Genomic DNA, 113,364 nt, shown 5'->3' on the forward strand with positions numbered 1-113,364 from the left:
GAGGGTAAAATCATGAGTGAGGCCACAACGCCAATCAATAAAAGCCCCGGACGCTTTTTTTACTGGGTGGAACGCATAGGCAATAAGATCCCTAATCCGTTTTTACTGTTCGTCTATTTGATCCTGGTGCTTATGCTGGCCACCGCGCTATTTTCCTGGCTCGACGTGGCGGTGAAAAATCCGGCCACCGGCGAGCTCATCAAGGTGAATAATCTGATGAGCGTGGCGGGCATGCAGTGGATATTTCCCAACATCATCCATAACTTCAGCAGCTTTGCGCCGCTGGGGGCTATTTTGGCGCTGGTGATAGGCGCCGGCCTGGCGGAAAAGGTCGGCCTGCTGCAGGCGCTGATGTACAAAATGGCCTCGCGCGTCAGCGCCCGCTACGCCAGTTATATGGTGCTGTTTATCGCCTTCTTCAGTCATATATCGTCGGACGCCGCGCTGGTGGTGATGCCGCCCCTTGGCGCACTGATGTTCGTGGCGGTGGGCCGCCACCCAATAGCCGGACTGCTGGCGGCGATCGCCGGCGTCGCCTCCGGCTTTACCGCCAACCTGTTGATCGTCACCACCGACGTATTGCTTTCCGGTATCAGTACCGAAGCCACCAAAGCGGTGGATGGCGCGGTTCACGTCAGCGTGATCGACAACTGGTACTTTATGGCCACCTCAGTGGTCGTGCTGACCATCGCAGGTGCGCTGCTCACCGACAAATTTATCGAGCCCCGTCTGCCGAAGTGGCAAGGCAGCGCCGAAGACAAAATCGCAGCGCTGACCCCGCTGCAAAACCGGGGGCTGATGATGAGCGGTATCGCCGCGCTGGTGTTTATCGCCATCATCGCCGCTCTGGTGGTGCCGGAGGCCGCGCCGCTGCGTGACCCGAACACCGGTTCGGTGATCCCTTCCCCGTTCATCAAGGGTATCGTGCCGATCATCATCCTGTTCTTCTTCACCGTCGCCATTACCTATGGCGTAGTCACCAAACAGATCCGTCGGCCGGACGATATTCCCCACCACTTGCTCGATCCGATGAAAAGCATGGCGGGTTTTATCGTGATGGTATTTCCGCTGTCGCAGTTCGTGGCGTTCTTTAACTGGAGCAACATGGGCAAGTTTATGGCCGTCGGCCTGACCGATATGCTGGAAGCCGCCGGCATGAGTGGCGCACCGGCATTTCTCGGCCTGATGTTCCTCTCCGCCTTCCTGTGCATGTTCATCGCCAGCGGCTCGGCGATCTGGTCAATTTTAGCGCCGATCTTCGTGCCGATGTTTATGCTGCTCGGTTTCCACCCGGCGTTCGCCCAGATGATCTTTCGCATCGCCGACTCTGCGGTGCTGCCGCTGGCGCCGATGTCGCCGTTCCTGCCGCTGTTCCTCGGCTTCCTGCAGCGCTACCGCAAAGACGCGCAGCTCGGCACCTATTACGTGCTGATCCTGCCCTATCCTTTGGTGTTCTTCAGCGTGTGGATTTTGCTGCTGCTGGTCTGGTATGCGCTAGGCTTACCAATCGGTCCCGGCGTCTATCCGAAGCTGGGCTAAACGCTCTGCTATCTCGCCCCGCGCTGGTTCGCGGGGCAGATTCCCTCCCCCCAAGCCCAGCAGAAAGATTGATCTTCCTCACTGCCCAAGCGGCTCTGAGGATTATTTCATTGCCTTGCTAAATCGGTTCTTCTATTTTAGCTAACCATCTGACAACGACAAAAATAGGGATTAAGCATGATGAATCGCGTATGGGTACTGGGCGACGCCGTGATCGACCTGGTGCCGGAAAATGCCAACGGTTATCTCAAATGCCCCGGCGGCGCGCCGGCGAACGTGGCGGTGGGTATCGCCCGGCTCGGTGGCGACAGCGCTTTTATCGGGCGTGTGGGGCAAGACGGCTTCGGCGCCTTTCTGCAGCAGGTACTGAGCGATGAAGGGGTGGATATCGGTCATATGCGACCGGATCCCGACCACCACACTTCCACGGTGGTGGTGGATCTCGATCTGCAGGGTGAGCGCTCATTCACGTTTATGGTGCAGCCCAGCGCCGATCTGTTTTTGCAGCCCGACGATCTGCCGGCTTTCCAACGGGGCGAATGGCTGCACCTCTGCTCCATCGCGCTTTCGCAAGAACCCAGCCGCAGCGCGGCCTTTGCGGCGATGGAACGCATTCGGGCGGCCGGTGGCCGGGTCAGTTTCGATCCCAACATCCGCGAAGAGGTCTGGCGCCAGCCGGAAGCGCTGCGCCCCTGCCTGCAAAAGGCGCTGTTGCTGGCGGACGTGGTGAAACTGTCGCGCGAAGAGCTGGCTTTCATCAGCCACCTTGACGATGTAGAGAACGGCATCCGCTGGATGATGCAAACCTACCCGACACGCCTGCTGCTGGTGACGCTGGGCGGCGACGGCGTCTGCGTACACGATGGGCATCGCCTGCGCCATTTCCGCGCGCCGTCGATCGTGCCGGTCGATACCACCGGCGCCGGCGACGCGTTTGTCGCCGGTCTGTTAGCGGCGCTGGCACGCCTTCACGAATTGCCGCAGGAAACGCAGTGGCCGGCGGTTATCGCCCAGGCTCAGGCCTGCGGCGCACTGGCCACCACCGCCAAAGGCGCCATGACCGCCCTGCCCCGCGCCGAAGAGCTCACCGCTTTTCTGCGCTGATCCCCTGCATCCACGGCGATCCCCTGGGCGCCGTGGTCTTTTACTCCCCACGATTTGCGCACTCGATCACAATAGCTGAATCGGGTTAGCAAACTTGATTGCCAGCCTGCTTCTTGATCGTTATCTTTCGCCATGAAAAACCGGTTTAGCAATTTAGCAAAAAATAATAACAACCCTTACCCGGATGATAGACGATGATGAAAAAACTCAGCTATTTGGCGATAACAACAGGGCTTTTCCTCTCTGCTTCCAATGCAGCGGCCTCGGGCAGCGGCAGCATCGAGGCGCGCCTCAACGCGCTGGAACAGCGCCTGGCGCAGGCGGAACGGCGCGCCGCACAGGCTGAAACCCGCGCGACGGCGGCGGAACGCCGGGCGAAACAGCTGGAGCAGCGCACCGCCAACACGGAACGGCAAACCGCGCAGATTGCGCAGCATACCGCCGCGCCGCAAACGCCAATTGCCCCGATCAGCGCACTGAAACTGAATGGATTCAATGATCTGAAACTGTACGGCGACGTGGAGTTCAATCTGGACGGCGCCAGCCGCAGCGGCCAGCTGACGTCGCTGAAAGGCAGCGACCACAAAGACTGGAAGCCTGGCAACAAAGAACGCTGGGATATCAACGGCCGCATTCTGGTCGGGCTGGACGGCTACCGCCGCAATCCGGACGGCAACTTCTCCGGCTTCAGCGTGCAACCGCTGGCAGACATGAGCGGCAAAATGAACCTGGATGACGCCGCCTTCTTCTTCGGCAATGAAAAGAACTGGCAAACCAAAATCGGCCGCTTCGAAGCCTACGACATGTTCCCGCTGAATCAGGACACTTTCATTCAATACTCCGGCAATACCGCCAACGATCTGTACGCCGACGGCTTCGGCTATATCTACATGATGAAAGAAGGCCGCGGCCGCAGCAGCAGCGGCGGCAACCTGATGTTGAGCAAATACGCCGGTGATGTCTATTTCGAGCTGAACACGCTGGTGGAGGACGGTACTTCGCTGTTCCAGGACAGCCGCTATCACGGCAACGCCCTGGACAATAAGAAAAACGTCGCCTATTTGCGCCCGGTGATCGCCTGGAAAAAAGACGCCTTCAGCATCGCGGCGGCAATGGAAAGCAACGTGGTAAATAACGCCTACGGGTATCAGGACAGCCAGGGCCGCTTCGTCGATCAGTCCAAGCGCAACGGTTACGGCATGACGATGAGCTGGAACAACAGCGCCGCCAACCCGGATAACGGCGTGGTGGCCAACCTGAGCACCGCCTATCTGGATGCCTCAGGCGAGCAAGACTTCACCGCCGGCGTGAACGTGCTGTGGCGGCGCTTCGAACTGGGTTATATCTATGCCCATAACAATATCAAAGAGTTCAATACCGCCGGGATCGCCGCCGATATCCACAACCCGCTCAGCGAACCGGGCAACTACGACATCCATACCGTTCACGCGTCGTATCAGATACCTAACATTATGAATATGAAGAATTTCAATCTGTATTTAGGCGCCTATGTGTCGCTGCTGGAAGCCAACGCCGACAACAAGATCGCCAACGGCGACAACGATCAACGTTACGGCATGCGCGCCAGATTCAAGTATTTCTTCTGACATCGATTCACGACGCTGCGTCGCAAACTGCGCGGCGGCATTTTTATTTAGCAAGGGGACAACATGGACATTACCGCAACCGCCAACGCGCTGTTGCCGCTGCTCGGCGGTAAAGAGAACATCGCCAGCGCCGCCCACTGCGCCACGCGCCTGCGTCTGGTGCTGGTGGACGACAGCAAGGTGGACAAAGAGGCCATCGGCAAACTGGACGGCGTCAAAGGCTGCTTCAGCAACGCCGGTCAAATCCAGGTAATCTTCGGCACCGGGCTGGTCAACAAGGTGCATGCGGAATTCATCAAGGCAGCGGGCGTCAGCGAATCCAGCAAGGCCGAAGCCGCCGATATCGCGGCGAAAAAGCTCAACCCGCTGCAGCGCATCGCCCGCCTGCTGTCGAACATCTTCGTGCCAATCATCCCGGCGATCGTCGCTTCCGGCCTGTTGATGGGGTTGCTCGGCATGGTGAAAACCTACGGCTGGGCCGATGCCAACAGCGCGCTGTTCATCATGCTGGATATGTTCAGCTCGGCGGCGTTCATTATCCTGCCGATTCTGATCGGCTTCACCGCCGCACGCGAATTCGGCGGCAATCCCTACCTGGGCGCCACGCTCGGCGGCATTTTGACGCATCCGGCGCTGACCAACGCCTGGGGCGTCGCCGGAGGGTTCCACACCATGAACTTCTTCGGGCTGGACATCGCCATGATCGGCTATCAGGGCACCGTATTCCCGGTGCTGCTGACGGTGTGGTTCATGAGCCTGTTGGAAAAACGCCTGCGCAAGGTGATCCCCAACGCGCTGGATTTGATCCTGACGCCGTTCCTGACGGTCGTGATCTCCGGGTTTGTCGCCCTGCTGTTTATCGGCCCCGCCGGCCGGGCGCTGGGCGACGGCATCTCCTTCGTGCTCAGCACGCTGATCGCCCATGCCGGTTGGTTCGCCGGCCTGCTGTTCGGCGGCCTCTATTCCGCCATTGTCATCACCGGCATCCATCACAGCTTCCACGCGGTGGAGGCCGGGCTGCTCGGCAACCCCAACATCGGCGTCAACTTCCTGCTGCCGATTTGGTCGATGGCCAACATCGCTCAGGGCGGCGCCTGCCTGGCGGTGTATTTCAAAACGCGCGACGCCAAAATCAAAGCCATCGCGGTGCCTTCCGCCTTTTCCGCCATGCTCGGCATCACTGAGGCTGCGCTGTTTGGTATCAACCTGCGCTTCGTGAAACCCTTCCTGGCAGCGCTGGCGGGCGGTGCGCTCGGCGGCGCCTGGGTGGTGGCCAATCACGTCGGCATGAACGCGGTCGGGCTGACGGCGATCCCTGGCATGGCGATTGTGCAGGCCAGTTCGCTGGTCAGCTATATCATCGGCCTGGCGATCGCGTTTGGCAGCGCCTTCGCCCTCTCCCTGCTGCTGAAATATAAAACGGACGCGCAATGATGGAGGAGCTCAGCTTAATCAAACAGGCAATGCGGGCGGTCATGAACGGCCTGCCACTCGCGCTGCGCGATCCGCACCGCCCGGCCTGGCATCTGGCGCCCAGCGTTGGCCTGCTGAACGATCCCAACGGCTTCATTCAGCACAACGGCATTTATCATCTGTTCTATCAATGGAATCCGCTGGGCTGCGACCATCGCAACAAGTGCTGGGGACATTGGCAGTCGACCGACTTGCTGCGTTGGGCGCATCAGCCGATCGCCCTGGCGCCGGGCGCCTGTTACGACAGCCACGGCTGTTACTCCGGCTCGGCGGTGGTGGCGGAAGACAAAATCACGCTGATCTACACCGGCAACGTGAAATTCCCCGACGGCTCACGCACCGCTTACCAGTGCCTGGCTCAGGAAAGCGATCGGGGCGAGTACCGCAAACTCGGGCCGGTGCTGCCGCTGCCGGCGGGCTACAGCGGGCACGTACGCGATCCGAAAGTGTGGCGTCATCAGAATGCGTGGTACATGGTGCTCGGCGCGCGGGACTTGCAGGATCGCGGCAAGGTGCTGCTGCTTCGTTCCAGCGATCTGCGCGGCTGGCAACCGCTGGGCGAGATCGCCGGTTCCGGCCTGCACGACCTGGGTGAATTCGGCTACATGTGGGAGTGCCCAGACCTGTTCTCGCTGGAGGACGCCGACGTGTTGATCTGCTGCCCGCAGGGGCTGGCGCCGCAGCCGGAACGCTATCTCAACCGTTATCAGGCCGGCTATCTGCTCGGCAAGCTGGATTACCTGCAGCCGGCCTTCAGCCACGGCGAATTTCGCGAGCTGGACGCCGGCTTCGAGTTCTATGCACCGCAGACGACGCTGGCGGAAGATGGCCGCCGCCTGCTGTTCGGCTGGATGGGCGTGCCCGAGCAAGATGAAGAAGCCCATCCGACGCGCCGTTACGGCTGGATCCACACCATGACCTGCCCGCGCGAGCTGTCGCTGCGGCATGGCCGCCTCCACCAGCGCCCGGCGCGCGAGCTGCAACAGCTGCGCGGCGAGCGAGCATGCTGGCAAGGCCGTGCCGATGATGCCCCCGCCTATGCGCTGGGGGCTGCGGAGCTGCAGCTGACGCCGCAGGGCGCGTTCAGCGCCGCGTTTGGCGAGGCAATGACGCTGAACTGGGACGGCGAAAGGCTGCAGCTGACGCGCGCTTCCCTGGCCGACGGCCAGCCGGAGCACCGTTACTGGCGCGGCCCGGTCACGCATCTGCAGTTGCTGTTCGATCGTTCCAGCGTGGAGATCTTCATCAACCGCGGCGAGGCGGTGATGAGCGCGCGCTACTTCCCGGCCAGCGAACCGCAACTGCGGCTATCCGGAAGCGCGCCGCTGGCGTTGGAATACTGGCCGCTGACGCCATGCATGCTAGAATGACGCATCCTCCGATGACTTCAGATGGCGTCAGTGAAAAAAAATAAACGCATTACCATCAGTGACATCGCCACGCTGGCCGGGGTGTCGAAATCGACCGCCAGCCTGGTGCTGAACGGCCGCAGCAAGGAATATCGGGTGTCCGACGACACCCGCGACCGCGTTCTGGCGCTGGCGCACGAACACCATTATCAGCCCAGCATCCACGCTCGTTCTTTGCGCTCCAATCGCAGCCACACGCTGGGGCTGGTGGTGCCGGAGATGACCAACTACGGCTTTGCGGTGATTTCGCGCGAGCTGGAAACGCTGTGCCGCGAAGCCGGTCTGCAGCTGCTGATCGCCTGCACCGATGAAAACCCGGCGCAGGAGATGATGGCGGTGAACAGTCTGGTACAGCGGCAGGTGGACGGCTTGATCGTCGCCTCCAGCCAGTTGAACGATGCAGAATACCAGAAGATCAACGCCGGGCTACCGGTGGTGCAGATGGACCGCCTGATCGCCGGCTCCGAACTGCCGCTGGTGATCACCGACTCGGTTAATGCGACCGCCGACCTGGTGGAAAAGGTCGCGCGCCAACATCCGGATGAGATCTATTTTCTCGGCGGGCAGCCGCGCATTTCGCCGACCCGCGATCGCCTCGCCGGCTTCCAGCTTGGCCTGGAGCGCGCCGGCATCACGTGCAAACCGGAATGGATCATCAACGGCAACTATCACCCCAGCTCAGGTTACGAGATGTTCGCTCAGCTGTGCGCACAGCTGGGGCGTCCGCCCAAAGCGCTGTTTACCGCCGCCTGCGGCCTGCTGGAGGGCGTATTGCGTTATCTGACGCAGCATCAGCTGATGGAGAGCGACATCCACCTGTGCAGCTTCGACGATCACTACCTGTTCGATTGCATGACGCTGAAGATAGATACGGTCGCGCAAGACTGCCGGGCGCTGGCGCAGCATAGCTTCGACCAGGTGACCGCGCTCATCGACGAGCGGCCGCTGGAACAGCATGCGCTTTATCTGCCGGGCCGCATCCACTGGCGCCATGCCGGTTCCCGGGCGTTGTTGGCCGGGGAGTGATATTTCTGAATCAATAAAAAAGGGCGCCTGAGCGCCCTTTATCGTTGTGCTACCGCTACTTGGCGGCGCCTTCCATGCCCACCAGCCCCACTTTCAGGTAGCCGGCTTTACGCAGGGTGTCCATCACGCTCATCAGCGTTTCATAGTCCACGCTCTTGTCTGCCTGGAAGAAGATGGTGGTTTCTTTGTTCGCCTGAGTGCGTTGATCCAGCACCGAAGTCAACTGATCGGCATTCACCGGCTGATCGCCAACGTAGAGCTGCTTGTCGGCCTTCACCGACAGGAACACCGGTTTTTCCGGCCGCGGCTGCGGTTTGGCGGAGGAGGCCGGCAGATCGACGCGAATATCTACCGTTGCCAGCGGCGCGGCCACCATAAAGATGATCAACAGCACCAACATGACGTCGATAAACGGCGTCACGTTGATTTCATGCAGTTCGCCGCTGTCGTCCAGATCTTCATTTAAGCGCATCGCCATGACTCACCCCGCCCGCAGTTGGTGTGCGTGCTGTGAGCGCTTGGCTTCCGCCGTTGCGGCCAGATCCAGATCGCGGCCCTGCAGCAGCAAGACCTGCGCCGCCACGTCGCCTACCTGGGCGCGATGGCCGCTGATGACGCGGGCGAAGATGTTGTAGATAACGACCGCAGGGATCGCCGCTACCAGGCCCATCGCAGTCGCCAGCAGCGCCTCTGCGATGCCCGGCGCCACGACCGCCAGGTTGGTGGTCTGCGAATGGGCGATGCCGATAAAGCTGTTCATGATGCCCCAGACGGTACCGAACAGGCCGACGAACGGCGAGATGGCACCAATGGTGGCGAGGAAGCCGTTGCCGCGGCCCATGTTACGGCTGTAGGCCGCTACGCGGCGCTCGAGACGGAAACCGGTGCGTTCTTTGATGCCGTTGTTGTCGTTGGATTCCGCAGACAGCTCCAGCTCATTTTGCGCATCGTTCAGCAGTACCGCACTGACGCTCTCCGGGGAGAAGTTTTGCGCCAGCTCGGAAGCTTCATCCAGCGAGCGCGCTTCGGCCAGTGCCAACTGCTCGCGACGCAGACGGCGCTTGGCGCGCAGCAGTTCACTGCCTTTAGCGAACAAAATGGTCCAGGTCACGATAGACGCCAGCACCAGGCCGATCATCACCGCTTTCACCACCGCGTCGGCGTGCTGGTACATGCCCCAAATGGACAGGTCCATGCCGCGGGTTTCCGGTGGCTGGATCGTCGGTGCCGGGTTCACCGGCGTGATGCTTTCCGGCGCAGCGGCTGCAGGTGCAGGCGCGGTGGTCGGCGCAACGCTTTCGGTAACGGCCGGATTGGCCGCCGGCGCTGCCTGCGCGCTGCCGGCCAGCCCCACAACCAGCACCATAGAAGCCATCAGGCTGCGGCCAAAGGCCTTGCCCCACTGCGCCCGGCCCTGGCCGAACGATCCTTGATTTAAATTCTTGCCAGCCGTTTTCACGCTGTGCCTCCACCCATTACCGATCAAAATTAAGGAATAATTCAGCATGCGATCATATCAAACCAACCGGGGATTGATAGTAGTTCTCATTATTATTTACCAAATAAACGCGAAAATTTTAGCCAGCCCCGCGGCAAAGCGCCAATCCGCGCCCGTTCACCGCCAAACGCTCCTTTTATGGGGTTATTTCGTTACTTTTCTCCCACAACGGTGCAACAAGACCACCCTGCCGAACGACGTCTCGACCGATGAATGGGCTTCTCTCTCGCCGCTCGGCAGAAGGATGAGGCGAGAAATGCGCCGCTGACAGCCAATTATAGCCGTTTCTATATCCAGAAGTTAAAACGTCTGGATGGCTATATCAACTCATGCTAACGTAAGGGCTATCGTAAACGGGCACGTGCAGAGCAACCAGAGGTGAGCCAGGTACCATGACGTCAAAACACATCGAAACCACGCTGATCGGCGCCGGCCGCGGCAAACGCTACACCCAGGGCTCCGTCAATCCCGTTACGCAACGCGCCTCTTCCTTGGTCTTCGACTCCGTCGCCGCCAAAAAGCACGCCACCGCGCAACGCGCCCATGGCGAGCTGTTTTACGGCCGACGCGGCACGCTGACCCACTTCGCCCTGCAGGATGCGATGGTCGAGCTGGAGGGCGGCGCCGGCTGCGTGCTGTACCCCTGCGGCGCGGCGGCGGTGGCCAATGCGATCCTGTCGTTCGTCGGCGCCGGCGATCACCTGCTGGTCACCGGTTCGGCGTACGAACCGACCCAGGATTTCTGCACTCACATCCTCGGTCGCATGAACGTCAGCACCACCTATTTCGATCCGTTGATCGGCGCCGATATCGCCACGTTGATCCAACCCAATACCCGCGTGGTGTTCCTGGAATCCCCCGGCTCCATCACTCTGGAAGTGCAGGATATCCCGGCCATGGTGCAGGCCATTCGTGCCGTGGCGCCGGAGGTGGTGATCATGATCGACAACACCTGGGCGGCGGGCGTGCTGTTCAAGGCGCTGGATTTCGACATCGATATCTCCATTCAGGCCGGCACCAAATACCTGATCGGCCATTCCGATTACATGCTCGGCACCGCCGTCGCCAACGCGCGCTGTTGGGATCGGCTGCGCGAGTACTCCTATCTGATGGGGCAGATGGTGGATGCCGACACCGCCTACATGGCGAGCCGCGGCCTGCGTACCCTGAGCGTGCGCCTGAAACAGCACGAGCGCAGCAGCATTGAGGTCGCCAACTGGCTGGCCGAACGGCCGGAGGTGGCGACGGTCAATCACCCAGCCCTGCCCAGCTGCAAGGGCCACGAGTTCTACCGCCGCGACTTCAGCGGCTGCAACGGGCTGTTCTCTTTCGTGCTGAAAGAGCGGCTGGATGATGCCCAGTTGGCCGCTTACCTGGACAACTTCAGCCACTTCAGCATGGCCTACTCCTGGGGCGGCTTCGAGTCGCTGATCCTGGCCAACCAGCCGGAAGAGCTGGAAGCCATCCGGCCGGCGGGCGGCGTCGATTTCTCCGGCACGCTGGTGCGCATACACATCGGCCTGGAGAACGTCGAAGACCTGATCGCCGATCTGGCGGCCGGTTTCGATCGCCTCAACGGCGTGCGCTAAGGCGGATTCCGGTAATTTTCTTCGTCTCGTTTAATGTCGGCTTAAGCTATTAGCGGTACACTAACCGGATAACTGTCAGATACGGTAACCGCCGCATCCTGGAGAACGTGACCCCGGGCGCAACCGGCATGCAACAGGACATAAAATGGATGTATTACGAGAGATTATTCATGCGCTTTGGCAGCAGGACTTTATCGCCCTCGCCGATCCTAGCGTGATTTGGGTGGTTTATGCCGTGCTTTTCACCACCCTGTTTTTGGAAAACGGACTGCTGCCCGCCTCCTTCCTCCCCGGCGACAGCCTGCTGCTGCTGTCGGGTGCGCTGATCGCCAAAGGCGTGATGGGCTTTGCCCCCACCCTGTTGATTCTGACCGCCGCCGCCGGTCTCGGCTGTTGGCTGAGCTATATCCAGGGCCGCTGGCTGGGCCACACCGGCCTGGTGAAAGGCTGGCTGCTGCAATTGCCGGCGCAATATCACCAGCGCGCTCATAACCTGTTCAATCGCCACGGGCTGACGGCACTGCTGATCGGCCGTTTCCTCGGCTTCGTGCGCACGCTGCTGCCGACCATGGCCGGCATTTCCGGGCTCAACAGTTCGCGCTTCCAGGTGTTCAACTGGCTGAGTGCGGCGATCTGGGTCTGCGCGCTGGTCGGCCTCGGTTACGCGTTCAGCCAAATCCCTCTGGTGAAACGCTACGAAAGCCAGGTGATGACCGGCCTGATGCTGCTGCCGCTGTTGCTGCTGTTCGTCGGCCTGCTGGGCGCCATGCTGGTGATCTGGCGTAAAAAGCGCGCCTCCTCCTCCTGATCCAGGCGCACTACAGCGCCTTCTCAACCAACGCCAGACTGGCGGGCAACTTGCTCACCAGCGTATCCACCGCCAGCCGCACCTTCAGCGGCAGGTGCGGCGTGTGTGGCCATACCGCATGTGCATCAAAGGCGGCGCCCGGCCGATCGCGCAGTAAGCGTACCAGCGCCCCGCTCAACAGCTGCTCACGCACCAGCCAGCACGGCAGCCAGGCGATGCCGAAACCCGCCGTCGCTGCATCCGCAATCGCCTGCAAATCGTCCATCTGCAACCGGTTATTCGGCATCACGTCCTGCGGTTTGCCGTTCTCGTCCAGCACCCGCCAGCTGCGCCGCGCGCCGGCGCGCATATAGGTCACCGCCTCGTGCTGAGCCAGTTGCTCAATGCTGTGCGGTTCGCCGCACCGCTGCAGATAGGCCGGCGAGGCGCACAGCGTCATGCGGTGATCGCCGATACGACGCGCCACCAGCCCGCTGCTGTTGGCCAGCGTGCCGTTACGGATCGCCATATCGAAACCGTCCTCAATCAGATCCACCACCCGATCGCTGAACGACAGCTCCAGCTCCAGGCCAGGGTGCTCACGCGTCAGATCGGTCAGCAACGGCGCAATACACATGCGGCCAAACAGCACCGGCATCGACACCCGCAGCCGGCCGCTGACCTGCCGCTTGCCCGACTCCAGCAACGTTTCCGCGCTGCGGATCTCCTCCAGCGCCCGCAGGCAGCGCTCATAGAACAACGCACCGTCGTCGGTCAGGCTCTGGCTGCGGGTGGTGCGATGAAACAGCCGCACGCCCAGCCGCTGTTCCAGCCGGGCGATGGTTTTCCCTACCGCCGAACGCGACAGGTGCAACCGACTGGCCGCCAACGCAAAACTGCCCGCCTCCACGGCGGTGACGAATACCGAAATGCCGCTCAATCGATCGCTCATGATTTGTCGCTCTGAAAGAAACAATCTGCGGAAATCTTATCGCCACTGGCGAACCTCTATCAACGATATTATCGACAGGTCGTTAATCGCTGACTTTGGAGAACATCATGACCGACACGATGCAACGCTGGACGATGGATACCCTGGGGCGTGAACACCTGCAGCTGACCACCGAAGCGGTTCCGCAGCCGGGGCCACACGAAATCAGAGTGAAAGTGAAGGCGGTAGCGCTCAACTACCGCGACAAAATGATGATTGAAAGCGGCATGGGGCTGACGCTGCCGCAGTCGTTCACCCCCGCCTCTGACATGGCCGGCGAGGTCGACGCTATCGGCCCCGGCGTCAGCCGGTTCCAACCCGGCGCTCGGTTCATCTCCACCTTCAGCCCCGGCTGGCTCGACGGCCGGCAAAAACCGTACGGCGATGCGCGCCAGGTGCCTTACCACACCCTTGGTGGCTTCTATCAGGGCGTACTGGCGGAATACGTGATTTTGCATGAAGACTGGCTGGTGGCGGCGCCGACGTCGCTGGACGACGCGCAGGCCAGCACCCTGCCGTGCGCCGGGCTGACCGCCTGGTTCGCGCTGGTAGAGCAAGGCAAACTGCATGCCGGCGAGACAGTGCTGGTGCAAGGCACCGGTGGCGTGGCGCTGTTCGCGCTGCAGATCGCCAAAGCGCACGGCGCCGAGGTGTACGTGACCTCCGGCAGCGATGAAAAGCTGGCGCGCGCCCGGGCACTGGGCGCCAGTCACGGCATCAACCGGCTGAACGACGATTGGGTGGAGGCGGTTTATGCGCTGACGCAGGATCGCGGCATCGACCATGTGATCGACACCGTCGGCGGCCCGAATCTCGGCAACTCAGTACGCGCCGTGGCGGTGGGCGGCCGCATCTCGGTGATCGGCGTGCTGGCGGGCGCCGAGATTTCCGCGCCCGCCGGCCTGCTGCTGCTGAAATCGGCGCAGATCCAGGGCATCGGCGTCGGCCATCGCCGCGCGCTGGAAGATCTGGTGCGCGCCGTGGACGCCGTCAACCTGCAGCCGGTGATCGATCAGGTATACCGCTTCGACCAGCTGCCGCAGGCGTTGGATCATCTCGATCGCGGGCCGTTCGGCAAGATCGTTCTGACCCCGTAAACGCGGCTCAGCCCTCCAGCAGCAGCGGATTGGCATCGCGCAGCCGGGCGACTTCATCGCTCGGCGTCATGCCGAACAGCCGTTTGAATTCACGACTGAACTGCGACGCGCTCTCGTAACCGACGCGGATCGCCGCCGTGCTGGCCTTCAGACCGTCATGCACCATCAACAGGCGCGCCTTATGCAGCCGGTACGATTTCACGTACTGCAGCGGAGAGGTGTTGGTCACCGCCTTGAAGTTATGGTGAAACGCCGACACGCTCATGTTGACCTCGCTGGCCAACTGCTCGACGTTGAGATTGTCGGCATACTGATTTTCTATGCGCCGCAGCGCCTTGGCGATCTGGCTGAAGTGGGTATGTCGATTAACCAGCTCCTGCAGCGACGCACCGCAGGTGCCGCGCAGCACATAGTAGAGGATCTCGCGCACAATCTGCGGCCCCAGCACCCGGGCGTCGAGCGGCTTGGCCATCACGTCCAGCAGGCGTTCAGTGGCACACAGCAGCGCTTCCGTCAGCTCGGCCAGATTTACCCCGTTGCTCTCCGCCCGCGGCTGCATCAGGTAGTCGTCGTCGCCGATGTCGATCAGCAAATCCTGCAGCATTTGGGTATCGATATTGACCGCCAACCCCACCAGCGGCAACTCCGGGCTGGCGAAGGTTTCGCACTCGAACGGCAGCGGCACCGTCATCAGCAGGTAGTTGCGCGGATCGTATTGGAACACCTTGTTGCCGCAATAGCCGACCTTGTGCCCCTGAAAGATGATGACGATCCCCGGTTCGTACATTACCGGTTGACGCGGGCAGTGGCGATCGACATACAGGATCTTCACCCGCGGCACCGGTGACGACGTGTAGCCGTTGCCGGTGGCGATAGCCATCGCCTGGCGTGCCATGCGGCTGCGCAGCGCATCGATTTCAGTCACGGAAACACCCTCTTACAGTCAGAACGATTCGGCATAAATCATAATTTAAAGCTCTCCATTTCTACAGGCAGTTGTAGAAATAGGCAAGAACCAAACAGGAATGTGCATTGTGCGTTGCCGCCAGGTTCCTGACAATACGGGCCAGACACCTTTGCGCCGCGTTGGCGCCCGCCTGACAGAAAGAGAGAAATCAACCATGCAAAACTTCATTCTGCATACCCCAACCAAAATCCTGTTCGGCAAGGACCAAATTGCCGACGTGGCCGGCCAGATCCCAGCGGACGCACGCATCCTGATCACCTACGGTGGCGGCAGCGTGAAGAAAAACGGCGTGCTGGATCAGGTGTACAGCGCGCTGGCCGGCCGTGACGTGCGTGAGTTCTCCGGCATCGAGCCGAACCCGACCTACGAAACGCTGATGAAAGCGGTCGAGGTGGTGAAAGCGGAAAACATCGATTTCCTGCTGGCGGTCGGCGGCGGTTCGGTGGTTGACGGCACCAAGTTCATCGCCGCCGCGGCCCGTTATACGGCCGACAGCGATGCCTGGCATATTCTGCAGACCGTCGGCAGCCACATCACTGACGCGGTGCCGATGGGCTGCGTGCTGACGCTGCCGGCCACCGGTTCCGAGTCCAACAGCGGCGCGGTGATCACCCGGAAGAGCAGCGGCGACAAACAGCACTTCTTCTCGCCGCTGGTGCAGCCGCGCTTTGCCGTGCTGGATCCGGTCGTGACCTACTCGCTGCCGCCGCGCCAGGTAGCCAACGGCGTGGTCGACGCCTTCGTACACACCCTGGAGCAGTATCTGACCTACCCGGTCGACGCCAAGGTGCAGGATCGCTTCGCCGAAGGCCTGCTGCTGACCCTGCTGGAAGACGGCCCGCGCGCGCTGGCCGAGCCGGAAAACTATGCGGTGCGCGCCAACGTGATGTGGAGCGCTACCATGGCGCTGAACGGCCTGATCGGCGCCGGGGTGCCGCAGGACTGGGCGACCCACATGCTGGGCCATGAACTGACCGCCATGCACGATCTCGACCACGCACAAACGCTGGCCATCGTGCTGCCGGCGCTGCTGCACGAGAAGAAAGCGCAGAAGCGCGAAAAACTGCTGCAGTACGCTGACCGCATCTGGGACCTGCGCGAAGGCAGCGAAGACAGCCGCATCGACGGCGCCATCGCCGCCACCCGCGCCTTCTTCGAACAGATGGGTGTACCGACCCGCATGGCGGATTATCAGCTCGACGGCAGCAGCATTCCGGCGCTGCTCGACAAGCTGCATCAGCACGGCATGACCGCCCTGGGCGAGCATCAGGACATCACCCTGGACGTCAGCCGCCGCATTTATGAAGCGGCGCGTTAATCGCAAAACGGCGATTTTTTGCTAGGCTTTAGTCTCCGTCAGCCATTTTTCGCCGCATCCGGCGCCCGGCCGATCGCCGGGCGCCGTCGGGCGCCTCAGCGCGCCGCCGATCGTTTCGCACCCTTCGTCTTACCGCTCATTCGCAGGGAGAGCGGGGAGAGAATCGCCCTCCCGCCACCGCTGAAATTAGGCTGGCAAACCCGGCAACCGCCCATTTTGCCAACTAGAATTTATCTATAGCCGTTTCGGTGCCGCAGGCGCCGCAATCCGTACACAAGGAGATGCGCATGACAACGCAACAACCCATCATCAAACTCCACGATGGTAATCTGATGCCGCAGTTGGGTCTCGGCGTTTGGCAGGCGAGTATTGAAGAGACCACCCGCGCGGTCAGCAAAGCGCTGGAGATCGGTTACCGCTCCATCGACACCGCCGCGATCTACAAGAACGAGGAAGGCGTCGGCGCCGCGCTGCAGTCCAGCGCGCTGCCGCGCAGCGACCTGTTCATCACCACCAAGCTGTGGAACGACGATCAGGGCGATCCGCTGGCGGCGCTGGAAACCAGTCTGGAAAAGCTCAAGCTGGACTATGTGGATCTGTATCTGATCCACTGGCCGCGCCCACAGCAGGATCAATACGTCTCCGCCTGGCGCGAGCTGATCAAACTGCGCGAACAAGGCCTGGTGAAAAGCATCGGCGTATGCAACTTCCATACGCCGCACCTGCAGCGTCTGTTGGATGAAACCAACGTGGCGCCGGTCGTCAACCAGATCGAGCTGCACCCGCTGCTGCAACAGCGCCAACTGCGCGCTTGGAACGCTACGCACCATATCGCCACCGAATCCTGGAGCCCGCTGGCGCAGGGCGGTGAAGGGGTATTCGACCAGCCGCTGATCAAGGCCCTGGCCGAGAAATACGAGAAAACCCCGGCGCAAATCGTGGTGCGCTGGCACCTGGACAGCGGTCTTATCGTGATCCCGAAATCCGTCACGCCGTCGCGCATTCGCGAAAACTTCGAGGTATTTGATTTCAAACTCGATAAGGACGAACTGGGCGAGATCGCCAAGCTGGACGTCGGCAACCGCCTGGGGCCGGATCCGGATACCCTGTAAACCCACGCTCAAGCCCTCTCCCGCCGGAGGGGGCTTTTCCTTCCCACACATTGCTCCTTTGCGCCGCCTGACGTTATGATGACGACGCCGGAGGCTCCGGCCACCGGTTAACGCCGTTAAAAAACAGACAAGCACGGAGCACCATGAAATTCTCTTTCTCACACGGGTCACGGCTGGGCATGCTTTGCATCATGCTGGTGCTGGCGGGTTGCGCCGGCAAGAAACAGCGCGTCAGCTACGATCGCCACGCCTTCGATAGCGCCATCAAAGACGCCGCCAGCGAATACGGCGTGGACGCCAAGCTGATCACCGCCATGATCCAGGTGGAGTCCGGCTTCAACCCTTCCGCAGTGAGCAGATCCAATGCGATCGGCCTGATGCAGCTGAAAGCCGATACCGCCGGCTGCGATGCCTACCGCTACAAAGGCAAACGCGGCTGCCCGGACGACGATGACCTGCGGGATCCCGACACCAATATCGATCTCGGCGCCGCCTATCTGGCCACCTTGCAAAAACAACAGCTTAAAGGGATCGCCAATCCCGTCACGCTGCGCTACGCCACCATCATCGCCTACGTCAACGGCACCGGCGCGCTGCTGCGCACCTTCTCCAGTAATCGCCAGCAGGCGATCGCGATGATCAACAACCTGTCGCCAGAAGCCTTTAACTGGCACGTGCGCAAATACCATCCCGCACCGCAGGCGCCGCGCCATTTGATGAAAGTGGAAGCCGCTTACGAACGGTTGTAATTAGCTAAAGTAAAAAGGAGAACCCGGGGGTTCTCCTTTTTGTTTGCGCACGCGGCGTGGTCGTTACGGCTTGGCCTTGCGAATCGGCTTGCGCGGCGGCCGGTTGGACGGCGTGCGCTGCCGATTAATATCGGTATGTTTGGTCAGCGCCGGCCGGGTGTGGCGCTGCAGCCGTTTCGCCTCGCGCTGCTCGTCGATGCTCGGCGCCGGCACCAGACACTCGCGGCGGCTGCCGATCAGGTGCTTCAGCCCCATCTCTTCCAGCGCGGTGCGGATCAGCGCCCAGTTGGCAGGATCGTGGTAACGCAGCAGCGCCTTATGCAGGCGACGCTGGCGCTCGCCGCGCGGCACCACCACGTCTTCACTCTTGTACCCCACCTTGCTCAGCGGGTTTTTGCCGCTGTAATACATGGTGGTGGAGTTGGCCATCGGCGAAGGATAGAAGTTCTGCACCTGATCGAGGCGGAAACGGTTCTTCTTCAGCCACAGCGCCAGGTTCACCATGTCTTCATCGCGGGTGCCCGGGTGCGACGAGATGAAGTACGGGATCAGGTACTGCTCTTTGCCCGCCTGCTTCGAATAGTGATCAAACAGCTGCTTGAAGCGATCGTAGCTGCCCATGCCGGGTTTCATCATCTTTGACAGCGGGCCTTCTTCGGTGTGCTCCGGCGCGATCTTCAGGTAGCCGCCGACGTGGTGGGTCGCCAGTTCCTTGATATAGCGCGGATCTTCCACCGCCAGATCGTAACGAACCCCGGAAGCGATCAGGATCTTCTTGATGCCCTCCAGCGAACGCGCGCGGCGGTAAAGCTTGATGGTCGGCTCGTGGTTAGTGTCCATATAAGTGCAGATCTCCGGATACACGCACGAGGCGCGGCGGCAGGTCTGCTCGGCGCGCGGGTTAGTGCAGCGCAGCATGTACATGTTAGCGGTCGGGCCGCCCAGATCGGAGATCACGCCGGTAAAGCCCGGCACCTTGTCGCGGATCTCTTCGATTTCGCGAACGATCGAATCTTCCGAACGGCTCTGGATGATGCGCCCTTCATGCTCGGTGATCGAACAGAACGAACAGCCGCCGTAGCAACCGCGCATGATGTTCACCGAGAAACGGATCATGTCATAGGCCGGAATGCGATCCTGGCCATAGGACGGGTGCGGCACACGCTGATAAGGCAGGGCAAAGACGCTGTCCATCTCCGGCGTGGTCAGCGGGATCGCCGGCGGGTTGATCCACACGTAGCGGTCACCGTGTTTCTGCATCAGCGCGCGGGCGCAGCCTGGGTTGGTTTCATGGTGCAAAATGCGCGAGGTGTGCGCATACAGCACCTTGTCGCCCTTCACTTTCTCGAAGGACGGCAGCAGCACGTAGGTCTTCTCCCACGGCTTCGGCTTGGCGGCGCGCACCGTGACAGGCTTGGCTTCCGGCTCTTTCGGCTTGGCGCCGTCGGCGCACGGCAGATCCTCGCCGTACGGGTTCGGGATAGGTTCGATGCGGCCCGGCTTGTCGAGGCGGGTGGAATCCACGCCGCTCCAGCCCGGCAGCGCTTCTTTGCGCATCACCGCGGTATTGCGAATATCGTGGATATCGCCGATTTTCTCGCCGGCGGCCAGACGGTGCGCCACTTCCACCAGCGGGCGTTCGCCGTTGCCGTAGATCAGCATGTCGGCTTTGGAGTCCACCAGCACCGAACGGCGCACGGTATCCGACCAATAATCGTAGTGGGCGATGCGGCGCAGGCTGGCTTCGATGCCGCCCAACACGATCGGCACGTCTTTATAGGCTTCTTTGCAGCGCTGGCTGTAGACCAGGGTGGCGCGATCCGGGCGTTTGCCGCCGACGTTGCCGGCGGTGTAAGCGTCGTCGTGGCGCAGTTTGCGATCGGCGGTATAGCGGTTGATCATCGAGTCCATGTTGCCGGCGGTGATGCCGAAGAACAGGTTCGGTTTCCCCAACCGCATGAAATCTTCTTTGTTGCTCCAGTCCGGCTGCGCGATGATGCCGACGCGGAAGCCCTGCGCTTCCAGCATGCGGCCGATGATCGCCATGCCGAAGCTCGGGTGGTCGACATAGGCGTCGCCGCTGATGATGATCACGTCGCAGCTGTCCCAGCCCAGTTGATCCATCTCGGCTCGCGACATCGGTAAAAACGGCGCGGTGCCATAACATTCCGCCCAATAAGGCTTATAGGAAAACAGTTCACGATCGGGTTGGATCAGGCTGGTGGTGCTCATTCTGCCGCTCTTTTTACAGGTTAATTAATCGCCGGGCGGCGATTATACGCACTAGTGACAAAAAGAGCATGGTTATTTCGCTAACCATTCACCTCGAATTCATAAACATCGCTGCGGCACAAGATATCACTGTACTCCAATGCCTCGCCCCGGGCGTTGCGGCTGGTCTGGATGATGTGCAACAACGGCGCGCCGCACGGTACGTTGAGCAGTTCGGCGACCTCGTCGCTGCAGGATACCGCCTTCAACAGAAAGTGTTTATCTTCAGGCACGATGCCGCGCGATTGCCATAGCGCATACAGCGAATGTTCCAGCTGCCCCGGTTCTGGCAGGAAGCGCGGCGGTATATAGGTAGTTTCCAGCGAGACCGGGCTGCCGTTCAGCAAGCGCAACCGCCGCAGTTTAATCACCTCGTCTCCCTCCGCCAGCCCCAGCGCCGCCGCGGCCTTGGCCGGTGCGCCGACCCGGGTGCGCAGCAGCCATCGATTGCTGACGCGGCTGCCGTGACGCAGCGCCTGAGCGGTGAAACCGCTGTCCTTATCGAGGGAATAACCAATGTGCATCGCCACGCGGGTACCGACGCCCTGCTGCCGCGAAATCAGCCCCTTCTCCTCCAGCAGCTTCATCGCCTTGCTGACGGTGACGCGCGACAGCGCCAGGCCTTCCGCCATCTGCCGTTCCGGCGGCAAAAACGCCTCCGCCGCCAACACCTGCTGCCTGATTGCAGTTTCTATCGCCGTCGCCAGCTGAATATAACGCGGCGCTACCGCCCCCTGCGCCAGATGGCCACGCAGCCAGGCCATAAAATCCGTCATTCGCCCGCCCTCCTGCTTATGCCATTTGTCTGAATTTCATTTTTATCCTATCGCCTGTCCAGCGATAAGCCCCTCACCTTAACTAAAATATCGCTAATGTTTTCAGAGTGGCATCACAATTTTTGCCTAATGGACTTTCATTGGATCTAGATCGCGCGTAATCTGTGCTTATTGATGTTGATACATCAATAGCACCAACACCAGGGACCCACTTTAAAAACAATAAAAAACCCGCTGCCAGCCCTAAAGGATACCCTTGATGGCCGGCAGCGGGCATATACTGCCAGCACAAACGGCCGATAATAAGCAACGGAGCTAATGGATAGCTTGCTCACGGCTCATAGCCGCGTCACAGGATCCTATCGCGTGAGCGAACCGGACTGATGTCGGCAAATAGAAACGTACCCGCTTCGCCAACCCCCGCTGCAGACCCACTCTTTGGCTACACTCATTGGCGCCGTGCGGCCGACGTGCCTCACCCGATAAGGCGGATACCGCCCTCATTTTGACAGACCTGGCGGTCTCAGCCGCTACACACTGCGCGGAATCGGCGTCGTCCCCCGACAACGGGATAGCCGGCCTCAACCGCGCCAACGGAATCGATTTTCAGTCAACTGCGGCGGCCCTCGCGGCCCTGCGCAACAGGGATCATTTGCTATGACCGATATCAATCGCAATGAAGCATGGAAGGTAGAAAGCACCGGTATCGACCGGGTGCCGGACGCGGAGCAGACCGGCAAGCCCATCGAGCTGTTTTGGATCTGGTCGGCGGCCAATATCGGCATCCTCGGCGTAGTGTACGGCGCCATCATCGTCGGCTTCGGCTTATCTTTTCTGCAATCGGTGCTCGCCGCGCTGGTCGGCGTCGCCAGCTTCGTGCTGGTCGGCCTCACCAGCTTCGCCGGCAAGCGCGGGCGCACCTCTACGCTGACGCTGTCGCGAGTGATTTTCGGGCTGAAGGGCAACGTGGCGCCCACCCTGTTCAGTTGGATCAATCTGATGGGCTGGGAAGCGGTCAACGTGATCACCGGCACCCTGACGCTGGCGGCGCTGTTCGAGGCCTTCGGACTGGGGAGCAGTCACCTGCTGACCGCGCTCAGCCTGCTGCTGTTCGGCGGGCTCACTGTCGTCGTCAGCCTGCTGGGGCAAAATACCGTGGTCTGGATGCAAAGCTGGTTCAGCCGCATCTTCGGCACCATGACGCTGATCGTGGTGCTCTATATCCTGTTCAACACCGAGTGGAGCCAGGTGTTGGCGCTGCCTTCCGGCAGTTGGTTGACCGGCTTCCTGCCGGCGGTATCGGTGATCGCCGCCGGCACTGGCATCAGCTGGGCAATCGCCGGCGCCGATTACAGCCGCTATCAAAGCCCGAGCTCGTCGAGCAAAAGCATTTTCGCCGCGGTAATGGGCGGCGCCTGTTTGCCGCTAATGCTGCTGATGCTGGCCGGTATTCTGCTTTCCGTGCAGCTGCCCGATCTGGCCAGCGCCGCCAACCCCATCGCGCTGATTGGTTCGGTGCTGCCCGCCTGGATGGCGATCCCTTATCTGCTGGCCGCCACCGCCGGCATCGTCACCATCGCGGTGCTCAGCCTGTATTCAGCCAGCCTTAACCTGCTGACCATCGGCGTGCAGGTCAAACAGTGGTTGGCGGTATCGATCGACGCGGCCGTGGTGCTGGGCATCGCCCTGTATGTGCTGTTCATCTCCGGCGACTTTATGGGGCCGTTCATCTCCTTCCTGGTGTTCTGCGGGGTGTTCCTGGCGGCCTGGGAGGCGATTTTCCTGCTCGATTACCTGTGCCTGCGCCGTCGCCACGGGTATGATGGCAACGCTTTGTACGGCCTGCATGGCCAGAACCGCGGCGTGCGCAAAGCCCCGCTGTTTTGCTGGTTCCTCGGCGCCCTGTGCGGCCTGCTGGTCACTAAAACTGGTTTTATCGACGGCCCGCTGGCCAAAGGCTTGTTTGCCGATTCCAGCCTGGGGCTGTTTGTGTCGTTTGCGGTGAGTCTGATCGCTTACGGTCTGTACCTGACCCAACGCAGAGAACATCAATGAGTGAGTGGGAAGCTGTAACACCTGTCCTGGTGATTGGGGGCGCGGTCGGCGATCTGGTGATGACGCTGCCCCGCCTGCCGACCAGCGGCGAAGATATCGAAGCCCAGCCGCAGGCGCGGCAAATCGGCGGTTGCGCGTTCAACGTGGCGCGCGCGCTGACGCGCCTTGAAGTGCCGGTGATCAACGGCATGCCGGTTGGCAACGGCGAATGGGGCGCGGCTGTCGAAGCCGCCATGGGCGAACTGGGGCTGGAGGTGCTGTTGCGCCACGGCCAGATGGACAACGGCTGGTGCCTGGCGCTGGTGGAGCCGAACGGCGAACGCACCTTCATCACGGTTTCCGGTTGCGAAAGCCAATGGAATAAAGCGCAGCTGGCCACGCTGCCGCTGACGGAACACACCCTGATCTACGCCAGCGGCTACGAGCTGGCGGGCGAAAACGGCGAAGCGCTGCGCGAGTGGCTGACGCGCATGCCGTTCGACCAACCGCGTCTGATCGATCCCGGCCCGCGCATCGCCCAGCTCAGCGAAGATTTCTTCGCCATGCTCAGCGACAGCCACACCCTGCTGACGCTCAACCGTGACGAAGTGGCCGCGCTGTGCGGCGCCGGCGACGCGGTGGATGCCGCGCAGCGCTATGCCGCCGCCCGTAACCTGACGTTGATCTGTCGCCTGGATCGCGACGGCGCGTGGATCTGTGACGGCCGCACACCGCCGCTGCACGTTCCCGCCTATCCGGTAGACGTCATCGATACCATCGGCGCGGGCGATGCCCACTGCGCCGGTTTGCTGGCGGGGCTGTCCGCCGGCTGGCCGCTGCCGCAGGCGGTCGATTTGGCCAACCGGGTCGCCGCCTGCGTGGTGGCCAGCCTCGGCGCCGCCAATCCGCCGGACCGGCACCAACTGCAACAGCGCTTCCCTCAGGCCTGACGTTTCAAGGCGCCGTCACTCGGCGCCTTCTGCCTTAGTGCGCCGCCGCCGCGCTCTCCTGCGGCGAGTGGCGATAGTTGAAGCTCAACGCGAACACAATCCCCAGTACCAGTGTATACAGCGCAAACACCAGCCAGATGCTCTGCCAGTCTTTCACGCCGTCATGGCTGAAGAAATCCACCACTTCGCCGCTGGCGAGCGCACCCACATAGGCGCCCAGACCATTGACCATGGTCATGAACAGCCCCTGCGCACTGGCGCGGATGCGGTGGTCGGCCTCCTTCTCGACGAAGATGGCGCCGGAGATATTAAAGAAGTCGAAGGCGCAGCCGTAGACGATCATCGACAACAGCAGCAGCACGAAACCAAAGCCGACCGGCGTGCCGTAAGCCAGAAACAGGAAACGCAGCGTCCAGGCCGCCATGCTGATCAACATCACCTGCTTGATGCCGTAACGGCGCAGGAAGAAGGGAATGGTAAGGATAAAGAACACTTCGGAGATCTGCGACAGCGACAGCAGCACCGCCGGATACCGGACGCTGAGGCTGTCCTGATACAGCGGATTGAGCGACAGATCGTGCAGAAACGGGTTACCGAAAGTATTGGTTATCTGCAGCGCCGCGCCAAGCAACATGGCGAACAGGAAAAACAGCGCCATGCGCCGCTGGCGGAACAACACCAGCGCATCTAGCCCCAGCACGCTCACCCAGCTCTTCGACTCGGCCGCGCGGTTGGTCGGGCAGCGCGGCAGCGTCAGCGAATAGGCGGACAGCAGCAGCGACGCCGCAGAAGCCAGATACAGCTGCAGATTGCTGAGCTCGATTTGGCTGAAACCGACCAGCCACATTGCCAGAATGAATCCCACCGTGCCGTACACCCGCACCGGCGGAAAGTCCTTCACCGTGTCAAAGCCGTGCTTCTCCAGGCAAAAATAGGAAATGGCGTTGGAGAGCGCGATGGTCGGCATATAAACCATGGCGTTGAACAGCATCACCCAGAACATCAGCATCGGTTGCTCGACCTGCGCCGCGCAGTACAGCGCCAGCGCCCCGAACAGGTGGCAAAGCGCATACAGGTAGTTGGCCTTCATCCATCGATCGGCGATGATGCCCGCTAGCCCCGGCATGATCAGCGCGGCGATACCCTTGGCGCTGTAAACCATTCCCACCTGCATACCGCTGAAATGCAGCGTGTTGATCATGTAGGAGCCCAGCGTCACCAGCCAGGCGCCCCAAATAAAGAACTGCAGGAAAATCATGACTTTTAATCGTGTTTTTATCGCCATCGCCATCACCTTGTTATTATGCTTTCAACGATGATTGGTGCAGCAGGCCCCCTGCAGCCCGCCGCCGGTTTGCTTGCGGTCTTACAGCGTTTTGAACAGCTCGCGGATAAGGCGCATGAAATCGTCCGCCGCCAGCGCCGCGCAGCTGAGCGTTTGTTCATGGGAGAGCGGCGTGTCCGACAACCCTTCGGCGTAGTTGGTCATCGCGGACACCACCAACACCTTGAGACCGCAGTGGCGCGCCGTCAGGACTTCCGGCACGATCGACATGCCCACCACGTCGCAGCCCAGGGTCTGCATCATGCGGATCTCCGCCGGCGTTTCGAAATTCGGCCCGGTGTAGGCGGCGAATACCCCTTCCGCCAGCGGGATGCCCGCGCTTTCGGCCACCGCCGCCAGTTGGGCGCGCAGATCGCGATCGTAGGCGTTCGCCAGGCTGAAGAAGCGCGGCCCGAAGCGCTCGTCGTTGGCGCCGACCAGCGGCGATTCCGGCATGAAGTTGATGTGATCGGTAATGGCCACCAGGCTGCCCGGCGCCACCGAGCGGCGCAGCGAACCGGCGGCGTTGGTCGCCAGCAGGAATTCGCAGCCCAGCAGTTTGAAGGTGCGCACTGCGGTGGTCATCACCTGCATGCCGCGTCCTTCATAGAAATGACCACGCCCTTTCATGCACAGGACCGGCACGCCCTCCAGCTTGCCGGCAACCAGTTGCCCAGCGTGGCCGGCGACGCCGCTCACCGGGAAACCCGGCAGCTCCGCGTAGTCGAGGGTGACGGTTTCGGTCATCACCTCCGCCAAAGCGCCGAGCCCGGAGCCGAGAATCAAGGCCGCTTTCGGCTGGAAGCCCGGCAAACGGGTGCGGACGACATCGGCGCAGGTAAAAGCATCTTCTTGATTAAACATCGTATTCTCTCTTTCAGCGGGGGATAATAATCCCCATAGTAGAGAGCGAGGCGCGGCCGAGACCAATACATTCTTGGCGGCCGATTTATTCCATTTACCTATAAGTTGAGCTGCGTCACAGGAGGCCTTACCCCGGATGAACCCGCCCCAAGCCCTGCCCGATCCCGGCCGGATTAACTTCCGCCTGCTGCACTATTTCCGCGTGGTGGCGGAAGAGATGAACTTCACCCAAGCGGCGCGACGGCTGAATATGTCACAGCCGCCGCTCAGCAAGCACATCAAGGATCTGGAAAGCCAGCTCGGGGTGGTGCTGTTCAAACGCACCACCCGCTCCATGACGCTGACGCCGGCCGGCCGCACGCTGCTGCGCAACGTCGAGCGACTGCTGGATCAGGCCGACAGCGCGCTGCATCAGGTGCAACAGATGGGGCGTGGCGAAGGCGGCCATATGGTGGTCGGTATGGTCGGCACCTCGGCCTGGGGCGGCCTGATCGCGACGCTGCGGCGATTCAGCGAGCGGAGCGCCGGCGTCACCTGGTCGTTGAACGAGCTGACGCCCAGCCAGCAAATCATCGCGCTGCAAAAGCGGCATATCGACATCGGGGTCTGGCGAGAGGCACAGCAACAGACGCTGCCGGGGTTGACCTGCCAACGGTTGGCAAGCGAAAGCATCGCCGTGGTGCTGCCGCTTGATCATCCGCTGGCGCAGCAGGAAAACATTCCGCTGGCGGCGCTGCAGAACGACAGCTTCATCGTGCTGCCGCCGCATGAGGCCAGCCTGGGGCTGTATCTGCACAATCTGTGCCTGCAGCAGGGATTTTTGCCGGACGTCGCTTATCAGGTTAACGAGCCGCAAACCCTGCTGGCGCTGGTGGCGGAAGGCTGCGGCATTACGCTGCTGCCGGACAGCTACGGCCGCATTCCGTGGCCCGGCGTACGCTTTTGCTCGCTGCAACAGGCGCCGCCGGCGGATCTGTACGCGGTTTACCGCGCAGACAGCGTCACGCCGGTGGTGCAGGCCTTCCTGGAGATGCTGCGGGCGCCCTAAGCGGCCCGCAGAGCGGGTTACATTGTCGGCTGTACCATCAGCTGGCCGGCAGTGCCGCGATCGGCCATCTCCAGCGTCTGGCTGTAATACAGGAACGGGAAGTGTTCGGAGGTAGGTTGGTTGAAATACACCAACAGCTCGACGTCGCCATCGACCCAGACGGTGTCCTTCCAGCCGCGATCTTCCGCCATCGGCTGCGCGCCGTTGACGCGTTTGATCAGGAACTGCACGCCCTGAATATGGAACGACTGCGGCGTATCCGCATGAATGTTCCAACGTTCCCAGGTGCCTTGCTGTGCCTGTACGTCGATGCGGTTCATGTCCCAAATCGCGCCGTTGATGCCGGCGCCGCCGTCGCCCAGGCGGAAATCGCGGGTGCGGCTGGCGCTGCCGTCCAACAGCTGATCCGCCAGCAGGCGCATCGGCAGGTTGTCGGTCACCAGCGGCAGCAGGCCGGTCGGGCGCAGCGTCAGCACCTGGGTGGACACCAGAATGCTCGACGGCTCGAACAGGCCGCGCAGGCGATCCATGATGCCCGCCGCTTCACCGGCGGTGATGGTCACCTCCTCGCCCTTCGACATGTCGATCAGCACTTCCCGGCGTTCGCCCGGCGCCAGCGAAAGCTGTTGCACCGCGACCGGCGCAGGCAAGAAGCCCTGATCGCTGGCGATCACGTTGAACGGCCGCCCGTCGCTGAGCTGCAGGGTATAACGCCGCGCGTTGGAGGCATTTAGAAGGCGCAAACGCACCCAGCCGCGCGATACGTCGACATACGGGTTTTGCACGCCGTTAACCAACAGCGTATCGCCGACGAAGCCGCCCTGCGACGGCGCGTCGTATTGTGGCGTGCCGAAGTTATCGAAGCGTTTGTCTTGAATGATCAACGGGAAATCGTCGACGCCATAGTGGTTGGGCAGCGGCAGCGCTTTGCTGACGGCATCCTCCACCAGCCACAGCCCGGCCAACCCGTTGTAAACGTGCGGCGCCATACGGTTTGGGGTGTTGGCGTGGTACCAGCAGGTAGCCGCCGCCTGACGGATGGGCAGCACCGGCGACCAGTCAACGTTGGGTGACATCATGCGCGGCGCGCCGCCCATCAGGGTGCCCGGCACCTGCAGACCGCTGATGGTCATCGCCACCGGCTCCTGCAGACGGTTGCTGTAAATCAGTTTGACGTCGTCACCGCTGTAAACCCGCACCGTCGGCCCCAGGTACATGCCGTTGATGCCCCACACCGCCGCTTTGCGGTTATCCATAAACGCCCAGTGGGCGCGCTGCAAGGTCAGGAACAGCGGCTGACCGCGGCGAGACTCCAGCAGCGGGGGAATGGGTAACGGGGTCTGCGTTCCGCTCGCTTCAGCCCTCAGCGGCACGGCGCCCGCGCACAGCGCCAGGCCCGATGCCTGTAAAAACTGACGTCGACTGAGTGACATATCTTCTCCATGAAAAGCAATAACTAAACCGTGTGCAAAACCCAAACGCCCGCCAATCAAGATTAGCAGGCGTTCAGGCGTTAACGGCGCTGAACGCCAATTAAAACCTTATTCTTTGAAGCCGGTAGACTCTTATTTTTTGGCGGCGTTGCGCTGGGCGACTTCAGCGTCCAATTCGGCGATTTTCGCCTCCATCAGCTCGCGGCAATGGGCCGCCAGCTCGCGCACGTTTTCTTTGCCGTATTTGCTGGTATCCACCGGCGCCAACATCTCGACGATCACATGCCCGTTATTCCAGCGATTAAGATTTATATTACCGCTGGTGGTGGATACACAGATCGGTACAATCGGCACGCCGGCGGCGATGGCCGCGTGGAACGCGCCGGTTTTAAACGGCATCAGCCCACGGCCACGGCTGCGGGTTCCTTCCGGGAACATCCAGATAGAAATGTCTTTCTTTTTGAACTGCTCCGCCACCTGGGCGATGGTGCCGTGCGCCTTGGCGCGATTATCACGATCTATCAGCAGATTACCGGTCAGCCAATACAGCGGGCCGAAAAACGGGATCCATACCAGACTTTTTTTACCGACGGTCACGGTGCGCGGCTGCACAATATTAGAAGCCGTCACCATGTCGTAGTTATTTTGGTGGTTGGCGATATAGATGCACTTGCCGTTGTTGGCCGCATCGGCCGGCACGCGGGTTTCAACCTTGATGCCGAACAGCGTCGACAGGCGGCCGAAAAGATGGCCGAAGGTCGCCACATGGCGGGGGTTGCGCGGGCTGAACAAGCAATAAATAGAACCGAAAATACACACCAGAATACAGAAGAGAGTGGCGAGAACGGCACGCAAAATCAATAACATAACAACCTCATTAGCACACTGCCAACGCAGTTTACTTCGCTGCGCAGATTCCTTTACTCATTATTTGCCGGCCGGGCGATAAGCACGCCCATGTCGCCCGCATTTCTCGCTATTTTCCTGCCAGGCGGCAGTACGCACAATAATTTTATGCGCAGAAATGTTAACTATTTGGAAAATAAACGCCAGCAAAAATAAATAAGGCGGCCACAGCACGCTGCGACCGCCCGTTAACGCTAGCGCCAACGCTTACTCTTCGCTGTCGCCGCCCGACGCCCGCACCGGCGCATCCACTTCGACGCGATCGATGCGCTGCAGGCCGCGCGGCAGCTGGGTCCCCTTGCGGCCGCGCTCCGCGCGGAACTTCTGCAGATCTTCCGGGCGCAGCGTCAGCTTGCGTTTGCCAACGTGCAACGTGACGGACGCCTGCGGCGGCAGCACGAACAGCCAGGCCAGCTTGTCTTCACCGGCTGCGGCCTGCGCCGCCGGAATGGAGACGATCTTGTTGCCCTTGCCCTTCGACAGCTGCGGCAGATCGGCGACCGGGAACATCAGCATGCGCCCGGCGGCGGTGATCGACAGCAGCATATCGTCTGCGCCGTGAATTTCCATCGGCGGCAGCGCTCTGGCGTTGTCCGGCAGCGTGATCATCACCTTGCCGGCGCGGTTGCGCGCCACCAGATCGTTGAAAGTACAGACGAAGCCGTAACCGGCGTCGGACGCCATCAGCAGCTTCTGATCGTCGGCCGCCATCAGCACCTGCTCAATGGTGGCGCCCGGCGGCGGTGTCAGCTTGCCGGTCAACGGCTCGCCCTGCCCGCGTGCCGACGGCAGCGTCATCGGATCGAGCGCATAGCTGCGCCCGGTAGAATCGATGAACACCACCGGCTGGTTGCTCTTGCCGCGTGCCGCACCACGGAAACTGTCGCCGGCCTTGTAGCTCAACCCGGCAGGATCGATATCGTGGCCCTTGGCGCTGCGCACCCAGCCCATTTCCGACAGCACAATGGTCACCGGCTCGGACGGCACGAAGTCATGCTCGCTCATCGCCTTGGCTTCCGCACGCTCGGTCAGTGGTGAACGGCGATCGTCGCCATAGGTTTGCGCATCGGCCTGGATCTCTTTCTTGATCAGCGTATTCAGCTTGCGCTCGGACGCCAGCAGCGCCTGCAGCTGATCGCGCTCTTTCGCCAGCTCATCCTGCTCACCGCGGATCTTGACCTCTTCCAGTTTGGCCAGGTGACGCAGTTTCAGCTCGAGGATCGCTTCCGCCTGGGTATCGGAGATGCCGAAACGCTGCATCAGCACCGGCTTCGGCTCATCCTCGCTGCGGATGATGTGGATCACCTCGTCGATGTTGAGGAACGCCACCAGCAAACCTTCGAGGATATGCAGACGCTTGAGCACTTTCTCGAGGCGGTAGTTCAGGCGGCGGCGCACCGTATCGCGACGGTAGGCCAGCCATTCGGTGAGGATCTCCACCAGCCCTTTCACCTGCGGGCGGTTGTCCAGACCGATCATGTTCATGTTGATGCGGTAGCTGCGTTCCAGATCGGTGGTAGCGAACAGGTGATTCATCACCTGCTCCAGATCGATGCGGTTGGAACGCGGCACGATCACCAGACGCGTCGGGTTTTCGTGGTCGGATTCATCGCGCAGATCCTCGACCATCGGCAGCTTCTTGGCGCGCATCTGGCTGGCGATCTGCTCCAGCACCTTGGCGCCGGAAACCTGATGCGGCAAGGCGGTGATCACCGCGCTGCCATCCTCTTTCTTCCACACGGCGCGCATGCGCACCGAGCCGCGGCCACTCTGGTAAATTTTGCGAATCTCATCGCGCGGAGTGATGATCTCGGCTTCGGTCGGGAAGTCCGGCCCCTGCACGAACTCGAGCAGATCATCGAGCGAGGCGCCCGGTTTGTCGAGCAGCGCCACCGCCGCCGCGGCGACTTCACGCACGTTGTGCGGCGGAATGTCGGTCGCCATGCCGACCGCGATGCCGGTGGTGCCGTTCAGCAGGATGTTTGGCAGACGCGCCGGCAGCATCTTCGGCTCTTGCAGCGTGCCGTCAAAGTTCGGGATCCAATCGACCGTGCCCTGGCCCAGTTCGGCCAGCAAGACTTCGGCGTATTTGGACAGGCGCGATTCGGTATAGCGCATCGCCGCGAACGACTTGGGATCGTCCGGCGCGCCCCAGTTCCCCTGGCCGTCCACCAGCGGATAGCGATACGAGAACGGCTGCGCCATCAGCACCATGGCTTCATAACACGCGCTGTCGCCGTGCGGGTGGTATTTACCCAGCACGTCGCCCACGGTACGGGCGGATTTCTTGAATTTGGCGCTGTTGTTCAGCCCCAGCTCAGACATGGCGTAGATGATACGGCGTTGTACCGGCTTCAAACCGTCGCCAATGTACGGCAACGCCCGATCCATGATGACGTACATGGAATAGTTCAGATAGGCGTTTTCAGTGAATGTGTGCAGCGGTAAACGCTCTACACCGTCATGAGTCAGATCACTCATTACTCAATTATCCTCAGACCGTGGCTTGGCAATCCCTTGGACGACAAAAGGCATCGCTTGTCGATTCTGCCCGCGATAGTAACCCATCTGCGGGGTAGCTGTCACAGTTGGCGCAAGGATCGCCGGCGGCGGCCGGTTGCGCAATGCGGTTTATGCAAAATTTCGCTACCTGGCGGCTTCTTTATTGACTGGCAGTCAACACTGTTGTGCGCCGGATCGCATTTTTACTTGCCTGACTAACGATTACACTCGTCGCCAGCGAGATGTTTTCCGCCTTTTCGGCGGGAAGCATGCCATATCTTAACTCTGACGGGAGCCGCGAAAGATGAGCAATATCCTGATTATCAACGCTAAAAAACAATTCGGCCATTCCAACGGCGAACTCAATCAAACCCTGAGCGACGTGGCGGAAAGCTTCCTGCGCGATCTGCAGCACGATGTGCAGGTCACCGTGGTCGACGACGGCTATGACATCGAAGCCGAAGTACAGAAATACCTGTGGGCCGACGCGGTCATCTATCAGATGCCGGGCTGGTGGATGGGCGAACCCTGGATCCTGAAAAAATACATCGATGAAGTGTTCACCGCCGGCCACGGTAGCCTGTATGCCAACGACGGCCGCTCTCGTTCTGACGAAAGCAAAAAATATGGCTCCGGCGGCCTGATCCAGGGCAAGAAATACCTGCTGAGCCTGACCTGGAACGCCCCGCTGGAGGCCTTCACCGATCCCGATCAGTTCTTCCACGGCGTCGGCGTCGACGGCGTTTACCTGCACTTCCACAAGGCCAACCAGTTCCTGGGGATGGAAGCGCTGCCGACCTTCATCTGCAACAATGTGATCAAAGAGCCGAATATCGCGGACGACATCACGCGTTATCGCGAGCATCTGGCGAAAATTTTTGCTTAACTGGCGCAGAACATTCTCATCAACGAGGTAAGCATGATCACCGTAATCGCAGAAATCAAAGTGAAACCCGGCCACCGCGCCACCGTACTGCAAGCCATTGAAAAGCTGGTGCCGCTGGTGCTGGCGGAAGACGGCTGCGGCGAATACACGCCGATGGTCGACAGCAATACCCAGGCGCCGTGGCAGAAGCGGTCGCCGGATTCGGTGTTCATGCTGGAGAAATGGGAAAGCATGGCGCATCTGGAAAAACACCTGGCCATTGAACACATGCTCAAACACCGCGACACCCTCAAAGACAGCGTGCTGGACACCGAGATCTACATCCTGGAAAACGCCCTGTAAGCCCCGCCTTATAACGTCTGCGCGTCGATGTGCGCGCTGACGTAGTCAAGAAAACAGGTGATGCGCGCCGCTAATTGCGTATTGCGGTAATACACCGCATTGATTGGCTGGCGCACGTCCAGCGTCTCCTGCTCCAGCAATGTCACCAACCTGCCGGCTTCCCGATCGCGACGGGTCATAAAGTCTGCCAGCTGTACGATCCCCTCGCCCCGCAGCGCCAATTGCCGCAGCGTTTCACCGCTGGACGCCGAGATCGTTGGCGTGATGGTGAAATGCGGCGCCTGGCGATAGCGCAACGGCCACTGGTTCAGTGATTCCGGCTGGGTAAAACCGAGCAGACAATGCCGATGCAACGCCTCCACACTCTGCGGCGTGCCGTGCTGCTGCAGATAAGCCGGGCTGGCGAGGATGCGCAGCCGGCTGGCGCCCAGCGCGCGCGCATGAATGGTCGAATCGCGCAACGCACCGATGCGAATAGCGATATCCGTGCGTTTTTCCAGCAGATCGATAACCAGGTTGTCGGTGTTCAGCTCGAGCGAAATTTGCGGATAACGTTCCCTGAACCCCGCTACCAGCGGCACGATGACGTGCTCCATAAAAGGCGCAGCCGCATTTATCCGCAACCGCCCGGCCGGCATCTGCCGGCGCACCGCCATTTGTTCTTCGGCATTTTCCACCGAGTTGATGATCGTACGCGCATGGCTCAGGAAGCTTTCCCCCTCTTCGGTCAGCTCCAGGCGACGCGTAGTGCGGCGCATCAGGGTGGTATCGAGTTTGTTCTCCAGGCGGCTGAGCGCGCGGCTGATGCCGGATGTCGTCTGGCCGAGCCGATCGGCAGCGGAGGTGATGGAACCGCTGTCGACCACCGAGGTGAACGCCAGCAATTCTTCGAGCGTGATCTTCATGCATTTCGGCCCAGGTTATCGGGCGCCGCATGAACGCCCTGCGGGAAAGCAGGCCCGGCGTTCACCGGGCCAGGGTCAGGCTCAGACCGCCAATTCGGCCATGTCGCCCTTGTCTTGCAGCCAGTTACGGCGATCTTCCGAACGCTTCTTGGCCAACAGCATGTCCATCACCGCCAGCGTCTGATCGACATCATCTTCCGCTACCGTCAGTTGCACCAGCCGGCGGGTATTCGGATCGAGGGTGGTTTCGCGCAGCTGCAGCGGGTTCATCTCACCCAGCCCTTTAAAGCGCTGGACGTTCGGCTTTCCCTTCTTGCGCTTCAGCTGTTCCAGCACGCCGGCCTTCTCTTCTTCATCCAGCGCGTAGAACACTTCTTTACCGAGATCGATGCGGTACAGCGGCGGCATGGCGACATAAACGTGGCCGCCTTTCACCAGCGAACGGAAGTGGCGTACGAACAGCGCGCACAGCAGCGTGGCGATGTGCAGGCCGTCGGAGTCCGCATCCGCCAGGATGCAGATTTTGCCGTAGCGCAGCTGGCTGAGATCTTCGCTGTCCGGATCGATGCCGATCGCCACGGAAATGTCGTGCACTTCCTGCGAGGCCAGCACTTCGTCCGAGGACACTTCCCAGGTATTCAGGATCTTGCCCTTCAGCGGCATGATCGCCTGATATTCGCGATCGCGCGCCTGCTTGGCCGATCCGCCCGCCGAGTCCCCTTCCACCAGGAACAGTTCGGTCATGGCCAGATCCTGCGAGGTGCAGTCCGCCAGCTTGCCCGGCAGCGCCGGCCCGCTGGTCAGCTTCTTGCGCACCACTTTCTTGGCGGCGCGCAGACGGCGTTGGGCGCTGGAAATCGCCAGCTCGGCCAGCTGTTCCGCCGCCTGAACGTTCTGGTTCAGCCACAGGCTGAAAGCATCTTTCACCACGCCGGAAACGAAGGCCGCGCACTGACGCGAGGAGAGACGCTCTTTGGTCTGCCCGGCGAACTGCGGATCCTGCATCTTCACCGACAGCACGTAAGCGCAGCGATCCCAGATATCCTCCGCCGACAGCTTCACGCCGCGCGGCAGGATGTTGCGGAATTCGCAGAACTCGCGCATCGCGTCCAGCAGCCCCTGACGCAGACCGTTGACGTGGGTGCCGCCCTGCATGGTCGGGATCAGGTTGACGTAGCTTTCGGTCAGCAGCTCGCCGCCTTCCGGCAGCCACAGCAGCGCCCAGTCCACCGCTTCGGTATCACCGGCGAAATTGCCGACGAACGGCGCTTCCGGCAGGGTGATCAGGCCGTTAACCGCTTCCATCAGGTAGTCGGTCAGGCCGTCCTGGTAGCACCAGCGCTGCTCGGTGTTGTTCACCTTGTCGATGAAATAGATCTCGACGCCGGGGCACAGCACCGCTTTGGCTTTCAGCAGGTGAGTCAGGCGCGATACCGAGAAACGCGGGCTGTCGAAAAACTGTTCGTCCGGCCAGAAGTGCACGCTGGTGCCGGTGTTGCGTTTGCCGCAGGTGCCGGTCACCGTCAGGTCTTGCACTTTGTCGCCGTTTTCGAAGGCGATGCCATAGACGTTGCCGTCGCGGCGCACGTTGACTTCTACCCGCTTCGACAGGGCGTTGACCACCGAGATCCCAACGCCGTGCAGGCCGCCGGAGAACTGGTAGTTTTTATTCGAGAATTTACCGCCGGCGTGCAGCCGGCACAGGATCAACTCAACCGCCGGCACGCCCTCTTCCGGGTGGATGTCCACCGGCATGCCGCGGCCGTCGTCGATCACTTCCAGCGACTGATCGGCGTGCAGGATCACGTCGATACGCTTGGCGTGACCAGCCAACGCTTCGTCGACGCTGTTATCGATCACCTCTTGGCCGAGGTGGTTTGGGCGCGTCGTGTCGGTATACATGCCGGGACGACGGCGCACTGGTTCTAGACCGCTGAGTACTTCAATGGCATCAGCGTTATAGCTGGATTGAGTCATCGTTGATTATTTTTTCGTGGTTAAAGGGAGGTGCCGGAACGGTCCGTCAGACCGCGTTTAGCCCTAAAAAATCCACAATCTGGGGGAAGTAGTGCTCGAAACCGACGAAGGCGTGGTTTCCACCCGACTCCACCGTTTGCCGACACGCGGTGTAATACGCCACTGCCTGGCCGTAATCGAGAATTTCATCGCCCGTTTGCTGCAGCAGCCAGATTAAATCCGGCGACTCCAAGGGATCGATCTGCATCACTTTCAGATCGTAAACGTGCCGAGACTCTAACACATATTGCTGGCCGGTGTAGGGGTTCTCGTTGGCGCCGAGATAGTCCACCAGCAGCTCAAACGGCTTGACCGCCGGGTTGACCACCACCGCCGGCAGGGAAAAACACTGCGACAGCCAGGTGGCATAATAGCCGCCCAGCGATGAGCCGACCAGCCCGAGCGTTTGCCCGGCGCGTTCCAGCACCATATTTTCCAGCATCTCGGCGGCCTCCGCCGGAAAGGCCGGCAGCTGCGGCACCAGCATCTCGATGTCGGGATGGTGCTCGGCCAGCCAGGCCTTGAAGGCCACCGCCTTGGCCGACTGCGGCGAACTATTGAAACCGTGCAGGTAGAGCAGCGTCGAAGGCATCAGTATCCATCCGAGTCCATATCGGGGCGGAAATCGTCGTTTTCCAGGCGGAACACCTGCGTCTCGACGCGGCCGTCCGGCAACAGATCGAGGTAACGCCAGCCGGGGGAGACGTCGTCGATGGTAAAGTTAGTGCAGTGCGGCTTGAATTGCACGCAGGTGGACGGCGTCGCCAACAGGCGCCGGCCCTGCCATTCCAGATCCAGATCCTGATGAATGTGCCCGCACACTACGGTATTCACTTTCGGATAACGCAGCAGGATCGCGCCCAGCATATGCGGGTTGCGCAGGCTGTGCTGATCGAGCCAGGTGCAACCGGACGGCAGCGGATGATGGTGCAGCAGCAACAGCGTATAGCGCTCGGGGTGAGCCTGCAGGCAGCGCTCCATCCACTCGAGCTGATACTCGCTCAATTCGCCGTGCGGCACGCCGAACACCTGGCTGTCCAGCATCAGCACCTGCCAGTCGTCGCCCAGCAACACCTGTTTGGAAGGGGCAATGCCGGCGGCGGCCAACGCGTCGACCATCGCCGGTTGGAAATCGTGGTTACCCGGCAGCCACACGCAGGGGGCCGGCAATTGCGCGATGCCGGCGGCGAAGTGGCGGTACGCCTCTTGCGAATGATCCTGCGCCAAATCTCCCGTGGCGACGATCAAATCAACGTCGCGGCGCTGCGCCTGGATGGCGTCCAGCACCGCGTGATAGCTGCGATAGGTATTGATGCCGAGCAACGTCTCGTGTTCGCCGGCAAAAAGGTGGGTATCTGTTATTTGTAGAATCCTGACCGCGGCCCCACTCGCCACGGGCAGTTTAAACAGGCTTTCCAAATGGTGTCCTTTGTTATTTCAGTCTGTCTAACAAACCGGAACCGCCATCGCTCCATGCGCCAAACAGTAGCGCAGCCAATCAGCAAGAAACTGGTTAATTTGATGCTTTTCGTCGCGTTGATGCAACTTTTTATTAGGATAATCATAACGCGCTTTAAAGCGGTAGATCTGCTGACTGGAACACACTTCCGCAACCATGGCGTCATGGTACAACCGCACCGTCATCGCGGGCAGGCTCCAGTAGCTGACCGCCGGAAAGATCTGCTCGATCTCCACCAGCGACGTGTAACGCGTGGACTCAACGATGGTCAAACGATAGCCGGCGCCGTTCACCTGATAAGTCACCGTTTCGCCCGCTTCATCGTTGCGCGGCAGCAAGCGGCGCAATTGCGCGAAGTTGGTTTCGCACAATCTCATCATTTCGGGGAAATCAGGGGTATAGCGCTGTTTCATTAGTTGGCCCACTCTTTTCTCAACGATTCATGGTGCAACGCCAGCCATTGCAATGCAATCACTGATGCGGCGTTATCGATCGCGCCCTCCTCTACCCAGCGGTAAGCCTGCTCGCGGCTGACCACGTGGACGCGGATATCTTCATGCTCTTCCGCCAGACCGTGGATGCCCTCGGCGGTGCGGGCGTCCACTTCGCCGACCATGATCGACAAACGTTCGCTGGTACCGCCGGGGCTGGCCAGGTAGCTCAGCACCGGCTTACAGCGCCCGACCACCACGCCGGCCTCTTCCTGCGCTTCGCGGCGGCACACGTCTTCGACGCTTTCGCCGGTTTCGATCATACCCGCCACCATTTCCAGCAGCCAGGGCGAATTACGGGTATCGACCGCGGCGATGCGCAGTTGTTCAATCAGCACCACTTCATCGCGCACCGGATCATAGGGCAGCAGCACCGCCGCATGGCCGCGCTCGAAAATTTCACGCGTGATTTCAGGGCTCATTTCGCCATTGAACAACCGATGGCGAAACCGGTATAAATTGAGTGAAAAAAAACCACGGTACAGCGTCTCGCGTGCAATAATTTCTACATCTTTTTTATCGAAAGTAACGGGCGACGGCTGCGAACGGTTCATGCGCGAATTCTCCTGCTTGAGTATGCCGATAAAATAAACGGTTTTGATGACAGAAACAGCGGGACTCTCCGCCGCGGCTTTATGTTAGGCTGTTTCTCGCCGCCGGATGCGGCACGTTTGTGCGCTCGCAGGTAATAGCGGGAAACAATCCGGATTGTCAGCCATAATATCAGCTGCAGTCGACCGGGGCAGTACGCCAAGGTAAATGGGCGGTCTGAAAGGTAAAAGTTACGTGAGATGGCACATTCAGCCACCTGATGCGTACCGCAGACTCTGCTAGAATCGGCAACTATTTCGTCTATCGTCAGCGCTAACATAGCAATATTGCTGCACAACAAGGAATGCAAATGAAGAAACTGCTCCCCCTTCTTATCGGACTGAGCCTGGGCGGCTTCAGTGCAATGAGCCAGGCAGAGAACCTGCTGCAGGTCTACAAACAGGCCAGGGAAAGTAACCCGGATCTGCGCAAAAGTGCTGCTGACCGCGACGCCGCATTCGAAAAGATCAATGAAGCGCGCAGCCCGCTGTTGCCGCAGCTCGGTTTAACCGCAGGTTACGATTACACCAACGGTTATCGTGACAGCAATGGCGTTAACAGCAACGTGACCAGCGGTTCGCTGGCATTGACGCAAACCCTCTTCGACATGTCGAAATGGCGCCAGCTGACGCTGCAGGAAAAGACCGCCGGCATCTCCGACGTCACCTTCCAGACCGCAGAGCAGTCGCTGATTCTCAACACCGCCACCGCTTACTTCAACGTGCTGAAAGCGATCGACACGCTGTCCTATACCCAGGCGCAGAAAGACGCGGTCTACCGCACGCTGGATCAAACCACCCAACGCTTCAACGTGGGCCTGGTGGCGATCACCGATGTGCAGAACGCCCGTTCGAACTATGACACCGTGCTGGCGGCCGAAGTCTCCGCCCGCAACGATCTGGATAACGCGCTGGAAACGCTGCGCCAGGTGACCGGGGCCTTCTACCCGGAGCTGGCCTCGTTGAATACCGATCGCTTCAGTACCCAGCGCCCGGAAGCGGTGAACAACCTGCTGAAAGAAGCGGAAGCGCGCAACCTGAGCCTGCTGTCCGCCCGTCTGAGCCAGGATCTGGCGCGTGAGCAAATCCGCGCAGCCCAAACTGGCTATATGCCGACGATTGACGTCAGCGCGTCGACCGGCATCAGCAATACCAAATACAACGGCTCCAACACCGGCGGCGCGAATGCCGCACGCTACAGCGACTCCGATGCGGGCCAAAATAAGGTCGGCATCAGCTTCAACCTGCCGCTATACAGCGGCGGCGCGACCAACTCGCAGGTCAAACAAGCGCAGTACGGCTTCGTCGGCGCCAGTGAGCAGTTGGAAAGCTCCCACCGCAGCGTGGTGCAGACCGTGCGTTCGTCGTTCAACAACGTTAACGCCTCGATCAGCAGCATTAACGCCTACAAACAGGCGGTGATCTCCGCGCAGAGCTCCCTGGACGCGATGGAAGCCGGTTATCAGGTCGGTACCCGCACCATCGTCGATGTGCTGGACGCCACCACCACCCTGTATAACGCCAAACGTCAACTGTCCGACGCGCGTTATACCTATCTGATCAACCAGCTGAACATCAAGTCGGCGCTCGGCACGCTGAACCAGAACGATCTGCTGCTGCTGAATGGCGCGTTGGGCAAACCGGTGTCGACCGCGCCTGACGCCGTCGCACCGCAAAACCGCGCGCAGGACGCCTATGCGGACGGTTATCAGGACAATGCGCCGATGCAACAAACCGCGGCGCCGGCACCGGCGGCCACTCGCGTATCCGCGCCGGCCGTTACCTCCAGCCAACCGGCTCGCCACAGCGGCAACCCATTCCGCAACTGATGCGCGCACGTTGATAAACACGGGGTCCGGCCTGCGCCGCGCCCCGTTTTTTTTTGCCCCGATTTCCCCGCTTCTGCCCACCGCCTCACAGCCGCCGCTACACCAGGTGGTATCATCTTCACTCTCGTTTTCGCAGTCTGGATGAGGTTCGATGGACAACGATTCACGCTGGCAGCGGCTGATTAACGACGGTGAACTGCCGCCGCCGCTGCGCCCGACACAAGCCGTTTACGCCTCCTGGCTACGCTGCCGCAGCCTGATGCAGCCAGACGTTTGGCAGGCACCGCACCGCGCTCAGGGCGCCACCTTCGAATCGATTTGCCGCCGCAAGAACGATCTGCTGACGCTTGGCCAGGCGGCGCTGGAAGACGCCTGCGAATACATGGAGCCGCGACGTTGTCTGTTGCTGATCCTCGACGAGAGCGGCTGCACGCTGTGGCATTGCGGCGACGCCCAAACCTGGGAGCATTTGCAGCAACTGGGATTCGCCCCCGGCGCTTACTGGGCCGAGGGACAGATCGGCACCAATGCTCCGGCGCTGGCGGCGGCGGAAGGCCACCCGGTACGGGTGAGCGGTGAAGAGCATGTGCGCCAGGCGCTGCACGGCTGGTCGTTCTGCGCCACGCCGGTCTACGACAACAGCGGCCGCCAGCGCGGCTCGATCGCCCTGGGTTGCCTGCTGCCCGATTGCGCCGCCGGCGATCTGTCGCTGACGCTGGCCATCGCCCGCGAAATCGGTAACTCGCTGAACGCCGACGGCCTGCTGGCGGAATCCAACCGCCATCTGAATCAGCTTTACGGCCTGCTGGACGGCGTGGACGACGGCGTCATGGCCTGGGATCACCGCGGCTACCTGCAATACATCAACCAGCGCGCCGCCGGCCTGCTGAAGCTGGACGAACAGCAGAGCCAGGGCAAGCCGCTGACGCAGCTGTTGACGCTGCCCGCGCTGCTCAAGCGCGCCATCGCCGATCGCCAACCGCTGCAACACGTCGAAGTCACCTTCGAAAGTCAGCGACAATTTATCGCCGCATTGCTGACGCTCAAGCCGATTTTCGACGGCGATCGCTGCAGTTTCATCGCCCTGCTGCACCCGCTCGAACGGCTGCGCCAGTATGTCAGCAGCCAGCTGGGGCGCGTCAGCCACAGCTTCGAACAGATGCCCTCCACCTCGCTGGAAATGCGGCGACTGATCCGTTACGGGCAGCAGGCGGCCAAAGGCCAGCATCCGATCCTGTTGCGCGGAGAAGAAGGCGTTGGCAAAGAGCTGCTCAGCCAGGCTATCCACAACGCCGGCGAACGCGCCGCCGGGCCGTATATCGCCCTCAACTGCCAGCTGCTGACGCAGGCGCAGGGGCTGCGTGAGCTGCTGGGCAACGACGCCAGCGAAGAAGAGGCGGGCCAGCTCAGTAAATTCGAATTGGCCAACGGCGGCACGCTGTACCTCGAACAGATCGAATACCTGCCGGCGGAGATGCAGTCGGCGCTACTGCAGGTGTTGAAAACCGGCGTGGTGATCCGCCTCAATTCCAGCCGGGTGATCCCGGTCGATGTGCGTGTGATCGCCGGCAGCGCCGCCGATCTGCCGCTGCTGGTGCAGCAAAACCGCTTCCGCCGCCAGCTGTTTTACAGCCTGCAGGCGTTCGAAATCCTGATCCCGCCGCTGCGCCAGCGGCTGAGCGATATCCCGCTGCTGGTCAAACACCATCTGCGCACGCTGGAGCAGCATTTTCAGTGTCGCTTCCGGGTGGATGACGAGGTGATGACCCAGTTGGCGCTTTATCTGTGGCCGGGCAACGATTTGGAACTGAAAGGGGTGGTGGAGCGCGCGGCAATGATTTGCCACGGCCACCACATCCAGTTGGCGGATCTGCCGGCGCACCTGCTCGGCCAGCCGTCGCTGCTGGAAAGCGATCCGCAGCCCGGCGCACCGCTGTTGACGCTGACGGACATGGAACGCCAGGCGATCCTGCGCGCGGCGACCGTCAGCCGTGGCCAGGTGACGGAGATGGCGCAGCTGCTGGGCATCGGCCGCACCACGCTGTGGCGGAAGATCAAACAGCACGGGATCGACATCCGCCAGTTCAAGCTGCGTGCCTAGTGGCTGAGCTGCAATACCCCGCGCGCGGCGTCCAGCATCGCCTTCTGCCCGCTGCGGGTTTTGCTCAGGCAATCCTGCATGCCGACCACCATCGGAATGCCCATCGCCTTCGCCAGAATGGCGCTGTGCGACAGGGCATTGCCGCCGCTCAGGCAGATGCCGAGCACCAGCCGCCTGTCGAGCATCACCACCTCCGAGGGCATCAGCTCGTCCATCACCAAGATTGACGGTTCTGCGAGCGCCATGGCCGGCAGCGGCAGCCCCTGCAGATGGCACAGCGTGTGGCGCAGCATGTCGCGCACGTCCAATTCGCGCGCCCGCATGTAGTCGTCATCCAGCTCACGGTACTCTTCGGCGATCGCCCCCAGCACCTGCCGCCAGGCCTGCTCGGCGCAGCACAGCTGCTGCGCGATGCGGGTGTAAGCCGCCTGCTGCAGATCCGGATCGTCCAGCAGCATGCTGTGGGCGCCGAAGATCGCCGCCTGCGGCTTGCCGATCAGCGTGCCGGTACGCTCCGCCAGCCGGTTCAGATCGCTCAGCGTGTGCTGTAGTGCCTCCCGCAGGCGTTGCTGTTCGCCCAACACCTCGTCCGCACCAATCCGTCGATCGACGGTTGGCGGCCAGAAGCTGTGGGCCTGGAACACGGGTCCGCTGGTGACGCTTTCCGCCACCGGGATACCGTGCAGCGAAGGCTGCTGCCGCTCGGAGACCGTCTCGCCGAAATGTTGTTCCGCCAGCGCTTTGAACGCCGCCAGCGCCTCGTCCGCCTGCGCACCGTCGGCGATCAGGCGAACGGTGTCGCCGTGACGCACCTGCAGCAGCGCCAGCTGATTGAGGCTGCGCGGATCGACGCACTGCCCCTGCTTCTCCAGCACCAGCTCGGCCTTGAACGGCGCCAGCGTCTCGACCAGCCGCGCCGCCGGGCGCGCATGCAGCCCGTGCGGGTTCTGCACCGTCCAGGTTACGCTTTTGCCCTGCGCCAGCGGCAAGGCCACGCTTTTCGCCGTCGGTGAAGCCTCACCCAGCTGTGCCTGCTTGGCCTGCAGCGCCCCCTGCGCCTCCGCCACCACCTGTTCCAGCGAAGCACCGGAGTTGGCGGCCACCACCGCCGCCAGGGTGCCTTCAACCAGCGGCGCCGCGCACAGCCGCACTTTGGCGGCCAGGTCCGGGTCCAGCAGATCGAGCGCGGTTTCGGCACTGAGCAGCGCGCTGCCCAGATCCATCAGCACCAGAACGCCGTCGCCGTCGGCGACCGCTTCGATCGCCTCCATCACTTTGACCGCGTCGGTACCGATCGGGTGCTGCTCGTCATCCACGCCCGCCGCCAGCGCCAGTTTGCAGCCGTCGCCGCGCATCATCTGCCGCGCCAACTGCTCAACGCCGCGCGCCAGCAACGCGCTGTGCGAAACCACCACGATATTAATCATCTCGCCTCCTGCTAACTGCCGGCGACCTCGGCCAGCGTTTTCATCATCAACATCACCGAAGTGGCGCCGGGATCCTGGTGGCCGATGCTACGCTCGCCCAGGTAACTGGCCCGCCCTTTACGCGCCTGCATGGTAATGGTGCTCTCCACCGCCCGCTCGGCGCTGTCGGCGGCGCGCTGCAGCGCCTCCGCCACGCTCAGGTTCTGCTGCGCGGCCTGGCCGAGGCTTTCCACCACCGGCCACCAGACGTCGCACATGGTCTTGTCGCCCGGCTCCGCCTTACCGCGCATCACCACGCCTTCCACCCCTTCCTGCATCACCTGATGCAGCTCCACCAGATCCAGGCTTTGCTTGGCGTTCGCCGCCTGCGCCGCGCGGATGAAGAAGGTGCCGAACAGCGGACCGCTGGCGCCGCCCACGCTCGACAGCAGCGTCATACCGGTGTTTTTCAGGATAAAGCCGATATCCTTGTCCGCCACCGACGGCAGCTTTTCCACCACCTTATTGAAACCGCGATTCATGTTCAGACCGTGGTCGGCATCGCCGATCTCGGTGTCCAGTTGGGTGAGAAAATCGCGCTCCCGGTTGAATACTTCGCCGCAACGCATCAGCCAATCGACGACCTGTTGTTTGGTCAACGCCATAATTCCTCCTCAGCAACCCCAACGCAGCGCAGGCGTTTTCACCGGCGCATCCCACAAGGACAACAGCTCGTCGTCCACGTTCAACAACGTGATGGACACGCCCTGCATATCAAGCGAGGTGCAATAAGAACCCACCAGGTTGCGTTCGATAATGATGCCCGCCTCGGCGCAACGCTCCGCCAATCGATGGTAGACGCCATACAGCTCGGACAGCGGCGTGGCACCCAGGTTATTGACCAGCGCGATCACCCGATCGCCGCGCGTCAGCGGCTGCTTGGTCTGCATCTCGTCGCGCCACTCGCCCTGCTGACGATCCCAGACGCGGATCGTGCGCTGATAGTGGCCGTGGTCGATCAACGTATGGAACATGTCGTCCACCGCCGCGTTGAGCGTGGTGAACGGGCGGCGCGCAATGCCCGGCTCGCCGTGAATGCCGACGCCGAACTCCATCTCGTTCTCCGCCAGGGTGAACGACGGTTTGCCGGCGGCGGGGACGGTACAGGCACCCAGCGCAATGCCAATCGAATGCCCGTGGTTGTTGATGCGATGCCCCAGCGTCACCACGCTGTCCAGATCGTCGCCGCGCGCTGCGGCGGCGCCCAGCAGTTTCTCCATCAGCACGGTGTTGGCCACCCCGCGTCGCCCAGCAGTGAACAGGCTGTCTTTGACCGCCACGTCGTCATCCACCAGCACCGTCGCCACCGCGACGCCGCTGTCGTGCAGCAGTTCGGTGGCAGTTTCGAAGTTGAGCACGTCTCCGGTGTAGTTCTTAATCAGCAGCAACACGCCGGCGCCGCCGTCGATCGCCTGACCGCACTCGTACATTTTATCCGGCGTCGGCGAGGTGAAAATCTCGCCCGGACAGGCGCCGTCGAGCATCCCTTCGCCGACGAAACCGCAGTGCATCGGCTCGTGGCCGCTACCGCCGCCGGACAGGATCGCCACCTTGCCCGCCACCGGCGCGTCGGCGCGGGTCACGAACACCGGATCCGCGTGCACCAGCAACTCGGGATGGGCCTCCGCCAGCCCCTGCAACTGCTCTTCCAACACCGACTCGACCTGATTAATCAGTTTTTTCACGATGATTTCCTCTGTAAGCCCAGGGGCGCGGCGCACCGCGCCCCAACGGTATCAATGACGCTGCAGCCAGGCGGTGCCCAGCCTGTCCGCCGTCAGGATCGCCGCCTGCACGCCCGCAGGGGTGACCTTGAACGGCATGTTGTGAATGGTTTCGCCGGCGGCGCAACTGGCCTCGGCCACCGCCATCATCTTCGCCGTCGCGTCGCCGGTGACGCCCATCTGCGCCAGCGTGATCGGCAGGCCGATGTCATGGCAAAACGCCAACACGGTTTCAATCTGCGCCATCGGGCTGTTCTGCAATACCAGCTGCGCCAAGGTGCCGAACGCCACTTTTTCGCCGTGATACAGGTGGTGGCACTCTTCCAGCACGGTGAAACCGTTGTGAATGGCGTGCGCCGCCGCCAGCCCGCTACTCTCGAAGCCGATGCCGCTCAAATACGTATTGGCCTCAATAATGCGCTCCACCGCTTCCGTTACCACGCCGGCCTCGACCGCCAGCTTGGCCTTCACCCCTTCGGCCAGCAGCGTGTCATAGCACAGCCGCGCCAGACTGAGCGCCGCCAGCGTCGATTTGCCGCCGGCCATGCTGGTGGCCTGAGCGTCGAAGCAGGCCTGCGCCTCGAAATAGGTGGAAAGCGCGTCGCCCATGCCGGCCACCAGCAGGCGCACCGGCGCGTTGGCGATGATGGAACTGTCCATCACCACCATATCTGGGTTGCGCGGGTAGATCAGGTATTCGGCGAATTCGCCCTGTTCGGTGTAGAGAACCGACAGCGCGCTGGTCGGCGCATCGGTGGAAGCAATGGTGGGAATGAGCACCACCGGCAGCTGTTGGTAGTGGGCGACGGCCTTGGCGGTGTCGAGCGTCTTACCACCGCCGACGCCGATCACTCCGCGGCAACCGTGGGCCTGCAGCTCGCGGCCGAGCCGGTCTATCTCTTTGCGGCAGCACTCGCCGTTGAAGCGGGCCGCGTGATGTTTCACGCCGTGCTGCTGCAGGCTGCCCATTAGGGTGTCGCCCGCCAGCTGCATCACGAAGTCGTCGGCGATCACCAGGTAATGATCGGCGAGGGATTTGGCGTATTCGCCGACGACGGCTAGCGCATTGGCGCCCTGAATGTATTTACCTGGTGACTGGATGATTCTCAACATAACTGGATCCTTGTAGGGAGTTGGCGATGGTAACGTTCAGATATCAGGTGATGACGCGCCGACTTCGCCGCCGGCTTGTTGTTGTGCTTCGACTATGAGCGCCTGCCACCCGCCTGGCGAGCTTCGCGATTTTTGTTCCATTATGGAACATCATCATAGCGATAACGTTTCATGATGAAACGCCAACGCGCGTTTTTTCGCCGCGAAAGCGAACTGGCGCACACCCCAACGTATAACTGCGTAAAGAGTGGATTCTACGGGCGTTTCAGCTTTAATTTTGACCATGTTTCCCCTATCCTTAGCGCCACTACTGGGAAAGGGCGAAAACAGCCCGCATGATGGGATTGATAACGATGAAACGGACAAAAAACATCAACCAAGAGACGTTCCGCAAATCCTGGCGCAGCTACCGTGTCGCGCCCGTGGCCTTGGCGATCAGCGCCGTCTTTATGCTGGCCGGCTGCGAGAAGAGCGATGAAACGGTCTCCCTGTATCAGAATGCCGATGACTGTTCGCGCGCCAATCCTTCGATGAGCGAGCAGTGCACCACCTCCTACAACAACGCCCTGCAAGAAGCGGCGAAAACCGCGCCGAAATACGCCACCCGCGAAGACTGCGTCGCCGAGTTCGGCGAAGCGCAGTGCACCCAGGCGCCGGCACAGGCCGGCATGGCGGCGGAATCGCAAAGCAGCGGCAGCTTCTGGATGCCGCTGATGGCGGGCTACATGATGGGCCGCCTGATGGGCGGTTCCGGCTTCGCGCAGCAGCCACTGTTCACTTCCAAGAACGCCGCCAGCCCGGCGAACGGCAAGTTTGTCGACGCCAGCGGCAAGAGCTACGGCCCGGCCACCGCCGGCGGCCGCACCATGACGGTGCCGAAAACCGCCATGGCGCCAAAGCCTGCGGTCACCAACACCGTGACCCGCGGTGGTTTCGGCGAGACCGTGGCCAAGCAGACCAGCATGCAGCGCAGCAGCGCCACTTCCAACTCCGGCTCTCGCAGCATGGGCGGTTGATGCATGAAACGTATTGCTATTACCGAGCGCCCGGACTGGCGTGAAAAAGCGACCGAGTTCGGTTTCCGTTTCCACACCATGTACGGCGAGCCGTACTGGTGTGAAGACGCCTATTACCAGTTCACGCTGGCGCAGATTGAAGAGATCGAAAACGCCACCGCCGAGCTGCACCAGATGTGCCTGCAGGTGGTGGAAAAGGTGGTCGGCAGCGATGAGCTGATGGCCAAGTTCTGCATTCCGAAACACACCTGGGAGTTCGTGCGCAGCTCCTGGCGCACCAACCAGCCGTCGCTGTATTCGCGTCTCGATCTGGCCTACGACGGCGTCAACCCGCCGAAGCTGCTGGAGAACAACGCCGATACGCCAACCTCGCTGTATGAGGCGGCCTTCTTCCAGTGGCTGTGGCTGGAAGACCAGATCAACGCCGGCAAGCTGGATCCGGAATCGGATCAGTACAACAGCCTGCAGGAGAAGCTGATCGAGCGTTTCGCCGAGCTGAAAGCGCATCACGGCTTCGGCCTGTTGCACCTGGCCTGCTGCCAGGACAGCGAAGAAGATCGCGGCACGGTGCAATATCTGCAGGACTGCGCGCAGGAAGCCGGTCTGCCGACCGAGTTCCTGTTCATGGAAGAGATTGGTCTTGGCGAGAAAGGCCAGTTTACCGATCTGCAGGATCAGGTGATCGGCAACCTGTTCAAGCTCTACCCGTGGGAATTCATGCTGCGCGAGATGTTCTCCACCAAGCTGGAAGACGCCGGCGTGCGTTGGCTGGAGCCGGCCTGGAAGAGCATCATCTCCAACAAGGCGCTGCTGCCGCTGCTGTGGGAAATGTTCCCTAACCACCCTAACCTGTTGCCGGCTTATTTCGCGCAAGACGATCATCCGCCGATGGATCATTACGTCACCAAACCGCTGTTCTCACGCGAAGGCGCCAATATCCAGATCGTCGAAAACGGTCAGGAAGTGGCGCGCGTCGATGGGCCGTACGGTGAAGAAGGCATGATCGTGCAGCAGTTCCATCCGCTTCCGAAGTTCGAAGACAGCTACACGCTGATCGGCAGCTGGCTGGTGAACGATCAACCCTGCGGCATCGGCCTGCGCGAAGATCGCGAACTGATCACGCAGGATCTGTCGCGCTTCTATCCGCACACCATCCTCGGCTGATCACCCCGCTGAAGACAAAACGCCAGTCTCTGACTGGCGTTTTTTCTTTACCCCACCTGCACCGACAGCATGCTCAGCGCCCCCATTTCGATACCGTCGATCGGCACGCTGATGGCTTCTTTTCCATCCCAGCCGCCGAGCACGTACAGCAACGGCAGATAGTGTTCCGGCGTCGGGTTTGACAACGCCGCGCCCTCATGGCGCATGAAATCCACCAGCGGGTGGTTGTCGCCCCGATAGCGCAGGTTATCCCGGACAAAGTTATTGAACGATTCCGCCCACGGGTAGGCGCTGGTATCGCCCTGCCATTTCACCATGCGCAGGTTGTGTACCACGTTGCCGCTGGCGACGATCATCACCCCCTCATCGCGCAGCGCCGCCAGTTTACGACCCAGCTCATAGTGATAGGCTGCCGGCTGCGTGCCGTCGACGCTGAGCTGCACCACCGGGATATCGGCATTGGGATACATCTTGATCAATACGCCCCAAGTACCGTGATCCAACCCCCACTCACCGAGATCGGCCGTCACCGGCACCGGCGCCAGAATGTGCTGCAGCTGCGTGGCCAGCGCGGGAGAGCCCGGCGCCGGATAACGGGTATCAAACAGCGCCTGCGGGAACCCGCCGAAGTCGTGAATGGTTTTGGGTTTTTCCATCGCAGTGACCGCAGTGCCACGGGTATACCAATGCGCAGAAACCGCCACGATCGCCTTCGGCCGCGGCAATGACTCACCCAACGCACGCCATGCCCGGGTGTAACGGTTGTCTTCCAGCACGTTCATAGGGCTACCGTGGCCAAGAAACAGTGCCGGCATACGAGAGGTGTTCATAGTGGGATCCTCAGTTCAAATTGTGCTATGCCGCTACATTACGCGCTTTGACGCATCAACACAGCCGGATAACCGTGATGAAGATATTCAATAAATTTGAAATAAAAGCCGGAAAAATAGACTGGCAAACAAAAAGTTAAAAAATGCATATTTTTCAAATAATTAATAATCAACGTGAATACCATGGCATTACTGCCACACAGATCTAATTTGTGAACAATTTATGTACTCTTTGTTAACGCGATCTATACACTCCTCCTTCAGTCGACAGGGTGTTGGCAGCCCGTCGGCGCTACGGGAATCACGTCTCACCAAGGAGGAATTCATGTTCAGACTCACACTGGCAACCCGCCTGGCGCTTTCCATGACCTTGTTCGCCACGGGGGCAGTCGCCGCCGGCGCGGTGGACAACGCGCCGCTGACGCAGCGCAAAGACCCTTACTTCCTTCAGGCGCAAGCCCAGCTGCAACAGCGGCTGAAGCAGACACCAAACACCAACCGCGCCAAAAACGTCATTCTGGTGGTCGGTGACGGCATGGGATTTTCCACCGTGACCGCCGCCCGCATTTTTGAAGGGCAGCAGCGCGGCGTGGATGGCGAGTCCAACGTGCTGGCCTGGGAAGCCTTCCCCTATTTGGCGGCGGCCAAAACCTATTCCGCCGACGCCCAAATCACCGACTCTGCGCCCAGCGCGGTGGCAATGACCACCGGCGTCAAAACCATCAACGATCTGATGGGCCTAAACCATACGGCCACCCTCAACAATTGCGAGGATCAGCAAACCAAGGCCGTCACCACGCTCTGGGAGATGGCCGCAACGCTCGGCATGGCCACCGGCGCCGTGACAACCGCGACCATTACCCACGCCACGCCGGGCGCCACCTATGCCCATATCGCCAACCGCGACTGGGAGTCTGACGCCAAAATACCGGCGGATGCCCTGGCCGCAGGCTGCCGCGACATCGCGCGCCAGCTGGTGGAAATGAAATACGGCAACGGCCTGAACGTGGCGATGGGCGGTGGGCGCGCCAACTTCCTGCCCGACAGCGTGAGCGATCCGGAATATCCCGGCAAAACAGGCGCCAGAAAGGATGGCCGCGACCTGACGCAGGCCTGGCTGCAGCGCTACGGCGAGCGTGGGCAATACGTATGGAATCAGGCACAGTTCGATAAAATCGAGCCGGGTAAGGTCGACCATCTGTTGGCCCTGTTCGAGCCATCACACATGAACTTCGAGCACGATCGACGGCAAGACGCGGCGGGAGAACCTTCACTGGCAGAGATGACCGGCAAGGCCATCGATATTCTGGCCAGGAATCCCGAAGGCTATCTGTTGCTGGTAGAAGGCGGGCGCGTCGATCACGGCAGCCATAACGGCAACGCCTACCGCACGCTGAGCGACGCGGTCGCCCTGAACGAGGCGGTGAAAACCATCGTCGGCAAGGTCAACCTGGACGAAACGCTGGTGATCGTGACCGGCGATCACAGCCACACGCTGACCATCGCCGGCTATGCCAAGCGCGGCAATCCTATCCTCGGCATTTCCGTCGGCGTCGACGGTAAACCTCGGCTGGGCAGCGACGGCAAGCCCTACACCACCCTCGGTTTCGCCAACGGCCCCGGCGGCACAATCCCGCTGGCCGAGCGCCCGGCATTGACCATGGAGCAAACCACCGCGCCCGACTTTATTCAGCCGGCGCTGGTGCCGCTGAAAAGCGAGACGCACGGCGGGGAAGATCTCGGCATCTACGCCATCGGCCCCTGGGCGCATCTGTTCCAGGGTACGGTTGAGGAGAACTACACCTTCCACGTGATGAATTACGCCAGCCGCATCGGCGAACGCCTGTCAAAACGGTAGCCACAAAAAAAGCCGCGTTACGCGGCTTTTTTATCGTTGAAAGCGGCCGGCTATCAGCTGGCTTTTTTCTCGTGCGCCTGGCGGTAGGCCACCAGATCTTCGATGGTCAGCACTACCATGTCGTGCTGTTTGGCGAAGGTAATCACTTCCGGCGCATGCGCCATGCTGCCGTCGTCATTGGTCAGTTCACACAGTACGCCGGCAGGTTTGAAACCGGCCATGGAGACCAGATCGATGGTTGCTTCGGTGTGGCCGCGACGGCTCAGCACGCCGCCCGGCTGCGCACGCAGCGGGAACACGTGGCCCGGACGGTTCAGGTCGCTCGGCTTGGCGCTGTCTGCCACCGCCGCGCGGATGGTGGTCAGGCGATCGGAAGCGGAAACCCCGGTGGTCACGCCCTGCGCCGCTTCGATGGTCACGGTGAAGGCGGTCTGGAACTGGCTGGAGTTGTTGGTCACCATCATCGGCAGCTCAAGCTGCTGACGGCGTTCTTCGGTGATGCACAGGCACACGATACCGCTGCCGTGGCGGATGGTCAGCGCCATCTGCTCAACGGTCATGGTTTCCGCGGCGAAGATCATGTCACCTTCGTTTTCACGATTTTCATCATCGAGCACCATTACGCCGCGCCCGTTGCGCAGTGCGTCGATCGCGCGTTCAACGCGTTCTGTCGGCGTGCCGAAGTCTGAAAGTAGCGTCTGATTCATGGTAAAAAACCTCATTAAAAATTATGGATTACCAGAACCAGGGCGATCTTGAGGAGTAGCTAGCAATAGCTAAAAAAATAACGCAAGCGGGCGCATGCCCGGCAGATACCGTTACTCTCTCCCATCCGGACTATAACCGTCGGCCCCGGAATTACACCGGATCTGCTGACCTCTAACCGGCCTTTACAGGCTGGCTGAGCGCTCGCGGGCTTTCACCGTAGAAGGTGATTTACCGCCGGTGGGGACTTTCACCCCGCCCTGAGAATAAGCAAGATGACTATAACGCTAATGGGTAGGCAGGGCAATTGGCAAAAGCACAATTCGGCCACGTACGGCGAATGCGCTTAATGGTTTATCCGACGGGCAACTCGCATTACACTAAGCGGCAGCTATTAAACTCTGAAAGGGATACGCCATGATTGACCCGAAAAAAATCGAACAAATCGCACGCCAGGTTCATGAGTCCATGCCTAAAGGCGTTCGTGAATTCGGGGAAGACGTTGAGAAAAAAATCCGTCAGGTGCTGCAATCGCAGTTGACCCGCCTGGATTTGGTTAACCGCGAAGAGTTCGACGTGCAGACTCAGGTGCTGTTGCGCACCCGCGAGAAGCTGGCGCTGTTGGAACAGCGCATGGCCGAGCTGGAAAGCAAACTGAGCGCGGCGCCGGCAGCCAAGCAGGAAGACGAATAATTCCCGCCAAGGGCGCGCACCTGTATGAACCGCGCGCCCTTGTTCTTTAGATTACCCGGCGTTAGCCGCGCCCGTCTTTAATCGCTTTGATGATGTTGGTGGTCGACAGGCCGTCTTCAAAGTTCAACACTTTGACATCGCCGCCGTTGGCCCACACTTCCGCACTGCCGGCAATCTCTTCCGGTTTGTAATCGCCGCCTTTCACCAGCAGATCCGGCAGAATGTCGGCGATCAAGCGCTGCGGCGTGTCCTCTTCGAACGGCACCACCCAATCCACCGCTTCCAGCGCGCCCAGTACAATCATGCGGTTCTCCAGCGCGTTGACCGGGCGTGTTTCCCCTTTCAGGCGCTTGGTCGACGCATCGCTGTTCACCGCCACGATCAGGCGATCGCCCAGCTTGCGGGCGTTGGCCAGATAAGAGACGTGGCCGGCATGCAAAATGTCGAAGATGCCGTTGGTCATCACCACTTTTTCGCCGCGCTGACGCGCCTGCGCGACGGCATGCTTCAACTGCGCTTCGGTCATCACGCCAAAACCGGTCTCGGCGCGGCCGCGCACCGCGTTTTCCAGCTCGATCGGCGACACGGTGGAGGTACCGAGCTTGCCCACCACCACGCCGGCGGCGGCGTTGGCCAGGAAACAGGACTCTTCCAGCGAGTTACCGGCGGCCAGCGAGGCGGCCAGCACGCCGATCACGGTGTCGCCGGCGCCGGTCACATCAAACACTTCCTGTGCCTGGGTCGGCAAGTGCAGCGGTTCAACGCCCGGCTGCAACAGCGTCATGCCGTGTTCTGAACGGGTAACCAGCAGCGCCGACAGCTCGAAATCCGCCACCAGCTTCATACCGCGTTCCACCAGTTCCGCTTCATCCTTGCAGTGGCCCACCACCGCTTCGAACTCGGACAGGTTCGGCGTCAGCAGCGTCGCGCCGCGATAGCGCTCGAAATCAGATCCTTTCGGATCGATCAGCACCGGCACCTTGGCGGCGCGCGCCAGTTGGATCATGCCCTGCACCTGGCTGAGCGCGCCCTTGGCGTAATCGGACAGCACCAGCGCGCCGATCTGCGGCAGCGCCTGCTGAATACGCTCCAGCATCGGCTGTGGATCAACGTTGGAGAAGCCTTCTTCGAAGTCGAGACGGATCAGTTGCTGGTTGCGGGACAGCACGCGCAGCTTGGTGATGGTCGGATGGGTCGGCACCGAGACGAAGTCGCAGCGCACGTTGACTTCATTCAGCTTGGCGCTCAGCGCCCGCGCCGCATCGTCGATGCCGGTCAGGCCCACCAGACGGGAAGTGGCGCCCAGCGAAGCGATGTTCATCGCCACGTTAGCCGCGCCGCCGGGACGCTCTTCGATGGTATCGACCTTGACCACCGGCACCGGGGCTTCCGGTGAAATGCGGCTGGTCGGCCCATACCAATAGCGATCCAACATGACGTCACCGACCACCAGCACACCGGCGCGGCGAAAATCAGGCAGCGTAACTTTCATCCGATAACTCCAAAAAAGAACAAAATTTTTGTGGCGCAGATATTACCACAGACCGCCGGAATACCCGCAAAAAGGTATTAATCCAGCCATTTGGCCCAGCTGGCGCGTACCTGTTCGCGCTCGGCGGCAAACAGCCCGCTGCCGACCTTGCCGGAATGCTCCTGCAGCGCCAGGTGGTGGATCTCGTCGCGCATGGTGACATAGGCCTGGGTCAGCGCGCGCGCTTCCTCTTCCGGCATGATGTCGTAATTGGCCATCAGCTCGAAGATGCGCACGTTGTCCGACCAACGCGTCAGCCGCGGTTCACCCGGCGCATAGCGTAAGACCAGATATTGGGCGATAAATTCGATGTCGGTAATGCCGCCCTCATCGGTTTTGATATCAAACAGATCGCGCTGCTTGCTGCCGAGATGGTTGCGCATCTTTTCGCGCATCTCGCGGACTTCGCGCTTCAGGGTCTGCGCATCGCGCGTTTTGCACAGGATCTCGCGCCGGATTGCGTCGAACTGCTGATGCAGCGCCGGGTCGCCGTGCACGATGCGCGCGCGCACCAGGGCCTGATGCTCCCAGGTCCAGGCTTCGTTTTGCTGGTAGTCGGCGAACGCCTCGACGGTGCTGACCAGCATCCCCGCCGCGCCGGAAGGCCGCAGACGCGCGTCAACCTCATACAGAATGCCGGAGGAGGTGCGAGTGCTGAACAGATGCATCACCCGCTGCGCCAGCCGCAGGTAGAACTGACGGCCGTCGATGCAGCGATCGCCGTCGGTCATCACTTCCGGCGGGCAATCCAACAGGAACACCAGATCGAGGTCGGAACTGTACCCCAGCTCCCAACCGCCCAGCTTGCCGTAACCGATCACCGCAAAGCCGCGCCCTTCGCGTTCCTGCAGATGGGTCGGCTGGCCGTAACGCGCCACCATGTCGCTCCAGGCCTGTTGCACCACCGCGTCGATGATCGCCTCCGCCAAATAAGTCAGATGGTCGCTCACTTTCATCACCGGCAGCGCGCCGGCGATATCCGCAGCGGCGATGCGCAGCTGCTGCGCCTGCTTGAACTGGCGCAGCGCCTCCAGCTTTTGCTCTTCGTCGTCTTCCGGCACCCGCAGCAGATACTGGCGCAGCTCGCTGCGGTAGGCGTCCAGCGCCACCGGCTGATACAGCGTGGCCGGATCCAGCAGTTCGTCCAGCAACAGCGGGTAACGCGACAGCTGGTTGGCAACCATCGGCGACGCGGCGCACAGGCGGATCAGATGGCTGAGCGCCGCGTGGTACTCCACCAACAATTCGAGGTAGGTGGTGCGGGTGACGATGCTGAGCAGCAGCTGCGCCAGCCGCACCAGCGCGGTCGGCGCGTCCTGGCGCGGGCACACCTCCGCCAGCAGGCGCGGCATCAGTTGATCGAGCACGTCGCGGCCGCGCGGGCCAATGGTGCGCTTGTCGACGTCGTGGCGGAAATCGGCGATGGTGCGCAGCATCTGTCGACGGCCTTCTTCATCGAGGTGTGGCGTCAGCGGCGCCAGCTCGTTCTCCTCCAGCGCGTCCTGCCACAGGCTGTGGTAGTGCTGGTAATCGGGATCTTCGCCGACATCCGGGCTATCGTCGCCGATCAGGTCGTCGAACACCGCGCGCACCGCCTGCATGTGCGCGTCCAGCGCCGCCATCAGCGCCGGCCAATCCGCCAATCCCATACCGTAGGCCAACCGCGCCTGATCGAGTGCCTCCTGCGGCAGCGTCTGGGTTTGCTGATCGCCGATCGCCTGCAGCAAGTTCTCCAACCGCCGCAGGAACAGGTAGGCGGCGCTCAGCGCCCGTACCTGCTCGGCCTCCAGCAGCCCCAGCTCACCCACCGCCTGCAGCGTCGGCAGCAGCGAACGCCCCTGCAGCGCCGGCTCGCGGCCGCCGCGGATCAGCTGGAATACCTGAGTAATGAATTCGATTTCGCGAATGCCGCCGGCGCCCAGCTTGATGTTGTCCTTCAGGCCGCGACGCCGTACTTCACGGGCGATCATGCCCTTCATGTTGCGCAGCGACTGGATGACGCTGAAATCGATATAGCGGCGGAACACGAACGGCCGCAGGGTTTTGCGCAGCTCCTGGCTGTAGGCGTCTTCCGCCCCGCCCATCAGGCGCGCCTTCACCATCGCATAGCGCTCCCAGTCGCGCCCCTGCTCCTGATAATAATCTTCCAGCGCCGCGAAGCTCATCACCAACGGGCCGCTGTCGCCGAACGGTCGCAGCCGCATGTCGACGCGATAGACGAAGCCGTCGATGGTCTGTTGATCCAGCGCCTTGATCAGCCGCTGGCCGAGGCGGGTGAAGAACTGGGCATTGTCCAACTCGCGCCTTCCGCCCTGGGTCTGGCCGTTTTCCGGGTAGGCGAAGATCAGATCGATGTCCGACGAGAAGTTCAGTTCGCCGCCGCCCAGCTTGCCCATGCCGAGGATCAGCAGCGGCTGCGGTTCGCCGGCGGCGTTGCACGGCGTGCCCCACTCGCGGCAGCAGGTTTGGTACAGCCAGTCGCGGGCGCTGACGATCAGCGTCTCCGCCAGCCCGCTCAGCTGCAGCAGCGTTTCTTCGGTCGAACACAGCCCCTGCGCCTGCGCCCAGGCGATACGCACCAGCGTCTCGCGGCGAAACAGGCGCAGCGTGCGCATCAGCTGCGCTTCGTCACGCACCTCTTCCAGCTCGTCCTGCAGCCAGGCGGCATAGTGTTGCCACTCGCCGGGCGCCGGCGGCTGCTCGCGCAGCGTCGCGAGCCAGGCCGGCTGGGCGAGCAGCGCGTCGCTGACGAAGTCGCTCGACGCCAGCACCCACTGCTCCTGCTCGCTAAAGGCGCTGTCCGCGCCGTGAACTTCCTGAAAACGCTGCACAACCTGCTGTGCCTGAGCCTGTAACGCGGCTGAAAGTGGCGACATAGTGTATGACCCGTTCTGCGGCCCACGGCTGGCGGGCCGACTGGATTAACGAAGCGCGCCGTTTAACCAGAATGGCGCATGCGATAAGGCCTGTTTGCGGCTGGCTTCATACCAGCCCTGGCGGCGCTCGCTCAGCGCCGCCTGCAACTCGCGCCAGGCGTCGATATAAGGCCCGGTCTGCTCGTCGGGGTAAGCGCCCGACAGCAGGATCAGCGCCGAAATCTGACGCGTCAGGCGCGGCAATTGTTCCTGATATTCATCTTCGTTCAGGGTACGGCTGAAGGCTTCTTTCAGCTCCGCGCCGCTGCGCCCCAGCATGATGTCGCTAAAGCGTTTGAAAGAACCGTCCAGCTTGGTCTGCCCTTTGGCATCGATAAACGGCCTCCAGGCGCCGCTCACCAGCCATGATGTGAGCGCCAACTTACATTGCAGGTAAGCTGTGCTGTAGCACAGGGTCTCTGGTTGCGCGGCTTTATCCGCCAACAATGGTTCGAGTTCGGTCAGACGGGCGCGCAGATCGGCGCTGGCCTTGCGCGGCACCAGGCCGCCGAAGATCACCAGAGCCTGGCGGATCGTGCCGACCGCTTCGATGACCGCCCCGCGCGCCTGCGCGTCGCCGCGCAGCCACAGCTCTTCATGGTACTGCCAGTGGTTCAGCGCCAGTTCGAAGGCGGCGATCATCCCCTGCTCCACGGTCGCCTTCGCCGCCGGCTTCAGCACCTGCAGCGAGCGCACCTCGCGCGGCGGATTGCCCTGCGCCAGGTGGTAACCACGCGCCGCCTTGCTCAGGCTGCCCTGACGCAGCCCATCGTGCGCCGCCAGCTCACCGGCCAATGCCAGCAGATCGGCGGTGTTGCCTTTCAGCAACTCCAGTTCTATCTCGCTCAGGGCTTCGCTGAGATCACCGGCGCGCACCTCACCCTGATCCAGGCCAATCTCTATCTCACTTTGGCCGTAAGTAACCACCCACTTCTCACGCACAAAATCGGTACGGAACAGCGGTTGCAACGCCTGCTGCAGCGCCGCGATATCGCAATCCTGCGGCCAGATGTCGGCAGGAAACTGCGCCAGCGCCAGCTGCGGTTCGGCGATGGCGACATTGTATTCCGGGCGCTGGTGCAGGCCGGCCACCACTTTACCGGCGGTTTTGATGGTCATCTCATAGCGATCGTCGAAACCGCGAATGCGCAGCCCCATGTCGTGACGGCGCAGGAAGTTGTCGGCCGTTTCGAAGTAAATGTTGGTCAGCTTTTGCGGCGCGGAATGCTGATGCGGCCAGGCGGCGAGCCAGTGTGGCAGAGCGGCCACCGCTTGCGGCGCGGCGATGAATTTCAGTTCAATTTCAACGGTCATAATTCTTTAACACCAATAAGTTACGCATTCGCGTCGGTTTCAGCGCGGCGCGCTCGGCCCGCCGTATGCTGCCCACTGACGCACAGTTGCCGTTATCTTACCGCGATTCCCGGCGCCTTAACCCTGCTAACTGTAGAAAAAACCTGTTACGTTATAAAACGCTGCGCAACTCACAGAATCAGCCACAGTAAGATAGTTCTCATTCCGGTTTTGGCGTTGCGTCGTCAGACTGAACCCTCTACTATCGTTCCATAAATTCACCCAGAAACGATGAACTAATGCAGAAATTACGCCTGATTTTCCTTGCCGCGCTGAGCTTCAGCATCACTTGGGCCGCACATGCCGAAGATAAACGCTATATCTCCGATGAGTTAAGCACTTATGTCCATAGCGGCCCAGGTAATCAGTACCGTATTGTCGGCACTCTGAACGCCGGTGAAGAAGTGACCCTGCTGAGCGTCAACGACAGCACCAATTACGGCCAGATCCGCGATCCCAAAGGCCGCACCACCTGGATCCCGCTCGATCAGCTCAGCCAGACACCAAGCCTGCGCACCCGCGTGCCCGAGCTGGAACAGCAGGTGAAAACCCTGACCGACAAGCTGGCCAACATCGATAACACCTGGAACCAGCGCACGGCGGAAATGCAGGAAAAAGTCGCGGGCAGCGACAGCACCATCAGCAGCCTGCAGAAGGAAAACCAGGATCTGAAAAACCAGCTGGTGGTCGCGCAGAAGAAGGTTAACGCCGTTAACCTGCAGCTCGACGACAAGCAGCGCACCATTATTCTGCAGTGGTTCATGTACGGCGGCGGCGTCGCCGGCGTCGGCTTGCTGCTGGGCCTGCTGTTGCCGCACCTGATCCCGCGCCGCAAGAACAACAATCGCTGGATGAACTGATCTCAGTATCGTTCAGTTTGAGTATGGGCGCCTGCGGGCGCCCTTTTCATTGGCGCCGACATCCCGCGGCCAATTCATGTAATCTGATAGACAGAGCCTTACACGATATTCAGGAGTCAACAGTGCAGATTTATCTGGTCGGCGGCGCCGTTCGCGACAGCCTGCTCGACATTCCGGTGGTCGATCATGATTGGGTGGTGGTGGGCGCCACGCCGGCCGACCTGCTGGCATTGGGCTACCAGCAGGTCGGCAAAGATTTTCCGGTATTCCTCAATCCCGACACCCACGAGGAGTACGCGCTGGCGCGCACCGAGCGCAAATCCGGCCAGGGGTACACCGGTTTTACCTGCTATGCCGCGCCGGACGTCACGCTGGAGGAGGATCTGCTGCGGCGCGATCTGACCATCAACGCCATCGCCCGTTCCGCCGAGGGGGAGCTGATTGATCCTTACGGCGGCGTGGCCGATCTGCAGGCGCGCGTGCTGCGCCACGTTTCCGACGCCTTCGGCGAAGATCCGCTGCGCGTACTGCGCGTGGCGCGCTTCACCGCCCGCTTCGCCCATCTGGGTTTTCGCATCGCCGACGAAACGCTGGCCCTGATGCGCCGGATGGCGCACAGCGGTGAACTGGCCGCGCTGACCGCCGAACGCGTCTGGAAAGAAACGGAAAAGGCGCTGCAAAGCCAGAGCCCGCAGGTCTATTTTCAGGTGCTGCGCGACTGCGATGCGCTGGCGGTGCTGTTCCCGGAAATCGACGCGCTGTTCGGCGTGCCGGCTCCCGCCAAGTGGCACCCGGAGATCGACACCGGCGTGCACACGCTGATGGCGTTGGCGATCGCCGCCCGCCTCACGCCGGAGGTGGACGTGCGCTTCGCCACCCTGTGCCATGACCTCGGCAAAGGGTTGACGCCAAAAGAGTTCTGGCCGCATCACCACGGCCACGGCCCGGCGGGCGTACGGCTGGTCGAGGCGCTGTGCCAGCGGCTGCGGGTGCCTAACCCGGTGCGCGATCTGAGCAAGCTGGTGGCCGAGTACCATGATCTGATCCACACCGTGAACAAGCTGCGGCCGGAGACCCTATTGAAGCTGTTCGACGCCATCGACGTCTGGCGCAAGCCCCAGAGGCTGGAGCAGATGATCCTGACCAGCGAAGCGGACGCGCGCGGACGCACCGGCTTTGAGAAGAATCCCTATCCGCAGGGCGACTATCTGCGCCAGGCGTATCAGGTGGCGAGCGCGGTATCGATTAAAGAGGTGGTAGCCAGCGGGCTGCAGGGCACCGCGATCCGCGACGAGCTCAAACGCCGCCGCCAGCAGGCGCTGGCCGAGTGGAAGCTCACCCAAACGATTATCAACGATCAGGCATAAAAAAACCCCGCAGAGCGGGGTTTTTTCTTGGTATCGGGCTTACAGGAACACCATGTAAACCACGGCCGCCACGATAAAGCGGTAGATGGCGAACGGCACGAACGAGATGCGTTTGATCAGCGACAGGAAGGTCTTGATCGCAATCAGCGCCACCACGAAGGCAGTAACGAAGCCGACGGCAAACATCGGCAGATCGCCCCAGGTCAGGAAGTGCAGGCTCTTGTACAGATCCAGGCCGCTGGCACCAATCATCATCGGCACCGCCAAAATGAAGGAGAACTCGGACGCCGCATAGCGGTTCACGCCCACCAGCATACCGCCGGCGATAGTGGAACCCGAACGGGAGAAGCCCGGCCACAGCGCCAGGCACTGGAAGCAGCCGATCATGAACGCCTGGCGGTAGGTGATGTCATCCAGCCCTTCCGCGCTCGGTTTCTTCGGCTTCAGCCATTCCGCCGCCAGCAGCAGCAGACCGCCGACCACCAACGCATACATCACGTTTTTCGGCGCGAACAGCGACTTGATGAAATCATGGAAGGCCAGGCCCAGCACCACCGCCGGGATCATCGCCAGCAGGATGTGCCCCAGCTTCAGCTGACCGCTGGTTTTACCCTCGTGCTCCACCGGCTTGCCGCCGAAATGGATGCCGATCAGGCCGAACAACCTGCGCCAGAACATCACGACGACGGCCAGGATCGACCCCAGCTGGATGATGACTTCAAAGGTTTTGGCTTTGTCGCCGGTAAAGCCCAGCCACTCGCCAACGATAATCATATGCCCGGTGGAAGACACCGGCAGAAATTCGGTTAACCCCTCGACAACCCCAAGAACAAACGCAATAAACAGTGAATGCATGTCAGCCATGTGCTTCGCTCACCCTATAAAATAACGGCTATCACATAAAAAAGCGGCAGTGCTTAAAGACAATGCCGCTAAAACAATTCTCAGGATTAAGACCAGCTTAACGGTCTTTCGTTGCAAGCAGATGACATAAAATCATGCGGGACGAGTGCCGCGCTCAATGATCACGCCGACCCGATTGGCATGTGCTACAGCGCCCGGTTTGCTGACCTTAATACGGACCCACGGGGAATTGAAGCGCTGAAGCAAAATTTCAGATATTTCCTCCGCCACGCGTTCCACCAGGGCGAAGCGGTTCGACTCCACGTGTTGGATCACGGCATCGCTGACGTCGGCATAGCTCAGACAGTCAGTTACGTCGTCGCTGGCGGCGGCCGGCCGGTTATCCCAGCCCATTTCGATATCGAACACCAGCTTCTGACGAATGCCCTGTTCCCACTCATAAACGCCAATGGTGGTAATTACGGTAAGCTCTTCAATAAATACGATATCCATCACGTCATTCTCTGTTTTTGGCCTTGCCGGATACCACTTCCAGCGGAATGTGCGTATTATCCATAGATGTTGCGAGTAAAACGACCATTATTAAACGGAACCGCGTTATGAGTGCTACCGCGCTTGGCATGATTATCTTCGCGTATCTGTGCGGCTCGATTTCGAGCGCGATCCTGGTTTGCCGGATCGCCAGGCTGCCGGACCCGCGTGAGCATGGCTCAGGAAATCCCGGGGCGACCAACGTCCTGCGCATCGGCGGCCGGCTGGCGGCAGCGGCGGTGCTGGTGTTCGATATTCTGAAAGGGATGTTGCCGGTCTGGCTGGCCTACAAACTCGATGTACCACCGCTGTACCTCGGCCTGACGGCGATCGCCGCCTGCCTGGGGCACATCTATCCGGTGTTCTTCCACTTCCGCGGCGGTAAGGGTGTGGCGACGGCGTTTGGCGCCATCGCGCCTATCGGCTGGGATCTGACCGGCCTGATGACCGGCACCTGGCTGCTGACGGTGCTGCTCAGCGGCTACTCTTCGCTCGGCGCCATCGTCAGCGCGCTGATCGCCCCGTTCTACGTCTGGTGGTTCAAACCGCAGTTCACCTTCCCGGTAGCGATGCTCTCCTGCCTGATCCTGATGCGGCATCACGACAATATTCAGCGCCTGTGGCGCGGCCAGGAAGGCAAGATTTGGGGCAAGTTCCGCAAGAAGAAAAACGACGCGGATAACGGCGATCGGCCGAAAGACGAATAACAGAAGGGCCGGATTATCCGGCCCTTTGCTTTATACCGCAGGCAGTTCCGCCAGCGGCCAGCGCGGCCGCACCGAAACGCTCAGCTCCGGGCTGGCGCCGCTCTTCAGGCGCACCATGCCGGCATAGGCGATCATCGCGCCGTTGTCGGTGCAAAATTCCGGGCGGGCATAGAATACTTCCCCACCGCGCTTGTGCATCATCTCCGCCAGCTTGGCGCGCAATGTGCGGTTGGCGCTCACGCCGCCGGCCATCACCAGGCGTTTGAAGCCGGTTTGCTCGAGGGCACGTTTGCATTTGATCGCCAGCGTATCCACCACCGCATCCTCGAAGGCGCGGGCGATGTCGGCACGCGTCTGATCGTCGTTGCCGTTGGAGCGAATGGTGTTGGCGGCGAAGGTTTTCAGCCCGGAGAAGCTGAAGTCCAGCCCCGGACGATCGGTCATCGGCCGCGGGAAGGTGAAACGCCCCGCCGTGCCCTGCTGCGCCATCTTCGACAGCATCGGCCCGCCGGGATAATCCAGGCCGAGCAGCTTGGCGGTTTTGTCGAACGCTTCGCCGGCGGCATCGTCGATCGACTCGCCCAGCAGTGCATACTCACCGATGCCGGTGACGCTGATCAGCTGAGTGTGGCCACCGGAGACCAGCAGCGCGACGAACGGGAACGCCGGCGGGTTATCTTCCAGCATCGGCGCCAGCAAGTGGCCTTCCATGTGGTGTACCGGCACCGCCGGCACGTTCCAGGCGAACGCCAGCGCACGCCCGACGGTAGCGCCGACCAGCAGCGCGCCTACCAGGCCCGGCCCGGCGGTATAAGCCACGCCGTCGATATCGGCCGGAGTCAGGTTGGCCTCTTTCAGCGCCGCCTGAATCAGCGGCACGGTTTTGCGCACGTGATCGCGGGAGGCCAGTTCCGGCACCACGCCGCCGTAGTCGGCGTGCAGCTTCACCTGGCTGTATAATTGGTTGGCCAACAAACCGGTTTGATCGTCATACACTGCAATTCCGGTCTCATCGCAGGACGTTTCTATACCCAGTACTCGCATTACATTTCCCATCATTCACGTGCGGCCGCCAGTCTACCACATTCCGCCGCATTTACCGCCGATGCGGCGCATCTTGTCACCGGCTTGCGCCTATGTCGATGATTCATCCAGAAAATGCCCGAGCGATTAAATACGAGCATTTTTTTCTGATTAGTCTATAATCAGCGCCCGGTGCAAAATTGCGCACGTTGCGGCAGAGCGACGCGGGTTTCAATTTGCTGTGATGCTTTACAAAGCAGCATCCATTGGAGTAAAATTCCGCACCATTTTGAAAAGGCTGGCGCTTGGCCAGCAGCAAACCGAATTTTATTGAGGTGAGAGGCACATGCCGGTAATTAAAGTACGTGAAAACGAGCCATTTGACGTTGCTCTGCGTCGTTTCAAACGCTCTTGCGAAAAAGCGGGTGTTTTAGCTGAAGTTCGTCGTCGTGAGTTTTATGAAAAACCAACTACCGAACGTAAACGCGCTAAAGCTTCTGCTGTGAAACGTCACGCGAAGAAACTGGCTCGCGAAAACGCACGCCGCACTCGTCTGTATTAATTCTTCGGGGGCAACCCCACCGCGTGAATTTCTGATTTTCAAAATCGCGCAGACCGAGTAGTTGCATACGAAGGCCGTGCTTTCCGAAAGGAATGCGCGGCTTGTTCTCGTTTATAGGCTAATGAAGTAAGGGCTTATGGCTGGACGAATTCCGCGCGTATTTATCAATGACTTGCTGGCTCGCACCGACATCGTCGATTTGATCGACGCCCGCGTGAAGCTCAAGAAGCAAGGCAAGAACTACCACGCGTGCTGTCCGTTCCACCACGAAAAGACGCCTTCCTTTACCGTTAATGGCGAAAAGCAGTTTTATCACTGTTTTGGGTGTGGTGCGCACGGCAACGCCGTCGACTTTTTGATGAATTACGACCGACTCGAGTTTGTCGAAACCATCGAAGAGCTGGCGACCATGCACGGGCTGGAAGTGCCTTACGAAGCGGGCACCGGGCCGACCCAGATCGAACGCCATCAGCGCCAGAGCCTGTACCAACTGATGGAGCAGCTCAGCGCGTTCTATCAACAGTCACTGCAGCAGTCCTCCGGGGCACCGGCGCGCAGCTATTTGCAGCAGCGCGGATTAAGTGACGACGTTATTCGCCATTTCGCCATCGGCTTCGCGCCGGCGGGATGGGACAACGCCCTGAAGCGTTTCGGCCGCGATGCCGACTCGCGCCGCGCATTGAACGATGCCGGCATGCTGGTGACTAACGATCAGGGGCGTTCGTACGACCGTTTCCGCGAACGGGTGATGTTCCCCATCCGCGACAAGCGCGGGCGCGTGATCGCCTTCGGCGGCCGCGTGCTGGGCGACGGTATGCCGAAGTACCTGAACTCGCCGGAAACCGAAGTTTTCCATAAGGGCCGCCAGCTGTACGGCCTGTATGAAGCACAGCAGAACCACCCTACCCTGCAGCGGCTGCTGGTGGTGGAAGGGTATATGGACGTGGTGGCGTTGGCGCAATTCGGCATCGATTATGCCGTCGCCTCGCTCGGGACCTCGACGACGGCTGAACACATTCAGCTGCTGTTCCGCGCTACCGACAACGTCGTTTGCTGCTACGACGGCGACCGCGCCGGCCGCGAAGCGGCCTGGCGGGCGCTGGAAACCGCGCTGCCGTACCTGAACGATGGGCGCCAGCTGCGGTTCATGTTTTTGCCCGACGGTGAAGACCCGGACACCCTGGTGCGCAAAGAAGGCAAAGAAGCCTTCGAACAGCGAATGGAGCAGGCGCAGCCGCTGTCCACTTTCCTGTTCGAAAGCCTGCTGCCGCAGGTGGATTTGAGCAGCCCGGACGGGCGCGCCAAGCTGAGCACGCTGGCGCTGCCGCTGATTACTCAGGTGCCGGGCGAAACGTTGCGCTTGTACCTGCGTCAGGAGCTCGGCAACAAGCTGGGGCTGCTGGACGACAGCCAGCTCGACAAGCTGATGCCCAAGCAGGCGGAAAATGCGAATCCTTATCAGGCGCCCCAGCTAAAACGCACAACCATGCGTATACTGATAGGGTTACTGGTGCAAAATCCGCAGTTGGCTACACTTATCCCTTCGCTGGAAGGGTTGGAGCAGACCAAACAGGCGGGATTGCCGCTGTTCGTCGAACTGGTGCAGACCTGTTTGGCGCAGCCGGGCCTGACAACCGGGCAATTGCTGGAGCTGTATCGCGACAACAAATTCAGCCAGCAGCTTGAAACCTTGGCGACATGGAACCATATGATCGTTGAGGACATGGTCGAACAGACCTTTTTGGATACGTTGGCCAGCCTGTACGACTCGGTGCTCGAGCAACGGCTGGAAACGCTGATCGCCCAGGCCAGAACGCGCGGCCTGAGCCCGGAGGAACGTGAGGAAGTCCGTTCTCTCAACCAGGTTTTAGCGAAGAAAAACTGAATACCAAACGGCTTAAGTGCCGATAATTGCGAGGGCAGAGCCCTGCACAGTGCCGCCATAGTGGGCCGCGGCGATAACGAAAACGCCCCAAATGCTATTGTTGGCGGTTTCGCCGACCGACACCAACCTAAATACTCTGAAGTGTGGATACCGTCTTATGGAGCAAAACCCGCAGTCACAGCTGAAGCTACTTGTCACCCGTGGTAAGGAGCAAGGCTATCTGACCTATGCTGAGGTCAATGACCATCTGCCGGAAGATATCGTCGACTCCGATCAGATCGAAGACATCATCCAGATGATTAACGACATGGGCATCCAGGTGATGGAAGAAGCACCGGACGCCGATGACCTGCTGCTCGCCGAAAACTCGAACAGCACGGACGAAGATGCGGAAGAAGCCGCCGCACAGGTTCTGTCCAGCGTGGAATCCGAAATCGGCCGCACCACCGACCCGGTGCGCATGTACATGCGCGAAATGGGTACCGTCGAACTGCTGACGCGCGAAGGCGAAATCGACATCGCCAAGCGCATCGAAGACGGCATCAACCAGGTGCAGTGCTCGGTTGCCGAATACCCGGAAGCCATCACCTACCTGCTTGAGCAGTACGATCGCGTCGAAGCGGGCGAAGCGCGCCTGTCCGATCTGATCACCGGCTTCGTCGATCCTAACGCGGAAGAGGACATCGCCCCTACCGCGACCCACATCGGTTCTGAACTGTCGAGCGAAGAGCAAGACGACGACGAAGAAGATGAGGACGCCGAAGACGACGACACCGAAGACGACAACAGCATCGATCCTGAGCTGGCGCGTCAGAAGTTCGCCGAGCTGCGCGATCAGTATGAAGCGACGCGTCTGGTGATCAAAAAGAACGGCCGCAGCCACGCCAGCGCAGCGGACGAGATCCTGAAGCTGTCTGAAGTGTTCAAGCAGTTCCGCCTGGTGCCGAAACAGTTCGACTTCCTGGTCAACAGCATGCGCACTATGATGGACCGCGTTCGCACCCAGGAACGCATCATCATGAAGCTGTGCGTTGAACAGTGCAAAATGCCGAAGAAAAACTTCGTCACCCTGTTCGCCGGCAACGAAACCAGCGATTCCTGGTTCGAAGCCGCAGTGGCGATGGCCAAGCCATGGTCGGAAAAGCTGAAAGACGTTGCCGAAGACGTGCAGCGCAGCCTGCAGAAACTGCGTCAGATCGAAGAAGAAACCGGCCTGACCATCGAGCAGGTCAAAGACATCAACCGTCGCATGTCGATCGGTGAAGCGAAAGCCCGCCGCGCGAAGAAAGAGATGGTTGAGGCCAACCTGCGTCTGGTTATTTCCATCGCCAAGAAATACACTAACCGCGGCCTGCAGTTCCTGGATCTGATCCAGGAAGGCAACATCGGCCTGATGAAAGCGGTAGACAAGTTCGAATATCGCCGCGGCTACAAGTTCTCGACGTACGCCACCTGGTGGATCCGTCAGGCTATCACCCGCTCCATCGCCGATCAGGCGCGCACCATCCGTATTCCGGTGCATATGATTGAGACCATCAACAAGCTCAACCGTATTTCGCGCCAGATGCTGCAAGAGATGGGCCGCGAGCCGACGCCGGAAGAGCTGGCCGAGCGCATGCTGATGCCGGAAGACAAGATCCGCAAGGTGCTGAAGATCGCCAAAGAGCCAATCTCGATGGAAACGCCGATCGGCGACGACGAAGATTCGCATCTGGGCGACTTCATCGAGGATACCACCCTCGAGCTGCCGCTGGATTCCGCGACCTCGGAAAGCCTGCGCTCCGCCACCCACGACGTGCTGGCCGGCCTGACCGCGCGCGAAGCGAAAGTGCTGCGCATGCGTTTCGGCATCGACATGAACACCGACCACACGCTGGAAGAGGTAGGCAAGCAGTTTGACGTTACCCGTGAGCGTATTCGTCAGATCGAAGCCAAGGCGCTGCGCAAGCTGCGTCACCCGAGCCGTTCCGAAGTGCTGCGCAGCTTCCTGGACGATTAAGTCCGGTTGCCGCACCAAAAGCAAAAACCCCGGCTTGCCGGGGTTTTTTTATGCCTCAGAACATGCTGTTGCCGCTGACGGTCTTCTCCGGCACCGGCTGCGTCACGTCCCAGTGTTCGACGATCTTCCCGGCGCTGTCGAGACGGAAGATATCGACGATCGCCGCGGTCTTGCCGGCCTCGCGCCCGCTGACTTCCACATGCAAAATCACGAAGTCGCCGTCGACAAACGCCTGTTTCACCTCACTGTGCGAATTGGGGTAACGCGTTTTCAGCAGCTCGACAAATTGACGAAAACCCGCCACGCCGTCTTTAGCGTTGGGGTTATGCTGCTTGTACTGCTCGCCCAAAAACGGCCGCGCCGCCGCAAAATCCTTGTTGTTCAGCCCCTGCCGATAAAACTCCAGCACGTTCTGCTTGTTGCGCGCCTCCTGTGGCGAATGCCCCGCCTGTGCAGTGCCGGTCACCAATAACAGCGCCATCACACAACCTTTCATCATCGATGTCATCGCAACTCCCTTATGTCATTGCAGCGCCAGGAACAGCTCGCGATAGCTGGCAGTCAGCTGCTCCAGCGTGGCGCGGTTCAATCCGCTGGGGTTGGGCAATACCCACACCTCGGTTTGCCCCAGCACCATCGTCTGCTTGCCCCAGGGCGCGTTTTTCACCCCGAAGGCGGTGGTGAACGCCTGCTTGCCCAAAATCGCCAACGCGCGCGGCTGGTAGCGCAGGATCTTCTCTTGCAGCGCCTCGCCGCCGCTGCGCAACTCGTCGCGCGACAGCTCGCTGGCCGCCACCGTCGGGCGCGCCACCAGCGCGGTAATGCCACAGCCATTATCCTTCAACTGCTGCCACTGCTCCGGCGCCAGTTGGCGCTCGGTAAAGCCGGCCTGATGGATCACCTTCCAGAAGCGGTTGCTGCCGTTGGCGAAAGGGTAGCCCTGATGGGCGGAAGAAAGGCCGGGGTTGATGCCGCAAAACACCACCCGCAGATTGGGCGCCAGAAGTTCCATGAGTGTCGTGAGTCCATTGCAGGGATTTACTGCGGTTATCGCAAAATCCGCCAGCAATTACAACAGGCTAGAACTGTGCAGAAAAGCAACATACGGGCGGGTAACAGTAGACCGCCGCTTAAGGATTCCCTATAATCTCGCGGCTTGGCCCCTTAGCTCAGTGGTTAGAGCAGGCGACTCATAATCGCTTGGTCGTTGGTTCAAACCCAACAGGGGCCACCAAATTTTAGCTTTAAAATCATATAAAAAAGCCACTTCCCTCGAAGTGGCTTTTTTATTTCTTGCTCACAGTGGCGGCAAAATGGCGGCGGTATGCCGGCACTCTCAGCTATCTTTCCCCTCTTAACCAGCCTATAGCCAGACTTACCAGGAAGCCGGCAAAGAAGATCGCGACAGCCGCAGCGATAGATTTCCACCACTCATCAAACCAGAACAAGGCAACAAATGCCGCTATAGAGAACAGGCCAATGACTATGGACTCAGCCAAGTCAGCAGTTTGCCGGCCAACAAATTTAACGAACTTCACAAGAAAGGATTTTAGCCAGTTCATTGATTTTCTTACTTAACGATAGGAAGTCATCATCACTTGATCATTAGTTAAAATCCAACCGCTGGCTTTTGATTGATTTATCCGCTATCGCTCGCCTCTCACAAGGCTACACAAAGCAATAGTGACAAACACCAGCAACAGGAATATTGCCGCGCTTAGAATTCGTTGCCACCATTCGTCGAACCAGAACAGTGAGCCAAACGCAGCGATAGAAAATATCCCGCCCAAAATCGCTTCCACAAGGTGCGACAATCCTTTACCGAGCTTACTGCCCCAAGACTTTAGATAGCTCATGATTCACACCTTCACAGAACATTTTCGATTTGCTGGTATAGGCAACAAAGGGTTCAAGATACTCCTCCGCCAGAAAGTAGATCATGTCCAAATTTCGTGGCGTGAGCTTATGGTACGTTGAGGGATATTGTTCCCGCAAACGACGCGAAGAAACGGCGGCCTTTTCAATAATTCCTTGTAAAAGAATGATGTTTAGCCCAGCAATGGTGACACCTTTGAATACCCATTTGAAAAGTGTGCTGCCGATAACCTTTTTCAAAATATGGTGTGTGATTTGCTGAACCAGAATGAACTGCGTCCCCATACGTCCTGTAAGATAACCCTCTGCATGGTTAAATTTTTGGCTTAGCGCGGTTTGTGTTTGCAGATCCATCCGCTGATAGCAGTCACGGATAATCACCACTATCAGCTCACGTAGCGGGGTTTCGATACCATAACCGGCACGAACGACCTTAATAAATCGTTCCGTTTCAATTTCATTGCGGTGCTTAAGCTCTCGGCCGCCGAGCCCTGCTCCCTGCCATGTCCTACGAGCACTATAGGCAATGCCCCTTGGTAAAGACTCTATTCCCTCAAGAATTCCTTGAGCTACGGCTTTCGCATCCATAACAATCCCTTATCAGCGCCCTGGCCGTACCCTATACTAACTTCGCTTAAAATATCAACATCCCTTTCATCCTAATGAAGGGCGCCCCTCGGCATAATGGCTTTTTTGTTTCCCGCCGCCGTGCCACACTTCCCTCTCGGCATTCCTGATTTATTCCGACTCATAAGGCCCCTGCATGATCGTCAACTGCGACCACGACAACCTCGACGCCTGGCTGGCGCTGCGCTCGGCGCTGTGGCCCACCTGCCCGTTGGAAGAGCACCGCGCGGAAATGCGCGAGATATTGGCTTCGCCGCACCACACCGCGTTTATGGCGCGGGGGCTGGACGGCGCTTTCGTTGGCTTTGCCGAGATCGCGCTGCGCTACGATTACGTCAACGGCTGCGAATCGTCGCCGGTGGCGTTTTTGGAAGGGATTTATACCGTCGAACGCGCCCGCCGCCAGGGTTGGGCGGCGCGCCTGATCGCGCAGGTGCAGGAGTGGGCGAAGCAACAGGGGTGCAGCGAGCTGGCGTCGGATACCGACATCGCTAATCTGGATTCCCAACGCCTGCATGCGGCGCTGGGCTTTGCCGAAACGGAGCGGGTGGTGTTTTACCGCAAAACGCTGGGCTGATCAGGCACCTTGCGTTGCCGCTGATGCGTCAACGGCTCGGCGCGCAGCAGTCTCTTCCCCACCAATATTAACCAACCCCCTTCCTCATCCAGCGTTTTCGCCGTGGCACTCTCATCGGCACAGCAATCGTATCGGTCGCCCATCAATATAATGCTATCAAATACAATCACAATGAGCGTAATTGGTTCTATTTTGATTGGATTTGTCACCTTACTTTATTTTGAAAAACTTATAATGGGGACATCACATACCCGCAGATACCGCTCAATAGAACAGGAGATTGGCATTTATGAAACTGACCAGCCAAAGCTTTAAAGAAGGAGAGTTCATTCCCGGTGAGTTCGCCTTCGCTATCCCCGATGCCGCTAACCATGTCGCTTTATCGAGAAATCGCAACCCCCATCTGGCCTGGAGTGAAGTGCCTGCAGGCACGCAGTCTTTCGTGATCGTCTGCCATGATCCCGACGTGCCAAGCCGTGGTGATGATGTGAATCAAGAGGGTCGGGTTGTGCCCGCATCGTTGCCGCGCGTTGATTTCTTTCACTGGCTGCTGCTGGATGTTCCGGCCAGTACCGTGGAAATTGCGGCGGGCTCTCAATCGGACGGCGTAACGCCGCGTGGCAAAGCCGGGCCAAACGCCCCTTCGGCCTATCGCCACGGCATCAATGACTATACCGGTTGGTTTGCCGCCGACGAGCAGATGAAGGGGGAATACTACGGTTACGATGGCCCATGCCCACCGTGGAACGATACGTTAGTTCATCATTATATTTTCACGGTTTATGCGCTTGCTACCCCCGGTTTGGATGTACAAGGGCCTTGGACAGGGGCTAATGTGAATGCTGCCCTGGCGGAAGCGCCGGTGTTAGCCCAGGCGAGCCTGACAGGCCTTTACAGCCTGAACCCTAACGTAGCATCAACGGCGAAATAATCGCATAAAGGAGTCGAATATGAGCCGGACCGGTTCCTTCGGATCAGTGCGAACCAGACGCGAGCAGGGTGCGAAACTTTTGCACTGGCACTCTCCGTCGGGGGCTCCGGTGTTGAGGCGCCGCTTGTGCGGGGTGTGCCAGCCGACATTGAAACGCCAGCTGCACACGCCGCAGTTCGTCTTCCATGAAGCGACGGTCTTGCTGATCGTGGCGGGCCAACTCGGTATCACATCGGCTTCACAACATTTGTCTCTGGAGACCCCCGGCGAACTGCTCCTGGTCCCCCCCAACACCCGCGCAGATTTAGTCAAAACGCCGGGCGATATCGATCGGCCTTTTCGCTCGATACTCCTGACGCTGTCGGCAGAACTGCTGGATGTCTTTCACCGAACCCGGCAGGCTTCACCCCCTATTCCCCCGAAAGATGACGCGTGGAAAACGCTGCCTCTGGACGAAGACCTGTCGGCGACGTTTTATCACGTGATTGAAAGCGTGGAAAAACAGGAAATCAGTGATATTCGCCTGCAATACCGCCTTCTGGACTTTTTGACCGCGCTGGCCGAACGGGGACATGTTTTTACGCATTTGCCATTGGATAGCCCATCACAGCGCCTGCGCACTTTGATTTTTGAGGCTCCGGAACAAAACTGGACGGCAGAAACGGCGGGAAAAACGTTAGCGATGAGCCCGGCAACGTTGCGGCGGCGCCTTGCCGCCGAACAAACGCGCTTCGAAGACTTGCTGATAGACGTCCGTATGCATCACGCCATGATGTTGCTTCAAACCACCCGATGGGATATGACCCGCATTGCAGAGGCCTGCGGTTACAAATCCAGAGCGCGTTTTAGCGAACGCTTTCAAAAGCGTTTTGGTTACGCGCCTTCCGCCATCCGATAAAACGCTGGGCTGATCAGGCGATCTTGCTTTGCCGCTGATGCGCCAACTGCTCGGCGCGCAGCAGGATCTCCTGCAGATCGTCCTCGTCGATATCGAACAGATCCCCCTCCATCAGCGCCTCGTGCAGATCGGCGCGGGTGATGGAAACGGCATCGATCGGCAGATTGGCCGGCTTGGCCTCCGCCGGCGCCAGTGCGTGCGGGTAGCGTCGCCCGGCCAGGTTATTGAACAGAATGGCCAGCGCCGCCAGCAGCACCGAGTTCAGCAGCACCGGGTACAGTACGAAGTGGTAGCCCATCTGGTGAATGCCGGGGCCGCCGAGGATGGCGGTCAGCGCCACCGCGCCGCCGGGTGGATGCAGGCAACGCAGCTTGAACATCAGGCCGATGGCCACCGCCGCCGCCGCGCCGCAAGCCAGGCCCGGATCGGGGATCAGCAGACCGGCGCTGACGCCCACCGTTGCCGCCAGCGCATTGCCGCCGACGATCGACCAGGGCTGCGCCAGCGGGCTGTTGGGCACGCCGAACAGCAGAACCGCCGAAGCGCCCATCGGCGCGATAAACCACAGGTTCACCTCGCCCAAAATAAAGTGGCTGATCCAACCGGCGAGCATCAGCCCCAAACCGGCGCCGACGCTGGAAATCAGCATCTCTCGCTTGCCCACCGCCAGCGGGTGCGGCCACAGGCGCGCAACTCCCACTTTTACCCGTTCAATCCACTGCGTCTTCATGTTACCCAATACGGCTCAATTCACTTGTTGGCAACAAATATATCACATCATCCTGAAGGAACTCACGGCGCCGTAAACCGCGCCGCCCAAGAACTTTTAGCTAACAGATTGATTTTTAGCCTCCCCTCGACAATGATGAATGTTCCCCCTTTAACCCCGAGGAACCGCCGATGTCTCAACCGATCACCGAGCTTTATACCGACAGTGAATTTTTCAGCCCGTACGCCATGTCCGCCTTTGTCGTGCTGACGGAAAAAGGCATTCCGTTCACCGTGAAGCCGGTGGATCTGGCGAAGGAAGAGAACAAAGAGGCGGCCTACGCGGCGCTGTCGCTCACCCGCCGGGTGCCGACGCTGGCGATCGGCGAATTCCAGCTCTCGGAGTCTTCGGCGATCGCCGAATACCTGGAAGACATCCACCCGGCCCACGCCGTATACCCGCGCGACGTGAAGCTGCGCGCCAAGGCGCGCGAGATCCAGGCCTGGCTGCGCAGCGATCTGCTGCCGATCCGCGCCGAGCGCTCGACCGAGGTGGTGTTCAACAACGGCAAGTTCCCGCCGCTGTCCGAAGCCGCGCAGGAGGCCGCACGCAAGCTAATCGCCGCCGTGGAAAAACTGCTGAGCCACGGGCAGGACAATCTGTTCAGGGAGTGGTGCATCGCCGACACCGATCTGGCGCTGATGCTCAACCGGCTGGTGATGCACGGCGATCCGGTGCCGGAGCGCGTGCGCCACTATGCGCACAAGCAGTGGCAGCGCCCGTCGGTGCAGGCCTGGCTGGCGTTGTCGGAAAAACGGCGCGCCTGAGAAAAAAATCGGCGGCCACGACGCCGCCGTTCTCAATGCCGAGAAACAACATCACTGCTTGAGGGAAGGCAAATCACCATCCAGAGGGCAGATAGCCTAACAATGAAGCGATGGCGTACACCGCACTGGCCAGATACAGCAACACAATGCTGACCTGCAGCAGCGGGTGCGTGATCCAGTTGCACTGCCAGCGCGGGGTCTGGTCGCCATGTTTGCGCGCGCCGCGCAGGATCAGCATCGGCATGATCGACAGGATCACCCCGCTGAACACCCCGGCGAAGTAGAGCGCGTTGACGAACGACACCAGCCCGCTGTAGGCCAGCACGAACGGCGGCACCACCACCAACAGCAGCACGCCGAAGCGGCGCAGCGGCAGCTCGTCGTTGCCCAACCGGAACTTGTCGAAAATATTGGTCAGGAAGCTGCCGCCCAATCCCCAGTACGAGGTCAGCATCGCACACAGCGCGAAGATGTTGGCGGAGAAGAACGCCCACTGCCCCAGCGCCTGGCCCCAGGAAATGGTGGCCACGTCGGAGATGTCATCCAGCCCGCTGAGCGCGATCACCGACATCGGCACCGCCGCCAGCAAAATGAAGGTCACCACCATGCCGACGATGATCGCCTTCGGCAACTGCTCCGGCTTGTCGGCGAAGCCGCGCGCCATTTCCGGCACGATGTACTGCGCCGAGAAGCAGAACACCACCACGTTGAACACCGGCACCATATAGCGCCAGTCGCCGTCCAGCAGGTTGCGCATCTGGGTGGTGTCTTTCAGCAGCGTCGCCGCCACCAGGGCGGTCAACATCACCACCATGCCGATGCTGATGAACTTCTCGCCGCGGCCGATCGCTTTCAACCCCAGGTACAGCACGCCGGCGGCGGGCACGAAGAACAGCAGGCTGCCCAGCGCCGGCGAGATACCGAACAGCGATTGCAGCAGCTTGCCGCTGCCGGTCATATAGGCGGTGAGCGCCCCAACGCTGTTGACGCACACCGAAGCGAACATCAGCCAGGCGCCCAGGCCGCCGACGTAGCGCTTCGCCAGTCCGCTCAGCTGCAGATGCGCGCGGGTGCGCAACGTAGATTCGGCAACGTACAGCATGGTGATGGTGGTCAGGCTCCCCACCAGCACCAGCCAAAACAGCAGCGGCAGGAAACCGGCCTTGCTGGAGGCGTAGGCGATGGAGAGTACGCCGGCGCCGATGTTGGTGCCGACGATCATCGCCACCCCTTCGAGGAAACTTAACGATTTGGCGGGTGCAGGTGCTCGCACCCCGGCAGCAAGCGCCGGAGAAACAGAGATATTATCAGACATGCATCATCCTTTATCGCCCGGCGACGCTGGCCGCCGGGATGGGTTAACGTCCTGACGCTCAACAGCTCACATCGATACACAGGTATTTCAGCTCCAGATATTCTTCTATCCCGTAGCGCGATCCTTCACGCCCGAGCCCTGACTGTTTCACACCGCCGAACGGCGCCACTTCGTTGGAAATCAGCCCGGTGTTGATGCCGACCATGCCGTACTCCAGCGCTTCCGGCACGCGCCACTGGCGCGCGGCGTTCTGCGTGAACAGGTAGGCGGCCAGGCCGAATTCGGTGTCGTTGGCCATGGCGATGGCTTCCGCCTCGTCATGGAAGCGGAACAGCGGCGCCACCGGCCCGAAGGTCTCTTCTTTGGCGAAGCGCATCTTCTGCGTTACGCCGGTCACCACCGTCGGCTGGAAGAAGGTGCCGCCCAGCGCGTGCGGCTGGCCGCCGGTGGCGATCTGCGCCCCTTTGATCAGCGCGTCGTCGATATGGCTCTGCACCTTCGCTACCGCATCGCTGTCGATCAGCGGCCCCTGGGTGGTGCCTTCCTGGCTGCCGTCGCCGACGTTCAACTGCTCGACCGCCGCCACCAGTTTCTCCGCCAGCCGCTCGTAGATGCCGTCCTGCACGTAGATACGGTTGGCGCACACGCAGGTCTGGCCGCTGTTGCGGAATTTGGAGGCCATGATGCCCGCCACCGCCGCATCCAGATTGGCGTCGTCGAACACGATGACCGGCGCATTGCCGCCCAGCTCCAGCGACAGTTTCTTGATGCTCGGTGCGCACTGCGCCATCAGGATGCGGCCGACCTCGGTCGAGCCGGTAAAGCTCAGCTTGCGCACCACCGGGCTGTCGCACAGCACTTTGCCCACCTGCGCCGCTTCGCCAGTCACCACCTGCAAAACGCCGGCGGGAATGCCGGCGTCCTGTGCCAGCTTGGCCAGCGCCAGCGCGGTCAGCGGCGTTTGCTCGGCCGGTTTGACGATGATGGCGCAGCCCGCCGCCAGCGCCGGCGCCACCTTGCGGGTGATCATCGCCGCCGGGAAATTCCACGGGGTGATGGCCGCGCACACGCCGATCGGCTGCTTCACCACCACCAGGCGCTGCGAAGCCTGCGGCGCCTGCAATACCGCGCCGTCCACCCGCTTGGCCTCTTCGGCGAACCAGGTGATGAACGACGCGGCGTACGCCACTTCGCCGCGCGCTTCCGCCAGCGATTTGCCCTGCTCGGCGGTCATCAGCTGCGCCAGATCTTCCTGCGCGGCCAACACCTTGTCGGCCCAGGCCAACAGCAGCGCAGAACGCTGCTTGGCGGTCAGCTGTTTCCAGTCATTTTGCGCCCGCTGCGCCGCCGCGATCGCCTGCTGGGTTTCCTCTTCGCTGACCAGCGGAATGCTGGCCAGTTCGGCACCGGTGGCCGGATTGATCACCGCTTCGCGCTTGCCGCTCAGGGCATCGCACCATTCGCCGTTGATCAGACACTGGCTACGCAGCAGCTCGGGATTGTTCAATTTCATGCCGTTCGCTCCTTAGTGGGCCAGCGCGCGGGACAGAATGCCCATCGCCTTGGTGAACTGATCGTCCGGGATGGTCAGCGGGTAGAGGAAGCGGATCACGTTGCCGTTCACGCCGCAGCTCAGCAGCAGCAGCCCTTCCGCCATCGCCTTCTGCTGCACCTGACGGGTGATCTCCGCCGAAGGCTTGCCGGTAGATGGATCGTTGAACTCCACCGCCACCATCGATCCCTGCGCGCGCACATCGGCGATCGCCGGGCTGGTTTTGCGCGCCTGCTGGAGCACTTCCACCAGGTGCTGCCCCAAGCGCTGGGCGCGCTGGCACAGCTGCTCTTCGTCGATCACGTCCAGCACCGCGTGCGCGGCGGCCACCGCCAGCGGGTTACCGGCGTAGGTGCCGCCCAGCCCGCCCGGCGCCGGCGCGTCCATCACCTCGGCGCGGCCCGCCACCGCCGACAGCGGCATGCCGCCCGCCAGGCTTTTCGCCATGGTGATCAAATCGGGCTTAACGCTGTAGTGCTCCATGGCGAACAGCTTGCCGGTACGGGCGAAGCCGGTCTGCACCTCGTCGGCGATCAGCAGAATGCCGTGCTGGTCACACAGCGCACGCAGCGCCTGCATGAACTCGGCCGGCGCCACGTTGAAGCCGCCCTCGCCCTGCACCGGCTCCAGCACGATCGCCGCCACCTGCTTGGGATCGATATCCGCTTTAAACAGGCGATCCAGGCTGTTCATCGCGTCTTCGGTGGTCACGCCGTACAGCGCATTCGGGTACTGGCCGTGGAACACCGAGCCGGGGAATGGGCCAAAGCCCAGTTTGTAAGGCGCCACTTTGCCGGTCAGCGCCATGGTCATATAGGTGCGGCCGTGGAAGCCGCCGCCGAAGGTGATCAAGCCCGGACGGCCGGTGTAAGCGCGGGCGATCTTCACCGCGTTTTCCACCGCTTCCGCGCCGGTGGTGAAGAAAGCGGTTTTACACGGACCGGCGATCGGCGCGCGCTGGTTGATGCGCTCCGCCAACGAGACATAGCTTTCGTAAGGAACGATCTGATAGGCGGTGTGGGTGAAGGCCTGCAGCTGCTTTTCAATTGCGGCGATCACTTTCGGGTGGCGATGCCCGGTGTTCAGCACGGCGATCCCCGAAGCAAAGTCGATCACTTCTTTGCCTTCCACATCCCACAGCGTGGCGTTCTCTGCGCGCTCGGCGTAAAAACCACACATCACGCCCACTCCGCGCGGGGTGGCGTCCTGACGGCGTTGGTTCAATTCTGCGTTTTTCATGCTGTTCTCTCCGGTCGGTGCCAGTTACACGTTTCGTTCACATTCGTGAAACAATGCCGTTTATTTACACAGGATGTGGCCCTATAATCGAGTGCCAGTTACGAATAATTGAGGGATCCAATTGCGCTCATTGAGTGGTGATCTGTTGCTGCAGCGCCTCGGCGAACAGCCCGATGACAAGCTGCACAAGCGGCTTTACAACGCGATCCGCACCAGTATTCTCGACGGCAGCCTGCCGCCCTCCAGCCGCCTGCCCGCCTCGCGCGATCTGGCGCAGGAGCTCAGCCTGTCCCGCAACACCGTGTTAACCGTTTATGAACAACTGCTGGCGGAAGGCTACGTATCGGCGCGCGCCGGCAGCGGCACCTTCGTTGCCGACACGGTGCCGGACAGCTGCCTGTCCACCGGCGGCGCTCCGGCGGACGGCAGCGGGCAACCGCGGCGCGTCGAACTGTCGGAGCGCGGCGCCACGCTGCTGCACCACGCCAGCGCCAGCCCCAAACAGTGGGGGGCATTCATTCCCGGCGTCCCCGACGTCAACGCCTTTCCCCATCAGCTGTTCAGCAAGATCCAGGCGCGCCTCAGCCGCCGCCCGGCGCCGCAGCGGCTGACCTACAGCAATCAGGGCGGCAGCCCGGAGCTGCAGCATGCGTTGGTGGAGTATTTACGGGTGGCGCGCTCGGTGCGCTGCTCGCCGGAACAGATCCTGATCACTGAAGGCATCCATCAGGCGATCGATCTGGTGACGCGCATGTTGTGCAATCCGGGGGATGACGCCTGGATCGAAGAACCGGGCTATTGGGGGATCCGCAATATCCTGCGCATCAATGCGTTGAACATCTGCCCGCTGGCGGTGGACGAGGCCGGGCTGGTGCCGCCGGAGCAGCCAACGACGCCACCCCGCCTGATTTTCGTCACCCCGTCGCACCAGTATCCGCTCGGCTCGGTGATGAGCCTGGCGCGCCGCCAACGGCTGCTGGCGCTGGCGCGCAACGCCGGCGGCTGGATCGTCGAGGACGACTACGACAGCGAATTCCGCTTTTCCGGCCAACCGATCCCGGCGCTGCAAGGGCTGGAGGCCGACGCGCCGGTGATCTACATCGGCACCTTCAGCAAAACGCTCTACCCGGCGCTGCGCCTCGGCTATGTGGTATTGCCGCCGCCGCTGGTGCAGCCGCTGAAAACCGCCCACGCCGAGCTGTATCGCGGCGGGCACCTGCTGATCCAGAGCGCGCTGGCGGAATTCATCCAAGAGGGGCACTACACCGCGCACATCCGCCGCATGCGGCTGCTGTACGCCCGGCGGCGCGCCTTCCTGACCGGCCTGATCGAACAGCACCTCGGCAAACAGGCGCTCAGCGAATTCAACAGCAACGCCGGATTGCACCTGATCCTCAACCTGCCGGACGAGGCCGACGACGTGGCGATCGCCGCCGCCGCCGGCGCGCAGGGGGTGCTGGTGCGGCCGCTGTCGCGCTACTACATGCTGCCCAACCGCCGGCGCGGCCTGCTGATGGGGTTTGCCTGCGTGCCGGAAGAACAGATGGCCGCGGCCTTCACCCAGCTGCTGGCGTGCATCAACGTACCTGCAATGAAAAAGGCGGCTCCTTAAGGTCGCCTACGCATTACCAGGCCTGAAGCCGCCAGCCATCCGCCTGCCGGTGCAGGCGGTGCGTCGGCCGCAGCGCCTGCAGGAAGTCTTCGTCGTGCGACACCACCAGCATCGCGCCGGGGAAATCCGCCAGCGCAGTTTCGATCGCCAGCGACGACGCCAGATCCAGGTGGTTGGTCGGCTCGTCGAGCAACAGCAGCTGCGCCGGTTGCTGTCGCCACAGCGCGCAGGCCAACGCCGCCTTGAGCCGTTCACCGCCGCTCAGCGAGCCCAGCGGCAGCGCGATGCGATCTGCGCCAAGCTGCAGCTGCGCCAACCGGGTGCGCAACGCGCCTTCCGCCAGCGGCGAATCCTGCAGCCCCAGATGCTCCATCACCGACAGATTCGGGTCGAGCTGCGACAGGGTTTGATCGAGGTAAGCCGTCGGCAGCGGGCAATGACAATGGCCGGAAAGCGCCGTCAGCTGACCGAGAACGGTCTTCAGTAAGGTGGATTTACCGCAGCCGTTGGGGCCGGTCAGCGCCACGCGCATCGGGCCGTCGATACGCAGATCGAGCGGCGGCGCGCTGACGAACGGCAGCTGCAGCCGCTCGAGCACCAGCACCTGCTTGTTCGCGTTCACTTCGCTGCCCGGCAGCGCCAGCAACACCGGCTGTTCCTCTTCCACCCGCTGGTAGGCTTCGCGCACCGCCGCATCGAGGCTGTCGCGCCGATCCTGATGCTGTTTGCGCAGCGTGCCGAGGCTCTCTTTCGCCGCCGACTTGTAGGCCACCCGCTCGAAAGAGGCGATATTCAGCGTATCGACGACGCGCAGCGTTTGCGCCGAGCGCCGCTGGCTCATGTCGTGCTCTTTCTGTTGGCGGGCGCGGGTGCGGCGGCGCTCCTCGCGCGCATGCTCCAGATCGGCGCGCGCCGCCTGCTGCTCTGTATCGCGCTGGCGCCGGTAGTCATCATAGTTGCCGCCGTAGCTGCGCAGCGCGCCGGGCGTCAGTTCGACGATGCGCTCCATGTGCGCCAGCAGCTGCCGGTCATGGCTGGCGATCAGCAACCCGCCCCGCCACTGATCCAGCTGCTGATACAGCCAGGCGCGCCCGACGCTGTCGAGGTGGTTGGTCGGTTCGTCCAGCAGCAGAAAATCCGCTTCGCCGAGCAAGGCGCCGCACAGCGCCGCGCGCATCCGCTCGCCGCCGCTCAGCGAACTGGCGGATCGCAACGGATCGAAGGCCGGCAGCCCGGCGGCGGCGAAGGCGTTTTGCAGGCGATCGTGGAGATCCCATCGCCCTTCCAGACGATCGATATCGTCCGCCAGCGGCCGCCCCTGCTCGAGACGCGCCAGCGCGGCGAACGCCTCGCCATAGCCCAACAGCTGGGCCAGCGTGGTGTCCGCGGCGATCTCCGGCTGCTGCGCAACGTAAGCTACTGCGGCATGAGATTCGACGTGACCGTTACCCGGCCGATCCAACCCGGCGATCAGGCGCAGCAGCTGGGTTTTGCCGACGCCGTTGCGTCCCACCAGGCCACAGCGCTGCCGATCGAAAGCGAGATCCAGCGGGCCGAACAGCGTTTCGCCGTCAGCAAATTGGCAGGTCAGTTGATGTAAAACGAAATAAGGGGACTGCGCAAAATGAGCCATAAGCACTCCTGAATGAGATCAAAACATCCCCACAGGGCGCAAGAGCGCACAGCGTGGGACCAGATATCAACAGGTGTGGGTGTTCATTTTCGGTTATGGCTCCGCAGAGAGAAGGAATTTACAACGCGCAAAGGTTAACCGATCTTTTGTTCGTTATGCAAACAGAGTCTGAGATTCATGACGTCTATCACATTCGGCGCAACGCAGATTCCCAAGCGGCATGACAACGGCTAGATTTATCTCATCCGACCACTTGTGTTCACATAATTATAACAACGGGCCCCGATTTCACCCGATGGAGAGTGCAATGAGCAATTACCCTCACCTGCTGGCGCCGCTGGATCTCGGCTTCACCACCCTGAAAAACCGGGTGCTGATGGGATCGATGCATACCGGCCTGGAAGAGCTGCCCGACGGCCCGCAGCGCCTGGCCGCGTTCTATGCCGAGCGCGCCGCCGCCGGCGTGGCGCTGATCGTCACCGGCGGCATTGCCCCGAACGAACAGGGCGTGGTGTTTCGCGGCGGTTCGATCCTCAACAGCGAAGCGCAATTGCCTCACCACCGCCCGGTAACCGAGGCCGTCCACCGGGCGGGCGGCAAAATTGCGCTGCAGATCCTGCACACCGGCCGCTACAGCTATCAACCCAAGCTGGTGGCCCCTTCCGCGCTGCAGGCGCCAATCAACCCGTTTACGCCGAGCGCCCTGAGTGAAGCGGAGATCGCGCAGACCATCGCCGACTTCGCCCGCTGCGCGGCGCTGGCGCAGCAGGCCGGCTACGACGGCGTTGAAGTGATGGGTTCCGAAGGCTACCTGATCAACCAATTCTTGACGACGCGCACCAACCAGCGCGATGACCAATGGGGCGGCAGCTTCACCAACCGCATGCGCTTCGCCGTCGAGACCGTCAGGGCGGTACGCCAGGCCGTGGGCCCGGAATTCATTCTGATCTACCGGCTGTCGATGCTTGATCTGGTGGAAGACGGCTCCAGTTGGGAGGAGATCGAGCAGCTGGCGCTGGCGATCGAACAGGCGGGCGCCACGATCATCAATACCGGCATCGGCTGGCACGAAGCACGTATTCCGACCATCGCCACCATGGTGCCACGCGCCGGGTTCAGCTGGGTGACCCGCAAGCTGATGGGCAAGGTCGGCATCCCGCTGATCACCACCAATCGCATCAACGATCCGGCGGTGGCCGAGCAGGTGCTGGCGGACGGCTGCGCCGACATGGTGTCGATGGCGCGCCCGTTCCTCGCCGACGCCGCCTTTGTGCAGAAAGCCGCCGAGGGGCGCGCCGACGAGATCAATACCTGCATCGGCTGCAACCAGGCCTGCCTCGACCAGATATTTGAAGGCAAGCTGACCTCCTGCCTGGTCAACCCGCGCGCCTGCCGCGAAACCGAAATGCCGCTGACGATGGCGGAGAAACCGAAAAAGCTGGCGGTGATCGGCGCCGGCCCCGCCGGGCTGGCCTTTGCCACCACCGCCGCCAGCCGTGGCCATCAGGTGACGCTGTTCGACGCCGCCGAGCAGATCGGTGGCCAGTTCAACATCGCCAAACAAATCCCCGGCAAGGAAGAATTCCATGAAACCCTGCGTTACTTCCGCCGCCAGCTGGCGCTGCGCGAAGTGACGGTCAGGTTGGGCGTCAAGGTCGAGGCGGCGGATTTAAGCGAATTCGACGAAGTGATCCTCGCCTGCGGCATCGTGCCGCGCACCCCGGACATCCCCGGCATCGGGCACGCCAAGGTGCTGAGCTATCTGGACGTGCTGCGCGATAAAAAACCGGTCGGCCAGCGGGTGGCGATCATCGGCGCCGGCGGCATCGGCTTCGACACCGCCGAGTACCTCAGCCAGCACGGCGTATCCAGTAGTCTGGATCAGGCGGAATTCAACCGCGAATGGGGCATCGATGGTCGCCTTGAGCAGCGCGGCGGGCTAGCGGTAGAAGGGCCGCAGGCACCGCGTGCCGCGCGGCAGATCTATCTGTTGCAGCGTAAAACCAGCAAGGTGGGCGAAGGCCTGGGGAAAACCACCGGTTGGATCCACCGCGCCAGCCTGGCGATGCGCGGCGTGAAGATGCTCAACAGCGTCAGCTACCGGCTGATCGACGATGAAGGGCTGCATATCACCCGCGCAGAGCAGGAAAGTTGCCTGCCGGTGGACACGGTGATCGTCTGTGCCGGGCAGGAACCGCGCCGCGAACTGCAGCAGCCGCTGCTGGCGATGGGGAAAAGCGTGCACCTGATCGGCGGCGCCGACGTGGCTGCCGAGCTGGACGCCCGCCGTGCGATCGATCAGGGCACGCGGCTGGCGATGTCACTGTAAAAAAGGGGCGCCCGGCGCCCCTGATATTGATGACAAACCTCATCCCCATGCCGGGTAGGCAGAGACCAGCGAAAAGAAAACAAGGAAAATCAATTTATTGATTTTCGGCTGATAACCACAAAGGGGGAAAAACCACGCTTTTTCCCCCTTTGTCTACAGACTGAGGGGCGCCCGGCGCCCCTGGTTATTCACGCTCAGCGACGCGCGCCGGATTTCACCGCTTTCAGGATCACGAACTTCTTGTTCGAGGCCACCAGCGTGCAGTTGCCGAACAGGCGCTTGAGTTTCTGATGGTAGTCGAGGTGACGGTTGCCGACGATGCGCAATTCGCCACCCACCTGCAGGCAGCGCTTGGCGTCGCAGAACATCTGCCAGGCGGTGTGATCGGTAATGGCGTGTTGCTGGTGGAACGGTGGGTTGCACAGCACCGCCTGCACGCTTTCACGCTCGATGCCCGCCAGCGCGTTGTTCACCTCAAACTGACAGCGATCCAGCTCTTGCGGCAGGTTGTGCTCCACATTCAGCTCGCTGGAAGCCACCGCCATGTAAGATTCATCGACGAAGGTCATCTGCGCTTCCGGGTTTTGCGCCAGCGCCGCCAGGCCAATCACGCCGTTGCCGCAGCCCAGATCGATGATATGGCCGTTCAGGCCACGCGGCAGATGATCCAGGAACAGGCGCGCGCCGATATCCAGGCTGCCACGCGAGAAGACGTTGGCGTGGTTGTGGATCAGCCAATCGGTGCCGTCCAGCGTCCAGTTGGTGGTTTCCGCTGCCGCCGGCGGGACGATGTCCGCCGCCTGACAGAAGATCAGGCGCGCCTTCTTCCACGCCAGGCTGGTGCGCGTCGGGCCCAGCACCTTTTCAAACAGCTGCATCGTCGAGGTATGCACGTCGCGCGCCTTGGCGCCGGCGACGATCAGCGTGTCTTCGGTCACGACGTGGCGCAGCGCGCGCAGCTGCTGTTCCAGCAGCGCCAGCGCTTTCGGCACGCGAATCAGCACCACCGCCGGCGCCGCCGGCAGCTCGGCGAGGCTGTCCAACAGCGTGACCTGCTCAGGATCCAGACCGTTGAGCTTGAGGTTGTGACGCGTCGCCAGCTGGCTCATGTACGAGTCGCTGACGCTGTAAGGACGATGCGCGTGCAGCGCACAGGCCAGGGTGCCGAAGTTATCGTTGAAAATCAGCACCGGGCGGCCACCGATATCTACGTTTTCAAGCTGTTGCAGCAGATATTCGTCCGCCGCTTCCCACGCCTGCAGCTGGGTGGATTCTTCCTGTTGGGGATAACGCTCCAGCTCAAGTTGCTGTGTTCCCAGATCGAGTTGGCTCATTGCCCCTCCTGACTGATAAAATTTGGGCTGTTTATCCCCTAAAAACGCCCGTCAGTAAAATGTTTTTTCGGATAAATTGCGTATGTCAGGATTTGAGCGAAAAAACAGCATAGAATGACCGGCTGAATGGCCGTTGATACGGAACAAGAATGTCTGAATTGACCTACCTGCAAGGCTACCCAACGCATCTGCAAAGCCAGGTGCAACAACTGATCCATCAGAATCGGCTGGGGGACGTGCTGCTGCAGCGCTATCCGCAGGTGCACGACTGCACGACCGACAAATCGCTGTATCAGTTTACCGTCGATCTGAAAAACCAGTATCTGCGCAACGCCCAGCCGCTGAGCAAGGTAGCCTACGACAGCAAGATCCACGTCATGAAGCACGCGCTGGGCCTGCACACCGCCATCTCGCGCGTGCAGGGCGGCAAGCTGAAGGCCAAGGCGGAAATCCGCGTGGCGACGGTGTTCAAGGTCGCGCCCGAACCGTTCCTGCGCATGATCGTGGTGCATGAGCTGGCGCACCTGAAAGAGAAAGATCACAACAAGGCATTCTACAGCCTGTGCTGCCATATGGAGCCGGATTACCACCAGTTGGAGTTCGATACCCGGCTGTATCTGACGCACCTTTCGCTGTTCGGCGAGCTGTATGCATAGCGAGTGAGGGCGTGATAATCTGCGGTTTTAAGCCTGGACCGGAGCTCGCCATGATTCGCTTTGCCGTCGTCGGCACCAACTGGATTACGGAACGTTTTATCGATGCCGCCCATGAAAGCGGCAAACTCAAGTTGAGCGCCGTGTATTCACGCTCGCTGGAACAGGCGCAGGCGTTTGGCGCCAACTATCAGGTCACGCAGTTTTTCGACTCTCTCGAGGCGATGGCCCAGTCCGACGCCATAGACGCGGTGTATATCGCCAGCCCCAATTCCCTGCACTGCCCGCAATCGCTGCTGTTCCTGCGCCATAAAAAGCACGTGATCTGCGAAAAACCGCTGGCCTCCAACCAGCGCGAAGCGGAACAGCTGGTAGCCTGCGCGCGGGAAAATCAGGTGGTGCTGTTCGAGGCGTTCAAAAGCGCCTATCTGCCGAATTTTCTGGCGCTGCAACAGGCATTGCCGAAAATCGGCCGGCTGCGCAAAGCCTTCATCAACTACTGCCAATACTCTTCGCGCTACCCGCGCTACCTGGCCGGCGAGAACCCCAACACGTTTAATCCACAGTTCTCCAACGGCTCCATCATGGACATCGGCTACTACTGCCTGGCCAGCGCGGTGGCGCTGTTCGGCGCGCCGCAGTCGGTGCTCGCCAGCGCCACGCTGCTCGATACCGGCGTGGACGCCCACGGCACCGTCTGCCTGAACTACGGCGATTTCGACGTCACGCTTTCCCATTCCAAGGTCAGCGACTCGGCGATCCCCAGCGAGATCCAGGGGGAGGAAGGCACGCTGATTATCGACAAGATTTCCGAGTGCCAGGGCGTGGCGCTGACGCCGCGCGGCGGCAACCGCCAGGATCTGAGCCAGCCGCAGCACATCAACACCATGCTGTATGAGGCGCTGGCCTTCGCCGAGTTGGTTGAGAAGCGTCAGGTGGAACATCCAGGGCTGGAGAATTCGCTGATCGTCGCCCGCCTGCTGACCGACATCCGCCGCCAGACCGGCGTCGTTTTCCCCGCCGACGGAGAATGAGATGAAACCGCTGCTCGTGATGCAAACCGGCGACGCGCCGCAGGCCATTCGTCAGGAATTGGCCAACTTTGATGGCATGTTCCTGCAACAGGGCAATATCGACGCCGAACGCGCGCACATCGTACACTTGCCCGCCGGCGAGCGGCCGTTGCCGCCGGCCGCCTATTGCGGCGTGGTCATCACCGGCTCGCCGGCGATGGTGACCGAACGGCTGCCGTGGAGCGAGGCGGCGGCCGAGTGGCTGCGCCAGGCGATGGCGATCAAACTGCCGCTGTTTGGCGTCTGCTACGGCCACCAGCTGTTGGCCTACGCGCTCGGTGGCGAAGTGGGTTACCACCCGCAGGGCATGGAGGTCGGCACGCTGGAGATCGAACTGCTGCCCGCCGCGGCCGAAGACCGGCGGTTCACCCTGCTGCCGCCGCGCTTCAAAGCCAACCTGATCCACTCGCAGAGCGTGCTGACGCCGCCCGCCGGCGCGCAGACGCTGGCGCGTTCGCAGCAGGATGCGCACCAGATCCTGCGCTATGGCGATCATGCCCTGACCACCCAGTTCCACCCGGAATTCAACGGCGCGGTGATGAGCCAGTATCTGCAGTGGCTCGGCGAGCTGCATCCCGAGCAGCAAGCGCGCTACCACCAGCAACAACAACAGGTTAGCGACACGCCGTTCAGCCGCCTGCTGCTGCAGGGATTCGTCGTCAGCCTCGGCGCGCAAAAAGCGATGGCCGGCTAACGCGATTCACGTTGACCGCCGACACATTTTGCATTACTTTCTGCTCTGCAAAGGGGAGTAACTTCATTGCCGGTCAATCGTCATTACGATGCGCAAGCATCCGGTTACCGGGCAACCTGATGTCAAAGGTGTAATCACCTTCATCAACGTTGTAAGTGAGACCTTGCCGGAAGGCGAGGTTTGCTTGCAGCGTTCACAGAGCGGCTGGCGTCTTCCGACGTTGGCCGTTTTTGTTTTTGAAGGATACCTCTGATGATGAATTCCGTTGGCACACCGTGGTTATGGGGCAGCTTCGCCGCCGTCATAGTCGTGATGCTCGCAATCGATCTCCTGTTGCAGGGCCGTAAAGGCGCACACACCATGACCCTGAAGCAGGCCGCCAGCTGGTCGCTGGTGTGGGTCAGCCTCTCTCTGCTGTTCAATTTCGGTTTCTGGTACTACCTGAATGAAACCGCCGGGCGCGCCGTCGCCGATACCCAGGCGCTGGCCTTCCTGACCGGCTACCTGATCGAAAAAGCGCTGGCGGTGGATAACGTGTTCGTCTGGCTGATGCTGTTCAGCTACTTCGCCGTGCCGGCCAACCTGCAACGGCGGGTGCTGATCTACGGCGTGCTGGGCGCGATCGTGCTACGCACCATCATGATCTTCGCCGGCAGCTGGCTGGTCAGCCAGTTCCAGTGGCTGCTGTATCTGTTCGGCGCTTTCCTGCTGTTCACCGGTATCAAGATGGCGCTGGCGAAGGAAGATGATTCGGCGATCGGCGACAAGCCGCTGGTGAAATGGCTGCGCAGCCGCCTGCGCATGACCGACAGCCTGGAAGGCGAGCGTTTCTTCGTGCGCCGCAACGGCATCCTGTTCGCCACCCCGCTGGTGCTGGTGCTGATCCTGGTGGAACTGAGCGACGTGATTTTCGCGGTGGACAGCATTCCGGCGATCTTCGCCGTGACCACCGACCCGTTCATCGTGCTGACCTCTAACCTGTTCGCCATCATGGGCCTGCGCGCCATGTACTTCCTGCTGGCCAACGTGGCGGAACGTTTCTCGATGCTGAAATACGGCCTGTCGGTGATCCTGGTGTTTATCGGTATCAAGATGCTGATTATCGACTTCTTCCACATCCCGATCGGCATCTCGCTCGGCGTGGTGGCGGGCATCCTGACGCTCACTTTGCTGATCAACGCCTGGGTCAATCGCCGCAACGATCGCCTGGCGAAGAAATAACCATAATCTGTTATCCGGGGCGCTAGTCGCCCCGCGATTGTTTGGCAATTCCCCCAAAACGCCAAACGTTATTGCGATCACACAAATGTAACCAGTATGTTATCAAGTGTTGATCCGCGCTCAGAATTTCACCCTCGCCTCTTTCCAACCTCATTCGATTGCTGAATACTAATTCGGCAAACACACTTAGTTACAGAATCATATAAAGCTGCCCGACGTCGTTCCCGCCGTGGCGGCCAGATAACATCAGGAAGAAAGCACTATGCAAAAACTATTACAAAGGATCACGCAGGGTAGCCTGGTCAAACAAATCATGGTCGGCCTGGTGGCCGGCATTCTGGTGGCGCTGGTTTCGCCGGCGGCCGCTGCGGCCGTCGGCCTGCTCGGTTCCCTGTTCGTCGGCGCGCTGAAAGCGGTGGCGCCGGTGCTGGTGCTGATTCTGGTGATGGCCTCGATCGCCAACCATAAACAGGGGCAGAAGACCAACATTCGCCCGATCCTGTTCCTCTACCTGCTGGGCACCTTTGCCGCCGCGCTGGTGGCGGTCGTCGTCAGCTTTATCTTCCCTTCTACGCTGGCGCTGACCACCGGCGCGACGGACATTACCCCGCCGGGCGGCATTGTGGAGGTGATGAAGGGTCTGTTGATGAGTGTGGTGGCCAACCCGTTCCATGCGCTGATTAACGCCAACTACATCGGTATTCTGGCGTGGGCCGTCGGGCTGGGGCTGGCGCTGCGCCACGCTTCCGAAACCACTAAGGGGCTGATCAACGACATGTCCCATGCGGTCACGCTGGTGGTGCGCGCAGTGATCCGCTGTGCGCCGCTCGGCATCTTCGGCCTGGTGGCTTCCACGCTGGCGGAAACCGGCTTCGGTGTGCTGTGGGGCTACGCCCAGTTGCTGATGGTGCTGCTCGGCTGCATGTTGCTGGTGGCGCTGGTGCTCAACCCGCTGATCGTTTACTGGAAAATCCGCCGCAATCCGTATCCGCTGGTGTTCGCCTGCCTGCGCGAGAGCGGCGTGACCGCCTTCTTCACCCGCAGCTCCGCCGCCAACATCCCGGTGAACATGGAGCTGTGCAAAAAGCTGAATCTGAATGAGGACACCTACTCGGTTTCCATCCCGCTGGGCGCCACCATCAACATGGCTGGCGCGGCGATCACCATCACCGTGCTGACGCTGGCGGCGGTGAACACGCTGGGCATCGCGGTGGACGTCCCGACCGCTCTGCTGCTGAGCGTGGTGGCCGCCCTGTGCGCCTGTGGCGCCTCCGGCGTGGCCGGCGGCTCGCTGTTGCTGATCCCGCTGGCGTGCAACATGTTCGGCATTCCGAACGACGTGGCGATGCAGGTGGTGGCGGTCGGCTTTATTATCGGCGTGCTGCAGGATTCGGCGGAAACCGCCCTCAACTCCTCCACCGACGTGCTGTTCACCGCCGCCGCCTGCCAGGCGGAAGATCAACGGCTGGCGAACGAAGACCCGCTGAAGGTGCGTTAAGCGCAAGTTGCTTCATAAAAAGGCGCTCCCTCGAGCGCCTTTTTTGTCAGCTTTAGAGCGTCACCCCGCTTTTAAAGATCGCCAGCTCGCGGAAATCGTTGGCTTCATTGCGCGCCGGGCGGCCGCTGGCGATCTCGACAATCAGATCGATGAAGCGGCTGAGCAGCGTCTCCATCGCCACGCCGTGAACCAGGCTGCCGGCGTCGAAATCGATCCAGTGCGGTTTCTTCGCCGCCAGCTCGCTGTTGGTGGCCAGCTTCACCGTCGGCACAAAGCCGCCGTACGGCGTGCCGCGCCCGGTGCTGAACAGCACCATATGGCAGCCGGCGCCGGCCAGCGCGCTGGTCGCCACCGCATCGTTGCCCGGCGCGCTGAGCAGATTCAGCCCCGGCACACGCAGCCGCTCGCCGTATTTCAGCACGTCTACCACCTGACTTAGCCCCGCTTTTTGGGTGCAGCCGAGCGATTTCTCCTCCAGCGTAGTGATGCCGCCGGCCTTGTTGCCCGGCGACGGATTCTCATAAATTGGCTGTTGATGGGCGATGAAATAGCGTTTGAAATCGTTGATCATATCGACGGTTTTTTCGAAGGTCTCCCCATCGCGGCAGCGGCTCATCAGAATGCGCTCGGCACCGAACATCTCCGGCACTTCGGTCAGCACCGTGGTGCCGCCGTTGGCTATCACATAGTCGGAAAAGCGCCCCAGCAGCGGGTTGGCGGTGATACCCGACAATCCGTCCGAACCGCCGCACTCCAGGCCGAACTTCAACTCGCTCAGGCGGCCCGGCTCGCGGCGATCGTGGCGCATCTCCCGGTACAGCTCGTGCAACAGCGCCAGCCCGGCTTCCACCTCGTCGTCCTGTTGTTGGCACACCATAAAGCGCAGCCGCCGCTCGTCCGCCATCCCCAGCGTGGCGCGAAAAGCATCTACCTGATTGTTCTCGCAGCCCAACCCGATCACCAGCACCGCGCCGGCATTGGGATGGCGCGCCATGTTCTGCAGCATGATGCGGGTGTTGGCATGATCCTGCCCCAGCTGCGAGCAGCCGAACGGATGGCTGAACAGATGCACGCCGTCGATCCCCTCCGCCTGCGTTTGCTGCAAAAAGCGCTGTTGGATCTGACGGGCGATGCCGTTGACGCAGCCGACGGTCGGCACGATCCACAGCTCGTTGCGGATCCCCACGTCGCCGCCGGCCCGGCGGTACAGCTGCACCTCGCGATCCGCCGCCTGCGGCGGCAACGTTGGGAACTGCGGCTGGTAACGGTAGCTGTCCAGATCGCTCAGGTTGGTTTTGACGTTTTGCGAATGAATGTGCTCCCCAGGCGCAATGGCCGCGAGCGCATGGCCGATCGGCTGGCCGTATTTGATGATGTCTTCGCCCTCGGCGATCGGGCCGAGCGCAAACTTGTGCCCGCGCGCCACCGGCTGCGCCAGCTGAATGCGCTCCCCGTCCAACTCAAGCATTTCTCCGGCGGCCAGATCGCGCAGCGCCACCGCCACGTTATCCTGCTCGTGAATCTTTATCGTACTTTGCATAAACCAGTCCCGGATAACGGCTACGCCAGTTCGATGGCGAAATAGTTTTTGGCGTTGTCGAAGCAGATGTTTTTCACCATCTCGCCCAGCAGCGCGATATCCGCCGGCGCTTCGCCGTCCACCACCCAGCGGCCGATCATCTGGCAAAGGATGCGGCGGAAGTATTCATGCCGCGTATACGACAGGAAGCTGCGACTGTCGGTCAGCATGCCGACGAAGCGGCTCAGCAACCCGAGCTGGGCCAGCTGCGTCATTTGGCGCTGCATGCCGTCCTTCTGATCGTTGAACCACCAACCGGAGCCGAACTGCATCTTGCCCGGCGTGCCTTCCCCCTGAAAATTGCCGATCATGGTGCCGATCACTTCGTTATCGCGCGGATTGAGGCAATAGAGAATGGTTTTTGGCAGACCGCCCTGCCGCGCCTGAGCATCCAGCAGCCGCGACAGCGGTTCCGCCAGCGGCCGGTCGTTGATCGAGTCGAAGCCGATATCCGGCCCGACGGCGGCCAACATGCGGCTGTTGTTATTGCGCAGCGCGCCGATGTGATACTGCTGCACCCAGCCTCGGCGCCGGTATTCGCCGGCCAAAAACAGCAGCACCGCGCTTTTGAACTGGGCGCTCTGTTCCGCCGTCGGCAGCTCGCCGTTCAGGCGGCGCAGCAGGATCGCATCCAGCGCCGCTTCATCGGCCTCGCCGAACACCACCACGTCCAGCGCATGATCGGCCACTTTGCAACCGTGAGCGGCGAAGTGATCCATGCGCTTGTACAGGGCGTCGCACAGCGCGCTGAAGCGGCCGATGGCGGTGTCCGCCGCCGCCTCCAGCTGCCGCAGATAGTCGTTGAAGCCGGACGCATCGATAGTGAAAGCTTTGTCCGGCCGCCAGCTCGGCAGCACCTTGATATCGAAGCTATGATCCTCGGCGATCGCCCGATGATGGCGCAGATCGTCGATCGGATCGTCGGTGGTGCCGACCATTTTCACGTTCATTTGCTGCATGATGCCACGTGCGCGAAACGCATCCTGCGCCAGCAGCGCATTGCCGCGCTGCCAGATTTCATCCGCCGTGGCCGGCGACAACAGCGTATCCGTGATGCCGAACGGCCGGCGCAGCTCCAGATGCGTCCAGTGATAGAGCGGGTTGCCGATGGTGTGCGGCACCGTGGCGGCCCAGGCGTCGAATTTCTCGCGATCGCCCGCATCGCCGGTGCACAACCGCTCCGCCACGCCGTTGGTGCGCATCGCCCGCCATTTGTAGTGATCGCCCCGCAGCCAGATATCGTACAGGTTGCTGAAGCGGGTATTCTCCGCGATCTGCTGCGGCGGCAAATGACAGTGATAATCAAAAATCGGCTGCTGCGCCGCGTAATCGTGATACAAGCGCCGGGCAAATTCGCTGTCCAGCAGGAAATCTTCGCTCAAAAACGTCGCCATCTCGGGCTCCTTACTTGCCGTGCGGCACGGGGTTCGAATCACAAAAGTTATCACACCAATTTTTACTAACGTCCAGCAGATTTTTCCCGAGGTCTGCCGTTCATCCTCTCTCTACGCCCTTTTTCGCTCAATTTACCGGCAAAAATGCCCTATTTCACCGGCAACAGTATTGCTCAGGCGAATAATTCCTTTTGTGATATCACTCAACTTTTAAACCTGTATGACAGGTTATTGTCTCGCCAGCCGCATCGACGGCCACACCTTCAAACGGGGAGACACTTCGGATGCGTAAAATTAAAGGGTTACGCTGGTACATGATCGGACTGGTGACCATCGGCACCGTGCTGGGTTACCTGACCCGCAACGCCATTGCCGTGGCGGCGCCGACGCTGGAAGATACGCTGCACATCACCACCCAACAGTATTCCTATATCGTCGCCGCCTACTCCGCGTGCTACACCGTGATGCAACCGGTGGCGGGCTACGTGCTGGACGTGCTGGGCACCAAGGTCGGCTACGCCATGTTCGCCATTCTGTGGGCGCTGTTCTGCATGGGCACCGCACTGGCCAACAGTTGGGGCGGGCTGGCGTTGGCGCGCGGCGCGGTCGGTATGGCGGAAGCGGCAATGATCCCCGCCGGGCTGAAGGCCAGCAGCGAATGGTTTCCGGCCAAAGAGCGTTCGATCGCCGTCGGCTATTTCAACGTGGGCTCGTCGATCGGCGGCATGATCGCCCCGCCGCTGGTGGTATGGGCCATCGTCGCGCACAGCTGGGAGATGGCGTTCATCATCACTGGCGTGCTGAGCCTGATCTGGGCCATCTGCTGGCTGCTGTTCTACAAACACCCGAAAGATCAGAAGAAACTGAGCCAGGAAGAACGCCGTTACATCCTCGAAGGCCAGGAAGCGCAGCACCAGACCTCTAACGCCAAAAAGATGTCCGCCTGGCAGATCGTGCGCAATCGCCAGTTCTGGGGCATCGCGTTGCCGCGCTTTCTCGCGGAGCCGGCGTGGGGCACCTTCAACGCCTGGATCCCGCTGTTCATGTTCAAGGCCTACGGCTTTAACCTGAAAGAGATCGCCATGTTCGCCTGGATGCCGATGCTGTTTGCCGATCTCGGCTGCATCGTCGGCGGTTATCTGCCGCCGCTGTTCCAGAAATATTTCAAGGTCAACCTGATCGTCTCACGCAAGCTGGTGGTGACGATGGGGGCGGTATTGATGATCGGCCCCGGCATGATCGGCCTGTTCACCAGCCCTTACGCGGCTATCGCGCTGCTGTGCGTCGGGGGCTTCGCCCATCAGGCGCTGTCCGGCGCGTTGATCACCCTCTCTTCCGACGTGTTCGGCCGCAATGAGGTGGCGACCGCCAACGGGCTGACCGGCATGGCGGCCTGGACCGCCAGCACGCTGTTCGCCCTGGTGGTCGGCGCCCTGGCGGACACCCTCGGCTTCAGCCCGCTGTTCGCCGCGCTGTCGGTCTTTGACATTCTCGGCGCCATCGTCATCTGGACGGTGTTGCAAAACCGCCCGGCCACCGAACCGCAACCCGCCGCGCTGCAGCCCACCCCGGCGCGCAGCTGATCCCCCGCCCGGCCGCTGCGCCGGGCCCCTTGCTCCTCTGGCAGCGGTGCCGAATAAGTGGTATAACAAATCCGATGGCCACGCGCCCCTTCCCACCGCACCGTATAGAGCATTCACTATGGAATTCACTGAAACCAGACGCCTGTATCAGCAACTGGCCGCCGAGCTGAAGCAACGCATCGAAAGCGGCCGTTATCCGGTAGGCGACAAGCTGCCGGCCGAGCGATACATCGCCGAAGAGATGAATGTCAGCCGCACCGTGGTGCGCGAGGCGATCATCATGCTGGAAGTCGAAGGCTATGTGGACGTGCGCAAGGGATCCGGGATCCACGTGGTGTCCAACCAGCAAAAACACCTGGTGGTGCCGGGCGACAGCATCGAGTTCGCCACCGCCGGCCCGTTTGAGCTGCTGCAGGCGCGCCAACTGATAGAAAGCAACATCGCCGAATTTGCCGCCACCCAGGTGACCAAGCAGGATATCGTGCAACTGATGGAGATCCAGGAGCATGCCCGCAAAGAGGATCGTTTCCGCGACTCGCAGTGGGATCTGAAGTTCCACGTGCAGGTGGCGCTGGCCACCCAGAACACCGCCATGGCCACCATCGTGGAAAAAATGTGGGTGCAGCGGGTCAACAACCCTTACTGGAAGAAACTGCACGAGCATATCGACGAACGTTCGATCGCCAGCTGGTGCGACGATCACGATCAGATCCTCAAGGCGCTGATGCGCAAAGATCCTTACGCCGCCAAACTGGCGATGTGGCAGCACCTGGAAAACACCAAGCAGATGCTGTTCAACGCCACCAGCGACGACTTCGAATACAACGCCGATCGCTACCTGTTCGCCGAGAATCCGGTGGTGCATCTGGATGGCGTGAGCCACGAGCCGAAATAGCCACGGCGGTCAAAAACCGTCGGCTTATGTCAGGTAATGTAAAATCCGCTGAATCGATGCCGGAACCGCCGTTTGCCGTGTACTATTTCACCGTCGGCAACGTAGATTTCCCTGTTGCCAATCGTGCTATTTTGGTAGAGTTAGCCCACTTTTTTACCCATTGCTGCGGGGGCGGGACGCGAATAAATGCGCTGGTTGTTTGCCATGCTGATTGCTGTTTTCTGCTGGACCGGTTCGGTCTCCGGCCCACAGCTATGCGTGGCGTCACCCAAGCCCACCCCCAGCGCGCTGAGCAGCCTGCCGCTGTTGGCGGAGCCGGCGCTTTCCCCCTATGATCAGGTGTATCGGGCGCCGGCCGAAGCGCGCCGCAAAGCCCCCGGCAAGTTGCCGCTGCTGCTGCCCAGAGCGCACTCTTTCTCCGGCTCGCTGCTCGCCTCCTCCCTGCCGGTGCCGGTCTATACCCTGGCCGCAGAGCCGGGCTACCGAATTCGCTTCCCCCGCCAGGACACGCCGGCCCCCAACCGGCTTGCCCAGGTCGACGGGATGCTGGACGCCTCCAGGCAACAGAGTCGGCAGGCCGGCTGGAAAGAAAGTAACATGCAGTACCGTGGCACGCTGACTTACCACCTATGACCGGTGTCGCACCGCTTAGAAACCTTAAAGCAACGCCGTTTCATCGTTATCAGCATTCAGGATCGCCGCGCGTTTTCAGCCCACGCCCGTTCCACCGCTGAGATAAAAATAAACAATGACGTTTTAGGAACACCGGATGGATATCATTAAAGAACTGATACATGCCTTATGGCAGCAGGATTTTGAGACGCTGGCGAACCCTTCGCTGGTGTGGACCCTCTACATCCTGCTGTTCATGATCCTGTTTTTGGAAAACGGGCTGCTGCCGGCCGCTTTCCTGCCGGGCGACAGCCTGCTGATCCTGGTCGGCGTGCTGATCGCCAAAGGCACCATGGGCTTCCCATTGACCATCGTTATCCTGACCGTCGCCGCCAGCCTGGGCTGCTGGGTCAGCTATATACAGGGCCGGTGGCTCGGCAATACGCGAACGGTGCAAGGCTGGCTTTCGCATCTGCCGGCCCACTACCATCAGCGTGCGCATAACCTGTTCCACCGCCACGGCCTTTCCGCCCTGCTGGTCGGCCGCTTCCTGGCCTTCGTGCGCACCCTGCTGCCAACCATCGCTGGCCTGTCCGGCCTGAACAACGCGCGCTTCCAGTTCTTCAACTGGATGAGCGGCCTGCTGTGGGTCTTGATCCTGACGACGCTGGGCTTCGCCCTCGGGAAAACCCCGGTGTTCCGCAAGTATGAAGATCAGCTGATGTTCTGCCTGATGATGTTGCCGCTGGTATTGCTGGTGGTTGGGCTGGTCGGCTCGCTGATCGTGCTGTGGCGCAAGAAACGCGCCAGCGGCCAGAACCCGGGGAAAGGGGCGTGACAGCAAAGCGCCCGCGCTGGCAATACGTCTTGATGATCGCGCTCGCCCTACTGGCGTTGGCGACGCTGCTGGTGCCCTGTATGGTGCGCACCGAGAGCGAGCTGCGCATTCGCGCCAGCCAGCAAGGGCTGTCGCTGCCCGACGGCTTTTACGTCTACCAGCGCCTGGATGAGCGCGGCATCCGCATCAAAAGCATCACGCCGGAAGGTGATGGCCTGGTCATCCGTTTGGATTCGCCGGAGCAGCAGTTGCTGGCGCGCGAAGCGCTGCAAACCATCCTGCCGCCCGGTTACCACATCGCGTTGAGCGAATCCCCCGTGCCATCGCATTGGGTGCGCGAATTTGCGCGTTCCCCACTCAATCTGGGATAATCCCCCTTCAGATGAAGGGGTTTCCTTTCACTGCCATTATCTTCATTTTCATTCGCACCGATTAGCTCAAGAATTAATCAGTCAGCACTGAGTCACGGCTGATTCTTTGGGGGCACGCCGGTTTCATGACTATGCTGAAGGATAACTTCAGCCGGCGATGAACGCCCTCCTCTCGCGCTGCCGCCTTCGGCAGCCAGGAAAGCGGGTGCCTGTTCAGGTACCCCATGAAAAGGAACTGAAAGATGAAATTACGCCACTCCCTGTTACTGCTGTTGCCTCTCTGCACACTGCCGGCCCTCGCTGCGGCCGCTGAGGGCGGTTGTGCCGCCAAAGCGCAAAACATCCAACAGCAAATCGACTACGCCACCCAGCACGGTAACACCCACCGCGTGGACGGGCTAAAAAAAGCGCTGAGCGAAGTGCAGACTCACTGCACCGAAGCCGGCCTGCAAGCCGAACGCCAAAAAAACATCGCAGAGAAACAGCGCAAGGTCGACGAGCGCCGGCAGGAACTGAAAGAAACGCAGCAAACCGGCAAGCTGGACAAGGTCGCCAAGAAGCAGCAAAAGCTGGCGGAAGCGCAAGCTGAGTTGAAACGCGCCCAGGCGGAATAATTTTTTCACACCAGCGGATTTATCGATGAGAGCCCCATCACACGGGATTTCTTAAGCATATGAAATTGATGTCTGGTGTTATCTGCTGGCCATCACCCCTTTGCTCCGGCGAAAAAATCCGCTATGTTAAAAGTCTGTCGAAATAAACGTTAAGGAATAATCACATGGCACATGATTCAAATGCAGAAAACTTACGCGCTGAACTGAAGTCCTTAGCCGATACGCTGGAGGAAGTGCTGAACTCCTCCACCGACAAGCCGAAAGCCGAGCTGGAGAAGCTGCGCTCGAAAGCGGAAGGCGCGCTGAAAGAGACCCGCGCTCGCCTGAGCGACGCCGGTGACAAGCTGGCTTCGCAAACCAAGCAGATCGCCGGCCAGGCCGACGACTACGTGCGCGACAACCCGTGGACCGGCATCGGTATCGGCGCGGCGGTCGGCGTCGTGTTGGGCGTGCTGCTCGCGCGTCGTTAATCATGGCTGAACAACCGCAAGTGCGCGCGCAGGGCCCCGCTAAAGGGGTCCTGGATATCGGTCAGCGCATCATCGCGATCCTGGTCGGCATGGTGGAAACCCGCGTCCGGCTGGCAGTGGTCGAGCTGGAAGAGGAGAAAGCCAACCTCATTCAGCTGCTGATCATGGCCGGCATGACGCTGCTGTTCACCGCCTTCGGTTTGATGAGCCTGCTGATCCTGATCTTCTGGGCCATCGATCCGGTCTACCGGCTGGTGGCGCTGGGCGCGACAACCGGCGTGCTGCTGTTCCTCGCCGTGGTCGGCACCATCTGGACGCTGGTCAAGGCCCGTCGCACCACGCTGCTCGGCGCCACGCGCAAGCAGTTGGAACTCGATCGCGCCGAGCTGGAGCGCGAGCCATGAGCCGCCGCCGCTATCTGGAATGGAAAAAAGAGAGGCTGATTCGGCAGATCCAGCAACAGCGTCTGGATCTGGCCGAACACAAGTCTCTGTGGCTGGAAAAGACCGAACGCATCGACCGCGGCTGGCAAACGGTGTTTGGCCTGCGCCGCTATCTGGTGCTCGGTTCCAGCGTCATGGCGCTGTACGGCATCCGCCATCCCAGCAAGATGATCCGCTGGTCGCGTCGCGCTTTCGGCGCATGGAGCGCTATCCGTCTGTTTAAAAAGACGTTTTCTGCCAAGTAAGCCGCTTAGTCTTTCCTTCAAACCTCCTGTTGCTCTGCCCGCATTTTCTCCCTTGATACAACGCGTCCAACCCCGGGGCCGGGCAACCTGCTGATCGGCGGCATTTTATTAGCACGCTAAAGATTCAGATTTTTTGAAAAATTACGACAGTTTTACTTGCTAACAACCTGAGCACTTCCCGCTTAACATTCACTCCATCAATACGATACGGAGCGGACAGGGTCAGAGACCCGCTACGCCGCCCGTTGATATGACTACCGCCGAACAGGCGCACAAAAACACTTTGGAGTAGATGATGAAAAAATTAGAAGATACAGGTTTGTTGGTTGCTCGTATTCTGATGCCAATCCTGTTTATCGTGGCAGGCTACGGCAAAATGGGTGACGCATATGCCGGTACCCAACAGTACATGCAATCGATGGGCGTGCCTGGCTTCTTGCTGCCGCTGACCATCCTGCTGGAATTTGGCGGCGGTCTGGCGATCCTGTTCGGTTTCCTGACCCGCACCGTGGCGCTGTTCACTGCCGGTTTCACCATCCTGACCGCGCTGCTGTTCCACACTGACTTTGCGGAAGGCGTAAACCAGCTGATGTTCATGAAAAACCTGACCATCGCCGGCGGCTTCATCGTGTTGGCGGTCGCAGGCCCGGGCGGCTTCAGCATCGACCGTCTTCTGAACAAGAAATGGTAATCTAAACTGTCATTCAGGGCCCGGCATGCCGGGCTCTGTCGTTTTTTAACTCGGACACCAAGGAGATTCCCATGGGACAACTCGTCGATGGCGTTTGGCAAGACATCTGGTATGACACCAAATCTACCGGCGGCCGTTTCAAACGTTCAACCGCTCAGTTTCGCAATTGGGTGACCGCCGACGGTCAGCCGGGCGAACACGGCGTGGGCGGCTTCCAGGCCGAAGCGGGCCGTTATCACCTTTATGTTTCTCTCGCCTGCCCTTGGGCGCATCGCACGCTGCTGATGCGCAAACTGAAAGGGCTGGAGCAGATCATTCCGGTCTCGGTGGTGCACCCGCTGATGCTGGAAAACGGCTGGACCTTCGGCCAGGATTTTCCGGAAACCACCGGCGATCCGCTGTATCACGCCGACTTCCTGTACCAGATCTACCTGCGGGCCGATCCGCACTACAGCGGGCGCGTGACCGTGCCGGTGCTGTGGGATAAACAGCGGCAAACCATCGTCAGCAATGAATCCGCCGACATCATCCGCATGTTCAACAGCGCATTTGACGGCGTCGGCGCTCGGGCAGGCGACTACTACCCGACCGCGCTGCGCGGCAAGATCGATGAGCTGAACGGTTGGATTTACGATCAAGTGAACAACGGCGTGTACAAAGCCGGTTTTGCCACCAGCCAGGAAGCCTATGACGAAGCAGTCAACGGGGTATTCAACGCGCTGGAGCGCCTGGAGCAGCTCCTGGGGCAGCATCGCTATCTGACCGGCGATCGGCTGACCGAAGCCGACCTGCGTCTGTGGACCACGCTGGTGCGTTTCGATCCGGTGTACGTCACCCACTTCAAGTGCGATAAACACCGCATCAGCGACTACCTCAACCTGTACGGCTTCCTGCGCGACATCTACCAGATGCCGGGCATCGCCGAGACGGTCAGCCTGCCGCACATTCGCAACCACTACTACCGCAGCCACGCCACCATCAACCCGCACGGCATCATTTCCATCGGGCCGGCGCAGGATCTGGACGAGCCGCACGGCCGCGACCAGCGCTTCGGTTAAGGCGAAAAAAATCCCCTTGCCGCCCGGCAAGGGGATGTCATCCAACCGACTTAACGCTGCGCGAACAGGCGCGGAATTTCGCGCAGGAACCAGGCTTTCGCCTCCCCCATGCTGTCGCGCCGCCAGGCCATGATGATATCGGCTTCGCGGCTGTATTCCGGCCCCACCACGCGCAGCCGCCCGGCCTCGATATCTTTCTCCACCATCGGATACGGCATGGTCGCCACCCCCAACCCGGCCAGCAGCGCCAGACGTTTATCTTCAATGGTGCTCACCGTCAGACGCTGCTGCTTATCCAGCAGCTGTACGGTCAACACCGGGCGCTCACGAGCGGTATCCGCCACCGCGATGCCGCGGTATTTCACGCGGGTCACTTCGGAAAGCGGCTCCGGCTCCAGGTGGATAGGATGATCCGGCGCGGCGACATAAACGCTCATCACCTTATACAGTTTGCGGGTGTTGATCTCCGACGACGCGCGAAAATGCATGTCCGGCGCGATCACGATGTCGGCGCGCCCCTGCTCCAGCCGCTCCCAGGCGCCCGCCAGCACCTCGGTGAAAATCGACACCTGGGTGTTGGCCTTCAGCGCCAGCTTGTCCACCAGCGGGAACAGCAGGCTCGGCGGCGACAGCGCTTCGCTGACGATGGTCAGGTGAGTTTCCCAACCGCGCGCCAGCGCCTCGGCGTCGGTGGTCAGCTTGTCGGCCGCTTCCAGCAGCACCCGCCCGCGTTCCAGCAACATGCGCCCCACGTTGGTGAACTTGGTGCGGTGGCCCGAACGGTCGAACAGCACCACGTCCAATTCTTCTTCCAATTTTTGCATGGTGTAGCTGAGTGCCGACGGCACCCGGCCCAATTCGTCGGCGGCCGCGGCGAAACTGCCGCGCCGGTCGATTGCATCCATCACCCTTAGTGCCTCAAGCGTGAGCGCCCGATCTCTGGCCATCGCATCCCTCTGTCAGGAAATTTGAATATGCCGACCAGATTAACTGGCTAACAATCCGACGTCCAGATGCTTACCATTTGGATAATGAATTTAGAGAGCCGATTGCCATGATTACATGCAGAACAGCACAACAATGCGGGCAAGCTGACTTTGGTTGGCTGCAGGCTCGCTACACCTTTTCCTTTGGTCATTACTTCGATCCCAAACTGATGGGCTACGCGTCGCTGCGCGTGCTGAATCAGGAGGTGCTGGCGCCGGGCGCGTCGTTCCAGCCGCGCACCTATCCCAGCGTCGATATCCTGAACCTGATCCTGCAGGGCGAGGCGGAATACCGCGACAGCGACGGCAACACCGCACGCGCCAAAGCCGGCGAAGCGCTGCTGTTGGCCACCCAGCCAAGCCTGAGCTACAGCGAACAGAACGTCAGCAGCGATACGCCGCTGACTCGTCTGCAGCTGTGGCTGGATGCCTGCCCGGAACGCAACAACGAGCGGGTGCAGCGTTTGACGCTGCCGGCGGCAGGCAACCTGCTGCTGGCCTCGCCTGACGGCGCGCAGGGCAGCCTGCAGCTGCGTCAACAGGTCTGGATCCATCATCTCGATCTGCAGCCGGGCGAAGAACAAACGCTGACGATTAACGGGCCGCGCGCTTATCTGCAGTCGATACACGGCACCATCGCCGCCACCGGCGAGCGCCACGAGGAACAACGCCTGACCTGCGGCGACGGCGCCTTCGTGCGCGAGGAGAATCGCCTGACGATCCGCGCCGAGACGCCGCTGCGCGCGCTGTTGATTGACCTGCCGGTGTAAGGCCGGCCGGAAAACGAAAAACCCCGCGCAACGCCAGTTGCGCGGGGTTTTCTTTTGTCGAGGGAGTTGACCGGTAAGCCGGGTTCTGTCGTGGACAGTCATTCCTCTAGGCCAGCAATCGCTCACTGGCTCAAGCAGCCTACCCGGGTTCAGTACGGGCCGTACCATGTGAACCCCTATTTGGCCTTGCTCCGGGTGGAGTTTACCGTGCCACGAACTGTTGCCAGCCGCGCGGTGCGCTCTTACCGCACCCTTTCACCCTTACCTGATCCCGCTTGCGCGGGCCATCGGCGGTTTGCTCTCTGTTGCACTAGTCGTAGGCTTGCGCCTCCCAGGCGTTACCTGGCACCCTGCCCTATGGAGCCCGGACTTTCCTCCCCTCCATCTGTCTCCCCGAAGAGGACGGCAATGAAGCGGCGACTGTCTGGTCAACTCCGGCGCGGATAGTAGCGTTGCGGCGGCGGCAGGTCAACCGCTTTACGGCTGTTGTTGCTCCAGCGCGTGCTTATACAACGCATTTTTCTTCACGCCGTGGATTTCCGCCGCCAGCGCCGCCGCCTTTTTCAACGGCAGCTCTTTTTGCAGCAGCGCCAGCGTGCGCAGCGCCTCGAGCGGCAACGCATCCTCCTGCGCTTTGTGGCCTTCGACGATCAGCACCATCTCACCGCGGCGGCGCACTTCATCTTCCTGCACCCACGCCAGCAGCTCGCCCACCGGCGCGCCGTGGATAGATTCCCAGGTTTTGGTCAGCTCGCGCGCCAGCACGACATAACGCTGCGGGCCCCAAACGGTGACCATGTCCTGCAGACTTTCCAGCAGACGGTGAGTGGATTCGTAGAAAATCAGCGTGCGCGGTTCCTCCGCCAGCGCCATCAGCGTATCCTTGCGCCCCTTGGTTTTCGCCGGCAGGAAGCCTTCGTAGCAGAAGCGGTCGGAAGCGACACCCGCAGCGCACAGCGCGGTGGTGGCGGCGCAGGCGCCCGGCAGCGGCACCACGCGAATGCCGGCCTCGCGGCAGCGGCGCACCAGGTGATAACCGGGATCGTTGATCAGCGGCGTGCCGGCGTCGGACACCAGCGCGATGCTCTGGCCTTCCTGCAGTTTCGCCAGCAGCTGATCGGCCTTTTGCTGTTCGTTGTGGTCATGCAGCGCGAACAGACGCGCGTTGATCGCGAAGTGTTGCAACAGCAATCCGGTATGGCGCGTGTCTTCCGCCGCGATCAGATCAACGCTTTTCAGTACCTCTAACGCACGGTGAGTGATATCGCCCAGATTGCCGATGGGGGTGGGCACCACATACAGCGTTGATGCAGAAATGACTGATTGTTGGTGTTGATTCATTGTTTCATCCGGGTTGCCGATTTAATATTGAGCATCTTGAAAAAAACATCACTGGATACAGTATGCTTTCCTCAACATTCGTTCGTACCAAAGCAGGGCGTTCCAAGCCTGTCCGACTTACCGCAGTCATCGCGGCCGCCCTTTTCCTGGCAGGCTGTCCAAGTCGGGCCCCGCAAACGCCGCCCGCCAATATACAGGACGAAGCGAGCGCCAGCTCCGATTACTACCTGCAGCAGTTGCAGCAAAGCAGCGATGATAACAAGGCTGACTGGCAATTACTTGCTATTCGCGCCTTGCTGCGCGAAGGAAAACTGCCGCAGGCCGGCGACCAGTTGAATCAGCTGCCGAAAAACCTCAGCGGCGCACAGCAGACTGAGCGCCAGTTGCTGACCGCCGAACTGCAGATCGCCAACAAGAGCTACGTCAGCGCCCGCAGCACGCTGGGCCACCTGGACAGCGGTGCGCTGTCGCCGAATCAGAAGGTGCGCTACTACCAGGCGCAGATCGCCGCCAATCAAGGCAAAGCGTCGCTGCCATTGATCCGCGCCTATATCGCTCAGGAGCCGTTGCTGACCGGCAAACCGCACCAGGACAATCTGGATCAAACCTGGCAGGCCCTGCTGCAGCTGACGCCGCAGGAGATGAACAGCCTGGTGATCAACGCCGACGAGAACGTGCTACAAGGCTGGCTGGATCTGCTGCGCGTCTATCAGGACAACAAGCAGGATCCCGATCTGCTGAAGGCCGGCATCAAAGATTGGCAGAACCGTTATCCGAAGAACCCGGCAGCCAAAACGCTGCCGGCTCGCCTGAACCAGGTGCTGAACTTCACCCAGGCCTCCACCTCGAAAATCGCCCTGCTGCTGCCGTTGAACGGCCAGGCCAAAGTGTTCGCCGACGCCATCCAGCAAGGCTTCGAAGCGGCGAAAAACGGCGGTTCCATGCCGGCGCCGCAACCTCAAGCCGCGCAACCTGCCAGCGCACCGGCCCAAACGGCGCCGGCCGATCAGGCCGCAGCGGGTGACATCAACGCCAACGGCGCCGTCAGCCCTTCGGCGCAAGAGAGCCAGCCGGCCGTGACCGCTGCACCGTCCAGCGCGCCGATAACGCCGCTGCAGGCCGCTAATGCGCAGGTCAAAGTGTACGACACCACCAGCCAGCCGCTGGCCGCCTTGCTGAGCCAGGCGCAGCAGGATGGCGCTACTCTGGTGGTCGGGCCGCTGCTCAAAGAGAACGTCGATCAGCTGTCCGCCAGCACCACCACGCTGAACGTGCTGGCGCTCAACCAGCCGGAAACGCCGAAGGACAACCTGAACATCTGTTACTTCGCCCTGTCGCCGGAAGATGAAGCGCGCGACGCCGCCCGCCACATCTGGGAACAGCAGAAGCGTCAACCGCTGCTGCTGGTGCCGCGCGGCGCCTTCGGCGATCGCGTCGCCAAGGCCTTTAACCAGGAATGGCAGAAGCAAGGCGGGCAAACCGTGCTGCGTCAGGACATCGGCTCTGCCGGCGAGCTGCGCCAGATGGTGAACAGCGGCGGCATCCGCATGACCGGCACGCCGATGTCGAGCGCCCCGGCGCCGCAGAGCGTCACCATCGCCGGGCTGACCATTCCTGCGCCGCCGAGCGACGTGCCCGCCGCCACCGGCGGCAGCGTCGACGCGGTGTATATCGTCGCTACCCAGTCCCAACTGACGCTGATCAAACCGATGATCGACATGGCCACCAGCTCGCGCGGCAAACCGGCGATGTACGCCAGCTCGCGCAGCTACCAGGCCGGCGCCGGCCCGGACTTCCGTCTGGAAATGGAAGGCCTGCAGTTCAGCGATATCCCGCTGCTGGCCGGCTCAAACCCTCAGCTGCTGCAGCAGGCCAGCGCGCGCTTCCGCAACGATTACTCGCTGGTGCGCCTGTATGCAATGGGGATGGATGCCTGGACATTGGCCAACCACTTTGCTGAAATGCGCCAGCTGCCGGGTTTCCAGGTTTCCGGCACCACCGGTACGCTGAGCGCATCGCCGAACTGCGTGATCAACCGCAAGCTGCCTTGGCTGCAATACCGTCAGGGTACGGTCGTTCCGGTCTCTTGAACCCACGCGCCTCCGGGGCGGGCTACGAGTTACTGGCCCGCCGTCACCTGGAACACGCCGGGCTCACCTTCTGCGCCGCCAACGTCGCGGTGCGCGGCGGTGAGCTCGACCTCATCATGCGCGACGGCACTACCTGGGTATTCGTCGAAGTGCGCTACCGCCGCAACGACGCCTTCGGCGGCGCGGCCGCCAGCGTCACCTTTCGCAAACAACAGCGGTTGCTGCACGCCGCCGCCGTCTGGCTGGCGGGGCGCGGAGCCAGTTTTGACACATCATCTTGCCGTTTTGATGTTTTGGCCATTACCGGTAGCCAGTTAGAATGGATACCCAACGCCTTCAATGCGGATTAATTGGGGTTTTGCGGCGCAGACCGGCCCTTTGACTTAGTGGATTAATACAACGTGCTGGATAGAATTAAAGTCTGTTTTACCGAAAGCATCCAAACCCAGATCGCGGCGGCGGAAGCACTGCCGGACGCCATTTCCCGCGCTGCGATGACGCTGGTTCAATCCTTACTCAACGGCAACAAAATCCTGTGCTGCGGCAACGGCACCTCGGCGGCCAACGCGCAGCACTTCGCCGCCAGCATGATCAACCGTTTTGAAACCGAGCGCCCCAGCCTGCCAGCCATCGCCCTCAACGCCGACAACGTGGTGCTGACGGCGATCAGCAACGATCGGTTGCACGACGAAGTGTACGCCAAGCAGGTGCGCGCACTTGGGCACACCGGTGACGTGCTGCTGGCGATTTCCACCCGCGGCAACAGCCGTGATATTGTGAAAGCGGTCGAGGCGGCCGTGACCCGCGATATGACCATCGTCGCGCTCACCGGCTACGACGGTGGCGAACTGGCCGGGTTGCTCGGCCAGCAGGATGTCGAGATCCGCATCCCGTCGCACCGCAGCTCGCGCATTCAGGAAATGCATATGCTGACCGTAAACTGCCTGTGCGACCTGATAGACAATACGTTATTCCCCCACCAGGACGATTAAGGAACTGAGATGAAGCTAAAAGCCACATTTGCAGTGCTGTCCAGCGCCCTGCTGTTGCAAGGCTGTATCGCCGGCGTCGTCGTCGGCAGTGCGGCCGTCGCGACCAAAACCGCCACCGACCCGCGCAGCGTCGGGACCCAGGTGGATGACGGCACGCTGGAAGCCAGGGTCGAAAGCGCCCTGAGCAAAGACCAGCAGTTGAAGAAAGATGCCCGGGTGGTCGCCACCGCCTATCAGGGCAAGGTGCTGTTGACCGGCCAGTCGCCTAACGCCGATCTCACCGCGCGCGCCAAGCAGATCGCCATGGGCGTGGAAGGCACGACCGAAGTGTATAACGAGATCCGTCAGGGCACGCCGGTCAGCCTGAGCACCGCGTCCTCCGACACCTGGATCACCACCAAGGTGCGTTCGCAGCTGCTCACCAGCGATACGGTGAAATCGTCCAACGTGAAGGTTACTACCGAAAACGGCGAAGTGTTCTTGCTGGGCCTGGTCACGCAGCAGGAGGGGCAGTCAGCGGCGCAGATTGCTAGCCAGGTCAGCGGCGTGAAGCACGTCACTACCGCCTTTACCTATGTGAAATAAACCGCTTGGCGGGAGCGGCACCGTGCCGCTCCCGCCCGTTTAATCCAGCTTGTTCTCGCGTAAAAACGCTTCCCCGCCCAGTTGCCGCATTTGGCGCATAATCCATTGTTGACGCTGCACCACATAGCCGGACGGCGCATCGGCCCTGAAGCGGTGCGGATTCGGCAATACCGCCGCCAGCAGCGCCGCTTCGGCCGCGCTCAGACGTTTGGCCGGCTTATGGAAAAAGCGCTGTGAAGCCTCTTCCACGCCGAACACCCCGTCGCCGAACTCGACGATGTTCAGATACACCGTCAGAATACGTCGCTTGGTCCACACCAGCTCGATGCCCGACGTCAGCCCGGCCTCCAGCCCTTTGCGCAGCCAGCTGCGGCCATCCCACAGAAACAGGTTTTTAGCGGTCTGCTGCGACAGCGTGGATGCGCCGCGGATGCGCGTCGGGCGTTTCTCGTTGTGGCTGAGCGCCTTTTCAATGGCCGCCACATCGAAGCCCCAATGGTCTGGAAACTTCTGATCCTCCGCCGCCATCACCGCCAGCGCCATTTGCGGCGAGATATCGTCCATCGACACCCAGTCCGAATGGGCGACGTAGCCGAAGTCGCCGCTCAGCCAGGCGCTGACTTGCCTCTCCACCATCACGGCGGAAAACGGCACCGGCAGGAAGGCAAAGAGCACAATGCCCAACACCCACAGGCCGATAATCGCGATGACACCGCGCTTCAGCCAATACCACGGGCGCAGCCGCCGCCATCCGCCGAGCGATTTTCTCATTCAGACAGTTCCAGCACCCGCGCCACCAGCTTATCGATGCCGAGGGCCGCCTGCGCGATCGACGGCGCCAGCATATAGGCTGGCGTAGTCACGATCTTGTGCTCGCTGTCCACCACGATGTCGTCCACCGGACAAATCACCGGCTCGCCGCCCATGGCGTCAATCACTTCCCCCAGGTCCGGATCGTTGCCAATGGTGAGCCGCGCTTGTTGATCCAGCAGTTTCGGCAACAGCGCCGGCGCGATGCACATCAGGCCAATTGGTTTGTTGGCCTTATGCATCTCGCGCGTCAGACGCGCCAAATCTTCATCGACCCAACATTCCGCGCCGGCTTCGGCGAAATTGCTGAGATTCTTGGCGGCACCAAAGCCACCGGGCACGATCAGCGCATCCAGCTGGGCGGCTTCCGCCAGCGCCAGCGGCTGCACTGCCCCGCGGGCAATGCGCGCCGATTCAATCAGGACATTGCGCGACTCCGCCATCTCCTCACCCGATAAGTGATTAATAACATGGCATTGTGGTTTATCAGGCGCAAAGCACACCGCCTGGGCGCCGGCACGGTCCAACGCCAGCAGCGTCAGCACCGCTTCATGGATCTCCGTACCGTCATAAACGCCGCTGCCGCTGAGGACTACACCCACCTTTTTCATCACTCTTACTCCTGTCGCTGCTGTCAACTGGTTCGTGCTCTGAGTTGACAAACACTAATCTACATCACACATTTTAATGAATCTTCTAACAAGAGCGCTTACATTTGCTATGTTGTTGGCTGTATGATGTTTAGGAATTCGCAACAACCTGCTCGACCAGAACACTGAAACCAATACGCAGGTTCACAATTTCCCTGGTGTTGGCGCAATATTCGCGCACCCCGGCTTAGGTCGGGGTCATTTTTTTTCAGCGTTCTCAACCCAAGCCCGCAGTACCTGCACATCGTTGCGCCACTCTTGTTTCAACTCATCCACCCAATCCTGCACGTTATCCCACCAGGCCGGCAGCGTCGGCGTTTGAATCTGCTGCGCCAGCTGCTGCAGATGGCGCAGACCGACCGAACCGGCGGCGCCCTTGATCTTGTGCCCTTCCTCGGTGATGCCTTTCTGATCGCGCGCCGTCATGTTGGAGTCCAGCACCGCCAGGTAGCCCGGCATCATCTGTTCGAACATCTCCAGGCTTTGGTGGATCAGCTGCGGGCCAACCAGATCCATGTACTGTTCCAGCATCGCGGTATCGAGTAACGACTCATTAATCTGCATCGCCTTGTGCTCCGTTTTCTTTGAAGTGTGAGAAGGTTGATGATCCCAATAGTGTTTGATGACCTGGGTCAGCGCCGGCACCGACAACGGCTTGCTCAGCACATCGTCCATGCCCGCCTCGAGATACTCTTTTTTGTCTTTCAGCACGTTGGCGGTCAAAGCCACCAGCGGCGGCAGCGCCTGCCCGGCATAGCGTTCGCGCAGCGCCCGGGCGATATCCAGCCCGGTCATGTCCGGCAGTTGGATGTCCAGCAGTACCAGATCGAACTCGTCCGGGTCGAACATCGCCAGCGCATCGTGGCCGTTCATCGCCACATCGACGCTGTTGCCCAATTTCTCCAGCACCGATCGCGCCACGATCACGTTCAGTTCGATATCCTCCACCAGCAGGATGTGCAGCGCCGGCAACGGCAGCTCCTCCTCCTCCGATACCTCGCTGACGGCTTCCTGCACCGCCGGCGCCTGGATGGTCAGAGTGAAGCAAGAACCGTGCCCCTGTTCGCTGCGCACGGTGATGTCCCCCCCCATGCTCTGCGCCAGCCGCTTGGAGACCGCCAGCCCGATGCCGGTGCCGGTGGCCGGACGGCCGCCGCGCTGATCTTTCACCTGGTAATACATGGCGAAGATCTTGTCCTGCTCGTCCTGCGGGATGCCCATGCCCGAATCTTCCACCTCGAACACCAACTTCTCCTGCGCCTCGCGCCGCACGCGCACCACGATTTTCCCCTGCTGGGTAAATTTCACCGCGTTGCCGATCAGGTTCCACAAGATCTGCCGCAGGCGCGTGCCGTCGGTCACGATCTGCTGCGGCAGCGGCGTCTGCGGATCCATGATGAACTGCAGCCCTTTCGGCTGCGCCAGCAGGCCGGAGAGGTTCTCCAGATCTGCCAGGAAACCGGTGAAGTCCACCGGCTGGTTGTCGAGCTGCACCTTGCGCCGCTCGAGCTTATCCATTTCGATAATGTCGTTGAAGATATTGCCGAGGGTGATGGCGCTGACGTGGATGGTCTTCAGGTATTTCAGTTGCTCGTCATTCAGCTCGGTATCGAGCAGGATGCGGCTCAGGCCGACGATGCCGTTAAGCGGCGTACGCAGCTCGTGGCTGATGGTGGAGATAAAGGTGGTCTTCTCCCTGCTAGCGTTCTCTAGCGCGTCCTGGTAGCGCTTACGCTCGGTAATATCGCGGCCGAAGCCCATCAGCCCGTGGCGTTTGCCCACCCGGTCGTAAAACGGGACCTTGCGCAGCTCGAAACAGGCCTTGCGGCCGTCGGGATACACCAGCCACTGTTCGTAGGTCAGCGAGACGTTGTGGCGGAACACCTTCTCGTCGGTCTCAATGACCTTTTCGGCGATCTCCTGGCCGTAGACGTCGAACGGCGTCAGGCCGATCAGCTGCTTCTCGCTTTTGCCGGTCAGCAGCTCCATCGCGCGGTTGCAGCCGGAGAACTCTTTGTCTTCGTTGCGGTAGTAGACCAGATCCGGCGAGGCATCGAGGAAGGAACGCAACAGCGCCGATTGCTGGCCCAGCTCAATCTGCGCCAGCTCGCGCTGTTCCATCTCTTCGGTCAGCTTTTCCATCACCTGCAGGCGCTCTTCTTCCGCCTTGATACGGTCGGCAATCTCCTGATTCAGCTGGCTGATATTGTCTTTGAGCTGCTGATTGAGCTCCAGATCGCGGTGGCGCATCTCTTCGAGCTTGTCCACCAGCCGCGCCAGCCGTTGGCGCGACTCTTCCAACTGTTCCACCACCACCGAGAGAAAATAGACCGCCCACGGGGTGATCAACAGGCCGAAGAAGATCGAACGCACCACGTCGATGCTTTCCACTTCGCCGCGCAGCAGCATGGTCACCGCCATCTGCACCACCATCGCCAGCACCACCAGCGCCGAGGCCAGCAGCAGCGAGAAGCGTACCAACCCCAGTTTCACCATTAAATCAACGTAGTACTGGGCCAACACCCGGATTTGCTTCATAGCGGCTCCATTCAGACACAATCTTTTGAATCATACCGTAAAACCGCGGTGAG

General features: G+C 61.0%; 102 protein-coding genes, 1 tRNA gene, 1 other RNA gene and 1 riboswitch. Of the genes, 57 read left to right on the top strand and 47 right to left on the bottom strand.

Features of this window, described 5'->3' with window-relative positions; all coding sequences use genetic code 11:
• Window positions 1-12: 12 nt before the first annotated feature.
• From abgT to ACJ8HA_RS17860, 6 genes are all read left to right on the top strand, one after another.
• A complete protein-coding gene (gene abgT / locus ACJ8HA_RS17835) occupies window positions 13-1,539 on the top strand; it encodes a p-aminobenzoyl-glutamate transporter (RefSeq protein ID WP_197765037.1) in 1,527 nt (508 codons plus the stop codon).
• A 177-nt stretch (window positions 1,540-1,716) separates the two neighbouring features.
• Window positions 1,717-2,643 carry an aminoimidazole riboside kinase gene (locus ACJ8HA_RS17840; RefSeq protein ID WP_025304277.1) on the top strand — a complete coding sequence of 309 codons (927 nt, stop codon included), beginning with the start codon at window positions 1,717-1,719 and terminating at the stop codon, window positions 2,641-2,643.
• A gap of 197 nt (window positions 2,644-2,840) precedes the next feature.
• Window positions 2,841-4,250, top strand: a complete 1,410-nt coding sequence (locus ACJ8HA_RS17845) for a carbohydrate porin (RefSeq protein WP_442515440.1) — start codon at window positions 2,841-2,843, stop codon at window positions 4,248-4,250.
• A 63-nt stretch (window positions 4,251-4,313) separates the two neighbouring features.
• On the top strand, window positions 4,314-5,684 hold the full coding sequence (locus ACJ8HA_RS17850; RefSeq protein WP_197765039.1) for a sucrose-specific PTS transporter subunit IIBC: 1,371 nt from the start codon (window positions 4,314-4,316) through the stop codon (window positions 5,682-5,684).
• Window positions 5,684-7,093, top strand: coding sequence for a sucrose-6-phosphate hydrolase (locus ACJ8HA_RS17855; RefSeq protein ID WP_197770788.1), 1,410 nt, complete (start codon window positions 5,684-5,686; stop codon window positions 7,091-7,093). Before ACJ8HA_RS17850 ends, ACJ8HA_RS17855 begins: the two co-directional genes overlap by 1 nt.
• A 21-nt stretch (window positions 7,094-7,114) precedes the next feature.
• Window positions 7,115-8,158 carry a substrate-binding domain-containing protein gene (locus tag ACJ8HA_RS17860; RefSeq protein WP_060434570.1) on the top strand — a complete coding sequence of 348 codons (1,044 nt, stop codon included), beginning with the start codon at window positions 7,115-7,117 and terminating at the stop codon, window positions 8,156-8,158.
• Window positions 8,159-8,213: 55 nt separating this feature from the next.
• Here the strand turns inward: ACJ8HA_RS17860 and exbD are convergent, their stop codons facing one another.
• Entirely contained in the window at window positions 8,214-8,636 is a 423-nt protein-coding gene (gene exbD, locus ACJ8HA_RS17865) for a TonB system transport protein ExbD (protein WP_004937307.1), read from the bottom strand.
• A 3-nt stretch (window positions 8,637-8,639) separates the two neighbouring features.
• Window positions 8,640-9,617, bottom strand: coding sequence for a tol-pal system-associated acyl-CoA thioesterase (exbB, locus tag ACJ8HA_RS17870; protein WP_072269874.1), 978 nt, complete (start codon window positions 9,615-9,617; stop codon window positions 8,640-8,642).
• A gap of 431 nt (window positions 9,618-10,048) precedes the next feature.
• On the opposite strand from exbB, the gene metC reads away from it, so the two are divergent.
• The gene (metC, locus tag ACJ8HA_RS17875; RefSeq protein ID WP_025304284.1) at window positions 10,049-11,245 is read left to right on the top strand and encodes a cystathionine beta-lyase; all 1,197 of its coding nucleotides are present in this window, start codon (window positions 10,049-10,051) and stop codon (window positions 11,243-11,245) included.
• A gap of 145 nt (window positions 11,246-11,390) precedes the next feature.
• Entirely contained in the window at window positions 11,391-12,053 is a 663-nt protein-coding gene (locus tag ACJ8HA_RS17880) for a DedA family protein (protein ID WP_025304285.1), read from the top strand.
• Between the two features lie 10 nt (window positions 12,054-12,063).
• Here ACJ8HA_RS17880 and ACJ8HA_RS17885 read toward each other — a convergent pair whose 3' ends face one another.
• Entirely contained in the window at window positions 12,064-12,984 is a 921-nt protein-coding gene (locus ACJ8HA_RS17885) for a LysR family transcriptional regulator (protein ID WP_025304286.1), read from the bottom strand.
• Between the two features lie 107 nt (window positions 12,985-13,091).
• Between ACJ8HA_RS17885 and ACJ8HA_RS17890 the strand changes: the two genes are divergently transcribed.
• Window positions 13,092-14,120, top strand: coding sequence for a zinc-dependent alcohol dehydrogenase family protein (locus ACJ8HA_RS17890; RefSeq protein ID WP_442515424.1), 1,029 nt, complete (start codon window positions 13,092-13,094; stop codon window positions 14,118-14,120).
• A 7-nt stretch (window positions 14,121-14,127) separates the two neighbouring features.
• Here ACJ8HA_RS17890 and ACJ8HA_RS17895 read toward each other — a convergent pair whose 3' ends face one another.
• On the bottom strand, window positions 14,128-15,015 hold the full coding sequence (locus tag ACJ8HA_RS17895; RefSeq protein WP_212637121.1) for an AraC family transcriptional regulator: 888 nt from the start codon (window positions 15,013-15,015) through the stop codon (window positions 14,128-14,130).
• Window positions 15,016-15,241: 226 nt separating this feature from the next.
• Here ACJ8HA_RS17895 and yqhD point away from each other — a divergent pair, with 226 nt between their 5' ends.
• The 3 genes from yqhD (at window position 15,242) to ACJ8HA_RS17910 (ending at window position 18,266) form a co-directional block, all read left to right on the top strand.
• Window positions 15,242-16,405: an alcohol dehydrogenase gene (gene yqhD, locus ACJ8HA_RS17900; RefSeq protein ID WP_089181352.1), complete on the top strand. Its 1,164-nt coding sequence runs from the start codon at window positions 15,242-15,244 to the stop codon at window positions 16,403-16,405.
• A gap of 287 nt (window positions 16,406-16,692) precedes the next feature.
• On the top strand, window positions 16,693-17,517 hold the full coding sequence (gene dkgA / locus ACJ8HA_RS17905; RefSeq protein ID WP_016930128.1) for a 2,5-didehydrogluconate reductase DkgA: 825 nt from the start codon (window positions 16,693-16,695) through the stop codon (window positions 17,515-17,517).
• Between the two features lie 143 nt (window positions 17,518-17,660).
• Window positions 17,661-18,266 (top strand): transglycosylase SLT domain-containing protein, encoded by a 606-nt coding sequence (locus ACJ8HA_RS17910; RefSeq protein WP_025304291.1) that lies wholly within the window; start codon window positions 17,661-17,663, stop codon window positions 18,264-18,266.
• 63 nt (window positions 18,267-18,329) lie between these two features.
• Here the strand turns inward: ACJ8HA_RS17910 and ACJ8HA_RS17915 are convergent, their stop codons facing one another.
• A complete protein-coding gene (locus ACJ8HA_RS17915) occupies window positions 18,330-20,498 on the bottom strand; it encodes a YgiQ family radical SAM protein (protein ID WP_025304292.1) in 2,169 nt (722 codons plus the stop codon).
• A gap of 80 nt (window positions 20,499-20,578) precedes the next feature.
• Complete coding sequence (locus tag ACJ8HA_RS17920) at window positions 20,579-21,313, bottom strand: GntR family transcriptional regulator (protein WP_043142111.1); 735 nt, start codon at window positions 21,311-21,313, stop codon at window positions 20,579-20,581.
• Window positions 21,314-21,970: 657 nt separating this feature from the next.
• Here ACJ8HA_RS17920 and ACJ8HA_RS17925 point away from each other — a divergent pair.
• Together ACJ8HA_RS17925 and ACJ8HA_RS17930 are read left to right on the top strand one after the other, a co-directional pair.
• Window positions 21,971-23,368 carry a purine-cytosine permease family protein gene (locus ACJ8HA_RS17925; protein ID WP_049296251.1) on the top strand — a complete coding sequence of 466 codons (1,398 nt, stop codon included), beginning with the start codon at window positions 21,971-21,973 and terminating at the stop codon, window positions 23,366-23,368.
• On the top strand, window positions 23,365-24,297 hold the full coding sequence (locus tag ACJ8HA_RS17930) for a PfkB family carbohydrate kinase (RefSeq protein WP_049296252.1): 933 nt from the start codon (window positions 23,365-23,367) through the stop codon (window positions 24,295-24,297). The genes ACJ8HA_RS17925 and ACJ8HA_RS17930 overlap by 4 nt, the downstream gene beginning before the upstream one ends.
• A gap of 34 nt (window positions 24,298-24,331) precedes the next feature.
• On the opposite strand, the gene ACJ8HA_RS17935 is transcribed toward ACJ8HA_RS17930, so the two are convergent.
• Together ACJ8HA_RS17935 and xapA are read right to left on the bottom strand one after the other, a co-directional pair.
• Window positions 24,332-25,582 carry a nucleoside permease gene (locus tag ACJ8HA_RS17935; protein WP_025304296.1) on the bottom strand — a complete coding sequence of 417 codons (1,251 nt, stop codon included), beginning with the start codon at window positions 25,580-25,582 and terminating at the stop codon, window positions 24,332-24,334.
• Between the two features lie 81 nt (window positions 25,583-25,663).
• Window positions 25,664-26,485 carry a xanthosine phosphorylase gene (gene xapA, locus ACJ8HA_RS17940; RefSeq protein WP_142591165.1) on the bottom strand — a complete coding sequence of 274 codons (822 nt, stop codon included), beginning with the start codon at window positions 26,483-26,485 and terminating at the stop codon, window positions 25,664-25,666.
• A 136-nt stretch (window positions 26,486-26,621) separates the two neighbouring features.
• Between xapA and ACJ8HA_RS17945 the strand changes: the two genes are divergently transcribed.
• Window positions 26,622-27,533 carry a LysR family transcriptional regulator gene (locus ACJ8HA_RS17945; RefSeq protein WP_442515425.1) on the top strand — a complete coding sequence of 304 codons (912 nt, stop codon included), beginning with the start codon at window positions 26,622-26,624 and terminating at the stop codon, window positions 27,531-27,533.
• A 17-nt stretch (window positions 27,534-27,550) separates the two neighbouring features.
• Here ACJ8HA_RS17945 and ftsP read toward each other — a convergent pair whose 3' ends face one another.
• From ftsP to parC, 3 genes are all read right to left on the bottom strand, one after another.
• Window positions 27,551-28,966, bottom strand: coding sequence for a cell division protein FtsP (gene ftsP, locus ACJ8HA_RS17950; RefSeq protein WP_025304299.1), 1,416 nt, complete (start codon window positions 28,964-28,966; stop codon window positions 27,551-27,553).
• 132 nt (window positions 28,967-29,098) lie between these two features.
• Window positions 29,099-29,833, bottom strand: coding sequence for a 1-acylglycerol-3-phosphate O-acyltransferase (locus ACJ8HA_RS17955; RefSeq protein WP_025304300.1), 735 nt, complete (start codon window positions 29,831-29,833; stop codon window positions 29,099-29,101).
• A gap of 246 nt (window positions 29,834-30,079) precedes the next feature.
• The gene (gene parC / locus ACJ8HA_RS17960; RefSeq protein ID WP_025304301.1) at window positions 30,080-32,353 is read right to left on the bottom strand and encodes a DNA topoisomerase IV subunit A; all 2,274 of its coding nucleotides are present in this window, start codon (window positions 32,351-32,353) and stop codon (window positions 30,080-30,082) included.
• Between the two features lie 325 nt (window positions 32,354-32,678).
• Between parC and ACJ8HA_RS17965 the strand changes: the two genes are divergently transcribed.
• Both ACJ8HA_RS17965 and ACJ8HA_RS17970 read left to right on the top strand, forming a co-directional pair.
• Entirely contained in the window at window positions 32,679-33,260 is a 582-nt protein-coding gene (locus tag ACJ8HA_RS17965; protein ID WP_049204421.1) for an NAD(P)H-dependent oxidoreductase, read from the top strand.
• Window positions 33,261-33,293: 33 nt separating this feature from the next.
• Entirely contained in the window at window positions 33,294-33,602 is a 309-nt protein-coding gene (locus ACJ8HA_RS17970) for a putative quinol monooxygenase (RefSeq protein WP_025304303.1), read from the top strand.
• Window positions 33,603-33,610: 8 nt separating this feature from the next.
• Here ACJ8HA_RS17970 and ACJ8HA_RS17975 read toward each other — a convergent pair whose 3' ends face one another.
• From ACJ8HA_RS17975 to nudF, 6 genes are all read right to left on the bottom strand, one after another.
• On the bottom strand, window positions 33,611-34,507 hold the full coding sequence (locus tag ACJ8HA_RS17975) for a LysR substrate-binding domain-containing protein (protein WP_060448052.1): 897 nt from the start codon (window positions 34,505-34,507) through the stop codon (window positions 33,611-33,613).
• Window positions 34,508-34,588: 81 nt separating this feature from the next.
• A complete protein-coding gene (gene parE, locus ACJ8HA_RS17980) occupies window positions 34,589-36,484 on the bottom strand; it encodes a DNA topoisomerase IV subunit B (RefSeq protein ID WP_025304305.1) in 1,896 nt (631 codons plus the stop codon).
• Window positions 36,485-36,530: 46 nt separating this feature from the next.
• Entirely contained in the window at window positions 36,531-37,115 is a 585-nt protein-coding gene (gene yqiA / locus ACJ8HA_RS17985) for an esterase YqiA (protein WP_025304306.1), read from the bottom strand.
• The gene (cpdA, locus tag ACJ8HA_RS17990) at window positions 37,115-37,942 is read right to left on the bottom strand and encodes a 3',5'-cyclic-AMP phosphodiesterase (RefSeq protein WP_060434581.1); all 828 of its coding nucleotides are present in this window, start codon (window positions 37,940-37,942) and stop codon (window positions 37,115-37,117) included. The genes yqiA and cpdA overlap by 1 nt, the downstream gene beginning before the upstream one ends.
• A gap of 27 nt (window positions 37,943-37,969) precedes the next feature.
• The gene (locus tag ACJ8HA_RS17995) at window positions 37,970-38,395 is read right to left on the bottom strand and encodes a DUF1249 family protein (RefSeq protein WP_004937244.1); all 426 of its coding nucleotides are present in this window, start codon (window positions 38,393-38,395) and stop codon (window positions 37,970-37,972) included.
• A complete protein-coding gene (nudF, locus tag ACJ8HA_RS18000; RefSeq protein ID WP_043142088.1) occupies window positions 38,395-39,027 on the bottom strand; it encodes an ADP-ribose diphosphatase in 633 nt (210 codons plus the stop codon). The genes ACJ8HA_RS17995 and nudF overlap by 1 nt, the downstream gene beginning before the upstream one ends.
• Before the next feature lie 347 nt (window positions 39,028-39,374).
• Between nudF and hasF the strand changes: the two genes are divergently transcribed.
• Window positions 39,375-40,892 (top strand): multidrug efflux transporter outer membrane subunit HasF, encoded by a 1,518-nt coding sequence (gene hasF, locus ACJ8HA_RS18005; protein ID WP_049296255.1) that lies wholly within the window; start codon window positions 39,375-39,377, stop codon window positions 40,890-40,892.
• A 151-nt stretch (window positions 40,893-41,043) separates the two neighbouring features.
• Complete coding sequence (gene dhaR, locus ACJ8HA_RS18010) at window positions 41,044-42,993, top strand: dihydroxyacetone kinase operon transcriptional regulator DhaR (protein WP_197780852.1); 1,950 nt, start codon at window positions 41,044-41,046, stop codon at window positions 42,991-42,993.
• Here dhaR and dhaM read toward each other — a convergent pair.
• From dhaM to ACJ8HA_RS18030, 4 genes are read right to left on the bottom strand one after another with little or no spacing between them, the layout of a single operon-like run.
• A complete protein-coding gene (dhaM, locus tag ACJ8HA_RS18015; RefSeq protein WP_442515426.1) occupies window positions 42,990-44,420 on the bottom strand; it encodes a dihydroxyacetone kinase phosphoryl donor subunit DhaM in 1,431 nt (476 codons plus the stop codon). The two genes, dhaR and dhaM, sit on opposite strands and share 4 nt — an antisense overlap.
• Before the next feature lie 11 nt (window positions 44,421-44,431).
• The gene (dhaL, locus tag ACJ8HA_RS18020) at window positions 44,432-45,064 is read right to left on the bottom strand and encodes a dihydroxyacetone kinase subunit DhaL (protein ID WP_346421813.1); all 633 of its coding nucleotides are present in this window, start codon (window positions 45,062-45,064) and stop codon (window positions 44,432-44,434) included.
• A 9-nt stretch (window positions 45,065-45,073) separates the two neighbouring features.
• A complete protein-coding gene (dhaK, locus tag ACJ8HA_RS18025; RefSeq protein ID WP_043142075.1) occupies window positions 45,074-46,144 on the bottom strand; it encodes a dihydroxyacetone kinase subunit DhaK in 1,071 nt (356 codons plus the stop codon).
• A gap of 51 nt (window positions 46,145-46,195) precedes the next feature.
• Window positions 46,196-47,296: a glycerol dehydrogenase gene (locus ACJ8HA_RS18030; protein ID WP_043142071.1), complete on the bottom strand. Its 1,101-nt coding sequence runs from the start codon at window positions 47,294-47,296 to the stop codon at window positions 46,196-46,198.
• A gap of 353 nt (window positions 47,297-47,649) precedes the next feature.
• Between ACJ8HA_RS18030 and ACJ8HA_RS18035 the strand changes: the two genes are divergently transcribed.
• Window positions 47,650-48,312, top strand: a complete 663-nt coding sequence (locus tag ACJ8HA_RS18035) for a DUF1190 family protein (protein WP_025304315.1) — start codon at window positions 47,650-47,652, stop codon at window positions 48,310-48,312.
• Window positions 48,313-48,315: 3 nt separating this feature from the next.
• The gene (locus ACJ8HA_RS18040; protein ID WP_025304316.1) at window positions 48,316-49,476 is read left to right on the top strand and encodes a glutathionylspermidine synthase family protein; all 1,161 of its coding nucleotides are present in this window, start codon (window positions 48,316-48,318) and stop codon (window positions 49,474-49,476) included.
• Between the two features lie 47 nt (window positions 49,477-49,523).
• On the opposite strand, the gene ygiD is transcribed toward ACJ8HA_RS18040, so the two are convergent.
• Window positions 49,524-50,306, bottom strand: coding sequence for a 4,5-DOPA dioxygenase extradiol (ygiD, locus tag ACJ8HA_RS18045; RefSeq protein ID WP_025304317.1), 783 nt, complete (start codon window positions 50,304-50,306; stop codon window positions 49,524-49,526).
• A gap of 325 nt (window positions 50,307-50,631) precedes the next feature.
• On the opposite strand from ygiD, the gene ACJ8HA_RS18050 reads away from it, so the two are divergent.
• Window positions 50,632-52,164, top strand: coding sequence for an alkaline phosphatase (locus ACJ8HA_RS18050; protein WP_442515427.1), 1,533 nt, complete (start codon window positions 50,632-50,634; stop codon window positions 52,162-52,164).
• A gap of 53 nt (window positions 52,165-52,217) precedes the next feature.
• Here the strand turns inward: ACJ8HA_RS18050 and ribB are convergent, their stop codons facing one another.
• Window positions 52,218-52,871 carry a 3,4-dihydroxy-2-butanone-4-phosphate synthase gene (ribB, locus tag ACJ8HA_RS18055; protein WP_004937218.1) on the bottom strand — a complete coding sequence of 218 codons (654 nt, stop codon included), beginning with the start codon at window positions 52,869-52,871 and terminating at the stop codon, window positions 52,218-52,220.
• Between the two features lie 109 nt (window positions 52,872-52,980).
• Window positions 52,981-53,141: riboswitch (FMN riboswitch) on the bottom strand.
• 145 nt (window positions 53,142-53,286) lie between these two features.
• Here ribB and ubiK point away from each other — a divergent pair.
• Window positions 53,287-53,562: a ubiquinone biosynthesis accessory factor UbiK gene (gene ubiK, locus ACJ8HA_RS18060; protein WP_004937216.1), complete on the top strand. Its 276-nt coding sequence runs from the start codon at window positions 53,287-53,289 to the stop codon at window positions 53,560-53,562.
• A gap of 61 nt (window positions 53,563-53,623) precedes the next feature.
• On the opposite strand, the gene hldE is transcribed toward ubiK, so the two are convergent.
• The 3 genes from hldE to ACJ8HA_RS18075 form a co-directional block, all read right to left on the bottom strand.
• Entirely contained in the window at window positions 53,624-55,054 is a 1,431-nt protein-coding gene (hldE, locus tag ACJ8HA_RS18065) for a bifunctional D-glycero-beta-D-manno-heptose-7-phosphate kinase/D-glycero-beta-D-manno-heptose 1-phosphate adenylyltransferase HldE (protein ID WP_019453075.1), read from the bottom strand.
• 77 nt (window positions 55,055-55,131) lie between these two features.
• Window positions 55,132-57,969, bottom strand: coding sequence for a bifunctional [glutamate--ammonia ligase]-adenylyl-L-tyrosine phosphorylase/[glutamate--ammonia-ligase] adenylyltransferase (glnE, locus tag ACJ8HA_RS18070; RefSeq protein ID WP_049208361.1), 2,838 nt, complete (start codon window positions 57,967-57,969; stop codon window positions 55,132-55,134).
• 45 nt (window positions 57,970-58,014) lie between these two features.
• Window positions 58,015-59,322, bottom strand: a complete 1,308-nt coding sequence (locus tag ACJ8HA_RS18075; RefSeq protein ID WP_025304321.1) for a CYTH domain-containing protein — start codon at window positions 59,320-59,322, stop codon at window positions 58,015-58,017.
• A gap of 278 nt (window positions 59,323-59,600) precedes the next feature.
• Here ACJ8HA_RS18075 and ACJ8HA_RS18080 point away from each other — a divergent pair, with 278 nt between their 5' ends.
• Together ACJ8HA_RS18080 and ACJ8HA_RS18085 are read left to right on the top strand one after the other, a co-directional pair.
• Complete coding sequence (locus tag ACJ8HA_RS18080; RefSeq protein ID WP_004937209.1) at window positions 59,601-60,221, top strand: TIGR04211 family SH3 domain-containing protein; 621 nt, start codon at window positions 59,601-59,603, stop codon at window positions 60,219-60,221.
• 122 nt (window positions 60,222-60,343) lie between these two features.
• On the top strand, window positions 60,344-61,588 hold the full coding sequence (locus ACJ8HA_RS18085; RefSeq protein ID WP_442515428.1) for a multifunctional CCA addition/repair protein: 1,245 nt from the start codon (window positions 60,344-60,346) through the stop codon (window positions 61,586-61,588).
• 39 nt (window positions 61,589-61,627) lie between these two features.
• On the opposite strand, the gene bacA is transcribed toward ACJ8HA_RS18085, so the two are convergent.
• Window positions 61,628-62,452 (bottom strand): undecaprenyl-diphosphate phosphatase, encoded by an 825-nt coding sequence (gene bacA, locus ACJ8HA_RS18090; RefSeq protein ID WP_004937204.1) that lies wholly within the window; start codon window positions 62,450-62,452, stop codon window positions 61,628-61,630.
• 132 nt (window positions 62,453-62,584) lie between these two features.
• On the bottom strand, window positions 62,585-62,944 hold the full coding sequence (gene folB, locus ACJ8HA_RS18095) for a bifunctional dihydroneopterin aldolase/7,8-dihydroneopterin epimerase (RefSeq protein ID WP_004937203.1): 360 nt from the start codon (window positions 62,942-62,944) through the stop codon (window positions 62,585-62,587).
• Window positions 62,945-63,051: 107 nt separating this feature from the next.
• On the opposite strand from folB, the gene plsY reads away from it, so the two are divergent.
• On the top strand, window positions 63,052-63,690 hold the full coding sequence (gene plsY / locus ACJ8HA_RS18100; RefSeq protein WP_197833753.1) for a glycerol-3-phosphate 1-O-acyltransferase PlsY: 639 nt from the start codon (window positions 63,052-63,054) through the stop codon (window positions 63,688-63,690).
• Window positions 63,691-63,720: 30 nt separating this feature from the next.
• On the opposite strand, the gene tsaD is transcribed toward plsY, so the two are convergent.
• On the bottom strand, window positions 63,721-64,734 hold the full coding sequence (gene tsaD, locus ACJ8HA_RS18105) for a tRNA (adenosine(37)-N6)-threonylcarbamoyltransferase complex transferase subunit TsaD (RefSeq protein ID WP_442515429.1): 1,014 nt from the start codon (window positions 64,732-64,734) through the stop codon (window positions 63,721-63,723).
• 325 nt (window positions 64,735-65,059) lie between these two features.
• Between tsaD and rpsU the strand changes: the two genes are divergently transcribed.
• From rpsU to rpoD, 3 genes are all read left to right on the top strand, one after another.
• Window positions 65,060-65,275: a 30S ribosomal protein S21 gene (rpsU, locus tag ACJ8HA_RS18110; protein WP_001144069.1), complete on the top strand. Its 216-nt coding sequence runs from the start codon at window positions 65,060-65,062 to the stop codon at window positions 65,273-65,275.
• Window positions 65,276-65,411: 136 nt separating this feature from the next.
• Window positions 65,412-67,160, top strand: a complete 1,749-nt coding sequence (gene dnaG / locus ACJ8HA_RS18115; RefSeq protein ID WP_025304325.1) for a DNA primase — start codon at window positions 65,412-65,414, stop codon at window positions 67,158-67,160.
• A gap of 157 nt (window positions 67,161-67,317) precedes the next feature.
• Window positions 67,318-69,159 (top strand): RNA polymerase sigma factor RpoD, encoded by a 1,842-nt coding sequence (gene rpoD / locus ACJ8HA_RS18120; RefSeq protein ID WP_043142056.1) that lies wholly within the window; start codon window positions 67,318-67,320, stop codon window positions 69,157-69,159.
• Between the two features lie 55 nt (window positions 69,160-69,214).
• Here rpoD and ACJ8HA_RS18125 read toward each other — a convergent pair whose 3' ends face one another.
• Window positions 69,215-69,658: a nuclear transport factor 2 family protein gene (locus ACJ8HA_RS18125; RefSeq protein ID WP_060448133.1), complete on the bottom strand. Its 444-nt coding sequence runs from the start codon at window positions 69,656-69,658 to the stop codon at window positions 69,215-69,217.
• 24 nt (window positions 69,659-69,682) lie between these two features.
• Window positions 69,683-70,171: a G/U mismatch-specific DNA glycosylase gene (mug, locus tag ACJ8HA_RS18130; RefSeq protein WP_025304328.1), complete on the bottom strand. Its 489-nt coding sequence runs from the start codon at window positions 70,169-70,171 to the stop codon at window positions 69,683-69,685.
• Between the two features lie 146 nt (window positions 70,172-70,317).
• On the opposite strand from mug, the gene ACJ8HA_RS18135 reads away from it, so the two are divergent.
• Window positions 70,318-70,393 (top strand) — tRNA-Ile (locus ACJ8HA_RS18135).
• 106 nt (window positions 70,394-70,499) lie between these two features.
• Here ACJ8HA_RS18135 and ACJ8HA_RS18140 read toward each other — a convergent pair.
• Window positions 70,500-70,721 carry a hypothetical protein gene (locus tag ACJ8HA_RS18140; RefSeq protein ID WP_033651283.1) on the bottom strand — a complete coding sequence of 74 codons (222 nt, stop codon included), beginning with the start codon at window positions 70,719-70,721 and terminating at the stop codon, window positions 70,500-70,502.
• Window positions 70,722-70,986: 265 nt separating this feature from the next.
• Window positions 70,987-71,622, bottom strand: coding sequence for a hypothetical protein (locus ACJ8HA_RS18145; RefSeq protein ID WP_043142051.1), 636 nt, complete (start codon window positions 71,620-71,622; stop codon window positions 70,987-70,989).
• A gap of 175 nt (window positions 71,623-71,797) precedes the next feature.
• On the opposite strand from ACJ8HA_RS18145, the gene aac(6') reads away from it, so the two are divergent.
• From aac(6') to ACJ8HA_RS18160, 3 genes are all read left to right on the top strand, one after another.
• Window positions 71,798-72,238 (top strand): aminoglycoside 6'-N-acetyltransferase, encoded by a 441-nt coding sequence (gene aac(6'), locus ACJ8HA_RS18150; protein ID WP_025304332.1) that lies wholly within the window; start codon window positions 71,798-71,800, stop codon window positions 72,236-72,238.
• A gap of 289 nt (window positions 72,239-72,527) precedes the next feature.
• Window positions 72,528-73,169 (top strand): YbhB/YbcL family Raf kinase inhibitor-like protein, encoded by a 642-nt coding sequence (locus ACJ8HA_RS18155; protein WP_164063412.1) that lies wholly within the window; start codon window positions 72,528-72,530, stop codon window positions 73,167-73,169.
• A 148-nt stretch (window positions 73,170-73,317) separates the two neighbouring features.
• Complete coding sequence (locus tag ACJ8HA_RS18160; protein ID WP_197538603.1) at window positions 73,318-74,067, top strand: helix-turn-helix transcriptional regulator; 750 nt, start codon at window positions 73,318-73,320, stop codon at window positions 74,065-74,067.
• Between the two features lie 13 nt (window positions 74,068-74,080).
• On the opposite strand, the gene ACJ8HA_RS18165 is transcribed toward ACJ8HA_RS18160, so the two are convergent.
• Window positions 74,081-74,797 carry an HPP family protein gene (locus ACJ8HA_RS18165; protein WP_442515430.1) on the bottom strand — a complete coding sequence of 239 codons (717 nt, stop codon included), beginning with the start codon at window positions 74,795-74,797 and terminating at the stop codon, window positions 74,081-74,083.
• 170 nt (window positions 74,798-74,967) lie between these two features.
• Here ACJ8HA_RS18165 and yfcF point away from each other — a divergent pair, with 170 nt between their 5' ends.
• Entirely contained in the window at window positions 74,968-75,603 is a 636-nt protein-coding gene (gene yfcF / locus ACJ8HA_RS18170; RefSeq protein ID WP_004937171.1) for a glutathione transferase, read from the top strand.
• Between the two features lie 73 nt (window positions 75,604-75,676).
• Here the strand turns inward: yfcF and ACJ8HA_RS18175 are convergent, their stop codons facing one another.
• The 3 genes from ACJ8HA_RS18175 to ACJ8HA_RS18185 are packed head-to-tail and all read right to left on the bottom strand — an operon-like array spanning window position 75,677 to window position 79,709.
• On the bottom strand, window positions 75,677-76,918 hold the full coding sequence (locus tag ACJ8HA_RS18175) for an aromatic amino acid transport family protein (RefSeq protein ID WP_033639324.1): 1,242 nt from the start codon (window positions 76,916-76,918) through the stop codon (window positions 75,677-75,679).
• 58 nt (window positions 76,919-76,976) lie between these two features.
• Window positions 76,977-78,431: an NAD-dependent succinate-semialdehyde dehydrogenase gene (locus tag ACJ8HA_RS18180; protein WP_025304337.1), complete on the bottom strand. Its 1,455-nt coding sequence runs from the start codon at window positions 78,429-78,431 to the stop codon at window positions 76,977-76,979.
• Window positions 78,432-78,443: 12 nt separating this feature from the next.
• Window positions 78,444-79,709, bottom strand: a complete 1,266-nt coding sequence (locus ACJ8HA_RS18185; protein ID WP_043142044.1) for a 4-aminobutyrate--2-oxoglutarate transaminase — start codon at window positions 79,707-79,709, stop codon at window positions 78,444-78,446.
• Window positions 79,710-79,830: 121 nt separating this feature from the next.
• Here ACJ8HA_RS18185 and pdxR point away from each other — a divergent pair, with 121 nt between their 5' ends.
• Entirely contained in the window at window positions 79,831-81,321 is a 1,491-nt protein-coding gene (gene pdxR / locus ACJ8HA_RS18190; RefSeq protein ID WP_025304339.1) for a MocR-like pyridoxine biosynthesis transcription factor PdxR, read from the top strand.
• 13 nt (window positions 81,322-81,334) lie between these two features.
• Here the strand turns inward: pdxR and ACJ8HA_RS18195 are convergent, their stop codons facing one another.
• Entirely contained in the window at window positions 81,335-82,954 is a 1,620-nt protein-coding gene (locus ACJ8HA_RS18195) for an ABC-F family ATP-binding cassette domain-containing protein (protein WP_442515431.1), read from the bottom strand.
• 307 nt (window positions 82,955-83,261) lie between these two features.
• On the opposite strand from ACJ8HA_RS18195, the gene ACJ8HA_RS18200 reads away from it, so the two are divergent.
• Window positions 83,262-85,283, top strand: a complete 2,022-nt coding sequence (locus ACJ8HA_RS18200; RefSeq protein ID WP_197770763.1) for an oxidoreductase — start codon at window positions 83,262-83,264, stop codon at window positions 85,281-85,283.
• Window positions 85,284-85,477: 194 nt separating this feature from the next.
• Here ACJ8HA_RS18200 and rlmG read toward each other — a convergent pair whose 3' ends face one another.
• The gene (gene rlmG / locus ACJ8HA_RS18205; RefSeq protein ID WP_060434619.1) at window positions 85,478-86,617 is read right to left on the bottom strand and encodes a 23S rRNA (guanine(1835)-N(2))-methyltransferase RlmG; all 1,140 of its coding nucleotides are present in this window, start codon (window positions 86,615-86,617) and stop codon (window positions 85,478-85,480) included.
• A 149-nt stretch (window positions 86,618-86,766) separates the two neighbouring features.
• Here rlmG and ACJ8HA_RS18210 point away from each other — a divergent pair, with 149 nt between their 5' ends.
• From ACJ8HA_RS18210 to sstT, 5 genes are all read left to right on the top strand, one after another.
• Window positions 86,767-87,273 (top strand): M48 metallopeptidase family protein, encoded by a 507-nt coding sequence (locus ACJ8HA_RS18210; RefSeq protein WP_004937154.1) that lies wholly within the window; start codon window positions 86,767-86,769, stop codon window positions 87,271-87,273.
• Window positions 87,274-87,323: 50 nt separating this feature from the next.
• Complete coding sequence (locus ACJ8HA_RS18215; RefSeq protein WP_025304343.1) at window positions 87,324-88,304, top strand: Gfo/Idh/MocA family protein; 981 nt, start codon at window positions 87,324-87,326, stop codon at window positions 88,302-88,304.
• Between the two features lies 1 nt (window position 88,305).
• On the top strand, window positions 88,306-89,037 hold the full coding sequence (locus tag ACJ8HA_RS18220; RefSeq protein ID WP_148123770.1) for a glutamine amidotransferase: 732 nt from the start codon (window positions 88,306-88,308) through the stop codon (window positions 89,035-89,037).
• 252 nt (window positions 89,038-89,289) lie between these two features.
• Window positions 89,290-90,258: a TerC family protein gene (locus ACJ8HA_RS18225; protein ID WP_025304345.1), complete on the top strand. Its 969-nt coding sequence runs from the start codon at window positions 89,290-89,292 to the stop codon at window positions 90,256-90,258.
• Between the two features lie 262 nt (window positions 90,259-90,520).
• Window positions 90,521-91,756 (top strand): serine/threonine transporter SstT, encoded by a 1,236-nt coding sequence (gene sstT / locus ACJ8HA_RS18230; protein ID WP_025304346.1) that lies wholly within the window; start codon window positions 90,521-90,523, stop codon window positions 91,754-91,756.
• A 52-nt stretch (window positions 91,757-91,808) separates the two neighbouring features.
• Here sstT and ACJ8HA_RS18235 read toward each other — a convergent pair whose 3' ends face one another.
• Together ACJ8HA_RS18235 and uxaC are read right to left on the bottom strand one after the other, a co-directional pair.
• Complete coding sequence (locus ACJ8HA_RS18235; protein WP_442515432.1) at window positions 91,809-93,296, bottom strand: UxaA family hydrolase; 1,488 nt, start codon at window positions 93,294-93,296, stop codon at window positions 91,809-91,811.
• A 20-nt stretch (window positions 93,297-93,316) separates the two neighbouring features.
• Window positions 93,317-94,729, bottom strand: coding sequence for a glucuronate isomerase (gene uxaC, locus ACJ8HA_RS18240; RefSeq protein ID WP_442515433.1), 1,413 nt, complete (start codon window positions 94,727-94,729; stop codon window positions 93,317-93,319).
• A 284-nt stretch (window positions 94,730-95,013) separates the two neighbouring features.
• On the opposite strand from uxaC, the gene ACJ8HA_RS18245 reads away from it, so the two are divergent.
• The 11 genes from ACJ8HA_RS18245 to ACJ8HA_RS18295 all read left to right on the top strand — a co-directional run bounded on the left by ACJ8HA_RS18245 (window position 95,014) and on the right by ACJ8HA_RS18295 (window position 102,549).
• Window positions 95,014-96,312 carry an MFS transporter gene (locus ACJ8HA_RS18245; protein WP_043142012.1) on the top strand — a complete coding sequence of 433 codons (1,299 nt, stop codon included), beginning with the start codon at window positions 95,014-95,016 and terminating at the stop codon, window positions 96,310-96,312.
• A 118-nt stretch (window positions 96,313-96,430) separates the two neighbouring features.
• Window positions 96,431-97,207, top strand: a complete 777-nt coding sequence (exuR, locus tag ACJ8HA_RS18250) for a transcriptional regulator ExuR (protein ID WP_033636102.1) — start codon at window positions 96,431-96,433, stop codon at window positions 97,205-97,207.
• A gap of 186 nt (window positions 97,208-97,393) precedes the next feature.
• Entirely contained in the window at window positions 97,394-97,840 is a 447-nt protein-coding gene (locus ACJ8HA_RS18255) for a hypothetical protein (RefSeq protein WP_025304351.1), read from the top strand.
• 136 nt (window positions 97,841-97,976) lie between these two features.
• Complete coding sequence (locus ACJ8HA_RS18260; RefSeq protein WP_025304352.1) at window positions 97,977-98,657, top strand: DedA family protein; 681 nt, start codon at window positions 97,977-97,979, stop codon at window positions 98,655-98,657.
• Window positions 98,654-99,028 (top strand): EnvZ/OmpR regulon moderator MzrA, encoded by a 375-nt coding sequence (gene mzrA / locus ACJ8HA_RS18265; protein WP_004937130.1) that lies wholly within the window; start codon window positions 98,654-98,656, stop codon window positions 99,026-99,028. Before ACJ8HA_RS18260 ends, mzrA begins: the two co-directional genes overlap by 4 nt.
• 242 nt (window positions 99,029-99,270) lie before the next feature.
• Complete coding sequence (locus ACJ8HA_RS18270; protein ID WP_025304353.1) at window positions 99,271-99,642, top strand: DUF1090 domain-containing protein; 372 nt, start codon at window positions 99,271-99,273, stop codon at window positions 99,640-99,642.
• A gap of 164 nt (window positions 99,643-99,806) precedes the next feature.
• Entirely contained in the window at window positions 99,807-100,112 is a 306-nt protein-coding gene (locus ACJ8HA_RS18275; protein ID WP_004937125.1) for a DUF883 family protein, read from the top strand.
• 2 nt (window positions 100,113-100,114) lie between these two features.
• Window positions 100,115-100,516 carry a phage holin family protein gene (locus tag ACJ8HA_RS18280; RefSeq protein WP_442515434.1) on the top strand — a complete coding sequence of 134 codons (402 nt, stop codon included), beginning with the start codon at window positions 100,115-100,117 and terminating at the stop codon, window positions 100,514-100,516.
• Window positions 100,513-100,800, top strand: coding sequence for a YqjK-like family protein (locus tag ACJ8HA_RS18285; RefSeq protein ID WP_004937121.1), 288 nt, complete (start codon window positions 100,513-100,515; stop codon window positions 100,798-100,800). The genes ACJ8HA_RS18280 and ACJ8HA_RS18285 overlap by 4 nt, the downstream gene beginning before the upstream one ends.
• Before the next feature lie 295 nt (window positions 100,801-101,095).
• Complete coding sequence (locus ACJ8HA_RS18290) at window positions 101,096-101,491, top strand: DoxX family protein (RefSeq protein WP_004937119.1); 396 nt, start codon at window positions 101,096-101,098, stop codon at window positions 101,489-101,491.
• A 71-nt stretch (window positions 101,492-101,562) separates the two neighbouring features.
• The gene (locus ACJ8HA_RS18295; RefSeq protein ID WP_049204378.1) at window positions 101,563-102,549 is read left to right on the top strand and encodes a glutathione S-transferase family protein; all 987 of its coding nucleotides are present in this window, start codon (window positions 101,563-101,565) and stop codon (window positions 102,547-102,549) included.
• A 50-nt stretch (window positions 102,550-102,599) separates the two neighbouring features.
• Here ACJ8HA_RS18295 and ACJ8HA_RS18300 read toward each other — a convergent pair whose 3' ends face one another.
• Window positions 102,600-103,496, bottom strand: a complete 897-nt coding sequence (locus ACJ8HA_RS18300) for a LysR family transcriptional regulator (RefSeq protein ID WP_025304355.1) — start codon at window positions 103,494-103,496, stop codon at window positions 102,600-102,602.
• A gap of 107 nt (window positions 103,497-103,603) precedes the next feature.
• On the opposite strand from ACJ8HA_RS18300, the gene ACJ8HA_RS18305 reads away from it, so the two are divergent.
• A complete protein-coding gene (locus tag ACJ8HA_RS18305; RefSeq protein WP_033636111.1) occupies window positions 103,604-104,305 on the top strand; it encodes a pirin family protein in 702 nt (233 codons plus the stop codon).
• 58 nt (window positions 104,306-104,363) lie between these two features.
• On the opposite strand, the gene rnpB is transcribed toward ACJ8HA_RS18305, so the two are convergent.
• An RNA gene (gene rnpB, locus ACJ8HA_RS18310) (RNase P RNA component class A) lies at window positions 104,364-104,741 on the bottom strand.
• A 41-nt stretch (window positions 104,742-104,782) separates the two neighbouring features.
• Window positions 104,783-105,646, bottom strand: a complete 864-nt coding sequence (rsmI, locus tag ACJ8HA_RS18315) for a 16S rRNA (cytidine(1402)-2'-O)-methyltransferase (protein ID WP_004937108.1) — start codon at window positions 105,644-105,646, stop codon at window positions 104,783-104,785.
• Between the two features lie 62 nt (window positions 105,647-105,708).
• Here rsmI and ACJ8HA_RS18320 point away from each other — a divergent pair, with 62 nt between their 5' ends.
• From ACJ8HA_RS18320 to dolP, 4 genes are read left to right on the top strand one after another with little or no spacing between them, the layout of a single operon-like run.
• On the top strand, window positions 105,709-107,736 hold the full coding sequence (locus ACJ8HA_RS18320; protein ID WP_442515435.1) for a penicillin-binding protein activator: 2,028 nt from the start codon (window positions 105,709-105,711) through the stop codon (window positions 107,734-107,736).
• Window positions 107,733-108,086, top strand: coding sequence for a YraN family protein (locus ACJ8HA_RS18325; protein WP_015379164.1), 354 nt, complete (start codon window positions 107,733-107,735; stop codon window positions 108,084-108,086). The genes ACJ8HA_RS18320 and ACJ8HA_RS18325 overlap by 4 nt, the downstream gene beginning before the upstream one ends.
• A 51-nt stretch (window positions 108,087-108,137) precedes the next feature.
• Window positions 108,138-108,728, top strand: a complete 591-nt coding sequence (gene diaA, locus ACJ8HA_RS18330) for a DnaA initiator-associating protein DiaA (RefSeq protein ID WP_004937103.1) — start codon at window positions 108,138-108,140, stop codon at window positions 108,726-108,728.
• A 9-nt stretch (window positions 108,729-108,737) separates the two neighbouring features.
• Window positions 108,738-109,313, top strand: coding sequence for a division/outer membrane stress-associated lipid-binding lipoprotein (gene dolP / locus ACJ8HA_RS18335; RefSeq protein ID WP_004937101.1), 576 nt, complete (start codon window positions 108,738-108,740; stop codon window positions 109,311-109,313).
• Between the two features lie 39 nt (window positions 109,314-109,352).
• On the opposite strand, the gene mtgA is transcribed toward dolP, so the two are convergent.
• The 3 genes from mtgA to arcB form a co-directional block, all read right to left on the bottom strand.
• Window positions 109,353-110,084, bottom strand: coding sequence for a monofunctional biosynthetic peptidoglycan transglycosylase (gene mtgA, locus ACJ8HA_RS18340; protein WP_025304358.1), 732 nt, complete (start codon window positions 110,082-110,084; stop codon window positions 109,353-109,355).
• Window positions 110,081-110,734, bottom strand: a complete 654-nt coding sequence (gene elbB / locus ACJ8HA_RS18345; protein ID WP_043141979.1) for an isoprenoid biosynthesis glyoxalase ElbB — start codon at window positions 110,732-110,734, stop codon at window positions 110,081-110,083. The genes mtgA and elbB overlap by 4 nt, the downstream gene beginning before the upstream one ends.
• Window positions 110,735-110,971: 237 nt before the next feature.
• On the bottom strand, window positions 110,972-113,311 hold the full coding sequence (gene arcB / locus ACJ8HA_RS18350) for an aerobic respiration two-component sensor histidine kinase ArcB (protein WP_025304360.1): 2,340 nt from the start codon (window positions 113,309-113,311) through the stop codon (window positions 110,972-110,974).
• Window positions 113,312-113,364: the final 53 nt, after the last annotated feature.

The organism is Serratia sp. CY33802, assembly GCF_052169095.1.
GTDB classification, from domain to species: Bacteria; Pseudomonadota; Gammaproteobacteria; order Enterobacterales; family Enterobacteriaceae; genus Serratia; species Serratia bockelmannii.

Coding starts and splice junctions, on each gene's coding strand:
- abgT (WP_197765037.1), top strand. CDS start 13: ATGAGTGAGGCCACAACGCCAATCAATAAAAGCCCCGGACGCTTTTTT.
- ACJ8HA_RS17840 (WP_025304277.1), top strand. CDS start 1,717: ATGATGAATCGCGTATGGGTACTGGGCGACGCCGTGATCGACCTGGTG.
- ACJ8HA_RS17845 (WP_442515440.1), top strand. CDS start 2,841: ATGAAAAAACTCAGCTATTTGGCGATAACAACAGGGCTTTTCCTCTCT.
- ACJ8HA_RS17850 (WP_197765039.1), top strand. CDS start 4,314: ATGGACATTACCGCAACCGCCAACGCGCTGTTGCCGCTGCTCGGCGGT.
- ACJ8HA_RS17855 (WP_197770788.1), top strand. CDS start 5,684: ATGGAGGAGCTCAGCTTAATCAAACAGGCAATGCGGGCGGTCATGAAC.
- ACJ8HA_RS17860 (WP_060434570.1), top strand. CDS start 7,115: ATGGCGTCAGTGAAAAAAAATAAACGCATTACCATCAGTGACATCGCC.
- exbD (WP_004937307.1), bottom strand. CDS start 8,636: ATGGCGATGCGCTTAAATGAAGATCTGGACGACAGCGGCGAACTGCAT.
- metC (WP_025304284.1), top strand. CDS start 10,049: ATGACGTCAAAACACATCGAAACCACGCTGATCGGCGCCGGCCGCGGC.
- ACJ8HA_RS17880 (WP_025304285.1), top strand. CDS start 11,391: ATGGATGTATTACGAGAGATTATTCATGCGCTTTGGCAGCAGGACTTT.
- ACJ8HA_RS17885 (WP_025304286.1), bottom strand. CDS start 12,984: ATGAGCGATCGATTGAGCGGCATTTCGGTATTCGTCACCGCCGTGGAG.
- ACJ8HA_RS17890 (WP_442515424.1), top strand. CDS start 13,092: ATGACCGACACGATGCAACGCTGGACGATGGATACCCTGGGGCGTGAA.
- ACJ8HA_RS17895 (WP_212637121.1), bottom strand. CDS start 15,015: ATGGCACGCCAGGCGATGGCTATCGCCACCGGCAACGGCTACACGTCG.
- yqhD (WP_089181352.1), top strand. CDS start 15,242: ATGCAAAACTTCATTCTGCATACCCCAACCAAAATCCTGTTCGGCAAG.
- dkgA (WP_016930128.1), top strand. CDS start 16,693: ATGACAACGCAACAACCCATCATCAAACTCCACGATGGTAATCTGATG.
- ACJ8HA_RS17910 (WP_025304291.1), top strand. CDS start 17,661: ATGAAATTCTCTTTCTCACACGGGTCACGGCTGGGCATGCTTTGCATC.
- ACJ8HA_RS17915 (WP_025304292.1), bottom strand. CDS start 20,498: ATGAGCACCACCAGCCTGATCCAACCCGATCGTGAACTGTTTTCCTAT.
- ACJ8HA_RS17920 (WP_043142111.1), bottom strand. CDS start 21,313: ATGACGGATTTTATGGCCTGGCTGCGTGGCCATCTGGCGCAGGGGGCG.
- ACJ8HA_RS17925 (WP_049296251.1), top strand. CDS start 21,971: ATGACCGATATCAATCGCAATGAAGCATGGAAGGTAGAAAGCACCGGT.
- ACJ8HA_RS17930 (WP_049296252.1), top strand. CDS start 23,365: ATGAGTGAGTGGGAAGCTGTAACACCTGTCCTGGTGATTGGGGGCGCG.
- ACJ8HA_RS17935 (WP_025304296.1), bottom strand. CDS start 25,582: ATGGCGATAAAAACACGATTAAAAGTCATGATTTTCCTGCAGTTCTTT.
- xapA (WP_142591165.1), bottom strand. CDS start 26,485: ATGTTTAATCAAGAAGATGCTTTTACCTGCGCCGATGTCGTCCGCACC.
- ACJ8HA_RS17945 (WP_442515425.1), top strand. CDS start 26,622: ATGAACCCGCCCCAAGCCCTGCCCGATCCCGGCCGGATTAACTTCCGC.
- ftsP (WP_025304299.1), bottom strand. CDS start 28,966: ATGTCACTCAGTCGACGTCAGTTTTTACAGGCATCGGGCCTGGCGCTG.
- ACJ8HA_RS17955 (WP_025304300.1), bottom strand. CDS start 29,833: ATGTTATTGATTTTGCGTGCCGTTCTCGCCACTCTCTTCTGTATTCTG.
- parC (WP_025304301.1), bottom strand. CDS start 32,353: ATGAGTGATCTGACTCATGACGGTGTAGAGCGTTTACCGCTGCACACA.
- ACJ8HA_RS17965 (WP_049204421.1), top strand. CDS start 32,679: ATGAGCAATATCCTGATTATCAACGCTAAAAAACAATTCGGCCATTCC.
- ACJ8HA_RS17970 (WP_025304303.1), top strand. CDS start 33,294: ATGATCACCGTAATCGCAGAAATCAAAGTGAAACCCGGCCACCGCGCC.
- ACJ8HA_RS17975 (WP_060448052.1), bottom strand. CDS start 34,507: ATGAAGATCACGCTCGAAGAATTGCTGGCGTTCACCTCGGTGGTCGAC.
- parE (WP_025304305.1), bottom strand. CDS start 36,484: ATGACTCAATCCAGCTATAACGCTGATGCCATTGAAGTACTCAGCGGT.
- yqiA (WP_025304306.1), bottom strand. CDS start 37,115: ATGCCTTCGACGCTGCTCTACCTGCACGGTTTCAATAGTTCGCCGCAG.
- ACJ8HA_RS17995 (WP_004937244.1), bottom strand. CDS start 38,395: ATGAAACAGCGCTATACCCCTGATTTCCCCGAAATGATGAGATTGTGC.
- nudF (WP_043142088.1), bottom strand. CDS start 39,027: ATGAACCGTTCGCAGCCGTCGCCCGTTACTTTCGATAAAAAAGATGTA.
- hasF (WP_049296255.1), top strand. CDS start 39,375: ATGAAGAAACTGCTCCCCCTTCTTATCGGACTGAGCCTGGGCGGCTTC.
- dhaR (WP_197780852.1), top strand. CDS start 41,044: ATGGACAACGATTCACGCTGGCAGCGGCTGATTAACGACGGTGAACTG.
- dhaM (WP_442515426.1), bottom strand. CDS start 44,420: ATGATTAATATCGTGGTGGTTTCGCACAGCGCGTTGCTGGCGCGCGGC.
- dhaL (WP_346421813.1), bottom strand. CDS start 45,064: ATGGCGTTGACCAAACAACAGGTCGTCGATTGGCTGATGCGTTGCGGC.
- ACJ8HA_RS18030 (WP_043142071.1), bottom strand. CDS start 47,296: ATGTTGAGAATCATCCAGTCACCAGGTAAATACATTCAGGGCGCCAAT.
- ACJ8HA_RS18035 (WP_025304315.1), top strand. CDS start 47,650: ATGAAACGGACAAAAAACATCAACCAAGAGACGTTCCGCAAATCCTGG.
- ACJ8HA_RS18040 (WP_025304316.1), top strand. CDS start 48,316: ATGAAACGTATTGCTATTACCGAGCGCCCGGACTGGCGTGAAAAAGCG.
- ygiD (WP_025304317.1), bottom strand. CDS start 50,306: ATGAACACCTCTCGTATGCCGGCACTGTTTCTTGGCCACGGTAGCCCT.
- ACJ8HA_RS18050 (WP_442515427.1), top strand. CDS start 50,632: ATGTTCAGACTCACACTGGCAACCCGCCTGGCGCTTTCCATGACCTTG.
- ribB (WP_004937218.1), bottom strand. CDS start 52,871: ATGAATCAGACGCTACTTTCAGACTTCGGCACGCCGACAGAACGCGTT.
- ubiK (WP_004937216.1), top strand. CDS start 53,287: ATGATTGACCCGAAAAAAATCGAACAAATCGCACGCCAGGTTCATGAG.
- hldE (WP_019453075.1), bottom strand. CDS start 55,054: ATGAAAGTTACGCTGCCTGATTTTCGCCGCGCCGGTGTGCTGGTGGTC.
- glnE (WP_049208361.1), bottom strand. CDS start 57,969: ATGTCGCCACTTTCAGCCGCGTTACAGGCTCAGGCACAGCAGGTTGTG.
- ACJ8HA_RS18075 (WP_025304321.1), bottom strand. CDS start 59,322: ATGACCGTTGAAATTGAACTGAAATTCATCGCCGCGCCGCAAGCGGTG.
- ACJ8HA_RS18080 (WP_004937209.1), top strand. CDS start 59,601: ATGCAGAAATTACGCCTGATTTTCCTTGCCGCGCTGAGCTTCAGCATC.
- bacA (WP_004937204.1), bottom strand. CDS start 62,452: ATGGCTGACATGCATTCACTGTTTATTGCGTTTGTTCTTGGGGTTGTC.
- folB (WP_004937203.1), bottom strand. CDS start 62,944: ATGGATATCGTATTTATTGAAGAGCTTACCGTAATTACCACCATTGGC.
- plsY (WP_197833753.1), top strand. CDS start 63,052: ATGAGTGCTACCGCGCTTGGCATGATTATCTTCGCGTATCTGTGCGGC.
- tsaD (WP_442515429.1), bottom strand. CDS start 64,734: ATGCGAGTACTGGGTATAGAAACGTCCTGCGATGAGACCGGAATTGCA.
- rpsU (WP_001144069.1), top strand. CDS start 65,060: ATGCCGGTAATTAAAGTACGTGAAAACGAGCCATTTGACGTTGCTCTG.
- dnaG (WP_025304325.1), top strand. CDS start 65,412: ATGGCTGGACGAATTCCGCGCGTATTTATCAATGACTTGCTGGCTCGC.
- rpoD (WP_043142056.1), top strand. CDS start 67,318: ATGGAGCAAAACCCGCAGTCACAGCTGAAGCTACTTGTCACCCGTGGT.
- ACJ8HA_RS18125 (WP_060448133.1), bottom strand. CDS start 69,658: ATGATGAAAGGTTGTGTGATGGCGCTGTTATTGGTGACCGGCACTGCA.
- mug (WP_025304328.1), bottom strand. CDS start 70,171: ATGGAACTTCTGGCGCCCAATCTGCGGGTGGTGTTTTGCGGCATCAAC.
- ACJ8HA_RS18140 (WP_033651283.1), bottom strand. CDS start 70,721: ATGAACTGGCTAAAATCCTTTCTTGTGAAGTTCGTTAAATTTGTTGGC.
- ACJ8HA_RS18145 (WP_043142051.1), bottom strand. CDS start 71,622: ATGGATGCGAAAGCCGTAGCTCAAGGAATTCTTGAGGGAATAGAGTCT.
- ACJ8HA_RS18155 (WP_164063412.1), top strand. CDS start 72,528: ATGAAACTGACCAGCCAAAGCTTTAAAGAAGGAGAGTTCATTCCCGGT.
- ACJ8HA_RS18165 (WP_442515430.1), bottom strand. CDS start 74,797: ATGAAGACGCAGTGGATTGAACGGGTAAAAGTGGGAGTTGCGCGCCTG.
- yfcF (WP_004937171.1), top strand. CDS start 74,968: ATGTCTCAACCGATCACCGAGCTTTATACCGACAGTGAATTTTTCAGC.
- ACJ8HA_RS18175 (WP_033639324.1), bottom strand. CDS start 76,918: ATGTCTGATAATATCTCTGTTTCTCCGGCGCTTGCTGCCGGGGTGCGA.
- ACJ8HA_RS18180 (WP_025304337.1), bottom strand. CDS start 78,431: ATGAAATTGAACAATCCCGAGCTGCTGCGTAGCCAGTGTCTGATCAAC.
- ACJ8HA_RS18185 (WP_043142044.1), bottom strand. CDS start 79,709: ATGAAAAACGCAGAATTGAACCAACGCCGTCAGGACGCCACCCCGCGC.
- ACJ8HA_RS18195 (WP_442515431.1), bottom strand. CDS start 82,954: ATGGCTCATTTTGCGCAGTCCCCTTATTTCGTTTTACATCAACTGACC.
- ACJ8HA_RS18200 (WP_197770763.1), top strand. CDS start 83,262: ATGAGCAATTACCCTCACCTGCTGGCGCCGCTGGATCTCGGCTTCACC.
- rlmG (WP_060434619.1), bottom strand. CDS start 86,617: ATGAGCCAACTCGATCTGGGAACACAGCAACTTGAGCTGGAGCGTTAT.
- ACJ8HA_RS18210 (WP_004937154.1), top strand. CDS start 86,767: ATGTCTGAATTGACCTACCTGCAAGGCTACCCAACGCATCTGCAAAGC.
- ACJ8HA_RS18215 (WP_025304343.1), top strand. CDS start 87,324: ATGATTCGCTTTGCCGTCGTCGGCACCAACTGGATTACGGAACGTTTT.
- ACJ8HA_RS18220 (WP_148123770.1), top strand. CDS start 88,306: ATGAAACCGCTGCTCGTGATGCAAACCGGCGACGCGCCGCAGGCCATT.
- ACJ8HA_RS18225 (WP_025304345.1), top strand. CDS start 89,290: ATGATGAATTCCGTTGGCACACCGTGGTTATGGGGCAGCTTCGCCGCC.
- sstT (WP_025304346.1), top strand. CDS start 90,521: ATGCAAAAACTATTACAAAGGATCACGCAGGGTAGCCTGGTCAAACAA.
- ACJ8HA_RS18235 (WP_442515432.1), bottom strand. CDS start 93,296: ATGCAAAGTACGATAAAGATTCACGAGCAGGATAACGTGGCGGTGGCG.
- uxaC (WP_442515433.1), bottom strand. CDS start 94,729: ATGGCGACGTTTTTGAGCGAAGATTTCCTGCTGGACAGCGAATTTGCC.
- ACJ8HA_RS18245 (WP_043142012.1), top strand. CDS start 95,014: ATGCGTAAAATTAAAGGGTTACGCTGGTACATGATCGGACTGGTGACC.
- exuR (WP_033636102.1), top strand. CDS start 96,431: ATGGAATTCACTGAAACCAGACGCCTGTATCAGCAACTGGCCGCCGAG.
- ACJ8HA_RS18255 (WP_025304351.1), top strand. CDS start 97,394: ATGCGCTGGTTGTTTGCCATGCTGATTGCTGTTTTCTGCTGGACCGGT.
- ACJ8HA_RS18260 (WP_025304352.1), top strand. CDS start 97,977: ATGGATATCATTAAAGAACTGATACATGCCTTATGGCAGCAGGATTTT.
- ACJ8HA_RS18270 (WP_025304353.1), top strand. CDS start 99,271: ATGAAATTACGCCACTCCCTGTTACTGCTGTTGCCTCTCTGCACACTG.
- ACJ8HA_RS18275 (WP_004937125.1), top strand. CDS start 99,807: ATGGCACATGATTCAAATGCAGAAAACTTACGCGCTGAACTGAAGTCC.
- ACJ8HA_RS18280 (WP_442515434.1), top strand. CDS start 100,115: ATGGCTGAACAACCGCAAGTGCGCGCGCAGGGCCCCGCTAAAGGGGTC.
- ACJ8HA_RS18285 (WP_004937121.1), top strand. CDS start 100,513: ATGAGCCGCCGCCGCTATCTGGAATGGAAAAAAGAGAGGCTGATTCGG.
- ACJ8HA_RS18290 (WP_004937119.1), top strand. CDS start 101,096: ATGAAAAAATTAGAAGATACAGGTTTGTTGGTTGCTCGTATTCTGATG.
- ACJ8HA_RS18295 (WP_049204378.1), top strand. CDS start 101,563: ATGGGACAACTCGTCGATGGCGTTTGGCAAGACATCTGGTATGACACC.
- ACJ8HA_RS18300 (WP_025304355.1), bottom strand. CDS start 103,496: ATGGCCAGAGATCGGGCGCTCACGCTTGAGGCACTAAGGGTGATGGAT.
- ACJ8HA_RS18305 (WP_033636111.1), top strand. CDS start 103,604: ATGATTACATGCAGAACAGCACAACAATGCGGGCAAGCTGACTTTGGT.
- rsmI (WP_004937108.1), bottom strand. CDS start 105,646: ATGAATCAACACCAACAATCAGTCATTTCTGCATCAACGCTGTATGTG.
- ACJ8HA_RS18320 (WP_442515435.1), top strand. CDS start 105,709: ATGCTTTCCTCAACATTCGTTCGTACCAAAGCAGGGCGTTCCAAGCCT.
- dolP (WP_004937101.1), top strand. CDS start 108,738: ATGAAGCTAAAAGCCACATTTGCAGTGCTGTCCAGCGCCCTGCTGTTG.
- mtgA (WP_025304358.1), bottom strand. CDS start 110,084: ATGAGAAAATCGCTCGGCGGATGGCGGCGGCTGCGCCCGTGGTATTGG.
- elbB (WP_043141979.1), bottom strand. CDS start 110,734: ATGAAAAAGGTGGGTGTAGTCCTCAGCGGCAGCGGCGTTTATGACGGT.
- arcB (WP_025304360.1), bottom strand. CDS start 113,311: ATGAAGCAAATCCGGGTGTTGGCCCAGTACTACGTTGATTTAATGGTG.